Source organism: Saccharospirillaceae bacterium, assembly GCA_022448365.1.
Taxonomy (GTDB): Bacteria; Pseudomonadota; Gammaproteobacteria; order Pseudomonadales; family Oceanobacteraceae; genus Bacterioplanoides.
In genome coordinates this window covers 1,498,605-1,613,947 of record JAKVCS010000003.1, presented here as the reverse complement: position 1 = coordinate 1,613,947, position 115,343 = coordinate 1,498,605, and the positions used below count along the sequence as shown (strand labels likewise).

Below are 115,343 nucleotides of genomic sequence, written 5' to 3'. Positions count from 1 at the left end.
ATTCCAAGAAACACCATGGTAATGATCCGGCTGCCGCCGGGCGTTCCGATAATGGCGGTTGAATTTTCTGTGCTAACAATACTGGGAGACATGCTCGACAATGGTCGCTTACCGGGTGCAATGGCATTCGCTTCATTGCCTACCAGACCATAAGCATTAGGCTCTCCCGGCTTGGCTGAGAAGTCATCCATTTCGTTGTTCAGCAATACGCCGGTTCCGGAAGCCGTGTAGGCAGAGCCAAATGGCAGGTTAATACTCAGTGTGGCAGAGACCATATTGCCCTGTTGGTCAATGACCGAAAGGTGGGTCGTGTGGAAACCTTCCTGCAGGTTCTTAACGCCGTTCAGGCTTAAGCTGGGTGTGGCCTGCTTCATATCGATACTGGCTGCCCAGTTTTCTGCTCTTCGTTCAGACAGCAGTTCAGTAACCGGTACATCGAAATAATCTGGGTCGCCTAAGTATTCGGCTCGGTCTTTGTAAGCACGACGCATGACTTCGGTCAGTAAATGGGTCTGATCTACGGCGTTCAGTGATTTCCAATCAGGCAGAGAATCCTGTGCCAGCATGTTCAGCATCTGTGCAATGGCGATTCCACCGGATGACGGCGGTGGCGCGCTGAGGACCTGATAGTCTCCGAATTGTATGCGAATCGGATCGCGTTCGATTACCTTGTAGTTAGCCAGGTCACTGAGCGTCCAGTCGCCACCATCGGCTTGAACTGCCTCAACCAATTTGGCCGCTACCGCGCCGCTGTAAAAGCCATCAAAGCCATTATCTGCGATGGCTTGTAAGGTATTGGCCAGGTCGGGTTGCTTGATGATGTAGCCAATTTCCGGAATCTCTCCGTTATCCAGCAAGATCTCGCGGCTATCCTCATAGCGGCGAACTTGCTTCAGGCGAAAGCCCATGAGCTTGCGATAATGTTCATATACCGGAAAGCCCTCTTTGGCTTGTTCAATAGAGGATCCGAGAGACACCGATAGTGGCAATTCACCATAATTTTCTGCCAGATGGACAAAGGCAGCTGCTTGCCCGGGAATTGCTGCCGCTGTTGGACCATTGACTGCCTTATCACGGTCTACCTGACCCTGTTGGTCGAGGTAGTAGTCTTTATGGGCAGCAGCGGGGGCCATTTCACGGGCATCGATAAAGGTGTATTGGTCCTTTCCTGCCTGGTAAAGCAGCCAGAAACCACCGCCACCGATTCCGGCGCTGTATGGCTCTACCACGCCAAGACTGGCTGCTACGGCAATTGCTGCATCGAAGGCATTCCCGCCCTGATTCAGGATGTCCATGCCAGCTTGTGTCGCTAATGGGTGTGCACTGGCGATGGCGGCTTGCTTGGGCTTGGCTTGATGATCTGACGCTTGCTCAATGCTTGTTGTGGGCGATTGGCTACAAGCAAGCATCAGACTGCTGCTGAGTAATAGCAGTGTGCGTTTCAACATGATGAGGATTCCTTCTATTGAATAGCCGCTAGTTTGGGCAAGGTGAAGTGATGTCGCAAGCGAGCAAGGCCAGGTGTGGTGGAACACGGTGTTGTTTTAACGTCACGATAGGGTGTTGTATCAAAGGTACGGCACAAAAATATGCTCTGCGGCCAGTGGAAAACCAACGAGCTATTTCCGGTTGTGTGGGTAGGCATCTAATAAAAAACCCCTGATTCTTGCGAAGCAGGGGTTCTTAGTAGGAGTTGTGATCAGGCGATTTTTTTGCCCGTCAGCAGTTCGTACTTCGCTTCCAGTTCTTCCTGAGTTTCCATGTTGCTGTCATCTTGAGGGATACAATCAACCGGGCATACCAGCTGACACTGGGGCTCATCGTAGTGGCCAACACACTCGGTGCATTTCGCGGGTTCAATTTCGTAAATTTCTTCGCCCGCAGAAATCGCTTCGTTCGGGCACTCAGGTTCACATACATCACAATTGATGCACTCATCAGTAATAATAAGAGCCATGACATACCTCCGTCAGGGGCTAACTGCTGTAATAGCAGGTTATGTTTGCACGCTCTTCTGCAGGGCTTTAGCAACTTCCGGATGCACGAAGTTGCTGACATCACCGCCTAAGGACGCAATCTCTCTCACCAGGGTAGAGGAAATGTAGGAGTACTTTTCTGCAGGAGTCAGAAACATACTTTCTACATTTGGAGCCAGTACCCTGTTCATATTGGCTAATTGAAATTCGTATTCGAAATCAGATACCGCACGCAGGCCGCGGAGGATGATATTGGCTTGTTTTTCTTGCACAAATTCAGCAAGCAGGCTGGAAAAGCCAACTACTTCAACGTTGTGCAGGTGACCTAATACATCCTTCGCCAAGTCGACACGGGTTTCGACGTCCAGCATGGGTTTTTTCTTAGGGTTATCGGCAACGGCCAGAATAATGTGATCGAACATACGCGCTGCACGTTCCACCAGGTCGGTGTGACCATTGGTAATCGGATCAAAAGTGCCAGGGTAAACGACTATATTCATAACGCTGCCTTGTTATCTGAAATCGCGCGCATAGTATCCAAAATTGGTCTTGCGCTCAATAAAGTGGTACCGCATTGCTGGTCACTGTCCAGGTCGCTCACAGAACTGTCAGTTTAGTTCTTTACCGATGTCCTGCGCTATCCCTAGTGTCTTCTACACTGTTATACAGATAAGTAAAGATGGACAGCACATGCCAAAGTTTCTGATCGTTGAAGACAGTAGCGTTATTCTTAAGATCCTCAAGCATATTGCGAAGCAGGAATTGCCATTTGACGTCTTGTTTGCCAGTTCCATGGCGCAGGCAAAGGCATTGTATCTGGAACACAAAGACGAAGTGGTCGCGGGTTTGATTGATCTGGCACTGCCGGACGCACCCGATGGTCAGCTGGTGGATTACCTGCTGGAAGAGGGTTTACCGGTCGTTGTACTGACCGGCACCAGCGACGGCGACACCCGGGAAACTTTGCTACGCAAAGGTGTGGCTGACTACGTGATTAAAGAAACCCGTTTTTCCTACCAATACGCTATTCAGATGCTGCATCGTGTGTATAAGAACCGTCAGGTTGATGTATTGGTGGTTGAGGACTCGCGTGCTTTCCGTAAATTTATCGTGCAATTGCTGAATTTACATCAATACCGGGTTCATGAAGCGGAGGATGGTTTGCAGGCGCTTGAAATACTGCGTCAGCAAGAGAGTATTCAGTTAGTGATCACCGATTATCATATGCCACGGTTGGATGGGTTTGAGCTGGTGCAGGCCATTCGCCAGCAGTTTGAGCGACGTCATATCGCGGTGATTGGTCTGTCGGGGCAGGGGGATCATTCGTTATCGGTGAAATTTATTAAAAACGGTGCGAACGATTTCTTGCCAAAACCGTTTGAGCAAGAGGAGTTCTTTTGTCGGGTAACTAACAACGTTGAAGCACTCGAAAGTCTTCAACGACTGCAGTATCAGGCGACCCGTGATTACCTGACCGGCCTTTATAATCGTCGTTACTTCACAGAAGAAGCTGAACAGCATTTGGCCAAAAGTGCCGTGGAAGGGCGTGTTGTCAGTATGGCGATGCTGGATATCGATTTCTTTAAAAAGATTAACGACGATTACAGTCACATTGCCGGTGATATGGTGCTGCAGCAAATCGGAGAGACTTTGCGACGCGGATTAGGACGTTTTCTGGTGGCCAGAACCGGCGGAGAAGAGTTTTCCATTTTGCTGCCCGGTTTGGATGCTGAAAAAGCCTGTAGCCTGATGGATGGTTTGAGACAGGGCATCGCAGAGCAGATTTTTGATATTCCGGATGACTTCCTGCGCTTAAGCGTCAGTATTGGTGTGTGTACATCCCAGGATGGGCGTGGCAGCCTCGATCAGATGATCGCAACGGCGGACGATAATCTGTATCGCGCTAAAGAGGCAGGCCGCAATCTGGTTGTTGGTGATGACCTCGCCGATTGAGTCGACGTATGTGGCGCTTGCGCGCCAATAACATATTGTAATGCATGATGTTTTTTCCTATTGTGTGGCCCCTCGCCGATGCCTTAACAGAGGTTCATAAAATGTCAGAAGATACTATATTCGGAAAAATAGCCCGTGGTGAGATGGACGCCAACATCGTTTATGAGGACGATCTGTGTCTGGCATTTCGCGATTTGTACCCCGCGGCACCGATGCATATTCTCGTTATTCCACGCAAACCTATCCCGCGGTTGTGCGATGCAGAGGAAGAAGATGAAGCGCTGTTAGGTCATCTGATGCTGGTCGCTAATAAAGTGGCAGACCAGCAGGGCCTGGGCGACAAGTTTCGTTTAGTTATAAATAATGGCGCAGATGCCGGGCAAAGCGTTTTTCATCTTCATTTACACGTCATTGGAGGACGTTCTCTGAGCTGGCCCCCGGGCTAGTTACAGGTCTCCCTGAATGTTGTTTTCTGAAATTCTTGCTCACTTGCACGACGGTCGCCATCTGAGCTTTGACCACTGGCAGATCCAGTCTGGAGAGTCCTGGGCGATTACGGGTACAAACGGCAGTGGAAAAACCGCATTGTCCTGCTTATTTGCAGATGAGCTGCGGCTCAGTCACGGTTCTGTCGAGAACCCTCCGGGTTCTGTTGCTTATGTTTCTCTGGAAGCTCAGGCGGCTCAAATTGATCACGAGCGGAAGCTCGATCAGAGCGATCTGAATGACTGCATTGAGCAAGGGACTTCCGTCAGAGAATTATTAGAGCCTCTGGATACGGTAGAGCATTGGATTGACGTGTTGAACGTTCGTTATCTGCTTGATCAGGGTTTTCGATCTCTGTCGACCGGTGAAAGTCGCAAAGTACTGTGGATACGCAGTTTGCGACAGCAAGCGGATTTATTGATTCTCGATGAGCCGTTCGAAGGGCTCGATCGTCAAAGTCGTTGCGCTTTGTCTCAGGAGCTGGAGAAGCTTCAAGCTGATGGCCAGGCAATTGTCTGGGTGGCGAATCGTCTGGATGAATTGCCAGCATGGATCAGCCATGTGGTATTTATGCACGATGGTAAAATGTTGTATCAGGGCCAAAAACATGAAGTGCTGAAACAACCGGAGGTCTCAGGCTTATTGCACTTTGATCGCGAGCTGCCAGCTTTCCCGTCGATGGTTTATGAATATGACCTGGAACCGGGTGAACCTTTGGTTGATATGTTGGATGTATCGATTCGTTACACCGACCGACTGTTGTTCTCAGGACTGAACTGGCGGATACAGCCTGGCCAGCATTGGGCTGTTGAGGGTCCCAATGGGTGTGGGAAAACCAGCTTATTGCAGCTTATAACCGGCGATAATCCGCAGTGTTACCGCAATAATCTCAAGCTGTTTGGTATGCAGCGTGGGTCTGGTGAAACCATCTGGGATATCAAAAAGCACATCGGAATTGTATCCGCCTCACTGCAATGGGAATACCGCGCCAGCACCAACGTACTGACTACGGTGATATCCGGGCTGTACGACAGCATTGGCCTGTATCAGGCCAGTGGCGATGACGACAAGCAGCTGGCACTGCAATGGCTGGAGATGATTGGGCTGGCTGATAAAGCGAACCAAAGTTTGCAACACTTGTCGTACGGTGAGCAGCGGCTGGTGTTGATCGCCCGGGCGCTGATTAAGCAACCGCCGTTATTGATTCTGGATGAACCTTGCCTGGGGTTGGATGATCCAAGTCGTCAGCTGGTATTGGCGTTTATCCGCAAGCTGGCAAAACAGCAAAACATTACCTTGCTTTATGTGACGCATTTAGCCGATGAGATACCGGTGGAGATATCCAGACGGTTGCAGTTTAAACAAAACGGCAGCAGCAGCTGCATTGACATGTATTCGCTTCCTTTAAGCCAATAAACAGATAATAATAACCACAACTTTAAAGGTATTAGTTTGATAGGTTCCATTACAACCACGCGTAATGGTCGCAAATTTCAGATCAATAAAAGACACACGCGCAAGCGCCTGGATGTGTCGGAATTAACGATAGGGATGCACATCATTGAGCTGGACCGGCCATGGATTGAGTCTCCCTTTTTGTTTCAGGGGTTTGTTTTACAAACCGCTGAAGACATCAGGATGGTTCAGGATGTCTGTGAATTTGTATATGTCGATGTGCTTGAGGAGGAATGGATTGGCTACGAAGGCCATAAGCCAGGCGAGCGACGGTTAACCACTCAATACGTTGAAAAGCAGGATGTTGCTCAACAACTGGCCCAGGCAAGCCGGACTTATGAAGCAACCAAACAACAGATTAAATACCTGCTAAACACCGCCTACCTTGGCCAGGCGATGAGTATGGATGGTGCCAAAATAGCCGTAAAAGATTGTGTCGATCGTGTCCTTCATAATCCTAATGCCATTCTTTGGCTGACTCGTTTAAAACATCAGGATGAATATACCGCTGAGCATTCAGTCAATGTTTGTCTGTTATCCATTGCGTTGGGCAGAGAAATGGATCTTGCGCCTTACGAGCTGGAAAATCTCGGCATCTGCGGTTTGATGCACGACATCGGCAAGATGAAAGTACCGCCAGAGATTCTCAATAAACCCGCCAGTCTCGATCCTGAAGAGTTCGAGGAGATGGCACGGCATACTGTTTACGCCCGGCAGTTACTGATGGGGCGCTCGGATATTTATCCGGGAGCGGTTGATGTGGCATACAGCCATCATGAACGGCTGGATGGCAAAGGTTATCCGCGCGGTGTGGATTCAACCAAATTATCCATGTTTACCCGGATCGTGACGGTCGCTGATGCGTATGATGCGATGACCAGTGATCGCTGCTATAAGAAAGGCATGTCGTCGATAGATTCACTGAAAATTATTCATCGCAACATCGGTACCCAGTTCGATGAGGAAATTGCCCGTAAATTCATTGCTATGATTGGGCTTTACCCGCCTGGATATCTGATCGAAATGTCCAACGGCGAGGTCGGCATTATTTTGTCGGCCGACGCTGGCTATTCACTGAAACCCAAAGCCATCATGGTGTTGGGGCCAGACAAAGAACCTCAGCCGGAGCGGATCATCAACCTTGCTAACGCACCTCAGGACGCCCAGGGTGAGTTTTATAAACCGGCTGGCGTTTTCCGCAGCGGTAGTTTTGGTGTTCACGTTAACGACTACATCAGCAAAGGGTTACGTATTAAAGGTTTCGACTACGGCATCGATCGCTAAGCTAGGCTAAGCACAGACCTTGTTGTTCATCGCGCCCTGAACTGGGTGCGATCCCCGTCTTTTTATACAACTCGTTAGACCTCTAATCGTTTTTTACAGACACTTATTCAGATGGCCACCTTTGGCGGGCTATTCCTGAACTAACTGACGGCTGTGTTGATATTTAGAGTTCAATTGTTTAGTCTTGAATTTAAATGAATATTCAATCAAGCCTATGAGTCGTACTAAACCTCAGAGCCAAAGGCGTGATGAACTGATCAAGGCCACACTAAAATCGATAGAGCTGTATGGATTGTCGGGAACGACGATAAAAACCATCAGCGGTATCGCCAATATTTCTGTGGGCCTGATCAATCACCATTTTGGTAGTAAGCAGGTTCTTATTGAGTCTGCCGTCCGACACCTGCTGGAGCAATTACAGCAGGGGTTGTTGGAAAACATTGATCGCATTGAATCAATGGATTGTCCGCAGCAACAGGCGAAAAGCCGGTTGTATAAAATAGTGGAAACGAATTTTGCCAGTTTCCAGCAGTCTTCTTCCGCAGCCTCTACCTGGTTGTGCTTCTGGGCCGAAGCCGCTCACTCTCCTGAACTATCCCGTTTGCAGCAGGTTAACAGCCGTCGTTTGCGCAGTAATTTATTGCACTCTTTCCGACGTCTGATTGCCGACAAAACTGCAGCCGTCGAAGCCGCCGAAATGTCTGCTGCAATGATCGATGGATTCTGGTTGCGCAGCACCCTGGACCCGAAACCGGAACACTCTTTCGTCGATGCAGAGCGTTATTGTAAATCTTTTATTGATCAGCTGATTGCTCAGCATGATCAGGAAACCACTGAATGACACTGAAGAACTTTATCCATGGCCAGTACCTGAGTAACCAGAGTGGCGAAACATTTGATGTGGTAAACCCGGCGACGTCCGAGATTATTTACCAGGTAGAAATTGCTGACGACTACATTCAGCAACAGGCGATCGCCAGTGCGAAACAAGGTTTTGCCGAATGGTCGAAAATGGCAGGGATGGAACGTAGCCGTATTCTGAATAAAGCCGTTGCATTATTGCGTGAACGTAACGATGAACTGGCCAAACTGGAAGTGTTAGATACCGGCAAACCCTGGCAGGAGGCGAGTGTTGTTGACGTGTTGACCGGTGCCGATTCAATCGAATTTTTTGCCGGTCTGGCGCCTTCAATAGAGGGGAATCAACAAGATTTGGGTGGTGATTTCTATTACACCCGTCGTGAGCCTTTGGGTATCTGTGCGGGTATTGGTGCCTGGAATTATCCACTGCAGATCGCCTGTTGGAAATCGGCCCCGGCACTGGCGTGTGGCAACACCATGATTTTTAAACCATCGGAAGAGACACCGATGGGGGCTGCCAAGCTGGCGGAAATCTTTGTTGAGGCGGGTGTGCCGGCCGGGGTATTTAACGTCGTACAGGGCGCGCGGGAAGTCGGGGAGTGGTTAACCCATAGCCCTGATATCGAAAAAGTCTCTTTCACGGGCGAAGTCGGAACGGGTAAGCGTGTGATGGCGGCAGCTGCCAGTACGCTGAAGGAAGTAACCATGGAGTTGGGCGGTAAGTCACCATTGATCGTTTTTAACGATGCCGATATCGACGAGGCAGTCAGTGCTGCGATGCTTGGGAATTTCTACACCCAGGGCGAAATCTGCACCAACGGCACACGGGTATTTCTGCAATCCGGTATCAAAGATGCGTTTCTGGAAAAGCTGAAACAGCGCACTGAAAGCAATATCCTGGCTGGCGATCCGCTTGATCCTGAGGTGAACCTGGGTGCGCTGATCTCTGCCAAACACTATCAATTAGTACTCGATTATATTGATAAAGGTAAATCTGAAGGGGCGACACTGTTGTGTGGCGGGAACGCTCTTAAGCCTGCCTCTGCCCCCAATGGTTTTTTTGTTGAGCCAACCGTATTTATCGACTGCACCGATGATATGACCATTGTTAACGAAGAAATTTTCGGTCCGGTTATGTCTGTGTTGGAATTTGAATCGGAAGAAGAAGTGGTTCGGCGGGCCAACGATACCCACTATGGCCTGGCTGCAGGGGTCTTCAGTAATGATATTCGGCGCGCCCATCGGGTAATTCATCAGTTAGAGGCTGGTATCTGCTGGATTAATGCTTATGGCGCCTCACCGGCAGAAATGCCGGTCGGTGGCTATAAACAATCGGGTATTGGACGTGAAAACGGTTTAGCAACCTTGAATCATTACACTCAGCTCAAAGCCGTTTATGTTGGTATGAATCCACTGGAAAGCCCGTTTTAAGGAGGAGACTGCATGCAAAAGTACGATTTTATTATTGTGGGTGCGGGCTCTGCAGGCTGTGTATTGGCCAATCGGCTGTCTGAAAATCCACAACATTCAGTGTTGCTGATTGAGACCGGTGGAAGCGATAAAAGTATCTTTATTCAGATGCCCACGGCGTTATCGATTCCGATGAACACGGAAAAATACGCCTGGCAATATCACACCGTTGAAGAACCTTACCTGGATCAGCGCGTCATGCATTGCCCACGAGGTAAAGTATTGGGTGGTTCATCATCGATTAATGGCATGGTGTACGTTCGTGGTCATGCTCGTGATTTCGATGAATGGCAACAGCACGGTGCTAAAGACTGGGATTACGCGCATTGTTTGCCTTATTTTAAAAAAGCCGATGACTGGGCTTTTGGCAAAAATGCATATCGTGATACAGATGGACCGTTGTCGGTTAACAACGGTAATCAGATGAAAAACCCGCTGTACAAAGCCTTTATTGAGGCGGGACAACAGGCCGGTTATGACTTTACTGAAGACTATAACGCCAAACAGCAGGAAGGGTTTGGCGCTATGCACATGACGGTTAAAAACGGTGTGCGCTGGTCAACAGCCAATGCTTATCTGCGCCCTGCGATGAAGCGCAATAACCTGACCGTCGTTACTCACGCTCAGGTACATAAAGTCATCCTGGAACGATCCACAAGTGGGTTGAAAGCCGTGGGTGTTGAATATAGGCGTAAGAACACTCTGCATCAGGTTCGGGCAGAAAAAGAAGTGATTCTCAGCGCTGGCTCTATTGGTTCGCCTCATATTCTGCAGTTGTCAGGCATCGGAAATGCCGAGGTGCTGCGGAATGCCGGGGTTGAGGTACAACACGAGTTGCCAGGGGTTGGTCAAAATTTACAGGATCATCTGGAATTTTATTTTCAGTTTAAGTGCAAGCAACCGGTGACTTTGAATGGCAAGCTCGATTTGTGGAGTAAGTTTCTAATTGGCTCACGCTGGTTTTTCACCAAGACGGGTCTGGGAGCAACCAATCATTTCGAATCCTGTGGGTTTATTCGTTCAAAAGCCGGTGTCGAATGGCCTGATCTGCAATACCACTTTTTGCCTGCTGCGATGCGTTATGACGGTCAGGCCGCTTTTGATGGCCATGGCTTCCAGGTACACATTGGCCACAACAAACCCAAGAGCCGCGGTCACGTTCATATCCGCTCTGCCAATCCGGAAGACTCCCCGGAAATTCTGTTTAACTATCTGCAACACGAAGATGATATTGAAGGCTTCCGTGATTGCGTCAGGCGCACTCGGGAAATTATTGGTCAGGCGGCTTTTGATGAATATCGCGATAGTGAAATTCAGCCCGGCGAGCAGATACAAACTGATGAGCAGATTGATGCATTTGTGCGCGCTAATGTCGAAAGTGCGTATCACCCATCCTGTTCCTGCCGAATGGGAGAAGACGAGTTAGCGGTGGTGAACTCAGAAACACAGGTACATGGTATTGCCGGTTTGAGAGTGGTTGATTCGTCGATTTTTCCGACGATCCCCAACGGCAATCTGAATTCACCGACCATTATGACTGCGGAGCGTGCGGCCGATCTGATTAAGGCGGCTCATGACCCGGATTATTCTGTGCTTCCAGCCAGTTCTTCAGAAATTGGAATGGATGCGGAATGGCAAACCCGACAGCGCTCAGGTACTCCACAGCGTCAGGTTTGATGATTTCACAATAACAACGATACAACATTAAAAATTAGGGAGAAGAAGGTATGAAACTTAAACATTTGATGTGTTCTGCGCTGTTGGCTTTGCCAATGGCAGGTCAGGCGGGTCAATGCGACACGGTACGCTTTTCTGATGTGGGTTGGACCGACATTACTGCAACGACGGCAGTGGCGTCTGTTGTGCTGGAAAGCATTGGTTACAACACAAAAACTCAGATGTTGTCGGTGCCAGTAACGTATAAGTCGCTGGAGAATAAAGACATCGACGTTTTCCTTGGTAACTGGATGCCAACCATGGAAGCGGATATTAAGCCTTACCGCGAACGTGGCACAGTTGAAACCCTGGTCACCAACCTGGAAGGTGCTAAGTACACACTGGCTGTGCCTAAGTACGTGTATGACGCGGGGGTTAAAAGCTTCGCCGATATCGCCAAAAATGCTGATAAATTTGATAACAAAATTTATGGTATTGAGCCGGGCAATGATGGTAACCGCCTGATTCAGGATATGATCGATCAGAATGCTTTCGGCCTGAAAGGTTTTGAAGTGGTTGAGTCCAGTGAAGCCGGTATGTTGTCGCAGGTTAAGCGTAAGACTCGTCGTGATAAGTGGATTGTTTTCTTGGGTTGGGAGCCACATCCGATGAATGCAAATTTCGAACTGGCGTATCTTGAAGGTGGTGACGACTTCTTTGGTCCTAATCTGGGTGGCGCTGTTGTTGCGACTAACGTTCGCAAAAGCTACGCCAGCGAGTGTCCGAATGTCGGCCAGTTCCTGAAAAATCTGACTTTCACACTGCAGGCTGAAAACGAAATCATGGCAGCTATTCTGGATGAAGGTAAAAAGCCGGAAGCCGCAGCCAAAGCCTGGATCAAACAAAATCCGGAAACACTGAATCGCTGGTTGGAAGGCGTTAAAACCAAAGACGGTGCAGATGCCCTGAAATCTGCTGTTGCTCTGACTGACTGATCGTCAGCATTCAAAGCAATTGTGCCGATACATTAACGGCACATTCATTCATTTTGTTTTGCCGGGTGTATTTCCGGCAAAACAAAATACAACAGATGGACTGGTTCAATCATAACGGGCGTGTGAGTGGAAGATTATAAAATCCCTCTTGGGGATTATACCGAAGTATTTTTTGACTGGCTGGTGGACAACGCCTCTGGTTTTTTTGATGTGGTTTCCGATTCGCTGGAATGGTTGATTGATCTGCTGACATCCGGGTTACTGTGGCTTCACCCGGCTGCGTTCATCACCTTGATTGCCGCAACCGCATTTTGGCTGCACCGTTCAATACCGTTGGTGATTTTTGCGGTAGTTTCCTTGTTGTTGATCTGGAATCTGGGATATTGGCAGGAAACCATGGAGACGCTATCTCTGGTTTTGTATGCCACCGTATTTTGTATGTTACTCGGATTACCCATTGGTATTTATGCCGCACATCATCCCTGGCTATTCAGTGCACTTCGACCTGTGTTGGATCTGATGCAAACGGTACCAACTTTTGTTTATCTGATTCCAACCCTGACTCTGTTTGGTCTGGGTGTTGTTCCGGGGCTGATTTCCACCATCATCTTTGCTATTGCAGCCCCGATTCGTCTGACGTACCTGGGTATCTCCGAAGTGCCCAAGGAACTCATTGAAGCTGGCCAATCGTTTGGAGCCACCAAAGCTCAGTTGCTTTTCCGTATCGAGTTACCTGCCGCAGCCAGCAGCATCGCTGCAGGTATTACTCAATGTATTATGTTGTCGCTGTCGATGGTTGTGATCGCTGCCTTGGTTGGCGCCGATGGTTTGGGTAAGCCGGTTGTTCGCGCGCTCAATACCGTGGACATCGCCAGTGGTTTTGAAGCCGGTCTATCGATTGTACTGCTGGCAATTTTGTTAGATCGGCTGTTCAAGCAGAAAGAGCAGGTGGCTCCATGATTGAGATTAAAAATCTGGATGTGGTCTTTGGTGACCAGCCAGACGCTGCGCTTGCACTATTAGATGGGGGCGGTGATCGCGAGCAGATTCTGGATAAAACGGGACAGGTTCTGGGTGTCAATAATGCCTCCTTAAAAGTAGAGCGTGGAGAAATCTGTGTACTGATGGGGTTATCCGGCTCTGGTAAATCCAGTCTATTACGCTGCGTTAATGGCTTGAACCCGATCTCTCGTGGCGAAGTGAATATCGAATACCAGGGACAGATGGTGAACTTCGCGGTGGCTGATGCTGACACTCAGCGTGAGTTGCGGATGAAAACGATCTCGATGGTATTTCAGAAGTTCGCGTTGATGCCCTGGTTGAGCGTGGCTGAAAATGTTGCTATGCCGCTTGAAATTCAGGGTTTAAGTAAGCAGGAAGTGCAGTCGCGTGTTAAGGACCAGCTTGAAATTGTCGGTTTATCTGAATGGGCTGATCATAAGCCCGGACAATTATCGGGTGGCATGCAGCAACGTGTTGGTCTGGCCCGGGCACTGGCGACCGAATCGGACATTTTGCTCATGGACGAACCTTTCTCTGCATTGGATCCATTAATTCGCAGCCAGCTACAGGATGAATTATTACAGTTACAGGCTAAGCTAAATAAGACCATTTTGTTTGTATCTCATGATCTCGATGAGGCGCTGAAAATAGGCAATCATATTGCGATCATGAAGGATGGTGAGATCGTACAGCACAGCAACCCGCAGGATATTGTGATGAATCCAGCTAATGATTATGTAAGAGATTTTGTTGCTCATACCAATCCAATGAACGTTTTGTTAGCAAGAGACCTGATGAAGCCTTTGTCGGAACTGGAGCAGTGTGACAAGGGTTTTCGCTTGAGTAAGCGACATGATTATTGGTTAAGTGGCGATAAGCAGGCGACCATTTACCGAGACCAGCATTTGGCACTGCAACGCTGGACGGCTGAACAAGAGATTGCGTCGCTGAAAAATGCTGGCACTATAGTAGATGTTAATACTCCAATGCGGGATGTGTTGGAAATTCGTTACGATACAGATCACTCTGTATTTATCGAAGAAAATCATAAAATCGTCGGATATATAGGCGATAGGGAATTATATCACTCGCTACTGGGTTAGATGCTCATCAACGATTGATATTAGAAAAGGTGTTGAAACGCCTGATATTTAACCGGAGGAAGACCATGTTAAAGAAAAGTACATTAGCGATTGCCGTATCATCCGCTGTGTTCGCAAGCAGTGTTTACGCGGAACCAACAGTTGATCTGTATGGCCGTGTTGATTTGGGTCTGGAGTATTATTCTGACTCAGATGGTGTTGGTGGTAGTGACATTTTTGCGGGGATGGAATCTCCTACAGGAAATTCAGATGACAAGGGCTTCAGCCTGAGCGACGGTAACAACTCGCGTCTGGGTGTTAAAGGCGAAGCAACATTACCGAATGGTCTGACCACCGCTTACCAATATGAATTGGGCACGCGTATCCTGGACGGCAATGCCAACCCATTCGTTCGTTACGGCTGGTTAAGCATTTCTAACGGACAGCACACTCTGACCGCTGGTACCCAGGACAACTATTTGTTGATGTACGGTGGCTTAAACGCGCAGTACAGCGAAGTACACGGTTATGGCGCTTACTACTATGTAACCGAAGTTATGCCGGGATCGATGGCGCAGACTTTCCGTACCGACAGTACACTGGCCTATACGTTCGGTGGTGGTGCGTTCAGCGGTGATGCATTCACTGCAACCATTGCTGCTCATATTGCTGAAGATGGCCGAGTGGTTGATGATTCTGTTGATGAAGATGATCAGGTTCAAAGTAATGACTCCGGTATCACGGGTGTAACGGTTGGTGTTGAAGCCAATGTTGATAAACTGGCTTTGACTGCGGCTTATCAAACTTCTGTAGTTAGCGAATCAGATGCCGCTAAAGATGCAAACATCGATGTTGCTGCTCCTTCTGTAGCCAGCGTTGGTGCTCGTTATGATGTTTCTGATGTCGCTAACGTAGGTTTCAACTACTACATCGCTGACCGTGACACTAAAGGCGATAGTGGTCGTGATATGTGGGTACTGGGTGGTGACTACCAGCTGAGCGAAAATGTAAATCTGCACGCTGGTTTTGGTGCCGGTTCCGATGATGCGGACACCCAGCGTCAAATGGATGCAAATGTATTCGCTCAACTGACTTACACGCTGTCTGACAGCAATCAGATTCGCTTTGAGTTCGAACAAGCATCTCTGAGCTCGAAAGATGGCGCTGGTAAGAAGACCGAAGGTGATGCACAGATCTTCCTGATCTCTCTGCGTCAGGACTTCTAAGACAGATTCTTCTTTATAAAGAAGTGATAAAAATCCCCGCAATAGCGGGGATTTTTGTTTTATCCCTGGCCAATCGTTTATTATCTGCTTTTTACAGCATTCACTGACATCCGGGAATTTGAATGGAAAGATACGATCAGGTATTGGTTGCGTTACGCCGTATTATTCGTGCGACCGATTTGCACTCGAAAAAGCTGAGTAAAACCTCTGGTCTTACCTCTCCGCAGCTACTGGTACTGCAAACTCTGCGCGATAACAGCGATCTGACGGTGGGTGAAGTCGCGCGTCAGGTGTCGTTGTCGCAGGCGACTGTAACCACTATTGTCGATCGTCTTGAACGTGGTGAGTACGTCTACCGTGAGCGCAGCAAAACCGATAAGCGTAAAGTGCACGTGTATCTGACTGATAAGGCGTTTGGCACACTGGTGGCAGCGCCTAAACCATTGCAGGATGATTTCATTCGCCAGTATCAGGATTTGCACGATTGGGAGCAAACTATGATCCTCTCATCACTGGAACGCGTGGCTTATATGATGGACGCGCAGCATATCGATGCCGCTCCGGTTCTGGATATCGGCGCATTGGATCGTGTGGATTCGGCGAATAAACCCCAGACCTGATTCCATAATCCTGACGGCTCTGCCCGAGCATTGTCACACCTGCGGTACCGGTAAAACACAAGCACTCGCTTGTTTTTTTGTGTGTGGGCTTTTAATGTAGAAATCCTGATAAAAATAAAGATAAGAACGTTGGACAGGAGAATCTTATGTTAGGCCAGATTATGGATCGTCCTTTGCTGGTTTCCAGCTTGCTGGAACATGCAGAAAGTACCCACGGCTGCAGCGAAATCGTGAGTCGTCGTTGTGAAGGTGATATTCATCGTTACACCATGGGTGATGCGGCTAAACGGGCCAGGAAAATCGCCAACCTGCTTGGCCGTTTGGGCATAAATCAGGGCGACCGGATCGCGACGCTGGCCTGGAATAATTACCGTCACTATGAACTTTATTATGGCATTTCCGGCACCGGCGCGGTGCTGCATACAATTAACCCTCGACTGTTTGCAGAGCAACTGGTTTATATTATTAATCACGCGGAAGATCGTTGGATCTTTGTTGATCTGACCTTTGTACCAGTGCTGGAAGCCATTAAAGACCAGATCACTGGCGTTGAGGGTTTTATCGTGATGTGTGACGAAAGTCATATGCCCACCACGCGTCTGAACAATGCACATTGTTACGAAACACTGATTGCAGGCGAGTCGGATCAGTATCAATGGCCTGAGTTTGACGAGCGCAGTGCCTGCTCAATGTGCTATACATCCGGTACCACGGGTAACCCGAAAGGCGTGGTTTATAGTCACCGTTCCACTGTCATTCACGCCCTGTCGTCGATTGGGAAAGAGGTCATGGGTCTGGCATCGACTTCCTGTTTTTTGCCGGTGGTGCCCATGTTCCACGTTAACGCCTGGGGGACGCCTTACTCCGCAGCCATTACCGGCGCTAAGCAGGTGTTCCCTGGTCAGGGTATGGATGGCGCATCGTTATGGCAATTAATCGAATCTGAGCAGCCAGATTTATTACTGGGTGTACCAACGGTCTGGTTGATGCTATTGAATCATATGGACAGTATCGGCAAGACGCTCGATTCGGTAAAAAATGTGATTGTTGGTGGTTCGGCAGCGCCGGTCTCAATGATTCGCGCATTTCAGGAGAAGCACGATGCTTTCCTGATTCATGCCTGGGGTATGACTGAAATGAGCCCGATTGGTACACTGAACTCACGCAATAAGCACATGGATAATATGCCGCTGGAAGAACGCTACCAGCTGCAGGCTAAGCAAGGTCGTCCGGTTTTTGGTGTCGAGATGAAGATTGTTGACGACAGCAATAATGAACTGCCACGAGATGGTGTTGCCTATGGTCGCTTAATGGTCCGTGGTCCATGGATCATTAACGGTTATTATAAAAATGAAGCCGCCGACAGCTTTATTGATGGCTGGTTTGATACCGGCGATGTTGCCACCATCGACGATAAAAACTATCTGACGATTGTGGACAGGTCGAAGGATGTTATTAAATCCGGTGGTGAATGGATCAGTTCGATCGATCTGGAGAATGTTGCAGTCGGTCATCCGGAACTGGCCGAGTGTTGTGTTATTGGTGTACGTCACGATAAATGGGATGAACGTCCGATTCTGCTGGTGATCCGCAATGAAGGCTCATCAATTGATGAACAGGGCGTACTGGATTATCTGGAAGATAAGATTGTTAAGTGGTGGACGCCGGATGCTGTCGTTTTCGTAGATGAACTCCCGCACACTGCAACCGGTAAGTTACATAAAGTTCCCCTGCGAAAGCAATACGAGCATTATCTGCTTGAGTCAGCAGGTGTCTGACGCAATGAGTGCTGCAAAAAATACCGGCGTTTAACGCCGGTATTTTTTTATCAGCTTAGTTTTCGGATACCAATAATTACCAATAGCATTCCAACCAGGCCACTAAAACTCAGGGTTTCTCCCAAGAAAATAATCGCCATAATGCTGGTGGCCACTGGCCCTAATGTTCCTGTCATACTGGCCTTTTGCGGGCCAATACGTTTGATGGCTTCACTGGTCATAAACGACGGTAATACTGTGGCAAACATCGATAGCACGGCGAGATAAAACCACACCTCACCACTGTAGTTTTGTAACTGCACACCATTTACGATCACCTGGTGGATACTGATTGCCAGTGATGCAGAAGTCATCGCAATGCTGGTGAATAATAAACTACCCAGTACACCGATACTTTCTTTACTGAACAAAATATAAAAGGCGAACGATACAGCACTGGCCAGAATTAATAACACGCCTTTTAGATGCGTGTCGGCTGACAGGCCGGAAATTGATATGTCACTGGCATACATGAGTATTAAGCCACCGTAAGTCAGCAACAAGGGGAAAATTAACGTCGCTTTAAATTTCTGTTGAAAAAGCAGGGCGCCGAGAATGACCACAAAGGATGGATATGCATACAAAATGACCCGTTCAAACTGAGCGCTGATGTATTGCAGCCCTTGTAAGTCAAGATACGTCGCCAGGTAATAACCGAGTAAACCAATCATCGCCGCTTTGAACAGCTGCAAATTATCGGGCTTCTGTGGCAGTCTCTTCCAGGCGTAGGCGCCCACAATCAAATAGATTGGTAGCGCCATTAGCATACGAATCGTCATCAGTGGTAATGGTTCAATACCCAGTTGATACAGGTATTTAATAAGAATCGGCTTGGTGGAAAATAACAATGCAGCCATTACAGCGATAATAAGACCATTACGCTGGGCATTATTTTCAGAATAAACCGTATTTTCAGGATAGTTGTTGGTTGGTGGTGCACTGGCCATTATTTTCTCCTTTTCCCTGGGAGTTAAAAATGGCTGCGAATTTGCAATAGCTGGCTACGTAAATTCGCAGCCAGTATGAGTTCGTTATTATTGATTAAACCGGGCTGCACACAGACACTTCCACCATAGCTTTAGGCTAAGTGTCAGTGAGGATGATGTACGCACCAGAGTTCGCATAATAAAAAACAGAAATTCAGAAACAGATGAAGCCACAGAGTAACCCTGTGGCCACAGAGATACAAGTCATTGTGGTTATTCAGCGATAACTTCCGTTTCCGCTTCGTGCTCTTCCGGCTGGAACGGCTGAATTTCCGGTTTGGTCAAACCGAGACGGGTAAAAATCATATCAATCAGAAAGTCAGTAATTTGATCAATATCATCCGGTTCGTATTGGCGTTTATTCAATACTTCCAGCACCTGAGTTTCGAAATCAGCGTAGTGCTGCGTTGTCGCCCAGATCATAAAAATCAGATGCGTAGGATCAATCGCCCGGATTTTGCCCTGATCAATCCAGCTTTGGATAACCGCTGAGCGCTCTTTAACCCAAGTACGCATATTCTGACTCAGATGGTCACGAAGATGAGGAGCGCCCTGGATAATTTCCATCGCGAAGATTTTAGACGCGTTGGGATGGGTATACGAAAGCTGAACTTTGGAGCGGATAAAGCGGCTCAATACGTCGGCAGGGTCGCTGTCGGGGGTAATATCGGCTAGCACTTCATTCCAGACCTGCATGATGTTTTCCAGCAGTGCCCGGTAGAGGTTCGCTTTGTTTTTGAAGTAATAGTGGATGTTTGCTTTAGGGACTCCAGCGCGGTCAGCAATCGACTGCATGCTGGTGCCTTTAAAACCGTGCAGTACGAACTCCTGTTCGGCTGCAGCAAGGATATTCTCATTGTTACGTTCGCGGATTTTACCCGGCTTGTACTTCTGTTTAGTCATTCCTGTTTCCCGCCCTGAGGCGTAGTGGCAGACACAAAGGTGACGGCAGTTTAACACACCCTCTATATAGGGAGACAAAAAAGGGGCGCTGAATGCGCCCCTTTGTTACATATTTGCATCACTCAACCAGCGATTACAGATGTACTTTTAACAGAGCGCTGATGGCATTTTGGTCGATATCACCACCGTTGCCGAACTTGTTGTTCCAGTAGCTGTACTCAATACCCAATTTCACTTTGTTGCCTATACCCAAAGCCGGACCCAGGTTATAGGTGATTTGCGGGTTGAAGTGGAAGTTGGACGTTTGGTTGTCTGCTTCACCTGTTGAGTAATCGATATAACCATCGATATTTAACTCACCCGCGGACCAGCCGTAGGTCAGAGTCAGCTGGTAATCATCTTCAGATGTTTCGTTGTTGGCGTAATAAACCGTAGCGCTGGCGAAGTTCATGCCTGGAATGTTCAGGTCGGCGCCAATACCGTACAGGTAGTTATCCTGAGAGAAGCCTGAGCTGGTGGAGCCAAACTCATAAGTGAATGCGGCGTTAATGTTTTTAACAAAGCCACCTTCAAAAGATTGCAGGGTGAACTTAGGAGAGAACTCACCATACGTTTCTTTAAATTGCGCAGTGCTAGGGCCACTTTCGCCTACATGACGGTCAACGAAGAAGAACAAACCACCCCAGCTATGACCGGATACGTGCTCCAGGGTCATGGTGGTCAGTTTGTTGTCTTCATTTGGGCCGGACAGTTTGTAATCGCTGCCGTACAGTGCCGACACGCTGTTGTCTGCCCAGTATTGCTCAGCAGAAACGCCAGTTGAAGCCGCCGCGATCATAGCTGCAGTTAATAATTGTTTTTTCATGATTTTTATCTCCAGGTTTTTTTGCCTGGTCGCGGGTTACCGCGGCCAGACCGTTTTCAAATTTAACAATTGCAAACACGGGTGCTTAAGACTGAGGTAACTTGCCTTCAACACCATCGATGTACCAGTTCATACCTTTCAGGTCGCCGTCAGACAGAGACTGATCCGCTGTGGCTTTTACAGTACCGTCCTGCGCGGTTACCGGACCGTCGAACACACGTACTTTGCCAGCTTTGATATCGGCTTTTTTCGCTTCAACCATTGCTTTCACGTCAGCAGGAACTGCATCGTTGAACGGTGCTAAGTCTGTTGCCCCTTCTGCGATACCCGGCCACAGGTCTTCGGATTTCCATGTGCCATCAATTACAGACTTGGCTTTTGCTACATACAGATCGCTCCAGTTATGAACGGCCGCCGTCAGGTGTGCTTTGGCACCATACGCACTCATGTCAGAGTGGTAACCAATCGCGTATTTACCTTTTGATTCTGCAGCCTGAATAACCGCAGCAGAATCGGTGTGTTGGGTCAGGATATCAGCACCTTGCAGCATCAGCGTTTCTGCCGCTTCACGCTCTTTGGCCGGGTCATACCAGGTACTTGCCCATACCACTTTAACCGTTACGTTTGGATTAACTTCTTTCGCACCTTTGGTGAAAGCGTTGATGCCACGAATAACTTCCGGAATCGGGAAAGAAGCCACGTAACCCAATACGTTAGACTTGGTCATTTTGCCAGCAACCATACCGGTCAGGTAACGACCCTGGTAAGCACGTGCAAAGTAGGTTCCCATATTTTTTGACTGTTTGTAGCCAGTCGCGTGCTCGAATTTCACTTTTGGGAAACGCTTGGCGACTTTCAGAGTTGGGTTCATGTAGCCAAACGAGGTGGTGAAAATCAGACCGTGATCTTTCGCCAGACGACGAATAACACGTTCAGCATCCGGGCCTTCAGCAACACTTTCAACGTAACTGGTTTCAACTTTATCACCCAGCTGAGCTTCCATGTGCTTACGTGCTTCGTCGTGTGCGTAAGTCCAGCCGGCATCGCCGGTTGGACCAACGTATACGAAGCCGATTTTCAGCGGATCTTCAGCGTTAGCGAAGCTGGCACCCAGTGCCACTGTTGCTGCCGAAAGCAGCATTGCGATTTTATTGCGAGCCATGACGGTCTCCTTCTCTCTGATAGTATTACAGTTATTAATTTCTTGTTTACCGCTGATTACATCTGAGGCCGATACGGCTGACCCAGCGCTAAAGGTGTACTCAGCTTGGCTTTAATCGAATCATTGGCAATCACCACAAGCACAGCGATCGTGGCAACGTATGGCAACATGGCCAACAGGTTTGGTGAGGCTTCAAAGCCCAACCCCTGTAAAACCAGGTGCATAATGCTGGCGGCACCAAATAAATAGGCACCCAATAAAATACGTTCGGCTTTCCAGCTGGCGAATACCACCAGAGCCAGTGCAATCCAGCCACGACCGGCTGACATGCCTTCATTCCACATCGGTGTATAAGCCAATGATAAATACCCTCCGGCAAGTCCGGCCATTGCGCCACCAAACAACACCGCACCGTAGCGAACCTTCATTACCGGAATTCCGATGGCGTTAGCCGCTTCCGGATTTTCACCCACCGCGCGAACAGTCAGACCAACGCGAGTACTGCGGAAGCACCAGAAAATCAGACCAAATAAAATCCATGACAAATACACCAGAGGGTCCTGACTGAATAAGATTTTGCCAACAATGGGTAGCTCACTTAACAGGGGAATTTCCCACGGAGTAATACCTTCGATAGCCATACCAACATAACCAGCACCTAAAAAGGCACTTAAACCGATACCAAAAATGGTCAGAGCCAAGCCGGTGGCCACCTGGTTGGTTACCAGGGAAATGGCGAGAAAGCCGAATAGCAGCGATACCAGCATGCCGGCAATGATGGCAGCAACAACGCCCAAGCCGGCATTACCGGTAACAACGGCTGCCATAAACCCGCACACAGCCCCCATCAGCACCATGCCTTCCTGACCCAGGTTCAATACCCCGGATTTTTCGGCAACCATTTCACCCAACGCAATCAGAATTAGCGGTGTGCCGGTACGAATGGTGGCAAATAAAATATTTACGATCAGATCGAGATCCATAATGTTTGTTACCCTCGTTTAGCCCGCAGCAACTGAATGACTGGTTGATGTTTTTTTGGTTTTGACGATGCGATAGCTGATCAGCAGATCGCAGGCTAATAAATAAAACAGCAGCATGCCCTGGAATAAACCGGTTAACGATTTCGGCAGACCTAAATCCATTTGCGCCATTTCACCGCCCATATAGGTTAGAGCCAACAGCATACTGGCGAATAAGATGCCCAGCGGATGCATACGCCCCAGAAAGGCAACAATAATGGCGGCATAGCCATATCCAGGTGAGATATACGGTGTTAACTGGCCAACGGTACCGGTGACTTCGCTGACACCGGCCAGACCCGCCAGGGCACCACAGGCCAACAGTGCCAGCCAGGTCAGGCGATTGGCTTTAAAACCTGCAAATGCAGCGGCCGATTTGTCTTCCCCCAGCACTGCAATCTGAAAGCCCACCATGCTGCGTGACATCAGCGTCCATATCGCAGCCATCGCAAACAGTGCAAAGAAAATGCTGATATTCAGGCGATAATCGTCGAACAACACCGGCAGAGTGGCGGCTTCTGAAAAAATGGCCGACTCAGGGAAGTTAAAACCTTGCGGATCTTTTAAGGGTCCGTGCACGCCATACAACAGCCAATTTAAAGCGATGTAGTTCAGCATGATGGTGGTCAGAATTTCATTGGCGTTGAATTTGGTCTTTAATAGCGCTGCCAATCCTGCCCATGCCATGCCACACACAGCGCCAAAGAACAGTACGGTGGGTAACACCCAGAAACCTTCAGCTTCCAGCAGCTCCAGCGCAATATAACCACCGCCCAGGCCGCCTAAAATAAACTGACCTTCAGCACCAATATTCCAGATCTTTGCTTTAAAGCACAGCATCAGACCCATTGCACAGAGTAATAGTGGCCCGGCCTTGGTTCCCAGTTCGGTCCAGCCATACAGGTCACTTAACGGCGATACAAAAAAAGTATATAGAGACGCCAGCGGGTCTTTTCCCATGGCGGTAAATAACAAAGCGCCGCTTAACAGCGTGAGCATAATCGCCAGCAGCGGAGACAAATAGGACATTGTCTGACTGTCGGACGGACGTTTTTCCAGCGTTAACATAATGATTGATCCGGCTCTGTGGTGGATGAAGCGGTGGAAGGGGTACTTTGATGATCAAAATCACCGGCCATCCACAAGCCTAATTGGTTAATAGAGACGTCATCGGTTTTAGCGACAGGTGACAGACGACCGTCACAAATTGCGCAAATACGATCACTGATGGAGTACAGCTCATCAATATCTTCTGATACCACCAGAATGGCTGCGCCCTGATCACGTAAATCAATCAATGCATGGCGGATTAAAATAGCAGCACCAATGTCGACTCCCCAGGTTGGGTGCGAGCACACCAGTAATTTCGGATTCTGAAGCATTTCCCGGCCAATAATGTATTTCTGTAAATTACCACCAGAAAGGGATTTTGCTTGCGCCAGACTTCCAGCCGTTTTTACATTAAATTTATTAATAATATTTTCAGCAAACGCTCTGACTTTGCTTTTATTAATCCAGCCATTTTTTGTCAGGTCGCCCTGATAGGCAGTTAATAAGCCATTGTCTTCTAATGACATATCTGGCACTGCACCGCGCCCAAGACGCTCCTCTGGTACGAACCCCAACCCTTCCAGGCGGCGTTTTTCCGGTCCTTTGTTACCCACGGCTTTACCGGCAAACAAAACGCTGTCGGCATTGCAGGTTTCCTCGCCACTGATCAGATTGAGTAACTCTTCCTGACCATTTCCAGCGACACCGGCAATTCCGAGAATTTCACCGGCTTTTACATTGAGATTGATATTTTTTAATGCGGTGGCGAATGGATCATCCGATTTAAAATCCAGTTGACGAATATTCAGAAATACTTCGCCACCATCGGCGCGCTCGTAATGCTCACTTAATGGTGTGTCATCACCTACCATTAAACGCGCAATTTCTGCCGTTGATGTCACCCGTGGATCACAGTGTCCGGTGACTTTACCGCCGCGTAAAATGGTTGCGTTGTCACACAAAGCACGCACTTCATCAAGTTTGTGAGAAATAAATAAAATACTGCAGCCTTCTTCAGCAAGCTGACGTAAGGTCTGGAACAACACATCCACTTCCTGTGGTGTTAACACCGAAGTTGGCTCATCTAAAATCAGCAGTTTGACGTCTTGTAATAAGCAGCGAACAATTTCTACTCGCTGCTGTTCACCAATGGATAAGGTGTTGACGTATCGGTCGGGGTCCAGCGTCATGCCGTAACGTTGAGACACGTCGCGGATACGCTGACTCAGCGCCAGCAGATCTTTTCCTTCTTCTGCTGGCAAACTCAGCGCAATGTTTTCCGCCACCGTCAGGGTCTCAAACAAAGAGAAGTGCTGAAACACCATGCCAATACCAAGATCCCGCGCATGGGATGGCCCGCTGATGCGAACGGCTTCTCCCTGCCAGTGCATCTGACCTTCATCGGGAGCAACCACTCCGTAAATGATTTTCATCAGGGTACTTTTACCGGCACCGTTTTCGCCTAACAGCGCATGTGTTTCTCCGGCATTTACCGTCAGGCTAACCTGATCGTTGGCAACACACCCCGGATATCGTTTGGTAATTTTGTTTAATTCTATTCTTTTCATATACAGCTTCTGACCGCCTGGTCGAAATGACAAAGCAATTCGCCTGCCATCTTTAGTGGGGTGTAGGAAGAAAAATGGCATTTTAATAAAAATTTAATCAAAAGGTCAGCTTATTCGTGGGGTGAAATGCGCCGAAATATTCTCTCTTTTCGCTGGGTAAGTATTTTTTGCCAGATACGAATGCACACATCCGGTGCAATATTAAGAACGCATTGTTTTATGTTGGTGCAAAGCTGACTAAATGGTTAGATTTAGTGGCAATTGGGTATTGCGGTAACAACTGCGTATAAAAATTTCAGTAATAACCCTTTAGGTAACAGCAATAATCAGTGATATAGCGACACTTTTAACTGACTAAATAGGCCTGTAGCTGAACAGGGCTTGCCATTCATAGTTATTAAGTTGTCTAATTGGTCAGGATATTGCTATGTGATTCAGCGAGAAGAAATCACAGATATAAGAACGAAGAGGCAGACGCAAACGTGGTTCGATTTTTTTTGAATGGGAATCTGACGATTGTACAAGATTTGGCCAGTGATACGACGTTATTACGCTATTTACGATCTCAGCAAGCTCAGACAGGTACAAAAGAAGGGTGTGGCTCCGGTGATTGTGGCGCCTGTTCCGTCCTGTTGGGAGAACAACAAGACGGTCAGTGGCGCTACAAAGCGATCAACGCCTGTATCACCTTTGTTGCTCAGCTGAATGGTAAAAGTGTTGTCACGGTCGATGCGCTGGCAACTGGTGGCGGCGCTGAGCTGCACCCGGCGCAGCAGGCGATGGTGGATTACCATGGCTCTCAGTGTGGTTTTTGTACCCCGGGTATTGTGATGTCTCTGGCGGCACTGCATGAGTCAATCAACCATGGCGAAGATGCACAGCAGCAGGCAACTCAGCATCAGATTATCGAAGCTCTGTCGGGTAACTTGTGCCGCTGCACCGGTTATCGTCCGATTATTGAAGCAGCTTCTCACCTCAATGATTACCCGGACAATCGTGACCAGGCCGTACAGGTTTGGCAGCCTGGGGTCTCAGCAGAGTTCAAGGCAGCGACTATCGTTGAAGAAGACAATGCCACTACCACAGAACAAGCTGGCTTTGGTAAGGCTGAGCAGCAGGCCTGGGCGCCGCAGAATGAAGATCAGTTAAAGCAGCTGTTGCAGCAATATCCGCAAGCGCGATTGGTGGCAGGTGCTACCGATCTGGCACTGGATGTTACCCAGTTTCTCAAACCCATCGACCAGCTGATTGCCATTAACGGTATTGCCTCGCTAAAGGCCATTAATGATGAGGAACATGCCCTATTGATTGGGGCTGCGGCGACTTACAGCGACGTTGAGCCACTGCTGGCCCATTACTTCCCGGAATTCGCCCAGCTATTGCAGCGTCTTGGATCTCGTCAGGTACGCAACAACGGTACGCTTGGCGGCAACATCGCCAACGCTTCACCAATTGGCGATACACCACCGGTGCTATTAGCGCTGGGCGCCTGTATTGAGCTTGCTTCGGCGCCGGGCATGATAAACGAAACCGGCTCGCGCTGGCTGAAATTGAAGGACTTTTTTGTTGACTACAAACAAACCGTGCAACAGCCGGGTGAATATGTTCGTACGATTAAGATTCCCAAATTGAAGGTTGGTGAGCTGTTAAAGGTCTACAAAATTTCCAAGCGCCTTGAAGACGATATTTCGGCAGTACTGGCCGCGTTTAAAGTATCGGTGTCGGAGGAAAGAACCGTGACGGCAATCAGCACCGGCTTTGGTGGAATGGCGGCTATTCCGAAAGCGGCCTTGCAGCTGGAAGCTGAGTTGACGGGTTTACCGTTGAACAGCGCTCAGTTTCGCCAGGCGGCAGAAAAGTTATCGCAGGATTTTACGCCAATGACCGATGTCCGGGCGACCGATGAATATCGCTTATTAGTGGCGAAAAATCTGGTTCAGAAATGTGCGTTGGAGCTACTACAGCCAGACAGCATTTCACGAATCGAGAATATTCACTCGAGTCAGCTTGCTGCAAGAGACGCCATTAACCCGATGGAGCATCACAATGCGTAAGTTAATTGATACTCCCGATAATGAAATGACCTTGCGTGAACGTCCGCAAAAAGTGAAAAAGCTGAAAGGACACACAGGTCAAAGCATGAAGCACGAAAGTGCGAATAAACACGTTACCGGTAAAGCTGTGTATGTTGATGACATGCCGGAGTTACCCAATCAGTTGCACATCGCGGTGGGAGGCAGCGCTTACCCACATGCGAAAATTAAGTCGATCGATCTCTTCGCAGTTAGAGAAACCCTGGGGGTCGTTGATGTGATTACGGTAGAAGATGTGCCGGGTCACGTTGACATTGGCCCCGTTTTTTCTGGCGACCCGGTGTTGGTGGAAGAAACCTGCGAGTATGTTGGCCAGCCGATTTTTGCGGTGGCCGCGACCAGTATTGAGATTGCCCGTGCAGCGGTTAAAAAAGCCAAAATTGAATATCAGGTGCTGGAGCCGGTACTGGATGTTGAGCAAGCTCTGGAACAGAATTTTTTTGTTCGCCCGACTCACCAGCATCAGCGTGGTGACTCTGAAACCGCATTAAAGAATGCCGCTCATCGTATTCAGGGGCAGATGCACGTTAATGGCCAGGAGCATTTCTATCTTGAGGGGCAGGTGTGTTCTGTGTTGCCAACCGAAGATGGTGGTATGCATGTGTACTCATCCAGCCAACATCCTACTGAAGTTCAGAAGCTGGTCGCTGAAGTGTTGGACATCAGCATTAACAAAGTGCAGGTTGAAGTTCGTCGTATGGGTGGGGGTTTTGGTGGTAAAGAAACTCAGGCCGCACCATTGGCCTGTATTGCTGCGATCATGGCACATAAAACCGGCAAGCCGGTTAAATACCGCATGACCCGCCATGACGATATGGTGATGACCGGTAAACGTCACCCATTCTACAACCAGTACGATGTTGGTTTTGACGAGCAAGGCATTATTCACGGCGCCGATTTAATTGTTACCGGCGATTGTGGTAACTCACCGGATTTAAGTGACGCGATCGTCGATCGTGCCATGTTCCATTCCGACAACGCTTATTATCTGAATAACGCAACGGTGACTGGCCATCGGGCGAAAACGCACAAAGTATCAAACACCGCATATCGTGGTTTTGGTGGTCCGCAGGGTGTGATCCTGGCTGAATTAATGATGGATGATATTGCCCGTCATTTAGGGGAAGATCCGCTGACCATTCGTAAGCGTAATTTGTACGGTGTGACGTATGACCACATCCGCACTGCCGATGGTGATATCGATCCGCGTGATGAAACGCATTATGGCCAGAAAGTTGAACACAATTTGTTGTCGGAATTAATTTCTGACCTGGAAAAAAGCTCAGATTACTGGGCACGTCGTGAGGCGATTAATGAGTTTAATAAAACCAGCCCGATTCTGAAGAAAGGTCTGGCATTAACACCGGTTAAATTTGGCATTTCTTTTACTGTACAGTTTTTGAATCAGGCCGGAGCACTGGTACATATTTATACCGATGGCAGCATCCACCTGAACCATGGCGGTACAGAAATGGGCCAGGGGTTATTCCTGAAAGTTGCGCAAGTTGTGGCGGAAGAATTCCAGGTCGATCTGGATACCATTCAGGTATCTGCTACTCGTACCGATAAAGTTCCAAACACCTCGCCAACGGCAGCGTCATCCGGTACCGACTTGAACGGTATGGCAGCGCGAGATGCCTGTTTACGAATTAAAGATGGATTATTCGCGTTTGCGTATGAGCATTATCAGGCGGATGTCGATAGCGTTAAACTGTTTGATAGTCATCTGATCTATCAGAAAAATGGTGAAGAACAGCGCGTAGCGTTCGCAGATTTTGTTCAGCAGGCGTATATGGGGCGTGTACCGTTATCATCTACTGGTTTCTATAAAACGCCGAAAATTCACTACGATCGTGAATCCGGTAAAGGCCGCCCGTTCTACTATTACGCAAATGGTGCGGCAGTGAGCGAAGTGATTGTTGATACGTTAACGGGGGAGCACCGATTGCAGCGTGTCGATATTCTTCACGATGTGGGTCGTTCATTAAACCCGGATATTGATGTGGGCCAGATCGAAGGTGCCTTTATTCAGGGCATGGGGTGGTTAACCACGGAAGAACTGGTTTGGAATAACGAGGGGCGTCTCGCCAGCAATGGCCCTGCGACCTATAAAATTCCAGCGGTAGGTGACACGCCGTTTGAATTCAATGTGAACCTGATGGAAGACCGTCCGAATGGTGAAGCCACGGTGTATCGTTCTAAAGCGGTGGGTGAACCTCCGTTTATGCACGGAATTTCGGTATGGAGTGCCATTCGTGATGCCGTTGCCAGTATGGGCGATTACAAACTGAATCCTCGTCTGGATACGCCAGCAACGCCTGAGAAGGTGTTGTTTGCGGTTCAGGAAGTACAGGCCAAAGGCTGATCTTATGAACACGCACAACTCCGTTGGTAGCTATTATTCGCAGGTATGCGGTCAATGCACAAAAAGTGTACCCCTGTCGCAAACAACCTCAAACGATAGTAACCAACCGGTGTGCACAGCTTCTGGTATAAGCACCAAATGCTTTGGAGGTAATTACTGATGCGCTCTCAACACTGGTTTGATGCAGTACAACAATGCCAGCATAAAGGTGAGGCTTATGCGTTGGTCACGGTTCTGGGGTGTACCGGTTCCACGCCACGCGACCAAAGCAGCAAGATGGTCATTACCGCAGAATCAACCTACGACACCATTGGTGGCGGACATCTTGAATTTGTTGTTACCAATAAAGCACGTGAGCTATTGATTGCTGATGTCGATGCGCAACAAATTGATCATTTCCCGTTAGGCGCCTCGTTAGGGCAGTGTTGTGGTGGTAGCGCAACGGTATTGATTGAAATCTTTGCCACTTGTGATTTTCAGGTAGCGGTATTTGGTGCCGGGCATGTTGCTAAAGCGCTGATGAACATTTTATCGGGCTTGCCGTGCAAAGTGAGCTGGGTTGATAGTCGTGCGGAGTTGTTTCCGGCTGAAACGGCGACGAATATCAATGCGATTGTCAGTGATGATCCAACCTACGAAATGGAAAATCTGCCCGCCGGGGCCAACGTATTAATTCTGACGCATAATCATCAGCTGGATTACGAATTAACGGAAGCAGCGCTGAAGCATCCGGGAATAAATCATATTGGTTTAATTGGTTCTGATACCAAGGCGCAGCGTTTTGTTCGTCGTCTGGAAGCACGTGGATTTTCTCAGGACGATATGCAGCGGGTTATTTGTCCGGTGGGATTAAGTGCTGTACCGGGTAAGTTACCGATGGAAGTCGCTGTATCGATTGCTGGGGAGTTAATCGCATTACAACACCAAAGCGAACAACCATCGGGCTTGAAAGAAGAGCAACCGGGTAAAAAACAGCGTGGCTTGAGCTGGAAAAGCATCAAGCAGGAATTGGCTAATGAACAGCGCGCTGTGGATACCACAGGTACAGGCGCATCATTAAAGCTATCCGATTAATTATTTTCTGATTTAACGAACAGTAACTAAAAATATGAACACTGATGATTCTGTGAGAAACCCATTCGAAACGTTATACACCGATCTGGCAAGCCGCAAATTAGGTGGCCAGGCGATTGCTTGCAGCAATGATTTTTTTGCTGAAATGGAAAACCTGCTGAAGCTGGAAGAGCCAGTGTTCCAGAAAGGCGTATTTACTGAACGTGGACAACTGATGGATGGCTGGGAAAGTCGCCGTCGTCGTTTCCTGCCAGACGGCACGACGGATGATGGCCTGGAGTACGACTGGTGCATCGTTAAGCTGGGGGCGCAGGGTATTATTCGTGGTGTTAATGTTGATACCGCCCATTTCCTGGGTAACGCACCACAGAGTGTTTCGTTAGAAGCGTGTGTCAGTGAAGGCAACCCGGACGATAACACTGAATGGACTGACATTGTGGCGCGCTCTGATGTTGGTCCGGGTGCACCGCACTATTTTGCGGTTGAGTCTGAGCAGGTATGGACACACGTGCGCCTGAACATGTACCCGGATGGCGGTATCGCTCGCTTAAAAGTGTATGGCGAGGTGATTCCGGATGCTGATTTGTTCCTGCCGGGTGAATTAATTGATTTAGCCTACATTAAAAACGGTGCGCGCCCGGTTGTGTGTTCCGACATGTTCTTCTCCCATATGGAAAACATGATTATGCCTGGTCGTGGCGTGAATATGGGGGATGGCTGGGAAACCAAACGTCGTCGCACCATCGGTGATGCCGAAAAAGATCGTTTTAATGACTGGTTAATTCTGAAATTAGCCGCCAAAGGCAGTATCGAAAAAGTGCTGGTGGATACCGCACATTTTAAAGGTAATTACCCGCACAGTTTTGCTATCGAAGCCGCAGTGCTGACCGAAGAACAAGCCACTGATGTGGCGGCGCTGGAAGCCGATTCTCATCAGGATGCATTGATGGCAGGTCGTGCACAGCCGTCAGAGATTAACTGGCAGCCGATTATGGATCGTACGCGTTTGTACGATGATCGTGAACACACCTTCAAAAAAGAAGTACAGAACAACGATCAGGCTTTTACCCACGTACGCGTTAAAATGTACCCGGATGGTGGTATCAGCCGTGTTCGCCTGTGGGGCTATCCATCTGAATCACTGGCAAGCGTGATGGGCAAATAACGTGGCAGACTTAACTTACACCTTAGAGCAACTGAACCAGTTAAATGAACAGGACGCTGCATTTGCGTTTGAAAACTGTTGTACCTCAAAAAACTGGATTGAGGGTATGGTAGCCGCTCTTCCTTATGCCAATGTTGAGCAATGCCTGGGCGTTGCTGAAGCGGTATGGAGCAAGCTGGGTGAGAGTGATTTTTTGCAGGCTTTTGAAGGCCATCCGAAAATTGGTGATGTGTCGAGCTTAAAAGCCAAATACGCACACACCAAAAAACTGGCTTCCGGTGAGCAAAGCTCCGTGAACGAAGCCAGTGATGAGGTGATTGAACGTCTGGCGAAAGGCAATAAGGATTACCACAATAAGAACGGCTTTATCTTTATTGTGTGTGCGACCGGTAAATCAGCGGCTGAAATGCTGCAATTACTGGAGCAACGCTTGCCGAATTCACGCGAGCAAGAGCTGGTGAATGCGGCAGCTGAGCAAGCAAAAATCACCGCCATTCGAATTAATAAGCTACTGCCTGAGGAATAAGAAATGTCAGCACCATCCCCGATTACGACCCATGTGTTAGACACACATTTAGGCAAACCAGCAGCAGGCATGGCTGTGGTTCTGGAAAAACGTGACAGCGCAGGAAACTGGGCAGAGATTGCCAGCGGTAAAACCAACAGCGATGGCCGTATTCTTGACTGGTTGGCTGGCCAGCAGCGTGAAGCCGGTGTTTATAAGATTTCGTTTGCTACCGATCCTTACTTCGAGAAACAGGGACTAACCTGCTTTTATCCCAGTGTATCTTTCGAGTTTCGTATCGAAAACCCGGACGAGCACTACCATGTACCGCTGTTGATTTCTGCACATGGTATGTCGACTTACAGAGGAAGCTGAGTTTTTGATAAAAACAAAAGCGATGATGAATATATGTCTTTGACTTGCTGTTAATACGTCTCGGTAGGATCGGCTGCTTCACCCCTGGTGCAGACGTCTCAGAAATAGATTCATCACATCTTTTGTGCGGATCAGCAATCTTAGGTATGTGTTCGGCAAGCCTTAGCGCCATGAATTGCGCGAACGAGCATACAGGGATGTACTTGCTGCACTTGCGGGAACACATGTCTCAGATTGCGAAGACTCTGAATCTCAGAAGAAAAAATTATGACCTTTATTTTAAAACCTCAACCATTAACTGCAGAAGCCTTTGCGCCATTTGGTGATGTGGTCGAAGCGGGTACAACGACGCCGATTATGATTAATGGCGGCAACACAGAGCGCTATGATTCGCTGGTGAAGGTACAAACCGAAAACCCGCAAGATACAGCGGTGATTAATATTTTTCGTGCTCAACCAAGAATGGTGAAGGCGGGTGTTAATCAAAGTAATATGCGGATTGAAATGATGGAACGTCATCCTCGTGGCAGCCAGTCATTTCACCCGCTGTCAGCAGAGCCGTATCTGGTGTTGGTGGCGGATGCTGTTGAGGATCTGAAACCTGAAAACCTGCATCTGTTTCTGGCGCAACCGGATCAGGGTATTAATTATTACATGAATACCTGGCATCACCCGGTGCTTGGTTTAAATAAAGTTTGTGATTTTTTGGTTGTTGATCGCAAAGGTGAAGGCAACAACTGTGAAGAATTTTACTTTAGTCCGGATGAGCTGATAGAGATTCAGCTTTAACGGGCGAATAGCGTTGATGAGAAGTACAATGAAAACAAAGAGCACGACTGTTTATCGAGCCAGCATTCTTCATTTTCTGGATGATCCGGATATTGCTGGAGATGCGGCTTATGAGTTTTTCGAAGACGGTGCATTGGTTGTAGAAAACGGCAAGGTGATTAAAACCGGTCCGGTTTCTGAAGTGGAAAAACACCTGCCGAAAGATTTCGACATTGTCGATTACAGCGGTTACCTGATTATGCCAGGTATGATTGACACTCATATTCACTTCCCGCAAGTCGAGGTTATAGCATCCTATGGTGAACAATTACTGGATTGGTTGAATAATTATACCTTTCCGGCCGAGCGTCAGTTTGAAGATAAGGAATACGCCAGTAAAATCGCCAACTTCTTTCTGGATGAGCTGGTTAAGTGTGGTACCACGACGGCACTTGTATTTGGCACCGTCCATAAACAAAGTGTTGATGCATTCTTCGAGGCATCAGAGAAACGCAATACCCGTATGATTTGTGGCAAAGTGATGATGAATCGTAATGCGCCGGAATTCTTGTGCGACGATGTTGAAAGCAGCTACGAAGACAGTAAGGAATTAATTGAACGCTGGCATGGCAACGGTCGTCAGTTGTATGCGGTAACCCCTCGCTTTGCGATTACTTCCACCCCAGAACAGCTTGAGAAAGCCGGGCAACTGCTGGAAGAGTATCCGGATGTGTATATGCAAACGCATATTTCCGAAAACAAAGATGAAGTCGCATTTGTTCAGGAACTGTTCCCGGAGTCGAAAGATTACCTCGACGTTTATGATCAATATAATCTGCTCGGCAAACGCAGTGTGTTTGCCCACGGTATTCATCTGACGCCACGGGAGCATGAACGTTTCCGTGAAACTGGCTCAAGTGTCTCTTTCTGCCCAACGTCGAATCTGTTTTTAGGATCGGGTCTGCTGGATATCGCGGAACTTGAAAAAGAACAGGTGGCTTACAGCGTGGCAACCGATGTGGGTGGTGGTACCAGTTTCTCCATGCTGCAAACGTTGAACGAAGCGTACAAAATCTGTCAGCTGCGCGGCAACAAGTTATCGGCGTTAAAGAGCTTGTATCTGGCGACGTTGGGTAACGCCCGTACTCTGCAGCTGGAAGACAAAATTGGCTCATTTAAATCCGGTAATGAAGCCGATTTTATCGTGATGGATTTTAACGCCACACCTTTGATGTCACTCAAACAAAGTAAATGCAAAACACTGGCCGAAAAACTGTTTGCCATGATTATTCTGGGTGACGATCGCACAGTGAAATGTACTTATGTTGGTGGCCAGCAATTGCACCGCCGTGATGGAGGGAAGCGATAATGGAAGCGTATTTTTACGAATGGTTAAACTTGTTCTTCCGCTGGTTCCACGTAATTGCGGGTGTCGCCTGGATCGGTGCGTCGTTTTATTTCGTCTGGCTGGATAACAGCCTGGAGGAGCCACCACAGTGGAAAAAAGATAAAGGAATCGGCGGTGATTTATGGGCCATCCACGGTGGTGGTTTCTACGAGGTTGCTAAGTACAAATTAGGTCCTGAAAGTATGCCAATCAATCTGCATTGGTTTAAATGGGAAGCGTATACCACCTGGCTGACCGGTATGGTGATGTTATGGGTGGTTTATTATGTCGGTGCCGAGAGTTTTCTGATTGATAGCTCACGAATGGTGCTTACTCAAGGGGAGGCGATCGCTGCCGGACTGGGCTTTATTGCGGCTGGTGTAGCAATCTACGAGTTGATGGTGCGTTCACCATTACGCCATAACGGTAAATTGTTTGGTGTTGTGCTGTTTGCCATTCTGGTGTTTGCCTCTTGGGCTGCAAATCAGATTTTCTCAGCGCGCGGCGCATACATTCATGTTGGCGCAATCATTGGCACCATCATGGCTGGTAACGTCTTCCTTGGGATTATGCCAGCTCAGCGTGCGTTGGTAGAGGCCGTGCAGCGCGGTGAGGCACCAGATCCGAAATACGGTGCCTTTGCTAAGTTACGCTCAACCCATAATAACTATTTTACCCTGCCACTGATCTTTATCATGATCAGTAATCATTATCCGATGACCTATAGCCATGAATATGGCTGGCTGGTCCTCGCGGCAATTGGTTTTATCAGTGCGTTCGCCCGTCATTTCTTTAATCTGCGTCATCGAGGTGAGTTTAAACCTGTTATTTTATTGGTTGCTGCGCTGATGCTGATTTCTCTTGCGGTAGTAATGGCGCCGAAGAAAATCGAAGCGAAAGCTGGTGAGGTGATTCTGACGGATGCGCAGGCGATGGTGATTGTTGAGCAGCGCTGCTCGTCTTGTCATGCACAGCAGCCAACTAATCCAGCGTTTGCTTCTGCTCCTGCCGGTATTGTGCTGGAAACAGCAGAGCAAGTCCGCGCGGTTAAAGATAAAACGCTTTCGGCGTTGCAAACCGGCTACATGCCGTTGGGCAACCTGACGCAAATGACGGAAGATGAGCGCCAGGCGCTATCGCTGTGGTTATCCGAATAACGACGTTCGTCTGACTACACGGGAAAGCCTTTGTTACCGGGGTAGCAAAGGCTTATTTGTTTTCGATATTCACTCTGTTGTGTGTTGGCGCACTGTGTGTTGTTCTGCACCACCTGTTTTGCCCCAGGCGTATGAGCGCAAAGTGCATGGTCGTGCTATTTGGATTCGCTCTCAGCTTTCAGCTGTTGCAACTGAAGGTAGATGGCTTCGGCTTCTGCAGTGATTTCAGAGTAACCACGGATGTCGCCATTACGTTGGGCGAGCATGGCCTGCTCAAGCTTGGCATCATATTGCTTTTGCAGTTTCTTGATTGGGTTTGCTTTGAATAAAGAGAACATGGGTGAGCCTCATCAGGGATTTCTTTATTTTAAATGATTTTCCAGTGCAGAAACGACTATGAATTTTATAGGGGTATAACTTTCAGGGCTAATGCCGGAGCATAAAAAAGCCGCCTGGGTTGTTACCACAGGCGGCGAGGGAGGAAGCTGGTGTTAAAGCGGGTTATTTGGTCGCCGGATGCACTTTGCGCCAGTGATCGGCAATATCAATTCGCCGAGTTACCCAAACGTCGTCGTGGCTCTGTACGTAGTCCAGGAAGCGTGCCAGTGCAGCAGCACGGCCGGGGCGCCCGACCAGACGGCAATGCAAACCAATGTTCAGCATTTTTGCCGCTGCCGGATTCTCTGTGCCTTCAGCATATAACACGTCAAACGAATCTTTCAGATAAGCGAAGAACTGGTCACCTGAGTTAAAGCCCTGGTTGGTGGCAAACCGCATGTCGTTGCTGTCGAGGGTATAAGGAATGACCAAATGCGGCTCATCGTACTCATGGCTCCAGTACGGCAGGTCATCGGCGTAGGAATCGCTGTCGTAGGCAAAACCACCGGCTTCAACAACCAGATCACGAGTGTTCGGACTCATGCGACCGGTGTACCAGCCCTGCGGGCGCTCACCGGTGACTTCGGTATGGATACGAATGGCTTCAGCGATGTGCTCTCGTTCTACTTCTTTGTCGATGTATTGGTAATCGATCCATTTCAGGCCGTGAGAGGCGATTTCCCAGTCAGCGTCTTTCATTGCTTGCACAATTTCCGGGTTACGCTGCAGAGCCGTGGCTACGCCATACACGGTTACCGGCATATTGCGCTGGGTGAACATACGATGCAGGCGCCAGAAGCCAGCACGACTGCCATATTCATAGATCGATTCCATATTCATATGGCGCACGCCCTCGAGCGCCTGGGCACCGACAATCTCAGACAGAAATGCTTCTGAAGCGTTGTCGCCGTGCAGAATGCAGTTCTCACCACCTTCCTCGTAATTGATCACAAACTGAACCGCAATGCGGGCGTTGCCGTTACCAGATGGATTTGGCCATTGGGGATCGGGAGCGTGCTGGCCGTAGCCAACCATATCGCGCGGGTAGGTCATGGATGTTGTACTCAGTATTTTGTCGTGTACTAGTGTAAAACAAAAAACTGACTAAGTGGTCGGGAATGTGCTGTTTGTCAGCCGGACAATTCACAGCCTTGCGAGTGAGAGTAACGGATCACCGTTGCGATTAGCGTATCGTAGCCAACTGGCTTGGTAATAACTTCACTCATACCCGCTCGCAGACATTTCTCACGATCTTTTTCCATAACATTGGCCGTTAAACCAATGACTGGTGTGCGTTGGTTATTGATCTCATTCGCTCGTAGTTCTTCAGTCGCTTTCAGGCCATCCATAACCGGCATATGCCAATCCATCAAAATCAGGTCAAAAGTCTGTTGCTGGCACATTTCTAACGCCTGGCGACCATGTTCGGCAATAACAACGTTAGCCCCTGCTTTACGTAGCATTTTTCCGGTAATCAGCTGATTGGTCGGATTGTCTTCAACCAATAGTAAATCGAGATGCTCTAGAGATAGGTTTTGGGGTTTTGTATGCTTTTCCAGTTGGCAGGCTTGGGGTTCCTGCAGCCAAAGAGAGAAACTGAATTCCGAGCCAATAGCAGGAGCACTGTTAACAGTTATGTCTCCGCCCATTAGTTCAACCAAGTTTTTACAGATAGCAAGACCCAGCCCGGTTCCTGGAAACTTTTTTGTAGTTGAGTCATCCAGTTGACTAAATGGCTTAAATAGCTTGAGTTGATCTTCTTCGCTAATACCAATGCCACTGTCGCATATAGAAAAATAAATCTGATGCTTATTCTTAACTCTGTTGGCATGTTTTACTTTTATAGTAACGGTTCCGTTTTCTGTAAACTTGTTGGCATTACTACCAAGATTTAAAAGAATCTGCTGAATCCGATCCGGATCACCCTGTAGTTTCTTTGGAACCTGATCACAAATGTCGATGATGAGTTTGTTTTTTTGCTGCTCTGCTAAATTTCTGAGCTGTGCTTCGTTCGTTTTTAATAAATCAATTGTGGAAAATATACGCTCATCAAGCTGCAGTTTTTGATTGCCCAGTTTTGCATAGTCAAGGATGTCTTCCGTTTGTCGTGATAAGGCATCTGCAGAATTTTCAATAACTGTTAATAGCTCTGAGATTTCATTCGGGTCTTCACTACTTTTAATAAGTTCCAAGGCCCCTTTGATACCGTTTAATGGTGTGCGCATTTCATGGCTCATATTAGCCAGAAAATTAGTTTTTACTTGATTGGCCTTTTCAGCAGCTTCAGCAGCTTCTACAGCCTTCTTTTGGGCGATAACTAATTCACTTATGTTGCGCGATACTCCAAATATTAGTTCGACATTTCCAGAATCATCTAACATCGGATGAAGAATTGTATTCCAGTAATTAGGGCTACCATCACTGCTGGTGAATACTTCTTCTTCTGAGTACTGAATCGGTTCTTTCGCTGATATGCATCTTTGATAATTTTGATGTATGGGTTGATACACGTCATCAGGTAGTAACTCGCGCAGCGGAACGTCGATGATACTCGGGCTATCAAGTTCCGCTTTCTCCTGTTGTTTGACGTTGCTGGTGACGATGTAAAAATCATCGTCCACAATTTTAAGGACAAACATGTTATCGGGGGAGTTCTGCCAAAGTTTTGAGAACAAACTTGACTCTAATAGCTCCCTATCCTGACGGTTTATCATAATTATGGGTTCAATTGCTGTACGGGAATATACTCTTTAACTTTCACATCATCCTCTGGAAATGCTGATGTGATCTGATCAATATCTGTTAAAAACAACTTTTCAATTGTTTTATTGCGCATTGCTTCAGCGCATGCTGTTGCCCAGATCGTACATACTTGCCCTTCTTTTACATCTGCTGTTGAAATGGGGGAAGTACCATAGAGACGATCACTATCCTTAAACTTCATTAGGTTAATGCAGTCCGGAGCGATAACCAGAGGTTTCTTGGTTTGCGGGTCCCATGCCAAAAGACTTTCGTTCTTATAGTAAATCCATAACTCCCCAACCATTGTTGCGAATACTATTTTACCTACATCAAAACCGTGACTGGTCCGGTTAATTACTTTACGCACCAAGCCGTTATCAATGACGTAGTTGTCTATTCCCAGTGCATTAAGGGTCTCGACCAAATGTTTTGGTTCAGGTGAGTTAAGTATTGTGTATCCAACTTTAATCGCAGCGCTGACTGAGTTGTGAATCACAGAGCTTTTTGCTTCTTGCGATAAAAAATAGTCACTGTCGATAGGCCAGCACGCCATACCACCGACTTGTTCATAGGCTGGTTGGCTTACGACTTCCCGAGCAGCATCTTCCAGCTGAGTAGGGGTCTTATTGGTAAACAATTCTGAATGGAAGCTTTCATTACTCCATTTGCAGTTTGCACCATCGTTAGTGTCTGACGCGATAATCGCTGGGCAACACGGAACTTGATTAACTTCGAGCATCGATTCGTTCATTTGCGGCACTGCTCGTCCCGAAGGGTCAGCATCGATAACAGCCAGAGGCGGATTAAACTGTGACGCAATGAAAAAAGGAATCAGAGTATTAACTGCGCCTATTTCAGCTGGAAGGAAATATTCTATTTCTTTGTTTTCTTGTTGTTTAAGGTAAGCGTTAAGGGATTTGTATGCGTTAACTGGAGCTGTATAGCCACGTCCCTCTGTAGCGGCATCTGGTGAGCCAAGATCTGCAACAATAGCTGATTTTTTACCGGGTTTTAATTGAGATGTGGGTATTAGAGGGATACATTGATTGATCTTCTCCAGGAAGTTCAGTGCCATACTTACTGGGCCGCCGCCGCCTGAGGCGAGAAAGCATCCGCCATAAACGAGGGCTTTCATATCCTGAACCGAGACAGTGTTATTCTCTGATGGCATCGTATGTACTCCATTACGCATAATCTTTGTACATCTAATTTATACTTAATTATCAAGAACGCCAGTATTCATAATGAAAAATATCAGACTAACGTTGTACTATCTATGAACATTCGTTTATATAACAATCGTTGAAAAACTTGTACTTGAAGTATGCCTTGAATTAGTTTTTGTAGCGTCTCGTTGAATCCATACTGTCTGCATCCCTACCTTATAAGCTGCATCCAGTTCTTCTTCTAAATCCGATAAAAACAGCACATTACCTGCCTGAATATCATGTTGCTTTTGCAGGTCAGCAAGAATATTCCGATAAGACTGCTGGTCGCGTTTACCGCCGGAGGTGGTATCAAAATGACCGCTGAACAGAGGTAACAAATCGCCGTCCTGGCTGTAGCCATAAAACAGTTTCTGCGCTTGTATCGAGCCAGAGGAGTAAACGTAAAGCGGTAAGCCTTGGTTGTACCATTGTTTTAATCGCGCAGTAGCGTCCGGGTACATATGCGCCTGGTAATCACCATTTTCGTAGCCCTGTTTCCAGACCATGCCTTGTAAGGCCTTTAGCGGAGTAGCCTTCTTGTCGTCACGAATCCACTGTAATAAGCATTCAATGACACCATCAATATTGTCTGCAGTCAGGTGATTACCGTCCTGCTCTTCCAGTTCCACCGAAGCTTGTATGTGCTGCTGAACCGTAGGGTCTTCATGATGCTGACGCAGAAAAGCGGGCAGTTTTTTTTCGGCGTAGGGAAATAAAACATCCTCCACAAAAGAGATCGAGGATGTGGTGCCTTCGATATCGGTCAGGATAACTTTGACATCATGAAACTGTGGCATACGAGAGGACCTGTTGCTTATCGGCGAATCAGTTTTCTAACCGGTTGTAGTGTTGTGCAATTTCGCTACCGGTGCAGTGGGCTACCCAGCCTTCCGGATCATTAAACAGGCGAATCGCGGTGAAATTCGGGTTAGGCCCCATATCGAACCAGTGACGGGTATTGGCCGGTACGCTGATTAAATCACCCTGAGTACACAATACTTCGGCCACTTTTTCTCCGATATGCAGAGTAAACAGACCTTCACCAGCAACAAAAAAACGCACTTCATCTTCGCTGTGGGTATGTTCGCTGAGAAACTTCTGACGCAGTTCTGATTTTTGCGGGTTATCAGATGCCAGACTGATGACGTCAACCGTTTGATAGCCTTCTTCTGCAACCAGACGATCGATGTCTTTGCGGTAGGCATTCATCACAAATTCCGGATCCGCACCTGCGCTGATGTTGGTATCCGTCTGCCATTGCTCGTAACGAATACCCAGCTCTTTTAATTTCTCTGTGATGCGACTTTTCTTACAGCTGGTGAACAGCAGGTTCGTCATATCCGTGTCGGTATAAATACGAATTTCACTCATGGCTTTTTCCGGTCATTGCAGGTGCGAGATTCACACCCGATTTATTTATCTATTTATTTTCAGCAGTTGCAGTTGATAACCCAGCAAATGCTCCAGCGCTTCCAGGTGGCGGAAACATTCCTCAATATCTTTTCCCCAGGTATAAACGCCATGGCCACGAATTAAATACGCATGCCCTTGTCCTTGTTGTTGCATCTGTTGTTCTACCTGGCACGCCAGACGTTCGATATTCTGATCGTTGTTAAATAATGGAATGCGAACTATGCCTTCGTGGCTGGTTTCACCAGCAAAGGCTTTTTGTAATTCCCAGCCTGTGAGAGACAACACATCGTCTTGCCACAGTTGCGATAACACCACGCAGGTAGGGGAGTGGGTGTGTAATACCGCGCCAATGGTTTTATCTCGCTGATACAGCTGGGTGTGTAATAAGGTTTCGGCGGATGGTTTACCGCTGATTTTACGTTGCGGATGAATAATCGGCTGGCCGCTCAGATCAACCACCAGAATATCATCAGAGTCCAGCTCGCCTTTGTGTTTACCCGAGCTGGTTAAGGCGCAGCAATTTGCATTCAGGCGGATGGAATAATTTGAACTGGTGGCCGGTGACCAGTCACGGTTATAGAGAATTTTACCGTAGCGGCATAAATCATCTGCGGCCCGATTAAATTGATTAATATCGTAAACCTGGGTCATCTGCCTGACCTTTAACGCGCAAACAGCATGGAAACAGTTTCCGTGTTCGGGGCGAGAATCATGCCTTTCTCTGTGATAATGGCATCAATTAAACCGGACGGTGTCACGTCAAACGATGGGTTTATAGCAGCACAGCCCTCAGGCGCAATGGCCTGACTGTTCAGGCTGGTAACTTCCGAGATAGGGCGTTGCTCAATCGGAATGTCGTCACCACTGGCAATGGATAAATCAAAAGTGGTGGTCGGCGCCGCCACCATAAATTTTATACCATGGTGCTTGGCTAAAACCGCAAGGCTGTAGGTGCCAATCTTATTCGCGGTATCGCCGTTGGCCGCAATCCGATCGGCGCCGACAATCACCCAGCTGATATCGCCCTGACGGAACAGTTGAGCTGCCGCGCCATCAGCCACCAGTTTTACCGGGATGTTATCCTGCATCAGCTCCCAGGCAGTCAGACGTGCTCCTTGCAACCAGGGGCGGGTTTCTCCGGCATACACCTGTTGGATACGGTCATCGGCAAAGGCGCTGCGGATGATGCCCAGCGCGGTTCCATGACCACCGGTTGCCAGCGCACCAGTGTTGCAATGAGTATAAACACTGGAACCTTCCGGAATCAGGGCTGCGCCAAACTGGCCCATTGCCAGATTAGCGGCGATATCTTCCTCATGAATACGTTTGGCTGCGGCAACCAAGGCTTGTGGATCTTCTGTTCCCAGCCCCGCCATTCGCTCCAGTGCCCAAAACAGATTGACCGCCGTCGGACGTGATTCGGCCAGCACCTGATAGGCTGCCTGCAAGTCTTTGCCTGCTATGGCATCGAGGGCGTAACCATAAGCGGCGGTAATACCAATGGCTGGGGCGCCACGGACCACCATATCGCGGATCGCATCAGCGACATCAGCTGCTGAGGTGTAGCTCAGAATCTGATGTTGATGCGGCAGAACACGCTGATCCAGCAGGTGCAGTTGCTGGTTGCGCCATTCGATGGCGTGAAAGGTGGCTGTGTGAGTCATGCCGTACCCTAAACAAGGCGATTGAATGGGCGTCATTTTACTCCTAAAGCCCGTTCAGTTTCACCCGCTAACAACGGTTGTGACTATACAGATTTTCCTATCTGGTGATTACACCGACACGCTTTTACCGCGATCAACGGTTGCACATACGCATTCAGCTGCGACAATAGCGGGCTCGCCATTTCTGATTTTCCGCTGCCGGTTTCTATATTCATGTCTGAACGCAATCAACAATTTTCTACCGAACAGAGCGACCTTTTGATGCAGTTGTTGGCTGCCCGGCGCGATGTGCGTGGTAATCGCTTTCTGGCGGATGAACTCGATCAGTCTGATATTGATAAAATTCTGAAAGCGGCGCTGCATGCACCGTCTGTGGGTTTTTCTCAACCGTGGGAGTTTGTGTTGATAAAAGATCAACAAAGCCGCGGTGCGATTGCCGAGAGCTTTTTCGCAGAGAATGAAAAGGCGCTACAACAGTTTCGCGCCGGGAATTACGATGCCGCTAAATTAGAGCAGTATCAGGCATTAAAGCTGGAGGGAATTGTCGAATCGCCACTGAATATTGCGGTATTTTACAACCCAAAGAAGGGGCCGGTGCTGGGGCAAACCAGCATGCCGGAAATGGGGCGATATAGTGTGGTGTGCGCGGTACAGAATATGTGGTTAATGGCCCGCTCGCTGAATATTGGTATTGGTTGGGTCAGTATTCTCGACCCGGACAAGGTTAAAAGTATCCTGAATGCACCCAGCGATCGTGAGTTGGTAGCGTATCTGTGCGCCGGTAAAGTGGATAAATTTTACGACCAGCCTGAGCTGGAAATTCTGGGCTGGGAAGAGCGTAAAACAGAGCAACAAATAGTTCTTTACGAAAGTTACTCGTATTAGCTCAGTAACCCCGGTTACACCTTAAATTCATTCACAATATTGCGCAGCTGATCTGCCTGTTTCGCCAGTTCCTCAGCTGCACGTGAAGTGGACGCTGCTTCCTCGACGGTATGATCGGATACTTCATTAATCACCACGATGTTATTGCTGATCTCATTGGCAACCTTACTTTGTTCTTCGGCAGCTGTTGCTACCTGGGCGTTCATGGAGTTAATGGTCTCCACGTGTTGCATAATAGAGCGCAGAGAAGCTTCTGTTTGTTGCGATTGCTGCACGACAGTCATGGCACTGCTCTGGCTGCTTTCCATAACATCTACCGCTTGTTGCATGCTGGCGTTTAAGCGTTTGGTAACATTTTGAATGTCGCTGGTGGTCTCTTCCGTACGGGCCGCGAGCGAGCGCACTTCATCGGCAACCACCGCAAAGCCGCGCCCTTGTTCACCTGCCCGAGCGGCTTCAATGGCGGCATTTAATGCCAGCAGATTGGTTTGTTCGGCAATCCCTTGAATGGTCTGTGAGGCAGCGCCAATACGTTCACTCTCGCTGGCCAGATTTTGGATCACCTCGCGGGCATGGTTGACTTCTTCTGCCAGTGAGCTGATGGCCTGAATGCTGGACTCCATGACCTTTTGTGAAGACTGCGTTTCACTACTGGCTAGCTGGGTTGCCTCTGCGGCAGACTCAGCACTGCGGGCCACTTCCCCCGCAGTGCTCGACATTTCCGTAACAGCCGTGGCCACCTGTTCGATTTGATTCTGTTGATCCTCAATGCCATGGCGTGTACTACTGGCAATTGCCAGCACTTTATCAGACCCTCCCGACACCCCTATGGCCAGGTTGGCCATAACTTTTACCAGCAACTGGAGATGATGAATAAAGCCGTTAAAGTTACCGACCAGGCTGCCAATCTCGTCGGTTGCCCGCGTCTGTAAACGGATCGTCAGATCTCCTTGACCACGGGACATACCTTCGAGGCTGGCAACAATGCGGTTGATCAGACGGGTGATCAGGTTGGCTATAAACCACGCGGTTGATAGCAGCACAATAACCATCACCGAAGCGATTGCCATCCCCACCTGAATCGTTTGTTGACCTTGTTGTTTAACGTCGGCAATTTCTGCCGAAAACTGCTGATAATTTTGTTGCCTTCGTTGTTCCAGTAAGTCGCTGAGACGTTGGTATTGGCGATTGGCTTGTTGCGCCATCCCCGCCATCTGATCAAAATCGATGGTGCCGTTGATCATATTGTCAGCCAACTTACTGCTACTTACCCAGTAGTCATTCAACGCGCCAGCCAGTTTTCGATTCTGACTTTGGTCTGATGGCGACAATGAGGATATGTCAACAAAGGTCTGTCTCAGCTTTTGTTGAATTACAGCTGCTTCGTCGATCTTATCTTTGTCACTTTCAGTGATGGCGTTGGCCATTTCATTACGCAGCTGGAACAACAGTAAACCGGAGTAGTCAATTTTCTCGGTCAGCGGGAAGGTGGCATTCTGAATATGGTTCAGGCGGTCATTTTGCTGCTGTTGCGCCAACAGGCTGTAACCAAGATAAAATAGAAAACACAGCACCCCTGCGCCAGCAATTGCCAGAATTTTAGAGCGTAGAGAGAGCCCTTTGAGCATAACGACCACCAAAGCATTGAATCCGATTGAATTTAGGATTAGCTCAGGCTTCCAGCAGTCTCAAGGCAGGAGTAATCTGCAGGCTAAATATCAGTAATAAGTTGCAGAAAGATGGTCGTTTGTGCAGTTAGAAAAGAGCCTTATTCTCTTTTAAAATCAAGAGAATAAAGCTTTTGTATAACTTTTGTTTATATCCGCGTTAGAGCAGGTTCTGCATATCGTGAAAGGCCCGCACCAGACCGTTGGTCGAACCGTCAAAATGCTGAGGAATATCATCCCCCTCCAGTGCATCCAGTACTTTACCACCCAATTGTTTTCCCAGCTCAACCCCCCACTGGTCGAATGAGTTGATTCCCCATAAAAAGCCCTGAGCAGCAACCTTGTGTTCATACAAGGCAATCAATGCGCCCACGATGTGTGGTTTTGATTTAGGGAAATACAGAGTGTTACTTGGCCGGTTGCCTTCAATCACCTTTTGCGGTGCGGTGACAATGGCTTCAGCTTTACTGAAACCGGCAGCAATCAGTTCTTCGATGGCTTCTTCCTCTGACTTACCCTGCAACAGTGCCTGACTCTGACTCAGGCAGTTAGAAACCAGCATGGCGTGGAAATTATCAATCGGATTGTGACTGCACATGGGCATAATAAAATCACACGGTGAGAAGTGTGTGCCCTGATGCAACAGCTGATGGAAGGCATGTTGACCGTTAGTGCCAACACCGCCCCAAATGATGGGGCCGGTGTTGTAGTCTGTCTCATAACCATCGATTGTTACTGACTTACCGTTGCTCTCCATATCCAGCTGTTGCAAGTGTGCCGGCAGACTGCGCAAATAATGGTCATAAGGTAAGATCGCCTGGCTGTTAACACCAAAGAAGTTGACGTACCACAGGCTCAGCAAGGCCATTGTGATTGGCATATTCTGTTCGATCGGGGCGGTCCGGAAGTGTTCATCCATCTCGTAAGCGCCATGCAACATATCCCGAAAATTGTCGATACCAATGGCCAGTGCCAGTGGCAAACCAATGGCCGACCATAGAGAATAGCGGCCGCCCACCCAGTCCCACATCGGGAAGATATTTTCCTCAGCGATACCAAAAGCTTTTGCCTTCTCGACATTAGATGAAACGGCCGTGAAGTGTTTTGGTAAGTCCACTTCGGTGCCGCCATTGCTCAGGAACCACTCGCGACATGCCATGGCGTTTTTCAGAGTTTCCTGAGTGCCGAATGACTTCGATTGCACAATAAACAATGTGGTTGCCGGGTTCAGGCGTTTCAGAATTTCGGTAATATGAGTGCCGTCGATATTGGCCAGATAATGAATGGTCAGGCCGCTGTCCCAATAAGGCTTCAGCGAACTGGAAGCGAGTTTCGGGCCCAGAAATGAGCCACCGATACCAATTGATACTACGTCAGTAAACGGCTGGTTGCTGAAGCCACGCCATTGATTGCGACGGATTTTCCAGCAGAACTCTTCCATACGTTGCATGGTTTGGCGGATTTCTGGCATAACATCTACGCCGTCAACCAGCACTTCACGACTACCAAAGTTACGCAGTGCGGTATGCAGCACCGGGCGTCTTTCACTGCGATTGATCGCTTCACCATTGAACATACTGGCGATCTGACCGGGCAGGTTACGATCTGCGGCCAATTTTCTCAGTAATGACATGGTGTCGGCGGTGATACGATTTTTCGAATAATCAAGTGTCAGGCCCGCGGCCTGCAGCTTAAAGCGTTCGAAGCGGTTTACATCTTCTGCAAACCAGTCACGCATGTGCTGTCCTTTGATTTCTCCGTGATGCTGCTTGAGCTGTTGCCAGACGGCAGACTCGGTGAGGCCGGTGCCACTCATAATCCTGAATTTCCCTGAGAAAGCGCTTTAATACTCACAACGCGTGTAACACGTTAACAATAGCGCGAGTATAAGGAGGTATCAGTCTGGGGGCAAAAGTCTTGTTTGGCGGTTGTGGAGTAACCGCGGTATCGCCGAACAGCAGGCATAAAAAACGCCGCATTTAGCGGCGTTCTCGGGTGATGTTTGTTCAGGCAACCTGTACCGGAATGTCGAAGCTGGTGTGACTAACGGTGTTGTCTTCGTTCATGTACACCATTTTTGGCTTGAAGGTAGCCAACTCGCTGTCATCGTAGCTGCCATAGGCACAGATGATGATACGATCACCCTCGCTTGCCAGATGGGCTGCAGCGCCGTTTACAGAGATGATACCGGAGTCATCTTCGCCACGAATGATGTACGTAGTGAAACGTTTGCCATTAGTAATGTTATAAATTTGGATCTGTTCAAATTCGCGCATACCGGCGAGATCCAGCAACTTTCCGTCAATGGCACAAGAGCCTTCGTAGTTCAGCACTGAGTGAGTGACTCGAGCCTGATGCAGCTTGGCTTTCAACATGGTGGTTTGCATGGTAAACCCTTTCTCTACTAATCGGACGATTTCTTCGCCACAGAACCTGTTTTTTCTGACTTGTGGGTCAGCCTTAATTACCGGGTTCCGAGACTCCGGAATTGTTCATTTCTTGGCCTCTTGGCGCAAAGCGCGCAAGTATGCCTCATTCAAACGCCTGATTCAATGTCACCTGAATATTATCAATAAGGCGTGCGCTGCCAAGGAAAGCGGCGCCTAAAATGACTATGGCAGAGCTCGCATATTCGCCACTCTGGAGCGCATTATCTGTCAATTGTGACAAGTCATCTGCAAGGCGAATTTCCAGATAATCTGTTTTGAACCCACGGCTGTCCAGCCTTGCCTGTGCCTGCGCAATAACTTGCTCCAGAGGTTCTTTACGGTTGAGCGCAGCGGCGATTTCCAGCAGTGTTTTGTGTAATCCGGGTGCCAGCTGGCGTTCCTCTTCACTGAGATAACCATTTCGTGAACTCAACGCCAGTCCATCTTCAGCTCGCGCTGTCGGAACCGGAATAATATCAATGGGCATCGACAAGTCGTTAACCATTTTCCGGATCACCGCTACCTGCTGGAAGTCCTTCTCTCCGAAATAGGCTTTATCGGGTAACACCTGGTTGAACAGCTTACTAACCACGGTGCTGACACCATCAAAATGCCCTGGACGACTGCCGCCACATAAGCCCTCTGATACCACCGGCACATGTACGATGCTTTGTTTGTCCTGACCTGCCGGGTACATTTCCTCAACATTCGGGGCAAACAGCAGGTCGCAATGGGCGGCTTCCAGTTTCTGCTGATCTTCCGGCAGAGTTCGCGGGTAACGGCTCAGGTCGCTTTGGTCGTTAAACTGCAGCGGGTTAACAAAAATGCTGCTGACGGTATAGCAACCATCGGCTGTAGAGCGATTAATCAGGCTGATATGGCCCGCATGCAGATTGCCCATGGTTGGTACAAAGCCGATCTCACGGCCGGCCAAGCGAGCCGCGTTGACGTGCTGTCTCAGTTCTTTGATGGTGTGAACGGTTATCATCAGTGTTGCCCCTTAACCGAAGCCATGCTCGGCCGATGGAAATTCTCCCCTTTTAACCTGCTCTGCATATGCTGAGATCGCTTCAGGTATCGTGCGACCATCGGTCATAAAGTTTTTTACGAACTTCGGTACATAGCCCGTATTCATACCTAACATGTCGTAGACCACCAGAACCTGAGCATCGGTATCGCCACCGGCACCAATACCGATGACGGGTACTTGTACCGCTGCCGTAATTCGTTTGCCCAGTTCGCTGGGCACGCATTCCAACAGAATCAAATCGGCACCAGCGGCCTCAAGTTTCTGTGCATGTTCAACCATCGTACTGGCCTTAGCTTCGTCGCGTCCCTGAACTTTATAGCCTCCCAGCTTATTAACCGCTTGAGGGGTCAGGCCCAGATGGGCACAAACCGGAACGCCTTGTTTGGACAAAGATTCGATCAGTGGAATCAACCATTCATCGCCTTCAACCTTAACCAGGTGAGCACCAGCCTGCATTGCTTTGCGGGCGCTCTCCAGGCCTTGCTCCAGCGTTCCGTAGCTCATAAACGGCAGATCCGTCATCACCAGAGCCGGACGCTTCGCTTTTGCGTTCCCGCGGGCGACCATATCTGTGTGATAGGCCATTTCATCCACGGTTACTGGCAGAGTACTGTCTTTACCCTGTAACACCATTCCCAGGGAGTCGCCTACCAATAACATTTCAACACCGGCATCGGCTGCGACCTGAGCAAACGTTGCATCATAGGCGGTAAGTACCGCAAACTTCTGCTGTTCGGCTTTCAGCTGTTTCAATGCTGGAATACTGATGGATTTCATGACTTGTCTCCAAACTTGCCTGCAAAACACAGGTTTTTTCGTGGGGGCGTATGTTGCGGATTGTGGCAACTATGTCAAGAACGGTGGCAATAAATATGGCCGCAGACTGAGGTGTTAAACAAGTTCTGCAAGGGATTTGAGGCGGTGCAGTTCACCATCGAACTCTGGTGTGATTGTGCCGACATTCCGGCCATTCGGTAAAGTCAGTTCAGGGTTTATTTCTGCCAGCGGGATCAACACAAAGCTGCGCTTATGCATCTCGTGGTGGGGCAGGTTGAGACGATCGCTGCGCAGCTGCAGTGTGTCGTAAAGAATCATATCCAGATCGATATTGCGCTCCCCCCAATGGCGTTTTCGCACCCGTCCTTGGACCTGTTCCTGGGTTTGCAACAGATCGAGTAATGCCAGTGGCTCCAGCTGAGTTTGCAGTTGTGCGACTGCATTCAGATAGTCAGGTTGATCTTCCGGACCCAGAGGTTTGCTGCCATACAGAGATGATACTGCCGTTAACCGTGTTTGCGGAAATTGTTTTAGTGCTTTCAGTGCAGCACGGATCTGTTGCTCGGGATCATTGAGGTTAGCCCCGAGACCAATATAACAAACTGCCATAGCTGTTATTGAGGGGGTCGTTGCGAGCGCGGCTTACGACGCGGACGGCGACGCCGCTTTTCGCCATCATCGTTGCTGTGTTCTGAGCGCGAACCACGGTGGTATTGCTTCTGAGGCAGTGGGTGGTCTTTCTGATATTGGGTCCACCAGTCGCCCAAGCCATCGAGATTTTCACCGGATTGCTCTCGCAGCAATACAAAATCGTAAGCGGCGCGAAATCTTGGATGTTGGGCCAGCTCATGAACTCGCTTGGAACGATTTTTGGGTAAACGTAGCTGCATCTCCCAGATTTCTCTCATCGGAATCGAGAAACGCTTGGGGATAGCGGTACACTTGGCTTGTTGTGACATGACCCGGTCGGCGGCTTTCTGCATGGCCGGGTGCGGCGGTAAACCGTTTTCTTCGAACTCTTTCTGCACCCTTAACATGGGCGCCCACATCAATGAGGCGAGGAAGAAATAAGGTGTTACCGACTTACCCGACCGAATACGTGCATCGGTGTTACGCATCGTATTCTCCGCCATAGCAAGAGCCATCGGATCGTCGCGCAGGCATTGCTCAGTGGCCGGGAACAGAGGCTCAAACAGATTGTATTCACGTAGCAACCGTAACGTATCCAATGCACGGCCGTGTAAGAACAACTTGAGTACTTCTTCAAACATCCGCGCTGCTGGGATTTGCAACAGCAGCGGCGCCATTTCTTTGATCGGGGCTGCAGTCTCTTTTTCAATCTCGAAGTCGAGTTTTACGGCAAAACGGATAGCCCGTAGCATTCTCACAGGGTCTTCGCGGTAGCGGGTTTCCGGGTCTCCAATTAAGCGAATCTGGCGGTGTTGCAGATCTTGCCAACCACCGGCGTAGGCATGGACACTGAAATCAGCAATATCGTAGTACAACGCGTTTATGGTGAAGTCACGGCGCATGGCATCTTCATCTTTGCTGCCATAAACGTTGTCGCGCAGAATCATGCCCTGGTCGCCGGTTGCCGCCACTTTATCGGAATGTTCATCCTTCGGTGCAGCGCGAAACGTTGCGACCTCAATAACGTCGCGACCAAACACGACATGAACCAGCTTAAAGCGACGTCCAATCAGACGCGAGTTTCGGAACAGTTTATTCACCTGCTCTGGAGTGGCGTTGGTGGCAACATCAAAATCTTTTGGATGAAGACTCAGCAGGTTGTCACGTACGCCACCACCGACCAGTAACGCTTGATGACCGGCTTTGTTTAATCGGTACAGTACTTTCAGAGCATTTTCACTGATATTGCTGCGACTCAGATTATGCTCATCGCGCGGGATAACGGTCAGGATGCTGCCATCCTTCGAAGCTTTAGTGTTAGCCCACAGGCGGGAAATAGGATTGATCAGTCTGGTTAACCGGTTCACGGAAATACTGTTCTTCGCTGATGATGATTGGAAAGCGGCTGAGTGTAACGGTTCACCCGAGGCAAATAAACAACTGGCTGCAATTGCGATGTGTTGTGCATGGTTAAAGTCTTGCTGACGAGCATTGATCAGACAACAAAAAAGCCGCTATCGGCGGCTTTTCATTTTCCAGTATCCATTATTTTTATTATTTCAGGATGAGCTGATGAGCTTTAAATGGGGAGAATTCATTGTTTTGAATAAACAGATTTCAGACTGTTATTGTTGTTATTTTTGACAGCACCTGATGCTGGTCATCCAAAACAATGAATTCATAACTCAAACTCCATATTGTTTTTGTTAGCGGAGCCCACTCAGCAGTTGTTTGTTATTTTTATTGGTCACTGCTTCGATCTTTTGATGCTTATTATTGTTAGATTATTATTTTAAGCGTATTTGCATCAGACCTGACGATGATAAAGCATGCAGTGTGCCAATAATTAAAAAAACATATAAAACAATGACTTACGGTTTTTAATAAGGCTTCTTTAGCGAAGTGTTCGAACAAAGTGTTACTCAGCCCGCACTTTGGGGTAACAAATGTGTAACTTCAGTAACACTGCGTAACAGGAGTGGACGAATTCTGTCATTGGGGATGTGTAATCCGTGTTTGTCTGCCATATGAACAGAGAATTTGGCGCAATAATGGTTGCTTACCCCGAGGGTAGAACACTAAACGACGCTTCCAGTCGGTGTTGACCCTATATCGATGAACAGTTGTTGTTGGATTGGCTGTCTTGTCAGTCAGAGATGCACGTTGCGCGGCTGACTCTTAAATGGTGCGGGTTCTGTTGTGGGTCGGTGTGGATGCGTAAGATTGGTGAGTTCATTGTTTTGAGTAAACCGGCTTTTCACCTTTATTATTTTTATGGGTACCGCCAAAACTGCGTACCCAAAACAATGAACTCATGACGTTGAGTCAATGACTCCACCTCTGTTGTTTTTATTATCGAGGCGTTTCTTCACGGGTAATATTATTTTTATCAGGCCCGCTATTCAGTTCCAGGCGTTTGTTATTTTTATTAGTGCGCCAAAACTACCCGATAGCTAAAGCACTGGTCATGCCAAAATAGAAATTATTATAAAAAACAATGACTTATGATTTATTGACGGTGTGTTTTCAACTTTTTAGGCCAAAGTGTTACTGTGCTTTGCTCCTAGGGGTAACACTTTGCGGTCGCAGGTAACACTGTGTAACGTGTTTGGACAGGAATGGACGAGATGCCTGAACTCAAGGTCAGTAAGGAGAACTTTGACGGCGATATCGAAATTTTCTGGAAGTCAGAAACAAGAAAGCTGATTGCTTTACTTGCGCCATGCACAACCAAAGGAATCAGCTATCGTCGAGTTGGGGCTTATTATTGTTATTGCTCGGACTCAAGGCCCTTTTTTATTTTTATTGTTGGGCCATGTTAGTAACCGTTGTCACCACGTCGCTCACCTTATTATTTTTATTGTTGTGGGCGTTGTTGTTATTAGTTGACGTAGGTAAAGCTAAAGTTGTGCCAATTTTTGTGATGAATGATTTAATCCATAAAAAACAATAACTTATAAATATTCATCTGAAGATCTATAAGCTTGAATCCGTAAGATTGTCGTCAAGTGTTACCAGGGATGGCGTGGTATGACTGAATATAGGGGGGAGTGTAACCCTATGGTTACACTATTTATTACCCTTCTTACGGGGAATACCCAGACGTTGGCGGCGTTCCCACAGGCTTTTACGTGAGATGCCAAGTTTTCTTGCAAGGTCGGTCTCTGTCATGTTGGCTTCGTTCTCCAGTACGAAGTGAACGAAATAGTCATCCAACGATAGATCGCCTTGTTCTTCTTGCGTATCAACTGGCCCGTAAGGTTCACTTTGCAGCAGATTATCTTGCAGTGTCTGGCTGACATACCGATCACTGCTGATATCGATTCCAAGGAACTCCGGCGCAATGGGCTCGTCTTCGTCGGCCAGAATGACAGCACGTTCAACAGCATTTTCCAGTTCACGTACGTTACCCGGCCACTGATACTGGCGAATACTGCGCAGTGATTCCTCGCTGAAAGTCATGTCCGGCTGTGCCATTTTTTCGCAGGCACGTTTTAACATCGCCTGAGCCAGCTCGATAACGTCATCACCACGGTCACGCAGTGGCGGCAGATGAAGTTCAACAACATTCAGGCGGTAATACAAATCTTCGCGGAACTCACCGCGGCTCGAGAGTTCTTTCAGGTTGCGGTGGGTTGCCGCGACCAGTCGAACATCGACCTTCTGACTCTGCACTGAACCCACACGACGAATTTCGCCTTCTTGTAATACGCGCAGCAGCCGAGCCTGGGCCTCCAGCGGTAATTCACCAATCTCATCCAAAAACAGAGTGCCGCCATGGGCAGCTTCTACCAGACCCTGGCGTTGCGCCGCTGCACCGGTAAACGCCCCTTTCTCATGGCCGAACAACTCCGATTCGATCAGAGTCTCCGGAATGGCCGCACAGTTCACCGAAATCATAGGAGCACTGTCACGTCGGCTTTGGTTGTGCAGCGCCTTGGCAACCAGCTCTTTACCAGTACCGGACTCGCCCTGAATCAGCACGGTGGCATCGGTACGGGCAACTTTACTGATTTTTTTAAACAGAAGCAGCATCGGCTCACAGCTACCGATGATGCCGCTTACCGGATACTCTTTACTGACTTCTTGTTGCATGGCCGGACTTTGCTGACCACTTTGACTTTTTATTTGAGATTCTTTCAGAATGCGGTCCACCGCCTGAATCATCTCGTCATGATCAAACGGTTTGGCGATGTAATCCACGGCGCCCATCTTCATGGCATCGACCGCCGAACGCAGACTGGCATAACTGGTCATAATCAGAACCGGTGTGTTACCTGCTAACTCAATGAGTTCAGTACCGTCGCCGCCAGGTAATCGTAAGTCACTGATCACCAGGTCGAAATGTTCAAAGTTCTGCGCTTTAGCATCGTCCAGGTTATCCACATCGGTAACATCATGATGGTGACGTTGCAGCAATTTGCGCAGAGTCAGGCGGATAATGGATTCGTCTTCAACGACTAAGATCTGGCTCATGCAGAGGTTTCCACTTCTTCAATTTGGGTATAACGCGGCAAACTGACTTTAACACAGGTTCCGCGATCTTCAGTTACCGGGCTTTCTATACTGATATGGCCATAATGTTCTTCAATAATGCTGTAAACCAATGCCAAACCCAGACCGGTACCACTGCCCACTTCCTTGGTCGTAAAGAAAGGCTCAAAGATATGATCCAGCTTATCTTCCGGAATACCGTGGCCCTGATCAATAACACGCAGAACCACCTGGTGTTCGTCGGCTTCCGCCGTAACACGAATGCGGTCACCGCGCTGGCTGGCATCTCTGGCGTTGCTCAACAGATTGACGAATACCTGAACCAGGCGCTGAGCGTCGCCAAGCAGCAGCAGCTCCGGTGAACATTCATTTAAGAATTCAATATCCTGACTGCGTTTACTCAGACGCAACAGTTGCATGGCTTCATCAATACAGTGGGCGACTTTGACCGCATCATGCTCGGTGGAATGGTGACCGGCGTGGGCAAAGTTCATCAGTGACTGAACAATACGGGTAACGCGTTTGGTCTGTTCCTGAATCTGGTTTGCCATCTCCTGCAAATCCGGGTTGTCTGTTTCGTAGCGAATCAGCTGTGCCAGGCCATCAATGCCCGTAATTGGATTACCGATCTCATGGGCGACACCGGCCGCCAGACGGCCGATGGATGCAAGCCGTTCGCTGTGCATCAACTCTTCTTCCAGCAGTTGCGTGTCTGTCTGATCTTCCATCAATACCACGATCCCGCCAGGTTGATCACCAGACGGTTGGATCAAGGCTTTGTGCAAGCTGTACCAGCGTGGTCGGGCATCAATTTCCAGGCGTTTTTTATGCTCGTGCATTTGTTGGTTGGCAACAAAATCACTCAGCAGTTTTTTCCAGGGGGCAGGCAAGCGATCGAGATGGGAGCCGCTGACCTCACCGGAGTCAATATTGGTGAGATCAACCATTGCCTGATTCCACATTAGAATTTCCCCATCGTCTGCCAGCGAGCAGACACCAATAGGCAGTCGCTCGAGTGTCTGACGGTGATAACGACGGAGATTATCAAGTTCCCCGGCCAGACCACTTAAACGGTCATGGAAACCTTCAAGGCGTTGTTCAATCTGGTAAATGTCTTCACTCAGTTCGGCGTTTGCTTGGAATGGCAGATAGCGGCTGATGATGTCATGGGCGACGGTCGGGCCCATCAAACCTGACAGATTGGCTTCGAGTCGCGCCCGCAGACGACGCAGAGCATAAGGGCGATCCTCGTAAGACGGCAGATCCAGATCGGATAATGCCTGGTACACCTCTCGTTCAGCGACATATCTTCCCAGTGGTTTACTGAGTGACACAATTACATCATTGGAAGTACCGGCGATCAAAGGCCGTCGGGTTGGGCGTGAAACGGTATCAATTGAACAGGCTTCCGCAGCAGAAACCTCCGATGGCTTCTGACGCGCTGTAATGCTGATCAATACAAACAAACCGAGGTTGGCGGCAAAGGAGGCAAGGGCAGCCAGGTGCCAGTTGCTTTCGTCGACCGGCGGCAGCGGTAGCGGCACATTCCAGCCGAGTGCCAGCTCTGAAAATGGCAGCAGCATTGAGTAAGTCCAGGCGACAATACCGGCAATCAAACCGAACAGGAAACCTTTGCGATTGGATTTTGGCCAGTACAACAGACCCAGAACACCGGGCAGGAATTGCACCGCAGCAACAAAGGCCAATAATCCCAGACGATTCAGATCCAGGTCGGCGCCAACAGCGGCATAGAATCCATATGCCAGTAACAGAATGGCGGCAATCAGACTCCGGCGAACCCACAGCAGCCAACGATAAAAATCTGCGCGCGGACTGGGCTTATGCAACGGCAGTACCACGTGATTGAGCAACATGGCCGCCATTGCAATGGTGATTACAATAATGATGCCGGATGCTGCAGCCAGGCCACCGAGGAAAGTAAGGATGACCAGGAAGGGCGATTCCAGCTCCATGCCAATGCCGAGGGCGAAGTATTCAGCCGGTAGATCAATATCGAGGTACACGCCCGCCCACAGAATCGGTGGAACAGCCATTGCCATGGCCAGCAAGAATAATGGGAATCCCCAGCTGGCAGGCTGCAGCGCCTGACTGTTTGCATTTTCAGTAAACGTCACATGGAACATATGCGGCATCACCACAGCGGCGGCAAAAAACACCAGTAACAGGGTACGCCAGGGGCCTTCCTGCAGCGTGACTTGCTGGTTCAGACTTTCCTGATTATTGATGAGCCATTGCTCCAGTCCACCCACTTCTGAAAATACGCCAAACAGAGCGACCAAAGCGAGAACAACAATGGCCGATAATTTCAGCAGGGACTCGAATGCGAGGGCGAACACCAGACCTTCGTGTTTTTCTCGCGGAGAAACATGCCGAGCGCCAAAAAGTACCGCAAACAGGATCATGATCAGGCAGAAACCGAACGCCAGCTGAGGTGCTTTCCATTCACTGTTCAGAATATGCAAAGTATCGGCAATGGCGCGAATCTGCAGGGTCAGCATTGGGATTACAACGGCCAGCATAAATAAGGTAACCAACATCCCAGCCAAGCGGGAGCGATATCGGAATGCTAATAAATCTGCCAAAGAGCTGAGCTGGTAGATCCGACTGATATTTAACAATGGCCGCAGCAGAATGGGCGACATCACAAAAGCGCCGGAAATACCCAGGTAATACGCCAGGAAGCCGTAACCGTATTGATTGGCCAGACCTACCGAACCGTAAAATGCCCAAGCGCTGGCATAGACACCCAAGGATAGGATGTAGACAATCGGGTGGCGCACTAAACGCCGTGGCACCCAGTTGCGTTCTACCGCATAAGCTGTGGTAAACAGAGCACCAAGATAACCGAGAATAATCAGGCCGAGCTGACCGAGGCTAAAGCTCATCGTCACCTCGCTTCATGTTCATCCAGATGTAAAGACCAATCAGTAGTAACCAGATGGCGAAAGGTTTGTACCAGGCACCTTTTTCGTCAAGCCACCAATCCATCATGATGGGTGAGAATAAGTAAATACCAACCAGCAATAATAAGCCGAGGCGATAATCGTACATGTATTGTTATTTCCTGAACTAACAGTGTCGGGATTAGTTTGAGAAAGCTACTGACTCATATCGGCTTTCTGTTGCCGGATCAGAGAGTCGTCATTCGGTGGCTCCCTCAGCCTCGGCTTTGCCATGTCACGGTAAAGGCGGTGCAGAGTAGCATATTGGCAGGTCTGACCGAATTCCGGTTGTTGAATCGGATTAATTGTGGCGTAAAAATTCCAGCGGTGCCGGATTTTCTTTGATTCCTCTAAGCTTCTGCTGTTGCCAGTGAGTGATTGCCCACTTTAATACCGATTCATTGCCACAATTTCTCAGCTCAGTTGGTGGAGACTGGCGCAACCACAGCAAGGCATTCCAAAGGGTGTTACCGGATTCATCCGGCTGAAGCGCGGTGGCCAGATTCTGTTTGCTGAGCTTTTGGCCATTGCGCTCAACCGCTACCGGAATATGCGCGTAATGCGGTACCGGAAAATCCAGCGCTTGTTGCAGGCACTGCTGACGAATAGTGGAGTCGATCAGGTCGATGCCACGTACCACATGAGTAATTCTCTGATCAGCATCATCGGCAACCACCGCCAGTTGGTATGACCAGGGGCCATCGCGGCGCTTCAGTACGAAATCGCCAATGTCGTTTTCCAGTGATTCGCAGTATCCACCCTGTAAGCCATCGATAAAACTGCGCGGCCCCTGGCCAACACAAAAGCGCCAAGCGTAATCGCCGCGTTCTTTCAGATTTTCGGGAAGCTGGCAGATGCCGTCATGCAATTGGCCAGCCAACTGTTTACGCGAGCAGCCACAAGGAAAGGCATGGTTGGACTGTTTTAGCTGCTCGAGAATCGCCTGGTAGGCTGAGGTACGTTGACTCTGATAACGAACGTCACCATCCCAATGAAGCTGATAGGCGTCAAGAATATTCAGGATCTGATCAGCAGCGTTCGGATCTTCCCGGGGAGGGTCGAGATCCTCTATCCGAACCAGCCACTGGCCATTTTGGCTGCGGGCATCGAGATAACTGGCGAGCGCGGCTAAAAGAGATCCAAAATGCAGCGGACCGGTGGGTGAGGGAGCGAAACGACCGATATATGGCGCAAGCATACAAGATTCAACAGTAGAAATATGATGAAGCTACAAGATCGTCTGGGTTGATTTTCAACAGCAGCAATGGATTACCACTGGATCTGTTGCCAAGAATAGCCCGCAGATCCGGTGGTGAAAAGGGTTCAGTCGAGCGTTTAGTAAAAGGCTTGCGATGCCAGCTAAACGCCCAACCCAACTATACGCCCAGCTGCTTCTCTTTGATCTCAGCCAGGGTTTTACAATCGATACACAGATCGGCGGTTGGCCGTGCTTCCAAGCGGCGGATACCAATTTCGATACCGCAGGCATCGCAGTAGCCGTAGTCGCCGGAGTCAATTTTATCGATAGTTTTGTCGATTTTCTTGATCAACTTACGCTCACGATCGCGGGTACGCAGCTCCAGGTTAAATTCTTCTTCCTGGCTGGCACGATCATTAGGGTCTGCGTAGTTGTTCAGCTCGGTTTGCATGTGCTCTTTCGTGCGATCAACTTCCTCCATCAGCTCTTGCTTCCAGTTGAGCAGGATGTTGTTGAAGTGTTCAAGCTGAGCGTCACTCATATACTCTTCGCCTTCAGCCGGCTGGTACGGAGTGAAGTTGGTCAGAGCAAATTCTTTACTTTCTGGCATGGTTTTACTGCCTCACCTGGTAAACCGGATAACCGGTAATTCGGGTCCATGCGCCTCTTGCGCCTCATGCGCTGCTTGAGAGGGGCGCTCCAAATGACAAGGCGGGGAAATTAGCAGATAACATCGTCAGCGCCAACTGTTTCTGCGTTGAATTTGATTACGGTTGGCATTTCTTCTGGCACAATACGCGCCCTCACGCGGTTTTCCCTGTCTTAACCTGACTAAAGTAGTACCTTTGTATGGTAAATTCCACTCAACGCAGTCAACAAATACAGCCTTTTCAGGTTATGGCCATTCTGGCGGAAGCTCAGGCCATGCAGCTGGCGGGAAAAGATATTATTCACCTGGAAATCGGTGAGCCAGACTTTTCAACGGCGCAGCCGATGGTTGATGCCGCGGTAACCGCGCTGCAGGCTGGTAACACTAAATACACGCCAGCTCTGGGGCTACCGCAGCTACGTGAAAAAATAGCGTCGTATTATCACAGCCGTTTTGGTGTTCGCGTGAGCCCGCAACGTATTGTACTGACACCCGGTGCATCCGGCGCTTTACTGCTGTTAAGCGCCGCGCGGTTGGAGGTGAATGATGGTCTGTTGCTGGCTGATCCTGGTTATCCATGCAATCGACACTTTGCTCGCACATTTGAGTCTCACGGTCAGCTTGTTGCCGCGGGTCCGGAGAGTAAATATCAACTGACGCCTGAGCTGATCGCTCAGCACTGGCAGGCAAATACCAAGGTGGCGTTGGTAGCCAGTCCCGCGAATCCGACCGGCACGGTATTGTCTCTGGATGAAATGGCCGCTTTGTCTGATTCTGTCAGGCAGAAGCGTGAGCAGCATGGCCAGGGGGAGCTGTGGGTTGATGAAATTTATCAGGGCCTCAATTACGACAGCGAGCCACAAACCGTTTTATCTGTTGCGGATGATGCCGTTGTTCTCAATAGTTTTTCTAAGTTTTTCGGTATGACAGGCTGGCGCCTGGGGTGGTGTGTCGTGCCTGAAAGCTGGGTGCCCACACTGGATACCTTGGCTCAGAATTTATTTTTGGCGCCACCTACACCAGCACAGTTTGCCGCGCTGGCTGCGTTTGATCAGGAAGCGATGGAGATTTACGAACAGCGGCGACAGGAATTACAGCAACGCCGCGATTTCTTGCTAACCGCATTGCCAGAGCTTGGGTTTGATATTCCGGTTAAGCCCGAAGGTGCCTTCTATATATACGCCGATGCCAGCCAATTCACCGAAAACAGCCTGGCGTTTTGTTCAGAAGCGCTGCAAGCAACCGGTGTGGCTTTTACACCTGGTGTCGATTTTGGAGACTACCAGGCTAATACTCATGTCCGTTTTGCTTTTACGACAGAATTACCAAGATTAAAAGAAGCGGTTGAACGTCTTTCTGACTGGCTACAAAAGCGCCAGGAGAAATAACCGTCATGCATTATGATTTGCCACTCATCAAAGGTGAACTCCTCAAACGCTATAAGCGATTTTTAGCGGATGTGCGCCTTGAGGATGGTTCTGATATTACCGTTCATTGCCCGAACACCGGCTCAATGAAAAACTGTGCAGAACCGGGCTGGCCGGTATGGTTATCGGACAGCCAGAATCCAAAGCGTAAATATCAGTACAGCTGGGAATGGGTTGGTGTTCAGCAAACTGCCGAAGAGCGTTATTACCGGGCCTGCATCAATACCGCTCGCGCCAATCAGCTGGTGGCCGAAGCGCTGAAAAATAACGTCATTACTGAACTGACAGGTTACTGCAGTGTTCAGGGGGAGCCAAAAGTTGAAGATGGTCGGCTGGATTTTTTATTGCATGCCGATGCGTCCGATAATCCGGAATCCAAAGCATACGTTGAAGTAAAAAGTGTGACGCTGCTGACCGGGGAGCCGGGTTTGGGGTCTTTCCCTGATGCTGTGACCGATCGTGGTTTAAAGCACCTGAAGCGCTTATTGGCGCTACATCAACAAGGTTATCGTGCGGTGTTATTTTTCTGTGTCCCGCACGAAGGTATCGAACGGGTTCGTCCGGCGGATGAAATCGATCCGAAATATGCTCGGGCTTTACGTGAAGTCGTGGCTCAGGGTGTTGAAGTATTAGCCTATCGGGTAGACTTCGGAGAAAACGGCATGGCGATTCAGCGCCGTATTCCGGTTCTGCTCTAGAGTAATCCTGAGCGTTCTCAACAGTGTAAAAGGAAATTTTATGAAACGTACGTTATTGGTTCTGATTATTGGCGCCGCTGCGGGTGGTGCTGTGATGTACAACGTGATGAATGACCGCGATCCTCTTTCCAATCCGTTTAAGTCTGACTCTCTGTTGGAACAGATGAAAGATGCGGGTGCCGATCTGATTGAAGATACGGTTGATGATCTGAAAGACAATATTGAAGAGAAGCTGAATAAATAATACTAAACCTGAACAGCTTGTTTTTTGAAGCATCATCAGAACGCTACCGTACGAATCATCGACCCGATGTTACAGGACGAGTTGTTCAGGTTTATTCCATCGATAAGCGCACTTCCAGCTGTTGCTCACGAATTCTGTGCTCAACAACCTGTAATCTTTGTCCCTGACAAGGCCCAGCTATGCACATCCCGGTATTAATCAAGAACAACGCACCGTGCATCGCACATTGAATTAACTGGCCATCCATATCCAGAAACTGATCGTCCTGCCATTCCAGGTTGATGCCCAGATGTGGACAAGAGTTATGGTAGACGTGGTATTGGGTTTTCTGGCGCACGACAAATATTGGCTGGCCGTCTGTTTCGAAGCCCTTACTCTGTCCTTCCGCTATTGCGTCGATGTGGCACAATGTCTGCCAATTTGTCATCTGCCTGGCCTTATTCTGATGATTACTGTTATGGCCAGATATCGAACGTTTTAAGGATGTGATATTGAGCCAATCTGCTTTAATTCGCCGTCAGCATATCTTGCCATTATGTCTGGTGCTACCTGCAGTGTTTCTTATTTTGGGGGTGTTGTCGGGTAGTCAAAGCCTCAACTGGTTGCTGGAAGAAAATGCCGGTGAGACCATTCTGCTGCATATTCGTTTGCCTCGTGTGTTGATGGCGTTCCTGATTGGGGCTGCCCTGGCGTGGGCGGGTGTGCTGATTCAAGGGGTGGTGCGAAATCCATTAGCCGATCCGGGCCTGATTGGTGTTTCCGGAGGAGCGGCAGTGGCAGCGGCTGCTTTTGTGGTCATCAGCTCCACCCTGCCATTGCCATTATGGCTGCAACCGACGATGGCATTTTTCGGTGGCATGTTGGCTTTAATCGTGGTGATGCGGATGGGTCTGAGTGGTGCTTCTATGCACGCAATGAGTTTTCTGGTGCTTGCCGGTATTGCCATCAATGTTCTGGCTCATGCGCTCATTGGATTGCTGTCGTATATGGCTAGCGACAGTGCACTGCGCCAAATCACCTTCTGGTCACTGGGCAGTTTATCCGGTGCTAATTGGTATTGGATCTGTGCGTTGACGGGGGTGTTGGTGGCGGCATTAATGTATTGGCCGAAACGACTGCGCCAACTGGATGCATTATTGCTGGGAGAGGTGGAAGCGCGTTCATTGGGTGTCTCTGTGACTCACATGCAATGGCGTGCGGTGATCTGGGTGGCTTTGATGGTAGCAATTGCTGTATCGGCCAGTGGCGTGATTGGTTTTGTTGGTTTAATCAGCCCTCATATCGCCCGGTTACTGACCGGCGCGGCTCATCAGCGGGTATTACCGCTTGCTGTTGTTATCGGTGGTTGTTTGCTGGTGGCAGCGGATGCCCTGGCCAGAACCATCGTTGCTCCGGCGGAAATGCCGATTGGTATTGTCACGACCCTCTTGGGAGCGCCGGTTTTCATCAGTTTGTTATTACGCGAGAAAAGGCGTTTGTCATGGTAACTGCAGAGCAACAGTGTCCTGTCGTAACAACGGTTTCTGCTCTCGGCCTGAAAAAGGGAAACGCTGATATCTTGCGGGATATCAGCTTCGAACTCCAAGCCGGCGAGTTAACCATGTTGGTTGGTCCCAACGGCGCTGGTAAATCGACTTTGCTGAGTTTATTAGCAGGGCTGACCCGTCCAGACACTGGCTCTGTAACCATTGCTGAGCAAAACTCCTCAGGCTGGACCCGCGAAGAATGGGCCAGACACATCACTCTGGTGCCTCAGTTAAGCCAGATGGGGTTTCCGTTAAGTGTGAGAGAAGTGGTTGAATTGGGCGGTTTGGCTCACAGTCATTCTGTTGTCGCACTGCGTGATTTGACCATGAAGGCCTTAAGCGACTGGGATATTGAATACCTGGCTGACCATGAAGTACGTTTGTTATCCGGTGGTGAGCAACAACGCACGCAGCTTGCTCGCAGCTGGATACAGGTGCATCAGGCGGAAAGTTGTTTGTGGTTGTTGGATGAGCCATTAAGTGCGCTGGATTTGCGGCATCAGCGCCAGTGTATTCAGCGAGTTCAGCAGCTGAAAGCAGAAGGCAAGGCGGTATTAATGGTGGTGCACGATCTGAACCTGGCGTTGCGTTACGCCGATCGTGTTTTAATGCTGTCATGTGGTCAGCTGACCGCTGATGGTGTGCCGGGACAAGTACTTACCGCGAAGAAAGTCAGTGATGTTTTTCAGGTTGAGACACGATTAGAGCAAGGCGTTTTAAGCTGGATCTGATCTGGATCGAGATGTGCCTAAGGCAGATAAAAAAGCGCCCCTCATCTCCGAGGAGAGAGGGGCAAAGCAACCGTGATTAGCTTGATGAGAGAGATCACCATCCAGATGATGAGTCGGGATGCTGAACACCGATGCCATCTCTGGCGTCGATATGTAAATAATAACCATTATCATTTGAGTTGCAAGCATTAAATGCGAAATATTCTCGAATGAATCGTTGGAACTTACAATTGGTTGATTGTTGATCAATCTGAAGGTTACCAGAGGTGTTCTTGTTTCGAATCAAAAATTACGTGAATGACAGACAAAAAAACGCCCCTCATCTCCGAAGAGAGAGGGGCAAACAACCGTGATTAGCTTGATGAGAGAGATCACCATCCAGATGATGAGTCAGGATGCTGAACACCGATGCCATCTCTGGCGTCGATATGTAAATAATAACCATTATCATTTAAGTTGCAAGTTTTAAATGAGAAATATTCTCGAATGAATCATTGGAACTTACAGGTGGTTAATTATCAACCAGCTTGAAAGTTGCTACAGACGTCCTTGTTTTGAATCAAAAATTACGTGAATGACAGACAAAAAAACGCCCCTCATCTCCGAAGAGAGAGGGGCAAACAACCGTGATTAGCTTGATGAGAGAGATCACCATCCAGATGATGAGTCAGGATGCTGAACACCGATGCCATCTCTGGCGTCGATATGTAAATAATAACCATTATCATTTAAGTTGCAAGTTTTAAATGAGAAATATTCTCGAATGAATCATTGGAACTTACAGGTGGTTAATTATCAACCAGCTTGAAAGTTGCTACAGACGTCCTTGTTTTGAATCAAAAATTACGTGAATGACAGACAAAAAAACGCCCCTCATCTCCGAAGAGAGAGGGGCAAACAACCGTGATTAGCTTGATGAGAGAGATCACCATCCAGATGATGAGTCAGGATGCTGAACACCGATGCCATCTCTGGCTCCGACATGCAAATAATAACCATTATCATTTAAGTTGCAAGGATTAAATGAGAAATATTATTAAAAAGGTTCTAAAGAGTGATGGTTGTTTGTTAATTAACCATCTCGAAAAACTGAAAATACTGAGAAAGAAGACGACCATATACAGACTGGCGAAAAGAAAGTGTGATTCTGTGAACTGAAGATAAAAAAACGCCCCTCATCTCCGAAGAGAGAGGGGCAAGCAACCGTGATTAGCTTGATGAGAGAGATCACCATCCGGATGATGAGTCTGGATGTGAACTTCAGCGCTATCTCTAACGCCGATATGCAAACAATAGTGATTCTCACTAATGAAATCAATAGTGATTCTCATTTATTTTTAGCAATGGCGTAAAAAGGTACATTTTTACCGAGATCACGGCTTTTTTGCACAAAAAAGCCCGCCGAAGGCGGGCTTTAAAAACGGGTAGTGCAAGTCAGTGTTTTTCGATCAGCTGCTGATTCAGCGCAGTAATGCGCCGGGCCAGGTTTTCAATCAGATTTACTGCTGCCTGGGGTTGAGCTTCTATTAACAAAATAAAATCTTCCTGTGGTACCGCCATGATCGTGCAAGGTGTGCGGGCTATCACTGTGGCTGATCGCGGCTCTTTGGTGAACACAGCCATGGCACCGAACACCTCTTCTTCACCAATCTCTCCGACTTTCACATCATCGACGAAGACATCCGCTTCGCCGGTAATGATGGTATAAACGTGCTCAGCTGCATCTCCCTGGGCAATAATGATTTCGCCCTCGCTGATGTTCTGAAAGCCAGCGGTTGGGCGAACCTGGTCTTTGGCCATATCTGACAGGTAGTCCAGCAATAAGGAATTTTGGCAGACCAGAAAATGGCTCCAGTAATGCTGACGCCGTTTATCGGAGTAGATGTGTCGCAATAATCGATCACGATCAACCGGAACCAGTTGCACATATTCGTCTGATCGCAAGACTGGCGCGGGCATGTCGAAGGAGGTCGAGATGCCAACGATGTCACCTTCGTCAAAGCTTGCCAGGTTCTGGCCGTTCTTGCAGAAATGCAGCATGCCATCCTGAACTAAAAACAGTTGGTCCTTGTCGAACAGCTCATAAAGATTATCGACCCCTTCGAGGGTAATTGGCTCCTGCTGCAGATCAAAGCCTTCCAGTAATGCAGTGGTTAACTGGCGCAGTCTGTGAAGCAATTGCTCGACGGCATCGGATGTTTTACCCGGCAAGTACATGCTTTTCCCTCATGGTGCTCTTGGCTATGAAGTGGAGTCGTTTTAAGCCCAATGTACCGTAAAAGCTGGCTTGCTTGAACCTGCAAGCGGAGGTTATTTGCCATAAGCCGACAGCAGGCAGTAAAAAAAACCTATTTTTCAACAGGATGGCGCAATCGGGTACCATGGGTTACTGATAAAAGTATTTCTGTCGCTGAAATTTCAACCGGAAAATAGCAGCCGCTGATTTTTCCGTCGGCGAGGCTGGCGCCATCAAGAATACAGCTGCGAAAATCGATGCCGCGCAGGTCTGCTCCACGGAGGTAGGCACCACTCAGATCCATGTTTTCGACATTAAGATTGCGCAAATCCAGACCGCGCAAGTCGCAGTTGCGCAAATCGCATTGCTGGCCTTGTTCCCTTGCCTGGTTAAAGCCACTGACATCGTCGTTACGCAGCATTTGATACATTGGGTCCTGGCTGATGCTGGGAGTGGTCATACATGTTCTCCTTAATTACACTGATCGGTCTTTCCATCTGATGTTCAGTATAGAAACAAATTCATGAGTCCGGTGCTTTCTGCCTTTTTATTAACGTCATCCTGGGACGAGGACCCGGTTACCGGACAAACCCGGCTGAGTTTTTGGTGGCGAAGCGAAGATGGCCCCCTGCGTACTGATGTCGAACAACCAGCGGTGTGCTTTATCGATGCTCAGCAACTGGCCAGGGCGCAGCAGGTTGCTGATACGCTGAACTGGCCCGTCCGGGTTGAAGCTCTGGCGATGCAATCGTTCGACTTCCAGCCTGCCGCAGCCTGCTATTTACCGCATCATTATGTTTACCGTTGGCGCGATGTGCTTGCCGAACAGGGTATTATCTGTCGTGAAGTGGATGTTCGCCCAACCGATCGTTTCCTGATGGAGCGCTTTGTGTATGGCGCTGCATTGATTTCAGGAGAGTTGCGCAACGCGATGGGTTATCGCCAGATTGATCAGGCGCGCTTTAAACCCACTCGCTTTCAGCCAGATTTAAAAGCGTTATCCATCGATATTGAAACCTCTTTTCCACGTCGCGGACAGCCTGACCGGTTATTTTCAATTGGCTTTTACGCTGATGACTTTCAGCACGTTGTCATGATTGGTGAGCCTGAGCAGTCGGATAACCAACTTGAAATGGTTGCTGATGAGGCGACGTTATTAAAACGTTTCCTTGAGATAATCACGGATTATGACCCGGATGTCATGATCGGCTGGAACGTTATCCAATTTGATTTTGGTTTTTTACGGCGAAAGTTCATTGAACACAAAATCGACTTTGCTATTGGTCGTGACCTGACAAATTTATCTTGGCGTGCCAGCAAACTTAATACCGACCGGATTTTTCTGCACATCGCTGGTCGAGTTGTACTGGATGGTATTGATCTGTTGAAGAATGCAACGTATCAGTTCGAAAGTTTTGCGTTGGATGCGGTAGCCGGACATTTTCTTGGCGACGGTAAGCTGCTTCATGGGGAAGATCGTGGAGGTGATATTGAGCACCTGTTTTTAACCGATAAAAAAGCACTGGCAAATTACAACCTGAAAGACTGTGAACTGGTGTGGCGTATTTTCGAAAAAGCCGATCTCTACAACTTTGCGATAGAACGCAGTCATATGACCGGACTGACCATGGACCGGATGGGGGGTTCGGTAGCCGCCTTCGAAAACCTGTATCTACCGCGTCTGCACCGTCAGGGATTTGTAGCACCAAATATCGAGGAAGGCTATCACGCACAAAAAAGTCCGGGTGGCTATGTGATGGATTCACGCCCTGGGTTATTTGAGCACGTATTGGTTCTGGATTTTAAAAGCCTGTATCCGTCGATTATCCGCACCTTTAAAATCGATCCGATGGGATTAGTCGAGGGTTTAAAAGCTAAATGGTGCGGCGAGAGTGAGGAGCAATTAGTCAATGGATTCTTTGATGGCATTTTTCACAAGGAGAGAAACGTACTGCCTGATCTTATTCGTCAGCTCGGAGAATGGCGTGAGCAAGCCAAAGCACAGAACAACCAGCCTTTGTCTCAAACCATTAAAGTTATTATGGCGTCCTGTTACGGCGTGCTAGGGTCGGAAGGCTGTCGTTTTTACGATACTCGCTTATCCAGTTCCATTACCAAGCGTGGACACCAGATTATTCTGGAAAGCAGTCAATGGATTGAACAGCAAGGTTATGATGTTATTTATGGCGATACCGATTCCGTATTCGTTTGGTTAAAACAATCGGTTAGCTCTGTACAGGCGGATGAAATTGGTAAAAATCTGGCGATTGAACTCAATGATTGGTGGAAGCAACGCCTGCAATGTGAATTTGGTATTCAAAGCTATCTGGAAATGGAATATGAAACTCACTACCAGCAGTTTTTTATGCCGTCGATTCGTGGCGAAGAGACCGGCAGTAAAAAGCGCTACGCCGGATTGATTGGAGATCACCTGACAGGTGATGCTGAAATGATTTTTAAGGGACTGGAAGCCGTCAGAACCGACTGGACACTGTTAGCCCGTAATTTTCAGAAAGAGCTATACCGCCGGGTGTTTTTTAAACAGCCATATCAAGACTGGGTCAAACAACAGGTGAAAGCTCTGATTGCCGGTGAATTAGATGAGCAGCTGATTTATCGAAAACGTCTACGTCGGCCACTGGCTGCGTATCAGAAGAATATTCCTCCACATGCCCAGGCGGCGGCTAAACTGGAAACCTGGCGTCGGCTTCAGGGGTTGCCCGCACGATTTTCTGAGCGCGGTGGCTGGATTGAATATCGTATTTGCCAGAACGGCCCGCAACCCATCGAGGTGGATGATACTGCCGTGGACTACAGTCACTATCTGGAAAAACAAATGCTGCCGGTAGCCGATGCCATTTTTCATTTTACCGGTGAAAGCTTTGCTGAAATGGCAGGGCAACAGATGACGTTGTTCTGATAAGCAGAGATTCTTTCAAAACCGATAAAAAATAACCCGATGCGGCAAGCCGTTTCGGGTTATTTCAGAAGACTTTAATCAGACTGATGTTAGTCACCGTCTGAAAAATTCAGGCCCACATCGATACCCAGACCATCCTTTAGTTCACGTTTAATATTACCATCCAACGCCAGTGTAGCAGCATAGAAGTTGGTTGCGTTTTGCTCGCTGATCGCTGTTTTGGTTGTCGTAATATTATTACGGATAACCGTTAAATCATTAGCTGCGTTTTTTTCAAGAATATTGGCAAAGCTTTCAGTTGTACCAGCTGCGCTGCCTTCAACCATTCGTTCAAAGGACTCCAGGCCTGCTAACATCAGGTTCCAGGTGTAACCAGATACCACCGCCACATCATTAATAATGGTACGTTTATGAACGTAATCCATATATTCGTTTGTTGATGTAATTAACTTTGCACTGGTGCTGCTGCTGTCTTCTCCGGCGATCTGGTTCAGGTCACCACTGAGCAATAAGTTACGGTAACTTGAGCCGGTATTCTGGTAGTTACTGCTCCAGCCGTTAGAGATATTTTCTGCGCGTGTCACAAGTTGCCCTGTGTAGCCCTGTAGTATCTGGCATTTTCGTGATTGTGTGGTGAAATCGGACAGGATATTCCCGATTTCTGTATTGTGGTCACTTGCGCGTTCAAAAACTGCCAGCTCAGTTGCAAGTAATCCAACAAACTGAAAGTTCTTATTTGTGAACATTGTGTCCGTTAATGCACTGCTGGCTGCCAGCATTGAATCAATATCGTTACGCACTGTCTGCGTATAGTTGGTACCTCTCAGTCTGAGAGAATCAATAAAGATATATTCAGGCAGGACTTCGTCATTAATCATTGGCCCGAAATTGTAGGGTAATAATTCGTACCAGGATTTCGCGGTTGCCCTCCACTGGTTTTGGACCGCTAACAGATTCGCTTCGGTAGTTGTGCTACAAAATGCATCACTGAGGCTATCCAGTTGTCTGGCCTGGTTTAAAAAATTTGTTGCTGCAGGCTCAACGACCAGAGTAATGACCTGGCTGAGCGCCTGATTCAGACCGGAGTATTCAGTAGTTCGGGTACTGGACTCAGAACCACAAGAACTAAGTAATGTCGCGGTGGTAACAGTCGCAATTAATTTTGAAGTATGTTTCAACATAATATTACCTGATATTTAACTGGTTAACCTTACGGACATCATATGGTTGTCCCAGGCCATGGTAGGAAAATCAAGGCGCAGATCGCGATCTTCCTGAAGCGTTTTGGTATCTATCTGACGTAATTTGCCAGCCGAATTGGATAGCACAAAATGGCTGCCACTGACATTTAAAGCCAGGCCACATACGTCGTGGAATTTGTGGTATCCCTGTAATGACAAATCGTCCAAATGCCAGAACATGGCCAGGTCTCCACGAGGACTGGTAAAGGCTGCCAGGCGATTGTGGGAATCGATAGCAACACTGCCCATATAATCGTTTAAAGCGACAGTTAAGCTTTCCGGCGCCTGCAATAACTCAATATCTTTTCCGGGCTTATGCACACCAGCTAGTGGTACCAGATGGTTATCCGACATGGCACTGCGTTGAACCTGCATACCAAAAGCGACGGTACCATCATTCGCGATATCAAAATGACGAATACTGGCCTTATTTTCCGACACCCGGTGCTCACTGATTAACTCGCCGGAACTAATGTTGATGTAACTCAAAGTTGAACGCATCGAATCAAGATTGAGAACTTTTCGACCACTCTTCGGATGCGTTAACAATCCGCCATTAGCAACGGCCAGCGTTGTGTTATCCGGCATGCGCTTAATTTCGTGGGGACCGATGCCGTAGCTGGAATATTCAGCAACAACGCTATAGTTTTGCGTATCCCGGACAATAATCTTGCCGGCACCGGACTGAAAATCTGACTCGCTGGTGAATAATAAATTGCCATCGGCACTGAATGCGCCGTGCCCCTGCATATGATGATTGGCCGGACTGTGAAATTCCTGGCTCTCACCGCTGAGTAAATCCACTTCCAGGCCAACCGTACCGGGACGGCGCGATACCATGACAACTTTGTGCTGCAGTATGGGGTGTTGGCAGATGCCATGACCGCGGAAATTACTGGAGACATTAATGGCATTAGCCTGAACCGGACCAATGGCTCCCATACCGTACTGCTCAGGTGTTTTGCCCTGCGCGGTGACCCAGCGCTCATACTGATCTGGTTTGGATTGTTTGTGCGCTTGCCAAATACCGGCACTTGTACTCAAGCCAAGACCTGGCAGCATAATACCAGCCACTGTCATTGACTTCAGAAAGTGACGACGATTTTGATCATCTGACATAACAAATAACCTTTCTAGCGGAAAAGCGGGCTGAAATTTTACCAGTCCGTTGTCTTTTAAATATCGTACTCAAATCAACTTACAGTGATTTAACGAATGCAATGAGCGCTTCGCGCTTGGCTTCTTCAAACTGTATAAAGCGCGACTTGGCACCTTCGGCTTCACCGCCATGCCATAAAATCGCTTCTTCAATGGTTTGTGCGCGACCATCGTGTAATAACGCTTTACTGCCATTAACCTGCTCCTGCACGCCGATTCCCCACAACGGGGCGGTTCGCCATTCTGAACCGGATGCTTCAAAATCCGGGCGCCCGTCAGCTAATTCAGGACCCATGTCATGAATCAATAAATCGGTATAGGGCCAAATGGTTTGTTCTCCCAGGTGCGGACGTTCTTCACTTTCTGCGGTGATAAAACTCGGGTTATGACACTGGTGACAGCCTGCCTGATAGAAATGGGTACGGCCTTGCAATACCTGAGGGTCATTAGCGTTGCGACGGGCAACCGGCGCCAAGTTACGGTTGAAATTCACTACCAGATCCAATAAATCATCTGCCAGTTCGACATTTTGTACGTCGTTACCGGTTGGTGCATTCAAACACGCGAATTGTTTAGGGCTACACGGTTGATTCGGAAACAGCGTAGTACTGATACCCACGTCGCCATTAAAGGCACCGGCGACCTGCATTCTAATCGAGGGTTTATTCGACTTCAGGCCAAAGCGACCCGCGACGGTTTGTTTTTTCTCGATATCCCAGACGTGATTAATTCGTCCTGAAATACCGTCTTTGTTTGAGTCGTCTGTATCCACCAGGGCATCAATATCTTGCTGCGGAATTAATTCAAGCAGACCCATGCCTTGAAGGGCTGGTGCAACACGCAGACTGGTCATCGTGGTATCGCCCAGCTCGCCGTACCCCAATTTTTCGAAACGTAATTGCGGTTTTCGCAGAGTAACGAGATTACCGTCCGGATAGCGAAACTCTGAAATTTGCCAGTCGATAAAGACGTAGGCTTCCGGAGCAATATCATGTTTTAACAGATCGTTATCTTTTTGTGAGTGACGCAACTGATGGGCTAACGACGTGGATTGTCCCTGAATCTGATCACCATATACCGGGTGTGGTACGGCACCTTCGTGTTCACTGGCGTCGCCCGGAATACTTAAACGCACCAGGGAACTTAACGCCGGAATCTCACCCGAATCGGGAACAAAGCCTTTACCACCCTTAATGTGGCACATTAAGCAGGTACGGGCGTTATACAACGGTCCTAAACCGTCGCGCATAGCGGTTACGGTCGGTGCTTTGATCCAGGGTTGGTTTGCCAGTGCTTTACCGGCGTGAAAATCGGGCTTCAGTTCACCGGGGAGATTGGCTGCTGGTCGCTCAAAGCTGATAAAAGGAGTGGTTGCAACAGTGGTTGCACCGCCGGGTAGTTGTTCGTCCGGGTTGAGGGAGGGAGCGTATTGTTGATTATTATTAAGGTTGCACGCTGCCAGTAAACAAAGACTTATACCAGCTATCAGGTGTGCTCTCATCACGTTACTCGGTTGTTCAGGTTACTACTTTCAGATAGCAGAAAAGCCGGGCTATGCCCGGCTTTTCTGTAAACCCAGTGTTGCTTATGGGCAAACGGTATCTGGGTTTTGGGTATCACAAGCGGATGCATCATCCTCCACAACATCACCTAAGCCAAGACCAGTCGCCAGATTCTGCAGCTGAGTTGCTTGCGCATTCAGAGACTTAATCGTCTCACTAACTGGGTTGGTTGCGTTGCGGTTAGCTGGCATGATCAGAACATCGAAAGGCTTGCCATCACGAGCCGCTGCATCAACTTTGTTGTAGCTGGTTTGTGTCAGATCGAAGAACGCTTTAATGCCAGTTGCCATTGCCGCGTTATCAGCATCAGCGAGATAGTCATCGAAGCCGTAACCATTAACAGCATTGGTGGTCGCGTCAGCGGTACCATTCAGCGTGCTATCGTAGCCCGCATAGTCGCCGTAATAGCTGTTAGCGACACCCAGTGCGTTCAGAACCACATCACGGTGAGTGTTATCAGAGAAGCAAGAATGTTCATCTTCCTGAGAGTTACCAGCGTAAGCGATCTGCATACGCTCGCCACCCAGCTCACCTTCAGACAGAGTACCCATGCCTGTAAGAATTTCTTCTAAACGTTGTTTCGCTTCGGCTTCGGTAGTCACGGTGGTGAATGCGGTGCGGTAAGCCGCCCCTTCTTTCCAGCCATCACGAACCTGTTCCAGATCTGCAATCAGTTTGTCGACTGCAACCTCCAGGTATTGATGGCGACGATCGGCTTTGTCACCCGCTTGAGCTGAAACGAAATCAGAAACCGGACGCTGACCACCCATAGTACCGGTGTTCACTGCTTTATCCCGGTCAGTACCGTCAGTTGCAGACTGATCGGTGATGTTCAGATCCTGACCCCACAGCAAAAATTCGATCGCGTGGTAACCGGCAATAACATCGTGCTCGTCATCAGCTGTGGCAGTGTTACCCAGCAGGTCAGCATTAATGGCGATGTTGGCGTTACCAATAATGTTGTTGTTCTGGTCTGCTGCCGCTTGATCCGCAGTCAGAGCACCGTTGCCGTTTACGCCTGCCTGGTTTGCAATGACGCCGACCTGGTCATCGCCAAAATCAGAGGTATTGACTTTAACGTAGTCGATCAGAGCTTCACCCAGCGGCCATGCATTAATATCGCCTTCAGGACCGTCTTCGCTGCTGTAGTCAGTCGAGTCGATTGGACTGTTACGGAAACGGTAAACTTCGGTCTGACCGTATGGTTCACGCGCTACTAACCAAGCCTGCTTAGCGGCTTTCAGCGTATCAGCTGTTGGCGTTGCTTTCAGAGCTGCCAGAGCGGTTTTCAGTGCTTTAGCGGTTGTAACCGAATCTTCATAAGCTGCCAGAGCGATGTTCGCATTGGTATCTACCAGCTTCTTAACGTTGGCAACGTTGATGCTGATTGAATCTTTAGCTGCAGTTACTTGCGCAGGAATTTTGAAAGTATCCTGAGGTTTATCGTTGCTCTTGTCGTCGCTACCGCAAGCGATCAACAGAGTGGACGCTGCAATGCATGCGGCTAACTTTGTCAGTTTCATGATCGTGTTCCTGTGTTGAATCATGGAGCAGATAATAGCCATGGCGATTATCTGGGTTTTGATGATGCGCACATTAAAGCAAATAAGAATGATTAGCAACTAGGTTTTTGTATGTATATAGGTCTCAATTGCATGTCGCACCTAGTCGCAGTAGATAATAACGAGTAAAATTGTAGGGTTAATATATTCTGGTCCAACTTAATGAAGTACCTGATCCCTTCACTGCTTGTCAGCGCGAGTTTGTTGCTGGTGGCATGCGGTAGCGACAAAGACAATGGCAGTAATGATCAACCATCGGCGTCTCCGTTGGCCTGTGACGATTCAGGCACATCGCCAGCAGGTTTGGTATTGAGCAGTACAGCAAACAGCGAACAGATGCTGGGGGAGGCACTTTACTTTGACACCAATCTATCCTTCAACCGAAGCCAGTCGTGTGCCAGTTGCCATAATCCTGAGAAAGGGTTTGTCGATGATCGTTGTAACATCAGCAGTCTGAATCAACATTTCCCTCCGGCCTCTGTTGGCGCTAACGGTACCTCGATTGGTGACCGAAATGCTCCAACAGCGGCCTATGCGGCATTTAGCTCGGACTTCAGAAAAGGGTCACGACAACGTGCACCCAGTCAGAGGACCAGTGGTATCGGTGCTTATGAGGGTTATCTCGGTGGACAATTCTGGGATGGTCGTGCAATTGATCTGGCCGCTCAGGCAGGTGGCCCACCAACGAATCCGGCAGAGATGGGAATGGCGGATAAAGCCTCGACAGTGGCACGTCTGCAGGAAAATCAGCATTACATCAATTCGTTCAAGGCGTTGTATGGCGATGATGTGTTTGATGAAGTTGAGACGGCCTATGATGCAATGGCCAATGCGATTGGGGAGTTTGAGAAGAAGAGCGCAGACACATTTTATCCGTTTGATTCCAAATACGATCAGTCTTTGAAAGGGGAGTATTTCTACGAGCCTGACAGCTTGGCAGCAACAGGAAAAACACTATTTTTCTCATCGGATTTTACGTGTGCTGCATGTCATCAGTTGCGCAATTCGAACTCTGACAGAGGCGAGACTTTCACCAGCTTCGAGTATCACAATATTGGTGTGCCGGAAAATACCGATCTGCGTGCTGTAAACGGAGTGGCGGAGGATTTTGTTGATTTGGGTCTGGCGCTGAATCGTATGCTACCGCAAGCTGAGAAAGCAGAGAACGAAGGCAAGTTCAAAGTTCCAACGATGAGAAATGTGGCGATTACGGCGCCTTATATGCACAACGGTGTTTTCGATACATTGGAGGCCGTGTTGAATTTCTACGAACACGCCAAAATTCGTGCACGTCAGCAAAATGATCCGCAGCTGGAAAATACCGTGGTAAATCCGGAAACGGGTCAGGCATTTAGAGTACCTGAGGTTAATCGCAATATTGAGCATGAATTGCTGAGTGGTAACGACGTTGTCCTTACACCAAGACGGATTAAAGCATTTGAATGTTTCTTTATGACATTAACCGATAAGCGCTATGAAGCGCTGCTTGATCAGCAAAAAGTTAGTGAGTGTGGTATTTGATGTTGGCCGTGTAGAACGTCGTTTAAGGTTGTTACAACAGCCGGCCTTCTTTGTTGACCATTAAAAAACGACAATTCATATCGCGACAATACTGGCAAACTGAGCGCGGCTCAGCTTTGCCAGGTCCTGTGGAGACAGTTCAATCTCTAATCCGCGCTTACCGGCACTGATATTAATATGAGCCTGAGCCTCGGCACTGTTATCTATTACCGTCGGCAGAGCTTTCTTTTGCCCAATCGGGCTGATCCCTCCGACAAGATAACCAGTGGTTCTTTCGGCCATTTTGGGGTCGGCCATTTCTGCTTTTTTAGCACCTACTGCTTTTGCGATGGCTTTCAGACTGAGCTGATGGCTGACGGGAATTACAGCAACCGCCAAGGCGCTGCGGTGTCCCGTCAGGCTTACCAACAGGGTTTTGAACACCTGAGCTGGATTGAGACCAAGTGCTTCGGCGGCTTCCTCTCCGTACGACGAGCTGTTTGGATTGTGCTGATATTCATGCAATACAAAGCTGATTTTTGCCTTTTTCATGGCGTTAATAGCAGGCGTCATAAATCAGCTATCCGCCTCTATCAATTCGAAACGCGGTTTGATCTCACCCTTAATTTCGATGGTCTCAACGAACATCGAATATGGACGAACCCAGCTGCTGAAATCACCGTACAGCATTTTGTACAGCACGAGTGTTTCGTCTGTTTCAGAGTGTTTCACCAGGCCAATGACCTGGTATTCCATACCTTTATAGTGGCGGTAACGTCCGGGAATAATCGTGGCTGGCGTGGTGTTTAACTGAGACATTTATTTTAACTCGTAGCGTATAACGACAGCGGCATCGATGGTTTGTTCCTGAATAAGCATTGGCGCAGGCTCTGAGTCCATCGACATTTTCTCCATACGTGCCATGGCATAAACCGGTTGGGGGGCGTGCGCGCCTTGTTCCTGAATGGATAATACGTTACCCAGGGCGTTATCACTGGCCTTGGCCATGATGGCGGCCTTCTTGCGCGCAGCTTCAACCGCATTAGCAAATGCTTGATTTTGTAATGCCTGACGGTCATTAAATTTCAGTTGACTACCGTGAATACGTACGGCGCTGATATTGAGCAGCTGATGGCTCAGATCGGTATAAGATTCCTTGTTTCGTAAAGTGATGGTGACACTGCGATCAACCTGTTCTCCGCGATACTCGCGATTATTATTACGCCATTCATACTGCGGATGGTTCCTGATTTGTGCAGCATCAATATCCGCTTCCGCAATATTCAAAGACGTTGTGATTTGCAGCAAACTCTTCATTGCATTATCGACAGTTTCTTTGGCGGCCTTCAGGTCCTTGGCTGTTGCTTCAATGCTGAGATTCAACTGCAGGTAATCAGGCATGGCGCGGATGCTGCCGTTACCGCTAACCTGAATAAAGCGGTGGTCGTCGTCAGCCAGTACGAGGGTGTTGAACAATAGGGTGAAACATAAAATAAAATAACGCATACACAGCTCCGTCGAATTTCTTTTTAATGTTGTATATGAAACCGATGTGGGCATCGGGTGTTAAAAAGTAAACCGGTTTTATTTACTGTTTTGCTGTTCGAATTTGGCCAGTTGCTCTGGCGTTGCGGCTTGCTGATGTTTTTCTTTCCACTCGCTGTACGGCATGCCGTATACCCGTTCACGCGCCTGATCGTAGTCAACCTCAACATTTTCTTGTTCAGCAGCTGCTTTGTACCACTTGGCTAAACAATTACGACAGAAACCAGCGAGATTCATCAGGTCGATATTCTGTGCGTCTTTGCGCTCGTCGAGATGTTGCAATAAGCGGCGAAAGGTCGCGGCTTCGATGGCTTGCTGCTGTTCAGGGGTGAGTTTCTCAATGCTCATGGCGAATTCCAATGTCGTTGTCACTGTCGCCACTATATAAAAAACCATTGCGCAGGTCAGTCATAATGCGTAAAGACGGCGAAAAACTCTGATTTATCAGTCTTGCGACACGAGCTCAATGAACTCAAATAGCAGTGCAGTGTGGAGGGTAGACAAGTCACCGGGGAAACACCCCGGTGTGGTCAGAAAAGCAGCTCGGGGATGAGCTGCTGAACGTAATCACTACACAACAAACTGGTTGAGCAGACGGTCATGTTCGCGCACTTCGACAACCTGACGCTCCATCGAACTGGCAGCCGTTGCGGCACTTTCTTTTACCAGCTGTGACAGGCTGCTGATGTTCGACGTATTACGATTCATTTCTTCAGCAACCAGACTTTGTTCTTCGGCAGCACTGGCAATTTGCAGATTCATATCCGTGATCTTACGAATACTCTCGCGGACTTCGTTGTTGGTGTGATTCGCCACTTCTACCCGTTTAACGGTGTCATTGGTGGTGTTCTTACTTTGGTCCATAACACTGACAACGGCGGCAACACCACCCTGGAGTTTTTCAATCTTGTCACGAATTTCGGAGGTGGAATCCTGGGTCCGGGCTGCAAGGCTGCGAACCTCGTCGGCTACCACCGCAAAACCCCGTCCCGACTCACCGGCACGAGCAGCTTCAATCGCGGCATTCAGAGCCAGCAGATTGGTTTGCCCGGCTATTTCATTGATGACGCCAAGAATGGATTCAATACTGGCAGTGTCCTGTTCCAGTTCCTGCACCTTGCTGACCGCTTCCTCGATTTGTTGCGATAAACTGGTGATGGATTCGACGGTATGACTCGCCGCTTCAACCCCGCGGCCGACTGCATTATCTGCGGTTTGCACCGCTTCGGCAGCACTTTGAGCATTGGACGCGACTTCTGAGGCGGTCGATGCCATTTCTGTCATGGCGGTCGCCAGATGTTCGACTTCCTCGCTTTGCTGCGTCATTGCTGATGCGGACTCAGCAGCACCGGCGGCGACTTGCGCGGTGCTGTCGTTAATATTGTCGCCAATTTCTTTAACTCGCCGGATCATATCCTGCAGTTTCCCGGCAAAGGTATTAAAGTTCCTCGCCAGACTGGCAAATTCAACATCAGAGTCGGTCTTGAGGCGACGGGTTAAGTCTCCTTCGCCGGTCGCTGCATCGCGCATAGCATCGTTGAGCTCGCGCAGCGGATGCATTAATTTGTTAATAATGCCACCCAGAACAACGATGGCGATAGTAATGGCGATTAAGGAATAAATAATGGCGTCGTTACGCAGGCTGTGGCTGGATGCGTAAACAATCTCATCATTAAGAGCAACACCCAGATGCCAGCCCAGGCCATCGATGGCATTAAATTTTATCCAGGTTTTCTGGCCATTCAGTTCGATAGCTACGGTTTCTGCGCTGTTGGTATTCAGCTGTTTGCCGAACACTTCAGCCATGGGTTTACCATTGTATCTGGCTTCCGGGTGGGCGATAAAATTACCGTCTGCACTGACAATAAAAGCGTAACCGGCACCGAACAAGTTGGCGCGGTTACTGATCTCGGCCAGGCTCTTGAGGCTGACGTCAGTGAAAATAGCACCGTAGAATTGACCACTCTCATAGACTGGCATGGCCGTTGAAATCAGAATCTCTCCGGTTGCTGCATCAGCATAAGGAGCTGTGAATAACAGTTTTCTCTGTTTTTTGGCCTCCTGATACCACATGCGTCTACGCGGATCGTAATTCGATGGGTTCCAGTTCGGATCATTGCCGATAAAAGAGCCATCGGATTCCCGGCCCAAACCGGCTAATAAAAAGTGTTTTTTAATAATTGGTTGGCTGAATACCTCACGAAAATGTTTATCGCTGAAATTGCCACCTAATTGTGACACCGAATAATCGGTAAGATCCGCTTTGGTCTCCATCACTTCCTGAATATTCATGGACATCGCTGTGACGATTTCATCTACGCTATCACTGACCTGCCGATCAATCTGGTGTTTTACATTGAAATATTGATTGAGTGATAACGCGATTAAAGAAATTGCAAGAATCACACTGGATGCGATGACAATTTTATGGGCAAACTTCATGACTACCCCCATCAGGATTTTGGTCGTTACTTTTGATTGTTCAGTGCAGTATAGATATAGATTTCCTCTTTTCTCTGCATTAGAAGATTGAATGAGCTTTCAATGGCGTAAAATAGCTATTTTTAACAATTTTTTATCATTTTCAGCCACATCATGATCTCTGAAAGGGTTTCAATGTTAACTAAAGTACCAAAATTCACAGTCCCTTCCTCTGAATTAACCTCAGAAAATATAATGTTAATCGATGGCGGGAGCGATACCGACTGCAGCTTGATCGTGTATGAACAGGCGCGCGATTTCCTCTCAGCACCGCGTTGTTTTTTTATTATTGAGTGTCAATTACACGCCCCTGGCGCAATCGAACTCGATGCAGACAACCAATACGACGGCATCGAATACGATGAAATGGGGCGGATGATTGAGTTGGGCGTGTTCATTATGAACGATGGAGGAGAGCTGATGGTTGAACAGGAAGGTTCAACAGAAGACGGCAAGCATGTGTTGATTAGCCTGGCGAATCAGCGCGTCGAAATGTTGGTACGCTCGATTCAACCAGCAGGAAGTTACGTTGCCCGCAGTGCGCGTGAGGCACTGGTAATATTTCTCGATTCCCACGATGCCAATTCTGGTGCGTGAAGATCATCGCCATCGAATTACTCGTCTGCACCTTCATCGGTAATCACCTGGCGCTCCAGTTTGCTTACCGGTTTCAGGATATGCAGACCAAACGGTGTCTTTACGGATTGCGTGTAGGGTGTTTCTCCATCCCAGGCGCTTAATGCTGTTACGATGCCGGTCGGCAGAGTATCCAGATTGTGGTAACCCGCGAAACCTTCGTTATTCGCGGAGGGGCAGGCTGAATATTCTCTCGCCAGATCGGCGAAGTCAGCACCCAGTTCGAGTTCCTTAATGATATCGCCCGCCAGCAATGGGCTTTTCAGTAAAATATGATGCAGAGCAACAGTGGTGTTGGAAGTCATAAGCTTTTTAAGTAGACAAAACTGAACCAAGCTTAGCAGAAGATTCGTTTCACGCTTCCCGTACGAACTTATTACCAGCCACCGCAACATCCTGTTGTCGCTTCAAAAATAATACCATCCGGATTGCGCTATTTATCTGTTGAAGGCTGATGTGCCAGCAATTGGCCAGATAAGATCGACAGTAAACAGAAGGCGCTGAACCAGTAGAAGCCAACCAGCAATTCCGCCTCTAGTTCGGCAGTGGCTTTTGCAGTAAAAAAGGCCACCAGAATGGCAACAACAAAAACATCCGCCATCGACCATTTGCTGATTGCAGCAACGAAACGCCATCGCCCGGGGGATGGTTTTAACCAGGTGAACATAATCATCAGCGCTTTGCCGATCGGAATCACCACGCTGAAGGTGACAATTGCAATGGCGACTGCGGTGTAACCCAGGCTGTGCAGGGTTTCGACAGTTTCCCAAATGGAGCGGGTTTCGTGGAACATCTGGGTTTTTAAACCAAATAAACTAACCGAAGCGCTGAGAGTCATGATGGGTTCCATCACGCCGGGATAGAGTAAACCGTAACTGATGATGGCCAGTAGCAGACCAAAACGCTGAACCCAGGATTTCTGAGTCCAGCTGGCAATAAGCGTATTCATGTATGAATGGCGTTCTGAGGTTATTGATCGTCGGGCAGGGTAACGTTCAGTTCCAGAACGGAGGTCTGCCCCTGTTGTTCCAATTGCACGTTAACGTCTTGCTCTTCAATCGCAACGTATTTGCGTATTACCGCCAGAATCTCCTGCTGCAATTGCGGCAAATAATCCGGGCCATTGTTACGTAAACGGTCGTGGGCTACCAACACGCGCAAGCGTTCTTTCGCGACGCTGGCTGAGGTTTTTTGTTCCTTACGAAACATATCCATCAAACTCATAGCTGCTCTCCTTAGCCGCCGAAGACACGTTTCAGGAAGCCTTTTTTCTGCTTCTCAAGAAAACGATGGGGACGATCTTCACCGAGATATCGGGCAACGGCATCGTCATAGGCCTGGCCCGCATCGCTGTCTTCATCATGGGTGACCGGAACGCCCTGATTCGATGCTTTTAGCACGGCTTCTGATTCCGGAATGACACCGAGCAACGGAATTGCGAGAATTTCTTCCACATCCTCTACCGACAGCATTTCACCGCGCTCAACCCGTTCCGGGTTATAGCGAGTCAGAAGCAAATGTTCTTTAACACTCTTGCCTTGTTCTGCCATGCGTGACTTGCTTTGCAGGATACCGATGATACGGTCAGAGTCTCGTACCGACGAAACTTCCGGGTTAGTGACGATGATGGCTTCCTGAGCGAAGTAGAGCGCCATTTGCGCACCGTGTTCAATACCCGCCGGAGAATCACAGATGATGTAGTCGAAGTCTTCAGCCAGATCAGCCAACACTTTTTCCACGCCTTCGATGGTCAGCGCATCTTTATCACGGGTTTGCGAGGCTGGCAGAACAAACAGATTTTCCAGACGTTTGTCTTTAATCAGCGCTTGTTTGAGGCTGGCTTCACCCTGAACCACATTAACAAAGTCGTAAACCACACGGCGCTCACAACCCATAACCAGATCCAGGTTGCGCAAGCCCACATCGAAGTCGATCACGACGGTTTTGTTTCCCTTCATCGCCAGTGCAGCTGAGATGGCTGCACTGGAAGTGGTTTTCCCAACTCCGCCTTTACCGGAGGTAACAACGATAATTTTAGCCAAGGCGTGAACTTCCTTTATTAGTGTCGTGGACCGCGGCGCGATTCACTGAATTCAAATACTGCCAGCAGTATTTATGAAACACCCATGATGTTCAAGTGAGCACTGTCGTCGACAGCATTTTGAGTGAGTTGAATGACCACGGCTTGCTTGTGTTGCTCGTGCTGGTCTTCAAACAGCTTGTATTGCCCGGCGACGGCGACCAGCTCTGCCTCGAATTGCTGAGCGCTGATCACAGCCGCTTCATCGCCTTTGGCGCCAGCTAAGGCGCGACCACGCAAGGCGCCGTAGATATGAATGTCTCCGGTGGCAATCACTTCCGCCCCGGCGCTGACCATTCCCAGGATAAACAGATCGCCGTCGAAATAAAGCTGCTGTCCGGAACGTACGTTTGCGCTGTGTACCTTAACCGCACGTTGTGGTTTATCTTCAGCAATGCTTTGATTTTTTACAGTATTTTGCGGCGTTGCCGGGGCTTGTTTGGTTTGTCCTCGGCCCAGATCGGCTAACTGCAAAGCGCTGAGTTGTGGCAATAACACGCTGGGACAGTTTTTTACGGCCACGGCTAACAAACCGGAATTACGACAAATATCTTTCAGAGCGGCCAGATCGACCGCTTCCAGACCGCTGAGATCGAGTACACAGGGCAGGTTATTAAACAGGGCGGGCGCTTCCGCCTTTTTCTTCGCCAACTGTTTTTTGACTTCATCCAGATTGGCACCACTGAAGGTTAACGTCGTCAGTGGTACCAGCCCGGCTTTCAGCTTCACATCCGTGCTGTTGCTCATGAGGTCAGGCTTTCTGAGTCAGAGGGAATTGGTCGAAGCTGATGTCAGTCAGGCCTTCTTTTAACAAACGACGCAGGTTATGGTGATTATCCACATCCGGAGTGGCAACCACATCACGGTAGTGTTCACCGAAACAACGCAACGCCTGCTCCTGAGTCAGTTCCAGTAAGTGTGCCAACGAGAAAACCTTACAGCTGCCCTGATTCTGCTCAACAGAGTTTGCTACAGAACCGTTGTTGAACGCCGACGGGGTAAAATCGAACCAGGTCTCAATAAATGCCAGTGTGTCAGCAAATACGTGTTGGTCGCTGTTCAGCTGTTGCAGGAAGTTCTCTTTAGCGTGTTGGAAGTCACTCATCGATAATGCTCAATAGGTCAGATAATGACGGCTACCCGTCGGATAAAAAAGGTAGCCAAGGCTACCATTGCTAATCCGGGTTGTCAGTTCCGGTTGGCTAATAATTCCTGCACAGAGTTTGGCAGAAACTGTTGAGCACGGATTGCGATAGAGTGTTCATATTTTTGCCACAACACACCGAGATAAATAATGCCCAAACCAATGGCTGTCAGTGAAACCGGGAACAACCAGCTGTCGCGGAACACGGTTGATGCCAGATGACCCAGGTAAATACAGCTACCAATGGCACCCAATACGACAAATACGCGACGAACGATCAATACTCCGGTGAAAATCATCAGCAAATTAATACCGAAATACAGCAATCTTGATAACTCGCTGTCTGAATGTTGCAACGACAAACCACCCCAGAAAGCCAGTACGCCGAAGATATACATCCAGAACGCATAATCAGCACGGTGACGTGAACGGATATCAACCCAGAAAGCTAAGCCGATCATCAGCAGGCCGCTGTGCATCGATACCAGTTTGCGCAGTTCCCAGTCATAGTCACCACCGGTTAACATCGCAGTGATATCCATACTCATATACCAGAGCGTCACGGCTATTGGCATCATCAGGAACGGGTATTTATAGTGCCAGGCGATGGCACACCCCACCACCAGGGTGCCCAGCTCCATATACAGCCAGTGCCATTGCACGTATCTGTGATAGTCACGATATACACTGTCGTCTGGCCAGATACCGAGCCATTGTTGTATGCCGTAGATCGCCATTGGCGTTAAGCAAACGACAAAGGTGGCGCAGATAGCGGCCGGGATATGCAGGTTTCGGGCAGCAAACTTCTGGCTGAATAACAATCCTACCGCGGCATAAAGTAACGAGATACATACAATGCCCGCACCCCCAAAGGTCTCCCATCCCAGATTCATAAATAAGGTCATCGCACCAATGGCGACAAGGCCTCCGAGGTAATACAGCACATGGGTAAAACTGAAGCGTGCGTTGTTTGGGTCCTGTGTTTGCAGGAACCGATAAAGGTCATCCGCCTGTTGCATCGAAATGATATTCGCGCTGGCGGCATTGGTTAACTGTTGACGGGTGATCTTCATAACAGCCTCCTTGCTGGTTAGCTCATGATACTGCGGAAAGCACGCATCCTACGCAGACAATATAGGCTCGCTAATAACGCCAGCGCCAACTGACTGCCGCTTGCGCACACAATAGCCAACGAACCCAGCCCCAGGCTATAGCGACGAATACGCGGAACAAGGTTATATCGGTGCTGTGCTTTTACGCTGTTCAATCTCATGTGAATACCTCGTGTTTCTGATGTTCGCCATGGCGAAGTTTGTTGGGCTACAACGACTCAATTCGGAATTATTATAAACAGTGTTCAAAATAAAGCTAGAATTTTAAACGCCGTTCACTATACTGTCTGCATTCAATAACCCGCTTCTTATAAATCAAACGATATGGCACGCAGAAAAGACCACACCCACGAGCAGATTCAGGCATTGGCGATTGCAGCACTGCAGCAGCATCTGGCAGAACAGCCACTGGGTAATATGAGCCTGCGCAAACTGGCTCGGCGCATTGGTTATTCGCCAGGCACGCTGATTAATGTGTTTGGCAGCTACGATCAGCTGTTGCTCAGTGTCAATGCGGCGACATTAGATAGCCTGTCGGCGCGGCTGACGCTCAAGTCAGATTCTGAAAAGAATGATCATAAGCAGACTGGCAATAAACCGCATAAAAACGACCAGCAACCCTTAACCCGGCTACTCGCCTATGGTCAGAGTTACCTGCAGTTTGCCGAGCAGAATCGGTATCTGTGGCAGTTGTTGTTCGAGCACAGATTGCCAGAAGACGAAGAAGTGCCAGACTGGCAGCAACAAAGAATTGATGGCCTGTTCCGCACGGTTGAACAGGCATTGACTGAGGTTGCGCCACAGACCGATGTTGCTGCGGTGCAGCAAGCGGCACGCACCATCTGGGCATCGGTCCACGGCGTATGCAGTTTGTCGCTGGATGATAAATTATTCGCGGATAGCCTGACGGATGCCGGTGCTATGGTTGAATCGTTAATTCGTAACTACGTTATGGCCTGGTCGAACCAGGTGGATGTTTAACAAGGACACAGTAAAAAGGAACCCTTTATGAGTGAACACAGTCAGTTTTCGCTGTTATCGAAACGCCGTTTTTTACCGTATTTTCTAACCCAGGCATTGGGCGCGTTTAACGATAATCTGTATAAAAATGCCTTATTGCTGATGATTGCCTTTGGTGGCATTGCCAGCAATGAAGACAGTGCGCTATTGACGAACCTGGCCGCGGGTATTTTTATTCTGCCATTTTTTCTGTTTTCTCCGGTGGCCGGACAAATTGCCGACAAGATGGAAAAGTCGCAACTGATTCGTTGGACCAAGGCACTAGAGCTGGTAATTATGTCGCTGGCTGCGGTGTCAATTCTGGCCGGGAACGTCTGGGGTTTGATGGCGTTGCTGTTTTTAATGGGTTTGCAATCAGCCATTTTCGGCCCGGTGAAGTTTGCATTGTTGCCGCAACACCTGAAACAAGATGAATTGGTGGGTGGCAATGCGCTGGTGGAAATGGGTACCTTTATTGCCATCCTCGCCGGTACCATTAGCGCGGGTTTATTATTCGACTTCGAGAACAGTCCCCAGTGGATTGCTGCAGGTATTGTTGGTTTCGCCATTCTCGGATTAATCACCAGTCGCTTTATTCCAACGGCTACAGCTAATGATCCGGAATTAAACATTAATTGGAATCCGTTTACTGAGTTGGTGAATACCATTCGTCAGGCGCGTGAAAATCGTGCGGTGTATTTATCGATTGTGGCCATCAGCTGGTTCTGGTTTATAGGTGCCAGCTATTTAACTCAGTTTCCAAACTTCTCGAAAGAGTACCTTGGTGGCTCGACCCAGTTAGTGACTGTATTACTGACACTGTTTTCTCTGGGGGTTGCCGCCGGCTCGCTGCTGTGTGAAAGACTGTCGGGCCATAAAGTTGAGCTGGGTATCGTGCCTATTGGCTCAATCGGAATGAGCGTATTTGGTATCGATTTATGGTTTGCTATAGACCAGATTCATGTGGTCGAAGGTATGACGGCGATGGCCTTTATTGGTAATGCCGCGAACTGGCGATTGATGCTGGATATTGCTCTGGTCAGTGCTTTTGGTGGTTTATTTGTGGTTCCGCTGCAGGCACTGATTCAGCAACGCAGCGACGATAAAAATCGCGCTCAGATCATAGCTGCGAATAACGTATTAAATGCCTTATTTATGGTGGTCAGTGCCGGTGTGGGTATTTTACTGCTGGCGGTACTGGATATGTCGATTGGTGACTATTTTCTGGTATTGGCCATTATGAATCTTGTAGTGGCAGTGTATGTTTATTCTCAGGTTCCTGAATTTTTTCTACGCTTTTGCATCTGGATCCTCAGCCATACCATGTACCGTGTGAGTCACAAAGGGCTGGATAATATTCCCACTGATGGCCCGGCAGTATTGGTGTGCAATCACGTCAGCTATGTGGATGCACTGTTAATTGCCGGCACCTATCAGCGCCCGATTCGTTTTGTGATGGATAAAAATATTGCTCAAATGAAGGGCTTAACGACGTTCTTTAAATTGGCCAAGACCATTCCGATTTGTTCTCCCAGGGCGGATTCACAGATGTATGAAACTGCGTTTAACCGTATTAAAGAGGAATTAGATCGTGGCGAGTTAGTGTGTATCTTCCCCGAAGGCAAACTCACCAAAGACGGCGAAGTGGATGAGTTTAAAAAAGGCATCGAGCGGATTATTCAAGAAACACCGGTACCCGTGATTCCAATGGCGCTGGAAGGTTTATGGGGCAGCTTCTTCTCTCATAAAGATGGTCATGCGTTAACCACGAAACCACGTCGTTTCTGGTCAAAAGTGACGTTAACTGCAACAACGGCTGTTGAGCCGGAAAGCGTAAAAGCAGATGATTTACGTGAACGTGTCCTTCAATTATTGAATGAAACCAATCCAACGGAGCCAGACGCAGCGAAAGAGAGCTGATCAGTTTTATTCAATACAGCCCTGCGTTATCACGACACACTGCCAGCTACTCATAGTTACTACAGGTCGTTGGCAGTATGTCATTTTCTCTTATCTTTTCGATGTCCGCCTTTGCACTGGCGGCTTCCATCTCTCCCGGACCCGTCAATCTGGTGGGGTTAAGCTGCGGCGGTCGTTATCCTCTGCGCTTTGGATTGATCTTCGTGTCTGGTGCGACGATTGGCTTTCTCCTGTTGTTTGTTCTGGTCGGACTGGGGCTGAGTTCGTTATTTGAGCAATGGCCGTTGTTGTATCAGTGGTTGCGCTGGGCTGGTGTTGGTTTTTTGCTGTACCTCAGCTGGGTATTATTTTTCAGTGGTGATGTTATGCATACGGATGACTCTGCTGCTCCTGGTTTCTGGACCGGATTTCTCATGCAATGGCTTAACCCAAAAGCGTGGTTGGCCTCTGCTGCTGGCCTCAGTGCCTACGCAAAAACTCAGCAGGAGTTTTGGTTATTTACGCTGCTTTATGGCCCGATATGCTGGTTATCCCTGACCTGTTGGGTATTGGCTGGAGCTTACTTTCGTCGCTGGTTGCAACAGCCTGGACGGATTAAATATTTTAATCGTGTGTTATCACTGTTACTGCTTATCAGCGCATTGGCATCATTGACTTAACACCAGCAGGCTAGCTGTTTTTAAGATACTGTCCAGGTGTGGTGGCGGTTAATCGTTTAAAGGTGCGCTGGAAATGAGCCTGGTCTGAGAAAGCCAGTTGCTGAGCAACGTCGACAATATCCATTCCTTGTTTTAACAGCTTTTGACTGTGCTGAATACGGCGATTAATTAAATAGGCGTGAGGTGTCAGGCCGAAGTGTTGTTTGAAACTGCGGATTAAATGGCCTTCGCTGCAATTTGCCAGGTTCATTAATTGCGACAACTGAGGCGTCTCATTGAGATTTTGCTCCAATAGTGTCGCCACCTGAGTTAACGCTTGTGGCGGCAAAGAATCTGGCCGTTGCAACTCGGGCACATCCCTCAGCCAGCTCATCAGTGATAATAAAAAATCGATTAGCAGAGATTGCTTTTCCAGCAGATCGCTGTTGTCGTCAACGAAGGCCTCAGCAACGCGACAGTAATCCTGGTACCAATCATGGCTGCTATCCTGTGGCCGAATCATTGCCCGTGAAATCGGTTGCCACTGAGGTTGTTGCAGCAAACCAGCTTCGAAGCTTAATTGCGTCAGCCATTCCGTATCCACATACATCATCCAATAAGCCCAGGGCTGATTCTCAACCGGATTACAGCTGTGAACCCAGTCTGGGTTCATCATCACCAGATCTTGTTCGGCAATGGCATAACTATCCTGGCGATAGAGATAACGGGCAACACCGCTGGTGATCGCTCCGATTGACCATTGCTGGTGGCTGTGGGGGGCATAATTGACTTTACGACCGTCTTCCACGCGGCGCAACTCTACCTGCGGTATATCCGGATTACGCCAAAACAACGACTGACTCATGGTAGAAGGTTCTCCTCAGTGGAGGGGCGAGACGTCAGTCGTCATCCTGCATCGGGATGTCGTACTTACCAGAATCCAGACCAATCAGACGCTCTTTGATATTGGTGCTTTCTGCTTCCGACAACATCAGGGTATCGTCATACTGACAAAAAACATGCTTATCTTCGGCACCATTAAACTTAATTTTTCCAACGATTTTGCCCTCGTCATTAATACAATCAAGTTCTTGTTGGTTTGGGAAGAACAACATCTGAAACCTCAGTGATAGCGGATTTTTCTGTCAGTATAATCGGATCGGAGAGGGGATGCACCGGTCATAGCAGTTGAGAAATACGTCCTGCTAATTCTGTGTCTTTTGCTGTGATGCCGCCGGCATCATGAGTCACCAGATGAATGTTGACTGTGTTGTAAACGTTGGACCATTCCGGGTGATGATTCAGTGTTTCTGCGATGATGGCGACTTGGCTCATAAAACCAAACGCATGAATAAAATCTTGAAATTTGAGTTGGCAACAAAGCTTGCCATCCACCAACTCCCAGTTTGGTGCGGCGAGTTGGTTGAGGTCAGAAATGGCGCTATTTATCTGTTCAGAACTGAGAATCTGGCTCATAGTTTTAGTCTCTTGGTTAGTTCAGCAAATCAGGTTTCAATCGGTCTGACTGTTCCTACAACCGATGTCAGAATACCATACCTGATGCACACTCAAAGCGCTTGTCAGTGACAGCAGTGCAGGTTCACGGTATGGCGTATTCTATACACTGCTCAACACCGTTTGGTTGTGACGATCAGGCGGCATTAATTATGGAGAAACTGGCTTATGTCTGATATTCAGTTTTCAAGGGAAGAAAAAGAAATCCTGGGTAAGAAACTGCAAATGTACTTCAATGAAGAAATGGATCAGGAATTGGGTCAATTCCAGGCTCAGTTTTTACTGGATTTTATCAGTGAAGAACTGGGCGCTTACTATTATAACCGCGGTCTGGCAGATGCTCAGTTTGCCATGCAAGAACGTATGGAAACCATTACCGACGTGATATACGAACTTGAAAAACCTACGGAGTTTGTGCGTTAACCGAGGGTTCATTGGTGTGCCAATACTTTTCAGGGATATTGTCTGACGCCTCGGGAAAGAAGGGATTGTCGATGCTTATCACGGTGCGTTGCTGGCGGTCCGACTTGGCTAACGATGCTTTGATGTAAGGATGGTTATAGAAAAACTCCAGATAACTATCGTCTTCGTAAGCTCGTTGAAAACCTTGCTCAATCGCGGCTTTCAGTGCTTTGTTGTTCGGGTGTACAAAGAAGAAAACCGCTGACTTGTACTTTAACATCAGATGATTTTCAATTGTGATGTTCTTCAACGACTGCCGTTTACCGGATAGTTCCGGGTAAACTTCCAGCAAACCACGGGAAAAATAGTACCGACTGCCCTCGTTCAAAGCGACAAAAATTTCATCATAAATACGCTCATTCAGACTTAACCCAGCGGCACGGAAAATCTCGACTTCGGGCCAGCCGAAGCCAAGCGCAGCGGTGTGTTGTTTCAGCTGGTCAAGCGTTGATACAGCATCATAATCGGATTGCAGCTGTTTATTAATCAGTAGCAAGCGGTTACCGATGTAGCCACGGGTTATTGGTACTCTGATTGGCGATAACTGGCTCTCAAGTTCGTTGGTCGTGCCAGCGTAAATCACATCAATTTCGTTGTTCAGTAACAGGTTCACTTTACGACGCTGGGTAGAGATCGGGTGATCAGTATGGATCAGCTGGTAATCGACTCCAGACTTATCCAGTACCCATACCAGTGCATCCATATAGAAGTTGTTCTCGCGAGAGTCACTGACCCGAACTTCCAGTGCCTGACTGGATAAGGAAAGTAGCAGCATCAGTAACCCTGAAGACCATGACGTACAAAGTGGATTGTGTCGTTCAGGCATGGCGAGCCCTCAGAGATGAAAATACCTTCAGTCTAGAACAGGAACGAGGTTTGAGCAGATCTGGTTGAATCAAACTACCTGTCGTGCATGCCTGAAAGGTACCCATCGGTTTCTGTAAGGCTGAAACCTTCTGTAACGAAACCTTGTTCGGGCGAGATTGCTTCGGGGCGTGATGCCATTTTATATATGTTTATGGTTATTTGGTTATTTCGTTTTTATGGCAAGAGCCGAGCCACCTGCTGTCTGCATAGAGATGGTGTCATATGTCAGGCAGCTCACTCGCGACTATAAAGAAGAGACGTCTCACTGTTTAACCGTGTTGTCTGTTTGATCGCTACGTCAGTTGTTTCAACAGCGCAGCAAGAGCAAGCATTTTCGGAAATCGTATTTGCAAAACGATAATGCAACTGCATTTTGCAAAAAATAAGTCGAGTTAAATAACAGAAAGCTCGATAAATCGGCTGTGCGGGTGTTGGTACAGGGTTTGCTGATCAGTCATGTATCAGTTTTTTCTAAGACAAGAAAGAAACCGATGTATCGAAGAGAACAGTGATGGCTTCAGGAAAGCTGATCTCGTTCTGCGGCGAATCACAACGCGACCAAACGTGTAATTTTGCATGGTCATTCAAACAAAAAAGGTGGACAAGATTATGACGTTATCCCTTCTGAATAATCGAATGGTGCCTGTAGGAAAATTGATTATGAGCTGTAGCTTATTGGCGCTTTACAGCAACGTGACGCTTTCAGATATTGGAGACGGCCCTCGCGCTTATTTACCACCACCAGTTAACACGAATGTGTTCACTGTTTTTGGAATGCATACAGAGGGTAATTCAGTGCTGAACTCGGGGATTGTTAACCCCGATCTGGATGTGGACGTGGATTTATTGATCGCTCAGTATTCGCGAACCATGGATATCAACGACCGTTATGTGTCGTTCACGTTGGTTCAGCCGACCGGTGAGCTGACATCCACCATCACGTTACCAAACGCACCCAACTTTAAGAAAAAGACCAAGTCTGAGGGTTTGGGCGATACGCAGATTTTACTTTCAACAGGTTTATACAATCTACCACCGCTGACGAAAGCAACCTACGCCAAATACAAACCGACATTTGCCGTAGGTGGACTCGCAAGAGTGACCCTGCCAACGGGTGAATACGATGAAAAAAAATCCGCCAATTTAGGGGCAAACCGGTATTCACTGCAATTGGGATCACCGATTACATTTGGCTTTGGTGAAAGTTTCTTAGACCCGCAATTAACCACCATTGATCTGCTGCCAAGCGTCACCTTTTTTGGTGACAATGATGATCCTTTTGGCGCGGATAAAGTCAGTCAGGAACCTCTTTATAAATTAGAGACGCACATTACGCATAACTTCAATCCTGGAATATGGGCATCTGTTGACGGCATATATTCGTATGGTGGAGAAACGAAGACGGATGGAACGTATGGAGATGATGAGCAGCAATCGTTGAATATGGGGGCAACCATAGGCATTCAATTTTCCCGGTCGCTGGGACTGAAATTAAGTTATGGAAAAACAGTAGAAAGAAATGACGATGGTTTAGATGGCGAGTTTTCTCGTTTGACGCTGGTGTACACACAACTTTGAGTGCCGATATCAGTTAATACATATAACGACCAACATTCAACGTAACGGGGTTTGGGTGAAATTACCGAGACCCATACCACGACGAAGAAGGAAAGAAATATGAAGCATGATATGAGATTTTCTACCGTAAGTACCTGCATCCTGATCATTACCGGCCTGCTCGGCTTAGCGTCTGTTACGCATGCCGCTGAACCTGAAATGACAGATAACATTGATAAATTTTTCTCAAAGAATGGCGTTACTGTAACGAAGGCGCTCTACCCACGGGCGGAAACCGCTCGTCAGATACTCGAAACACAAGCTGAAGTTGGTGTTAACAAGTTTTCCCATATTACGGTATTAGCACCCACCGATGACCAGCCGGTGGTACGAATGAACCGCGATGCCTATTATTCAAAGGCCGTTGTTAATGTATCCAAAGGTGCAACAATCACAATGCCCAGTGTACCTGAAGGCACCTATATGACGATGCAGCCTGTAACAGAAGATCACCGTCCCCAACCCATGTCGTACGGCCCCGGTACATACGAGTTAGCGACTCATACTGGTGATCACCTGATTGTTCTCATTCGTCTGGATGCCAACTTTTCATCCGAGCAGGCTCAGCAGTATCAGAAACAAATTACGATCAACGCTGGTAGTGACAAACCTTTTTACACTCAGCCGATGGAGAAAACGTCGTTTTATCGGGTCGAAAATCAGTTAAAAGCCGATGTGATGAAGCTAATCAAAAAAGAAGGACCTCTTAAATTATCAACCACGCTGTTCTCTTCACCGACTGATGAATCAAGAGGATATTACGATCCCATGAAGAACCAGGTCGCAGCAGCGATAGGTTGGGGCGGTGCCCTGGCAAAGGATAATATTTATGAAACATCACCTAACTTCCCAACCAAAGGGTGTTACCAACTGAACTTTGAAGACCCAAAGAACAAACATTTCTGGTCGATCACCGTGTATAACAAAGCTGGCTTTATGTTTAATGACATTGCCAATGCCAACTCTTATCAGGCGAAGCCTAATAAAGATGGCACTTACACCATTAGTATGGGCTGTGGTCCGGAATATCCTAATTTCATTCCAATTGAAAACGGTACTGGAGTATTCAGCTTTACGGCACGACACTATGGCCCTTCAGACCGTGTCTTAAAAGATGGCTATCGCTTGGTCCCTCTGCTGAAGAAAGTTAAGTAGATCAGCAGATTAACAGACCATAACAACCAAGTAGTTGAGAGGGGGAATCTCCCCCTTTTTGATTCCCAGACAAATACGTACTACTTGGAATCCAGACAGTTGCATGAGGGTCGAATGATGAAATTAATTTATGCATTTATCTTAAGTATCGGAACAATAATATCACTACCAATAGCCGCTGAAACCGAAGATCAGGCTATATCCAGAAAGCTGGCCAATCCCATCTCAAACCTTATCCAGTTACCGGTGGATTTTACCTATGACAGTAATCTGGGAAGCGATGATGAAGGCGAACGAACGGTCATGACCATCAAACCAGTCATTCCGTTTTCGATCAGTGAGAACTGGAATGTTATTTCTCGAACAGTATTGCCGATAGTGTCTCTGACAGACGTGGTTCCTGGTAGCAGTTCTGAGACGGGTTTAGGCGACACCGTACAAAGCTTCTTTATTTCTCCGAAAACCGTCGGTGACTCCGGTTGGATATGGGGTGCCGGTCCGGTCTTTATTGTGCCTACGTCAAATAATGACTTTACTGGTTTAGGTGAACCGGGCGCCGGACTGACTGCCGTTGCTCTGAGACAGAAGGGTAAATCCTGGACTTATGGCGCGCTTGTTAATTCCATTCGCGATGTCAACAGTGACACGCCAATTAAAACAACGTTAACCCAACCGTTTATTAGTTACCGGACGCCGAGTTCTATCTCTCTCAGCATGAATTCCGAAGCAACGTACGACGATATCAATGAGGAATGGTCCATACCGATTAAATTCTCAGCCAGCAAATTATTTCGCTTCGGGAAATTGCCGGTCAGCCTCGGTGGCGGGTTACGGTATTGGGCCGAAGGTCCATCCTCGGGACCCGAAGGTTGGGGTCTGATAGCGACGATAAATATTATATTACCCAAATAGCAACACCGCGAACGCATCAACCACTGTCTGGAGATGACACTCTGTGACAGGGCGTTTCCTGACCGGAAAAGTACCCTGCCGGTCAGGTTGTATTCTACAAGGTGAAAGAGTCTTTATGAGGCCGTATTATGAATAAATCGTTCATTTTTATTGTACTGGTATTGTATTTTTCCAGTTCCTATTCAATGGAAACTGACGGGAAGTATGTAACCATCGATGAATCACTGACAATCTACTATCAGCAACAAGGTTCAGGCCCGCAAGCAATCATCTTTATTCCTGGCTGGAGTATGTCGAGTCAGGTATTCAAGTATCAGCTCAGCTATTTTGAAGATTCGAAGAAATTTAAAGTATTCGCCTACGACCCGAGGGGGCAGGGTCGCTCATCGAAGCCGAACAGCGGCTATAGCTACCATCAGCGAGGGAAAGATCTGGCCCAGTTTATTGATAAATTGAATCTCAACAATGTGGTACTGGTAGGGTGGTCTTTTGGTACTTTGGATATGCTTTCGTACATTTCTCAATACGACACAGACAATGTCAAAGCGGTTGTTGTACTGGATGGAACACCCACAACGATGCTCGATACCGTGAAAAATTCGTGGGCATGGATTGATAGCGTCGATAGCCAATCGGTAAGACGAACCACAACATTAGCCGTACTCAGTAAACCACGCGCGTTTTATCGGCAATTTGCCTCATGGATGTTAGAAAATCAGTCAACCGAGAAACTGAATGAGATTGTCGATATTGCAATGCAAACTCCCCCTTTCGTTGCCGCACTGACCAACGAAACAGCGTCTTATGCAAACTATGAAGAAACGTTAATAAACCTGGAAGGAAAGTTACCGCTCTATTACATCGTCAGGGATGAGTGGGCGAACATCGTCAGGCAATGGCGCGACAAAAATACACCGTCGGCAAAGCTGTCTTCAAAAGGGCGGCATCTCATGTTTTGGGAGTACCCCAGCGAATTCAACCAAATGCTGGAAGCATTTCTCACTGAGCTTTGAATCGGCTTACCTAACCGGGGCGCTAACCCCGGTAACAATTGCCTCCAGACTCAATGTTGGCAGCTCTATAGCTCGATTTTAAGAATCTCGACCAGGCCGGTACTTCGCTCACCGATTGTCCAGGTGCCCCGTGCGAGCCGGTGTTCATTAGCAAAATTCAATTCGTACAACACCGAATGATTTACTGAGCCAGAACCATCATAGGTTTTGTAGAACTTGATGGTCTGGCCATCAACCACACCATTGATATTGGCAAAAAGCGCAATGACTTGCTTATCCCCGAAGGTATTGCGTTCCATCATCTTTCCGACAACTTTGCTGCCGTCACTTTTAAGAACCAGGGAGAACTCGACACGAGCGGGTTTCTCTCTCAGCGTGTATTCATAGTAACCAACCCACAGACCGTCTATATCATCTGCGTGACAGACTCCGCTGATAAACGCCAGCGCCAGCACTAATAATCTCATACATCCACCATTGAGCCGAAGGGCTACGGTTTAAACACCATCCATTTATCCGGATGTTCATCATCAGATGAAGCCAATACAGAATAGCCAAGATCCGGCAACCAGTTTCTACAGTCCAAGCGTATTTGCCAGCCCGGTGTAATCGAGGCTCCAGCTAATACTGAGCGTATCTGACCAATTAATACAGGCGTTGTCTACCACCATCCGTGACCCATCGGCAACGCATATACCTCGATATCTGAAATGATCACTAAAATATCAGTTATCCGGGTAAGAACAGCTGACTTTGCCAGTACAAGTGAGAGGGAGCGCTCCGCACGCTCACGCCGGGTATTGAATCAAGAGGAGGCTACCCAGCGTTGAGAGTTGTCATTGTCTGAATTTCATGGTCTGACAAAGTAGATATCAAGCTCATCCAGAGCGTTTCCTGAATTAAACGATGTTCTATTGGCCATAATGACTGATCCATACCCCGAACTCGGGTATATCCGCATTTCACTATGAAAGCCTGCGCCTCCACCTTCCTTGTAATAGTAAGTAACACCTTCAAGTGTGCCGATGTGCCAACCAAGTGTCATCGTTATTTCTTTGCCGGAGTTAAGCTGTTGCTGTTGGTAAAGTTGTCTTTTCGTACGGCTTGTTAAAAGTTTGGAGTCTTCGGATAACAAGTCTTGCAATATCACCGAAAAGGCTCTTGCCGTGCCAATAGCCCCCCCGAATGAAGGACCATTAAGGTAAACATTTTCGATGTGCGTCCAGCCGCTTTCATCTTTACCGATAACGTCCGAATCGACAAAAAAACGACCAAAGATCCCCATAAATGACCATGTCTTTAAGTAACCCTTTGCATGATTGCTTTCATTGATAATTCTGAAGCCGATTTCATCGGGTGTAAGTTTCAACGGCCGAAAAATACGATGCTCCATATAGTCCGCATATGCCATTCCAGAAGCGTGCTCGATAACAGCACCCAGCAACCAGTAGCCAATATTATTGTACTGATACTCTTCACCTGGCATGAATTCCACTTCGTCATGGTGTTGAAGCACTGCCTGACGTGCACCTTTCTCGTCAAAATTGGAATGCTCTTTTACAAGATGTACCCATTTAAGGGGAATGGGGTTGGGTATCCCGGAAGTGTGATTCAATAACTGCCGAATTGTGATGGCAGGGCTGTAAGGGTGCTCCACATACGATGCCGCTCTGTCATCCAGGCGTACCTTTTTCGCTTCAACCAATTGTAATATGGCAATAGCCGTCAGTGTCTTGGTCATCGAAAATGCCGCCATCGTTTGCCCGGCATTAAGAGGTTCATGTTTCGCTACATTTGCAAGACCACCGGTACGGCTGAATACAGTGGCATTCTTATCCACGACGATGTACTGGATGCCGGGTTCATCATCCGACACATAGTTACTCAAATGAAGGGTTACATCCTCATCTTTCAGCGATTCTAAATTACTAACCTGTGCAACCGTGCAACTTGCTAACATTATGGTTAGCAGCATAGAGAATTTGACTCTCACGTTGCGATACCTCATATCGGCTCGATGAATTACTACGTCTAGAGAATACGCCAGATGATAATAGCCAGGCCACAGGTTGAGGATCCGACTTACGCCGATGCTCACCAAGAGCCGCTGCTACCTTTGTTGTTATATGTGAATCTGATACAGATACCCTGACTCAAATTCGTTCTCAGCTTCGCATTTTAAGCTCCAGCCAAGTTTGTGCGCTACTTTTTGGCTCCCCAGATTATCGGATGCAATAAAGACTCTAACCTGGGAAAAGTCGATAGATTGAGCCAATTTCGATATTGCAGACTCGCACATTATAGACGCCAAGCCCTGTCCCCAAAACTTAGGACGAACGAAATAGCCAAAGTCTAACTCGCCATCCAGTTGAGTAACTCCGCAAAAACCAACAATTTCATTAGTTTCGGTAGACCTGAAAGCAAATCTGGTTTCTGCTTATTGCTCATTAGTAAACCAAACCTCTGCTTCTGAATCTGTCAGGGCCTTCTTGGTCCCAAAACCTCATAGCCGAAGAGTTTTGAAGCAAATCAAACACAGCGTTTCGATCGCTATCAACTAATTTGGAAATAATAACTCTCTCCACGCTTCCTCCTGAAATATACGTCTACTCGTATTCATGATCTAAATCAGTCCCTAAAATTCTACATTTTTTATTTTAAAGTACCAAATAGCGACCGGAATTTCGAGTGCGCCATAGGTAACAAGGGTAAACCAGAACCAATTGACGTCAAAAAATAATAAAGTAAATACTTGGCCACTACCCCAATAGTTAAAACCTACAACAAACAAAGAAAAGCCCGAAGTAAAAATATCATAAAATGAAATTTTATTTAAATTACTTCCGGCCAACTTTGGGTATATAGAAAGATAAGCAACTAAGACAATGACAAGATTTAAAAATACAACGGATAGCTCTGGTGAGTGCATTTGAAATAATACTCCTTATAATGATATCACTGTACTAAACGCGCACGATTATCGGGGATGACCTTGACGTCACGGTGTTCTTTTCGCCATCGTGACAGCATAAATGGATGGATGCGAGTGTTATAGCAAATTATTCGGCCTGATCCTCCTTGATCAGGCTCAGGAACACAGATTTTACTTTCAACTTTTTGAACAACACTGGTCTTTGTTGGCTGATGATACCTTAGCATAAGTCATCTTATCCGTTAGACTTTGGTATACCTTCTATCGGGTTGGATTCAGAGTTAAGAAATACGACGTGATGCAGCCGTGATGCAACTTGTTACAAGTGCGGCGAATTTTTCTAACTATTAAGAGCATACAGCTGTCCGCCACCTGCGACATAAATCTCTATTTGCTACTGGGCTGTTTGTTATGCATTTTTCACCACGAAGTGAACTTGTAACATCACAGAACTTTGTAGCGTTTTATATTCAATAGACTCTAGTACACCATAGAATCGCTGAAGATAATCTTCCGTAAGCTCCCCTTGATAGGACATTTTAAATTCAGGGTTATCTTCATTACGAAGCTCGATTTGAAGAAGAATTTCGCCACTACCTTTATAATCCTGTGATTCTTTCGTGAGTACTTCTTGAATAAATCCTATCAATTTTGCTAATTCTTCGGCTGTCGTATTCTTTTCAAAATCAGCCTGAGCACTAAGAAGCCTTACCCCTGAATTAATCACGCGCCCATCTTGGGGCTTACTCCCTCCGTCAGGCTGATATGTTTTCCAGTCCGCCACGTATGTCTTACCATCAACTGGATTCGTATACTCCTCTTGAGCAGCGAGTAATTATGAGAAAAAGCTCAGCAGTAGAACGATGATTATCCGCATATTATTCCTTGATGTATAACGCCAAGCTAAGCGGCGCAGCTTTGCTGCGTCCTTGCTTGAGCGCCTTGTTAGGGCTTTATGCCAGCTTAAATACGATATTGCCCGATTTAAATTGTTTTAGCTTAATAGCTGGATCATTTAGTATTGCCTCAGCGCCAGGTCCTAGCCAAAAGCTTTTTACAGCTTGGGTCGCAGGGTTCTCTGATTTCTCGTTGAAACAAACCAGAGAGTTGACGCTACGTTTTTTGAGCCAATTTCTTAATTTTTTGTACAGTGACTCAACTGCCTGATGCGACGAAAAGTTGTAAGCCCCGTCCAAATCAGTCGAAGTAATTGCAATGCGGCCGGAAGTAAGAACTCTGTCTTCTAGGAAACTTCGTTCATATTGGATGAAGCCATCATCCAGTAGAATCTCATCGAAGTGTTTCCCCTGCTTGATGCTTACTCCATGAATGCTACGAAGATACTCGTCAAAGAACGCATGATCATCTTGGTTCATGAAGTATTGAAATTCACTCCGCATCTCGATTCCTTTGTAGTCCTAACGCCCGCATTTGCGACTGGTTTGAAGCGAAGCGGAAAACCAGTCCGGCAACATGCGCTTGTTATGACATTACTTTATATATACAGAAAGTATTTGAGGCGAATTGTATACACAATCACTCACACTATCCGAAAATGCGATTCTTACTTCACTTCTAGTTGCTTTAGCCGTTAGGAGAGTAGCATAAATTTCTTTATATAAAGGATGTGCGGTTTTAAATCTGAAAGAGTTTTTGTTACTGCACTCTGACTGAGAGTGGGACTCGTTAACGTCTAAAAATATCGTATTTGAGGTGCTGATACCTAAACCTTTAACCGTGAAATCGTCACTGCCTGCTAACGATAGGCTTGGCAATAACATGCTTGCTAATAAAATAAAATTTTTCATGTATATCTTCCTTACTTTGTCATAACGCCGTACTGTACGGGTAAAAGCTTGGTGGTTGGTTACGCGTATAATGGCGAAGCCATGCACAAACAAGCGCTGAGTTTTGGCTCCGCACCAGCATCTTGTTATGCTTATTTCAGTATCATTATAGAAAAATCCCAAGCATTTGATCTCTGTGAACACGAGTCGAGATACCAAATTTCCACAGGGGTTTGTGTGGTTTTTGATACCAATGCGACTGACAGGACGGAATCAAACAGTGGATGATTGCTGCTAATGGCTATGCGCTTCTCATTTGATGCGCATGCCTTTGGGAGTTCATTTAGGTAAATAAAAACCCTACCTAATTGTTCAGTATTGTATATGTTAGGGTTTTCAGAGAACATTTTTATGTCCTGAACAACTCCTGTTGCAGAATACTTTGCTGCGTGTACAGTTATAGAAAACATACAAATCACGATTAGAAAAATAATTCTCATTGGTTCTCCTTTAGTGTGAGTTTCTTTGCGGAATCATAACGCCAATGTAAGAGGCGGCTTGGAGCGCAGCGGAAAGCCGTCCTAGCAGCGCCTTTTTCGGCGACTTAACATTTTTTTTATGTTTATTTGTATAAACGAACACCAAATATCTTAGGTTTATCCCCAACGCAACCTTTCAAACGTAAGCCAACTGGCTTTCCAGCCATAAATGCTGACAATAAAACTGACAATTTTTCCGAAGCACCATTATCATTATGGAGGTCAATTCTATACAAGTTTTTGTCGCCACAATTATCTGGATCTATCTTTGTACCGCTTGTTTGAATATCTATGTGGTCTTCCCATGGGGAAATGTAAGTAATTTCAGACTTTTCGACCTCGTTAGCACTAACATTTATCGAACTTGCTAGGATTAAGAAGGCAGATAATAATTTTTTCATTGTTTTTCCTTTAAAACATAACGCCGCCTTCTTGGGTTTATCCCAAGCAAGGTTTTGTTATATGGTAGTTAATCCTGTTCTTGCAATGCTGAAATAATACAAGTTTTCTGAGTGCTATCTACCACATACCTTAAATTTTTACCTCTGGCTTTAGCAGACATTGCATATGCATATAGCGATTTGTTATATTCAGTACCATCCATATTTATTTGTCCTCGATCATAAGAGCAATGATCGGCAAATTGACTGGATAAAATGTATGCAACTCCATTATTTAAGTATAATTCCCAACTAGTTAAAGTCGCTTCAGGCCAATACCTTCCTGCATTAGCAGTGACAGTCAAACTTAATGATACTGACAAGAACATAATCTGCTTGAATTTCATATTTTTGTTTTTCCTTATAGTAAATATTACGCCTGCTAGCAGAGGCGCACGAAGTGCGTCCTGGCTGCCTAGCTTTGTTATAAATCATTCAATTTCAATAGTTGATACAGTGCACACATTGCTCCCACTAGCAATATCATATGAGATTAATGACAACCTTTTACTAGCCATTTTCGCACTAAGTAAAGCTGACAAATACCCAGCTCCAGAGGAACTCTCTAAATCAAAATAAATAACCGAATGCACGCAGGAAGCAGATAGTGCTTCAGCTACTCGGAAATAGCCTTTCTTGTTACTTTCAATAGCAACATTAGTTACTGTTAAATTACGATCTATTTCGGCTGAACTCACTCCGAGTGAAAATAGTAGAGAAATAATAGCGATACCAAATTTCATTTTTAGCCTCCAATTTAGTCTTGATTTATAACGCCTGGGTAAAGGGCGAATTTAAGCATGGTATTGTGAGCGAAGCGAGCCATGCTTAAATTTGTCCATTTCACCCACTTGTTAAATCACGGATTAGTTGTTAAGAAGAGGGCTTTTGTCTGGGTACCACCTGCTATTAATCCACAGCCATCAGTATTCTCTGTGATTACATTTACCCTATGATTTGATGCTTTCGCAGCCATCAACATTGAAAGGGCTTCTTTTCTTTCATCCAGTGACCAATCTTTAAAGTAGCTCCAATATGAACCGGAGGTATCGCCTCGATTATTAAGATATACAACTGCTTTTAAACCAGTTCCTTTTTCAACCCAGATTCTTCCTATATGCAAGTTTTGACAGTCTGTTGTAGAAGCATTTGCTATCGACGAAAAAAACAAGCCCAAAGATAAAACATATTTTTTCATTGCTACTCCATTTAAAGGATATTTAACAGTTTATTCGTGTGCGTGCCTGATATTCTGGCGAGAGTCTTTCGAGATTACTCGTGTAACTAACTGATTTCATTGAGAAACCTTCCTTAGCAATACAACTCCTTCCTAGAAAAGCGTGCGCGCACACTATTTCGGCTACGGGGATGCCTACTATCTTGTAAACCACATCCGTAAACCACTGATTTCTTTAGTGTTTAAAGTATCACTGGAGAGGAATGCGGGCAAGCACGAAAACAAACTGCACTATCTTGGCTTGAATATATGAAATCATACTGTATGTTTAAACAGTATCTCTTTACATTTGGAGAATCGTATGACCAAGAGTAAGTTTTTGACAGAAATCCGCCAATACATGCGGCTTCATGGCTATAGCATTCGTACAGAGAACACTTATATTTACTGGATTCGGTTCTATATTCGTTATCATCGGCTCCAGCACCCTTCTGTCATGGGGCCGGAAGAAGTCATCTTGTTTCTGAATTTCTTGGCAAATCAGCGTGATGTTGCAATCAATACACAGAAGGTTGCTTTGAACGCTTTGGTATTCCTTTATAACAAATATTTGAAAAAGCCCTTGGGTGAACTGGGTTTTAGCCTCGCTACACGTCCGAGACATCTGCCAATCGTGATATCTTCACAAGAAGTGAATCAGATTCTCAAATGCTGTGAGCCAAGAGAACGGTTAATTTTTTCCCTGTTGTTTGGATCTGGTTTGAGAATCTCTGAATGTCTACGACTGAGAATTAAGGACTTTAATTTTAGTCAAGGCTCGCTATCTGTGTTTAATGGCAAAGGTGCTAAAGATCGAGTCACGATATTTCCACATAAACTGCAACCCTTTGTTGAAGAATATTTTCAGCGGGCTTTGTATATTCAGGTCGAAGATAACAATCAGGGTATTGGGCCTTCCATGCCTGGAGCGTTAGGGCGTAAATATCCTTCCGCTTATCGAGAAGCTGCGTGGATGTTTATCTTCCCGTCCAGCAGGTTGTGTACACATCCAGCAACAGGAGTTTTATGTCGTCATCACCTAGATGCGTCGGTGCCCAGAAAGGCATTAAGGCTAGCAGTGAAGAATGCAGGGTTATCAGCCAAACGGATTTCATGTCATACCTTCAGACACAGCTTCGCAACAGAATTACTGCGCGCTGTACAAGATATTCGCACAGTCCAGGAATTATTAGGTCATAGTGATGTTTCTACCACTCAGATATATACCCACGTGTTAGGCCAGCACTTTGCAGGCACCACCAGTCCAATCGATTTATTAATGTAAAAGTCTCTGGATCAGCAGAAACGTGATTCAGAGACTTTAAGTAGACAGACTCAGGTTTTACAGCCGTCGGCTACGGGCAAAACCAATCAACACAACCAATATCGCAAACACAACCAGGGCTAACTGTATCCAGGCTGGCTGCAGGCTTACTTCAGCATCACTGTGTAGTTCATCCTGCTGTTGCTGATCAGCTTGTTCGCTTGGTTGCTGGGATTGAGATTCTTCAGCTTGCTGTTGCGCAGCTGCCAGCTCTTCTGCGCTCACCTCCAGCTCAGCAATACGGGTGTATTCGGGTTCCTGTCCGGCGGTTTCATCTACCGGGCGGGCCAGATCGATTTGTTGTTTCAGTGCTTGCCATTGCTCGCTGCTCAAGTGTTGCTCCAGCCAACCTAGCATCGGGTTATCCGGGTCGGTATGGCCGCTGCCGGGTAAGCCGTTGTCAGCCACCAGTTCGGCAAATTCGCTTGCCAGTTGTTGTACGGTTTGGTCGTCGGCGTTCCAGAAGTCTTTATGAATCGCCACCAACATAATGGCCAGCATGTTGGCTTTTACGTGAGCGTTATGACCTTGCTGCAGAAACTCATCCAGCTGTAACTGATGTTTGTCATCGATATACACGGCTTTAACTTCTTCCCAGGCCCAGTCGCCGACCAAGGTTGGGTTCGTCACCTGCCAGCCCCACAGGTATTCGAGAAATTCGTTACCCATGGTGCGGGCACCGGCGTAACCGTGTTCCATCAGACCTTTCAGCCACTCCGGGTTTAAGAACCGACCACGTAATTCCTGACGTAAGGCTAAGCCTAACGGGCGGGCTTTAAAGTTTTGTGGATCGCTGTGATCGAGTACAAAATTATTGGGCGCCTTGCCGCTAACGGATTCCACCGCCAGGCTCAACCCCCCCAGATAATCAAAGGCGTCGTTGTTATCAATCAGGCCATACAAATTACTGGAGCGGCCGAAGTAGGTATTTTCCACGTCTTTAAGCAGAGTTTTAAAGGCCTTTTGTGCCGGAGCACCAAAGTCATTTAAGCCATAGCTGTGGCCAATACGGCGAATATACACATCGGCCAGTTCGTTGCGGTTTTCCCAGGCACCAGAACGTTCCACCATACGGTTAATACCAGCGCCATAACTCCCCGGTGCATCACCGAACACACGCATGCTGGCAATAATGCCGGCTTTTTTCTCGGCTACGCCATCACGCAATAACACGCGTGCCTGATTAACCCAGTGCTTCGCCACCTGGTTAAATTGCAGTGATTCAGAACCGCCTTTGGCATCCTTTCCTAGCAGGCTAAGCGCTTCAGATAATGCCAGGGTTAATGCCGGATAATCTTTGCGAATGGTATCGGACGAAGCATCCAGTGCCATTAATGATGCACGATTTAACAGCGACATTTGCTGCCCGTATAAATCGCGGAACAGGCCTGAACTGGTAAATACCATATCGCGACGGCTGCGGCCTTCGGGCAGTATCTGACGTTTTAATCCTTTTACCAGGCCACGGCTGTTCCATATCGGTTCCAGACCCAACATATCCAGGCCAAAGGCAATCATCACACCTTCGTCACGGACTACGTCAGAAGCCCATAAGATAATGGCTTCATTTTTATCGGCGGTTTGTGGGTTATTTTTACGCGCATCGGCGGCCATTTCTTGGCCCAGCTGCCAGGCCAGCTTGGATGGAATTAAACTGGAATCCAGCGCATAGAAGTTGCGCCCGGTTGGTAAACTATCGGGGCTGCGAATCGGGTCGTTACCCTGACCCGGAGCGACATAACGGCCGTTTAAGCCATTCATCAGGGCAGCCATTTCAGCATCCGGTGATTGTTTTAATAAATCTTTCCAACCGGATTGTGTTTCTTTTTGTTCAGCCGTCAGCGGTTTTCCATTGTCATCGGAGTGACGGCCCAGCATCGACTGCAGCATCATCTCGACGGCATCAGCGTTCCATTCTTTGCCAAAGATATGCAGACCCAATGGCATAAAACGTTCCTGTAAGTCCGTCAGATAATGGCCAACTTCGTGAACCAGCATATCGTCGTTGACTTCTTCAAAACTGATGCCCATAACAGCCAGTTCCGCTGACATGGCCTGAGCCAGTTCATCTCGCAGTTCCAGCTGATCCACTTTAGCAACAATTTGCTGCACTAAGCGTTCTGCCACAGCCTCGTTGCCGCTGCCGTGGCTGGCCTCAAAGCTTTCAATTAACTGCCGCAGCTGCAGTAACTCATCGTACAGCGGGGTACTTTCTAAGGGTGGCGTCAGATGATCAACCATGACCGCCAGGCCACGGCGCTTGGCTTGAATACCTTCGCCAACACCGTCCACGATGTAAGGGTAAATCCCCGGAATATCGGCGCCGATAATACGCGAATAATCATCTTCTCCGAGGCCCACGCTGCGGCGCGGTAAGAATTCATACGTCGAGTGACGACCTAAGTGCACATAAGCGTCGGCTTTAAAGGTATTGCGTAGAAAATGATAAAACGCCAGGTACTGGTGAGGTGGTGGAAAAGCCAGGTTGGCGTGCAACAGTTCTTCATTAATTTGCCAACCACGTGGCGGTTGGGGGCCAATAAACACGTTACCAAATTGCAGACCCGGGAGTAATAACTGATTGTTAAAAGTCATTACGTTACCGGGGGCCGGTCCCCAGCCCCCCAAACCTTCAATTCCGGTTTTTTGCAGGGCGGTAATTAATTGTGGGGCTTGTTTATCCATGCAAGCCGGGTATTGGCCGTTATTGGTCTTTTCGGCGGCTTTTACGGTGTTGACGTAGCACACTTCCAGTTGTTCGATTAATGCCAGAGCACGCTCCCGGCCTTTATGATCAACCCCTTCTAACAAGTGATGCATTTCTTCAAAGGTGTGGTGTAACAGGCCATCCGCCAGCTCTGGTTTTTTCGCAACCACTGCGGCTTTTAATTGTTCGTGTAATAAACCGAACGGACCATTAATCATTTCATTGCGAACGGAGTCTGGCAGTTGATCAAACCAACTTTGATAATCGGACGGTGCCATGGTCTGGATTTTATCCGACATGTTTTTTAATGCCGTGGCATCCCGTGGCAGATTGACCCCGCGTAATTGCATTTCATCGAGCAGCGCTTCTTGAGAGGCAGGCAGTTCTCCAACGTTGTACCCTTGAGCTTTTAACTGATTCAGAATTTGCCATAACGACGCCGGTACATCGAGGTTATCGGCACCAATATTGTGACGCCCAGGAGGGTGGTTGTAATACACAATGGCGATGCGTTTGTTGGCATTGTTTTTTTGTTGCAATGCTGCCCAGCGCGATAGACGCGATGTTAATGCAGTTAAGCCATCTTGTTTCGGCTCAATCGCCTGAATACGAATACCACTGATCGGATCGTTTTGCGGCTCACCGGCGCTGGCGATAATCAGTGGCTGAGACGCTCCCTGAAGTTCCGGCATTGCCACCTGATAGTACACTTTCTCGGCGGCCAAACCGTCGGCTGACAACTGATGTTCCAGCGCGCTGCGGTCGCGTAATTTAATCGCTTTTAACAGAGGCACATTTAATTGCTGCAATAATGCGTTGGTGCGCTCACGACCCTCGCCACCACCAATCACAAAATCCTGCAGCATAACAATGGCGCTGAGCTGATCCTGGTAGGGCAACAGCTGTTCAACGGCTTTGACTCCGGCTTCACCCCAGTAAGCCAGCGATGCAATACATCGCTGGCCTGGCTGTTCGTTATCGGGATTTTCGATCTGGCTGCACAGTTGGCGTAATAAAGCGACATCGGCCGGACGACCACCACCGGCGTGATCCAGAATGGCAACCAGTGATTTCTTTTCTGACGCAGCTTCTGAATTTAATGCAGGCAGTTGATTCTGGATTTTGCCATTCGTGTACCAACGTAACCTTGGCTGTGGCAGCGGAGCGCTGGCCGGAGTTTCCGCACCGGTTTGGCGAAAAACCCAGCTGAATAATGCTTTGCTGTTTTCAGCGCCGCCCGCCTGCCAGTAAGCACGGGCCTGTAACCATTTGGCCTGGGCCGGATTCTTTTGTTGGATAGCATTCAGCCAGCGGGCGAAATCATCGGTGGCGCGCTGTTTACTGAGTTCACCAACCTGTTGCTGGTTGCCGAAAAAATTTTTCCCACCCAGTTCGCTCATACCAACCAATCGATGGTCACTGTTAAAAATCAGTAAGGGCTTTTGTTGCTGTTTAAATTGTTTGAACAGTGGCGACAATTCGGCCACCGCCGGTCCGAATAAACCGGCACCAATAATTGCTCTGGCATTGCCGACCAGCTGCGCTCTTTGGTTCTCGTCGGCTTCATAAATCTGGTTGTCGGTGCGCGCCTGAACCGCTAGCTGTGGATACTGCAGTTTGAATAAGCGTGCCGCTTCCGCCACGGTCTCTGCATTACGTTGGGAGGTCAGAACCAGCAAATAGTCTGGTTCGTTTGCCGTTAGCGCCTGTGTCTGGCAGATCATACTGACCAATAACAGCAGCTGAGCCATGTGCATCAGTAACGGTTTTAGCGAAAGCCGTTGAACAAACAACAGCTGTTTAAAAATTACCATGAGTACCTCAAGTCGGTTGGGCTTGAGGGAGAGAAGAAGTACTGCTTGAGTCTGCCACAACGCGAAGGTCGCCGGCATACCGTTCAGTACCGAGTATTCCCGCCCGGTGCATTTATTGGCTCATACTGATCATCAGCAGAGTAATCTGAGACGTTTGTGTATCTGGCTTCAGCACAGAAAAGCTCTGCTGTTACAGTTGCGGGTACAGCCCCGGAATTTCACCGGTGTTCCACACAGCTTCGATATTTCAGTACCCGAACAGGCGGCAGTCACACACACGGTCTGACTGATCCGCAATACTCTGGAACTGCCTCTGCGCAATTGAGTGAGAGGAAGAAGCATTTCGTCGCTGGTTGTTCTACCCGGCACTGGCATAAATGTCAATTTGACCGGCAGTTCGTTTGTTCTGGGTGTAGCAGGTCTGATGGTGATTTTGCCTGCGGCAGAGTGACAAAGTAGGGTAATATCGTTGCTCGAATGAGAGAGGGGCTTAAGGTATGGAGTTTGCCGAATGTGTATCGTTTATTCTGATTCAGGACGGTGCGGTACTGGTTGAAAAGCGTCGCAGCGATAAAGAATTTGATCCGTCGCTGCTCATGGTTCCTGGTGGCCACATGGAAGCGGGCGAAGACCAGCTGGAGACGCTGGCGCGCGAGCTTGAAGAAGAACTGAATATTGAAGCGCGATCCGCCGGTTATGTTTGTTCGCTGGTACACACGGCCGAATCGGATTCTGCATCGGAAGTGCAACGTTTGCATTATTATCTGGTGAGTGATTGGCGGGGCGATATCGAAGCGCTGGAGGCCGAGGCGGTGTATTGGCTGAACCTCGATGAATTATCACAACTGGATGCCGAACCGGATCGTATTGCCGTTGCAGAAGCCTGCCGTTTGTATGTGTCCTGATATGGGAATTTAATTCCGTTTAAATGCACGTTTAATGTTATTTTATAACATTAAACATGCGGTATTTTTTATTAAATAAGCCGATTATTGCCGTATTTATTAACGGTTTTGAATAATCATTCAAACGAAAATAAAACTGTAATATTTGCTGCCTAACATGCCGCGCTATTCACTGACTTGTTTATTAAAGTCAGGCAATTCTTACAATAAAATGTGGTAGGCATCACAATGAAAACACTCGCTAAACTTTCTGCCGCTGTTGTTGCGGCCAGTCTGATGGTTGCCTGTGGCAGCGATTCCAACTCTGAATCGGATGCCGATAAGGCACCACTGGTTAATAACGGCAAAGTAAAAAATCTGATCCTGATGATTGGTGATGGTATGGGCCCGCAGCAGGTGGGTTTACTGGAAGAATATGCGCGCCGCTCCCCGGCCAATGCAGCCAACATTAATAAGGTGACGGGTTTACAGAAGCTCGCGGAAGGCGGCGCTCTGGGACTATCCATGACGGCTCCTATGGGTGCAAATCCGGGATTAATTGTTGATTCTGCATGTTCTGCCACGCAGTTAGCGACCGGTAAAGGTTCGATTTCTGAAGCCGTGGGTCTGGATGACCAGGGTAATAAAGTCGAGACCATTCTGGAAAAAGCCATGAAAATGGGTAAAGCAACGGGTCTGATTACTGATACTCGACTGACTCACGCAACCCCGGCTGGTTTCGCGTCTCACCGTCCACATCGTTCGATGGAAAATGAAATAGCGGAAGACCTGCTGGACGCTGGTGTTGATGTACTGCTCGGTGGTGGCTCTCGTCATTGGGCGCCGAACGTTGACGACTTTGGTGCGCTGGCAGCTGAATTAAATGCGCCAACCCATGTGATTAAAAAGTCAAAGCGCAGCGCCGACGATGACCGTAATCTGTTTAACGAAGCAAAAAGTGCGGGTTACGCTCTGGCGTTTGATAAAACTCAAATGGCATCCGTTAAGCAAGGCAAGTTGTTAGGTTTATTTGATGATTCAGCGATGAATGATGGTATCGAATACACCGCTTGTAAAAATACCACGGCTCCGGAAGCTGGCAGCAAATGCGCGGATGAACCGTCACTGGTAGAAATGACCAAAAAAGCGCTGGATATTTTATCGCAGGACCCGGACGGCTTCTTCCTGATGATCGAAGGCGGTCAGATTGACTGGGCAGGGCACATTAATGATACCGGTTGGTTATTGCACGAAATGCTGAAGTTTGATGAGGCAGTGCAAGCGGTTCATGAATGGGTTGCCGAGCGTGATGACACGTTGGTGGTGGTAACAGCTGACCATGAAACCGGTGGTTTTGGTTTTGCTTACCACAAACATGAAATTCCTGAAGCGAAAACTCTGGCGGGCGACGGCATGGTCAACGCGGATGGTAGCGACCGTGCGTATAAGCCTCAGTATAACTTTGGCGCACTGGCGACTCTCGATAAGATCTACGCTCAGGAGCGTTCTTTTTACGATATCCTGAGTTCCGTAAACGGTGACTGGGATTTCTCGAATACCACTGCCGCGGCCTGGGTTGAAGAAGTCAATAAAAGCATGCACGCTGATTTCCACATCAGCAATGAATCCGGTGAACGTATTGCTGCACGTTATGATGTGCCGGCAGAAGACGTTCACCCAGATCATAAATACCTGAAAGCGACCAACATTCCGAAGTTTAATGATTTCTCTGACTTCTATGTTTACGCTGACGAAGACACCGGTGCCTTAATTGCGCGTGAAGTTGCGGCCCAGCAAAGCGTTTCCTGGGGTAACGGTACTCACACCGCAGCGCCAGTACCGGTATACGCATTTGGTCCCGAGGCAATTACCAAAAAGTTCTCGACCATGCAGCATCACACAGATCTGGGTCAGAAAATGATCGATGCCTTGATTGTGGAATAATCCTCGGAATTATTGCGCAAACCCACCAATTAAAACGCGGCGTTCAGCCGCGTTTTTTTATGCGGTTCAATACTGTGATTCATCACCATAGTGAGTAGCTTTCACTTTTCATAAGCTGACATTCCTGTTACTGTTCGGCCTCGTTTCAGGTGCCTGTGTGGCAAATTTTAATTGCAGACACGGGATAATCGGGAAACAGGTAAGGCACATTTTGTGATGCTATTCCTGTACTGCCCCCGCAACGGTATGAAGTGTTTGTCGTACACCAACGCTATGAGCAGCTGTTGGTCAATGCAGACGAATTGGTTTTTCAACCACGGCAAGATCACAACCATTGTGATGTGCCGGAAGGTAAACCCGGAATGTTCACAACGTTCTGACTTTGAGTCCGGAGACCGGCCTGTAACAACATGATTTCAGGCGGGGTGACCTGAGCAGCATGATACAACTCTGTTTTTCTGCGGCGTATTTTTCCGTCGTTGTATCTGTGTTTTCGCATCAACTCCCCAGCTATTAACGAATATTGAACGGACTTTGCTTGCTTAGGTTATGCCTAACAATCCCGGTCTCAATGGAGAGTGTTGTGTTTTCCTCTGTGTCTCTCAACCTGATGCATCAACTGACCAGTGTGTTGCTGGAACCTGTGGTATGGGCGCTGCTGTTTTTTATTTTGCTGGCGTTATACGAATCTGGCCTGGCCCTTGGCGAGCGTTTTGGCGGTATTCGTCGTTTAGTCAGAAACGGTGATCAGGCGCTGTTAATTCAGGTCGGTAAACGTCGTATAGAACGAGCTGATTTTATTACTCGCATTGCGCCCATGCTTGGTCTGATGGGCACACTCATTCCACTGGGACCGGGTCTGGCGGCATTGGGTGATGGCGAATTAACCATTCTGACCACGGCCATGACAGTTGCCTTCGACACTACGGTGATCGGGCTGTTGGCCGGTATCGTGGGATTTGTGCTTGGGCGAGTGCGTCGGCGCTGGTATGACCGCGCGGTACAGGAATTGGAGGATAACCAAACAGACGCCGGAGCCGGATCATGAATGATCGCTGGCGCTCTTCCTCATTTGATGCTCAGGACGATGAGCCGCTCGGGCCATTAGCCAACCTGGTCGATATCATGCTGGTATTTGCCTGCGGCTTAATTGCAGCGCTGGTAGCCGTCAGCCCGGAATTAAAAAAACATTTTAAATTAGAAGACACTGTTAGATTAGAACGCAGTCAGGAATTAATTGATATTCCGGAATCACTGCGACAGCAATTAGAAAACGGTGAAGGTAGCGGTTATCAGTCGATGGGGCAGGTATATCGTGATCCTCAAACCGGTAAGCTGATTTTAATCAGCAAATAAATACTAAAATTACTGTATTAAATATTTCATTTAATTATTTGTTATAAGGTAACAATATGAAAATTTCACCGTTGGCGTTGTCCATTGCGGCCGCTTCCCTGTGTGTTAATCAGACAAATGCAGCCGGTATTAATTCATCCGCAGACGAAGCACAGCTAACCAATGTGACGGTATCCAGTCAGGCGCAGATTGGTCGTGCTGTATCGGCCTCGATGGGGACCGTCATCGCTGAGCAAATTGAACAACGTCCGATCAGTCGTGCCGGTGAAGTACTGGAAACCGTTCCTGGATTAATTGTTACCCAACACAGTGGTGAAGGAAAAGCCAACCAGTATTTCTTGCGCGGTTTTAACCTCGATCACGGTACTGACTTTGCCACTTTTATAGACGGTATGCCGGTTAACATGCGAACTCATGGCCATGGCCAGGGGTATACCGATATTAATTTTATTATTCCGGAAATGATTGAATCTCTGGATTATAAAAAAGGTCCTTACTACGCCAGCGAAGGCGACTTTGCCAATGCCGGGGCCGTACGTTTACACAGCCGTCAAGATTTGGATCACAACCTGATAAAACTGGGTGTTGGAGAATACGGCTACCAACGCTTACTGGTTGCCGGTGGTAATGAGCTGGAAAACGGTAACAATCTACTGGCCGCATTTGATGCCAGCCAGTACGACGGCCCATGGAAAGTCGCGCAGAATCAGGAAAAATATTCAGCGTTATTAAAATACACCTTCGGTGACAGCGTTAATGGTGGGGCGGTGACGGCTATGGCTTACCAGAACGACTGGACGGCGACCGATCAGCTACCTCAACGTTTTGTTGATAACGGCGGCGATCGTTTTGATTCGCTGGATAAAGATTCGGGCGGTAAAACTCACCGCCGCAGCCTGAGTTATCAGGGCTGGAACGATTTCTCCGGACGTGAATTAAAAACCAACGCCTATCTGATTGATTACGGACTGCAGCTGTTTGCCAACCACACTTACGCCATCGACCAGGACAACGGTGACGAATTCCGTCAACACGACGAACGTA

Annotated in this window: 110 protein-coding genes and 2 riboswitches (2 of these 112 cut by a window edge); of the genes, 45 read left to right on the top strand and 65 right to left on the bottom strand. The window is 48.0% G+C overall.

Annotated features, from left to right (window positions below):
* The 3 genes from ggt to coaD all read right to left on the bottom strand — a co-directional run.
* Positions 1 to 1,448, bottom strand: the 5' portion of a protein-coding gene (ggt, locus tag MK185_11010) for a gamma-glutamyltransferase (protein ID MCH2041153.1). It extends 274 nt beyond the left edge of the window; 1,448 of the gene's 1,722 nt are visible here — the first part of the coding sequence; it begins with the start codon at positions 1,446 to 1,448; its stop codon lies beyond the left edge, outside the window.
* 251 nt (positions 1,449 to 1,699) lie between these two features.
* Positions 1,700 to 1,957 carry a YfhL family 4Fe-4S dicluster ferredoxin gene (locus MK185_11005; GenBank protein ID MCH2041152.1) on the bottom strand — a complete coding sequence of 86 codons (258 nt, stop codon included), beginning with the start codon at positions 1,955 to 1,957 and terminating at the stop codon, positions 1,700 to 1,702.
* Between the two features lie 39 nt (positions 1,958 to 1,996).
* A complete protein-coding gene (gene coaD, locus MK185_11000; GenBank protein ID MCH2041151.1) occupies positions 1,997 to 2,476 on the bottom strand; it encodes a pantetheine-phosphate adenylyltransferase in 480 nt (159 codons plus the stop codon).
* A gap of 190 nt (positions 2,477 to 2,666) precedes the next feature.
* Between coaD and MK185_10995 the strand changes: the two genes are divergently transcribed.
* From MK185_10995 to MK185_10935, 13 genes are all read left to right on the top strand, one after another.
* Positions 2,667 to 3,929, top strand: coding sequence for a diguanylate cyclase (locus MK185_10995; GenBank protein MCH2041150.1), 1,263 nt, complete (start codon positions 2,667 to 2,669; stop codon positions 3,927 to 3,929).
* 101 nt (positions 3,930 to 4,030) lie between these two features.
* Positions 4,031 to 4,375, top strand: coding sequence for a histidine triad nucleotide-binding protein (locus tag MK185_10990; GenBank protein ID MCH2041149.1), 345 nt, complete (start codon positions 4,031 to 4,033; stop codon positions 4,373 to 4,375).
* A 16-nt stretch (positions 4,376 to 4,391) separates the two neighbouring features.
* Positions 4,392 to 5,831: an ATP-binding cassette domain-containing protein gene (locus MK185_10985; GenBank protein ID MCH2041148.1), complete on the top strand. Its 1,440-nt coding sequence runs from the start codon at positions 4,392 to 4,394 to the stop codon at positions 5,829 to 5,831.
* Positions 5,832 to 5,867: 36 nt separating this feature from the next.
* Positions 5,868 to 7,154 (top strand): HD-GYP domain-containing protein, encoded by a 1,287-nt coding sequence (locus MK185_10980; GenBank protein MCH2041147.1) that lies wholly within the window; start codon positions 5,868 to 5,870, stop codon positions 7,152 to 7,154.
* Positions 7,155 to 7,368: 214 nt separating this feature from the next.
* Entirely contained in the window at positions 7,369 to 7,995 is a 627-nt protein-coding gene (gene betI, locus MK185_10975; GenBank protein ID MCH2041146.1) for a transcriptional regulator BetI, read from the top strand.
* Complete coding sequence (betB, locus tag MK185_10970; GenBank protein MCH2041145.1) at positions 7,992 to 9,446, top strand: betaine-aldehyde dehydrogenase; 1,455 nt, start codon at positions 7,992 to 7,994, stop codon at positions 9,444 to 9,446. Before betI ends, betB begins: the two co-directional genes overlap by 4 nt.
* A 12-nt stretch (positions 9,447 to 9,458) precedes the next feature.
* Positions 9,459 to 11,162, top strand: a complete 1,704-nt coding sequence (betA, locus tag MK185_10965) for a choline dehydrogenase (protein ID MCH2041144.1) — start codon at positions 9,459 to 9,461, stop codon at positions 11,160 to 11,162.
* 95 nt (positions 11,163 to 11,257) lie between these two features.
* Complete coding sequence (locus MK185_10960; protein ID MCH2041143.1) at positions 11,258 to 12,136, top strand: choline ABC transporter substrate-binding protein; 879 nt, start codon at positions 11,258 to 11,260, stop codon at positions 12,134 to 12,136.
* A gap of 126 nt (positions 12,137 to 12,262) precedes the next feature.
* Complete coding sequence (choW, locus tag MK185_10955; GenBank protein MCH2041142.1) at positions 12,263 to 13,096, top strand: choline ABC transporter permease subunit; 834 nt, start codon at positions 12,263 to 12,265, stop codon at positions 13,094 to 13,096.
* Entirely contained in the window at positions 13,093 to 14,241 is a 1,149-nt protein-coding gene (choV, locus tag MK185_10950) for a choline ABC transporter ATP-binding protein (GenBank protein MCH2041141.1), read from the top strand. Before choW ends, choV begins: the two co-directional genes overlap by 4 nt.
* A gap of 65 nt (positions 14,242 to 14,306) precedes the next feature.
* Positions 14,307 to 15,446: a porin gene (locus MK185_10945; GenBank protein MCH2041140.1), complete on the top strand. Its 1,140-nt coding sequence runs from the start codon at positions 14,307 to 14,309 to the stop codon at positions 15,444 to 15,446.
* A 122-nt stretch (positions 15,447 to 15,568) separates the two neighbouring features.
* Positions 15,569 to 16,066 carry a MarR family transcriptional regulator gene (locus MK185_10940; GenBank protein ID MCH2041139.1) on the top strand — a complete coding sequence of 166 codons (498 nt, stop codon included), beginning with the start codon at positions 15,569 to 15,571 and terminating at the stop codon, positions 16,064 to 16,066.
* A 146-nt stretch (positions 16,067 to 16,212) separates the two neighbouring features.
* Complete coding sequence (locus MK185_10935) at positions 16,213 to 17,844, top strand: long-chain-fatty-acid--CoA ligase (GenBank protein MCH2041138.1); 1,632 nt, start codon at positions 16,213 to 16,215, stop codon at positions 17,842 to 17,844.
* 50 nt (positions 17,845 to 17,894) lie between these two features.
* On the opposite strand, the gene MK185_10930 is transcribed toward MK185_10935, so the two are convergent.
* From MK185_10930 to MK185_10900, 7 genes are all read right to left on the bottom strand, one after another.
* Positions 17,895 to 18,830: a DMT family transporter gene (locus MK185_10930; protein ID MCH2041137.1), complete on the bottom strand. Its 936-nt coding sequence runs from the start codon at positions 18,828 to 18,830 to the stop codon at positions 17,895 to 17,897.
* 252 nt (positions 18,831 to 19,082) lie between these two features.
* Positions 19,083 to 19,772 (bottom strand): TetR/AcrR family transcriptional regulator, encoded by a 690-nt coding sequence (locus tag MK185_10925; GenBank protein MCH2041136.1) that lies wholly within the window; start codon positions 19,770 to 19,772, stop codon positions 19,083 to 19,085.
* A 133-nt stretch (positions 19,773 to 19,905) separates the two neighbouring features.
* Positions 19,906 to 20,637 carry a DUF5020 family protein gene (locus tag MK185_10920; protein ID MCH2041135.1) on the bottom strand — a complete coding sequence of 244 codons (732 nt, stop codon included), beginning with the start codon at positions 20,635 to 20,637 and terminating at the stop codon, positions 19,906 to 19,908.
* An 85-nt stretch (positions 20,638 to 20,722) separates the two neighbouring features.
* A complete protein-coding gene (locus MK185_10915; GenBank protein MCH2041134.1) occupies positions 20,723 to 21,799 on the bottom strand; it encodes a BMP family ABC transporter substrate-binding protein in 1,077 nt (358 codons plus the stop codon).
* 56 nt (positions 21,800 to 21,855) lie between these two features.
* Positions 21,856 to 22,782, bottom strand: coding sequence for an ABC transporter permease (locus MK185_10910; GenBank protein ID MCH2041133.1), 927 nt, complete (start codon positions 22,780 to 22,782; stop codon positions 21,856 to 21,858).
* Between the two features lie 18 nt (positions 22,783 to 22,800).
* On the bottom strand, positions 22,801 to 23,889 hold the full coding sequence (locus tag MK185_10905; protein ID MCH2041132.1) for an ABC transporter permease: 1,089 nt from the start codon (positions 23,887 to 23,889) through the stop codon (positions 22,801 to 22,803).
* Positions 23,883 to 25,439, bottom strand: a complete 1,557-nt coding sequence (locus MK185_10900) for an ABC transporter ATP-binding protein (protein MCH2041131.1) — start codon at positions 25,437 to 25,439, stop codon at positions 23,883 to 23,885. Before MK185_10900 ends, MK185_10905 begins: the two co-directional genes overlap by 7 nt.
* Positions 25,440 to 25,921: 482 nt before the next feature.
* On the opposite strand from MK185_10900, the gene xdhA reads away from it, so the two are divergent.
* The 9 genes from xdhA (at position 25,922) to MK185_10855 (ending at position 36,328) form a co-directional block, all read left to right on the top strand.
* Complete coding sequence (xdhA, locus tag MK185_10895; GenBank protein ID MCH2041130.1) at positions 25,922 to 27,493, top strand: xanthine dehydrogenase small subunit; 1,572 nt, start codon at positions 25,922 to 25,924, stop codon at positions 27,491 to 27,493.
* Positions 27,486 to 29,897 (top strand): xanthine dehydrogenase molybdopterin binding subunit, encoded by a 2,412-nt coding sequence (gene xdhB / locus MK185_10890; protein ID MCH2041129.1) that lies wholly within the window; start codon positions 27,486 to 27,488, stop codon positions 29,895 to 29,897. Before xdhA ends, xdhB begins: the two co-directional genes overlap by 8 nt.
* A gap of 159 nt (positions 29,898 to 30,056) precedes the next feature.
* Positions 30,057 to 30,971 carry a xanthine dehydrogenase accessory protein XdhC gene (xdhC, locus tag MK185_10885; protein ID MCH2041128.1) on the top strand — a complete coding sequence of 305 codons (915 nt, stop codon included), beginning with the start codon at positions 30,057 to 30,059 and terminating at the stop codon, positions 30,969 to 30,971.
* A gap of 52 nt (positions 30,972 to 31,023) precedes the next feature.
* Positions 31,024 to 32,136 carry an allantoicase gene (gene alc / locus MK185_10880; protein MCH2041127.1) on the top strand — a complete coding sequence of 371 codons (1,113 nt, stop codon included), beginning with the start codon at positions 31,024 to 31,026 and terminating at the stop codon, positions 32,134 to 32,136.
* A 1-nt stretch (position 32,137) separates the two neighbouring features.
* Positions 32,138 to 32,662, top strand: a complete 525-nt coding sequence (uraD, locus tag MK185_10875) for a 2-oxo-4-hydroxy-4-carboxy-5-ureidoimidazoline decarboxylase (GenBank protein MCH2041126.1) — start codon at positions 32,138 to 32,140, stop codon at positions 32,660 to 32,662.
* A 3-nt stretch (positions 32,663 to 32,665) separates the two neighbouring features.
* Positions 32,666 to 33,016, top strand: a complete 351-nt coding sequence (gene uraH, locus MK185_10870; GenBank protein MCH2041125.1) for a hydroxyisourate hydrolase — start codon at positions 32,666 to 32,668, stop codon at positions 33,014 to 33,016.
* A 267-nt stretch (positions 33,017 to 33,283) separates the two neighbouring features.
* Positions 33,284 to 33,805 (top strand): ureidoglycolate lyase, encoded by a 522-nt coding sequence (locus MK185_10865; protein MCH2041124.1) that lies wholly within the window; start codon positions 33,284 to 33,286, stop codon positions 33,803 to 33,805.
* Positions 33,806 to 33,833: 28 nt separating this feature from the next.
* Entirely contained in the window at positions 33,834 to 35,153 is a 1,320-nt protein-coding gene (gene guaD / locus MK185_10860; GenBank protein MCH2041123.1) for a guanine deaminase, read from the top strand.
* Complete coding sequence (locus MK185_10855; GenBank protein ID MCH2041122.1) at positions 35,153 to 36,328, top strand: urate hydroxylase PuuD; 1,176 nt, start codon at positions 35,153 to 35,155, stop codon at positions 36,326 to 36,328. The genes guaD and MK185_10855 overlap by 1 nt, the downstream gene beginning before the upstream one ends.
* Before the next feature lie 155 nt (positions 36,329 to 36,483).
* On the opposite strand, the gene MK185_10850 is transcribed toward MK185_10855, so the two are convergent.
* From MK185_10850 to mtnA, 8 genes are all read right to left on the bottom strand, one after another.
* A complete protein-coding gene (locus MK185_10850) occupies positions 36,484 to 36,666 on the bottom strand; it encodes a DUF6435 family protein (protein MCH2041121.1) in 183 nt (60 codons plus the stop codon).
* A gap of 163 nt (positions 36,667 to 36,829) precedes the next feature.
* Complete coding sequence (puuE, locus tag MK185_10845) at positions 36,830 to 37,759, bottom strand: allantoinase PuuE (protein MCH2041120.1); 930 nt, start codon at positions 37,757 to 37,759, stop codon at positions 36,830 to 36,832.
* Between the two features lie 77 nt (positions 37,760 to 37,836).
* Positions 37,837 to 39,381, bottom strand: coding sequence for an ATP-binding protein (locus MK185_10840; GenBank protein MCH2041119.1), 1,545 nt, complete (start codon positions 39,379 to 39,381; stop codon positions 37,837 to 37,839).
* A gap of 41 nt (positions 39,382 to 39,422) precedes the next feature.
* Complete coding sequence (locus tag MK185_10835; protein ID MCH2041118.1) at positions 39,423 to 40,583, bottom strand: DUF917 domain-containing protein; 1,161 nt, start codon at positions 40,581 to 40,583, stop codon at positions 39,423 to 39,425.
* A 153-nt stretch (positions 40,584 to 40,736) separates the two neighbouring features.
* The gene (mtnC, locus tag MK185_10830) at positions 40,737 to 41,453 is read right to left on the bottom strand and encodes an acireductone synthase (protein MCH2041117.1); all 717 of its coding nucleotides are present in this window, start codon (positions 41,451 to 41,453) and stop codon (positions 40,737 to 40,739) included.
* 28 nt (positions 41,454 to 41,481) lie between these two features.
* A complete protein-coding gene (locus tag MK185_10825) occupies positions 41,482 to 42,027 on the bottom strand; it encodes a cupin domain-containing protein (protein MCH2041116.1) in 546 nt (181 codons plus the stop codon).
* Positions 42,028 to 42,072: 45 nt separating this feature from the next.
* Entirely contained in the window at positions 42,073 to 42,720 is a 648-nt protein-coding gene (locus MK185_10820) for a methylthioribulose 1-phosphate dehydratase (protein MCH2041115.1), read from the bottom strand.
* Between the two features lie 11 nt (positions 42,721 to 42,731).
* Positions 42,732 to 43,733: an S-methyl-5-thioribose-1-phosphate isomerase gene (mtnA, locus tag MK185_10815; protein ID MCH2041114.1), complete on the bottom strand. Its 1,002-nt coding sequence runs from the start codon at positions 43,731 to 43,733 to the stop codon at positions 42,732 to 42,734.
* 213 nt (positions 43,734 to 43,946) lie between these two features.
* On the opposite strand from mtnA, the gene bluB reads away from it, so the two are divergent.
* Positions 43,947 to 44,618 carry a 5,6-dimethylbenzimidazole synthase gene (bluB, locus tag MK185_10810; protein ID MCH2041113.1) on the top strand — a complete coding sequence of 224 codons (672 nt, stop codon included), beginning with the start codon at positions 43,947 to 43,949 and terminating at the stop codon, positions 44,616 to 44,618.
* Between the two features lie 14 nt (positions 44,619 to 44,632).
* Here the strand turns inward: bluB and MK185_10805 are convergent, their stop codons facing one another.
* From MK185_10805 to dksA, 12 genes are all read right to left on the bottom strand, one after another.
* A complete protein-coding gene (locus MK185_10805) occupies positions 44,633 to 46,246 on the bottom strand; it encodes a methyl-accepting chemotaxis protein (protein MCH2041112.1) in 1,614 nt (537 codons plus the stop codon).
* A 199-nt stretch (positions 46,247 to 46,445) separates the two neighbouring features.
* Positions 46,446 to 48,101: a glucose-6-phosphate isomerase gene (gene pgi / locus MK185_10800; protein ID MCH2041111.1), complete on the bottom strand. Its 1,656-nt coding sequence runs from the start codon at positions 48,099 to 48,101 to the stop codon at positions 46,446 to 46,448.
* Positions 48,102 to 48,291: 190 nt separating this feature from the next.
* Positions 48,292 to 48,672 carry an aspartate 1-decarboxylase gene (locus MK185_10795; GenBank protein ID MCH2041110.1) on the bottom strand — a complete coding sequence of 127 codons (381 nt, stop codon included), beginning with the start codon at positions 48,670 to 48,672 and terminating at the stop codon, positions 48,292 to 48,294.
* A gap of 145 nt (positions 48,673 to 48,817) precedes the next feature.
* Positions 48,818 to 49,702: a pantoate--beta-alanine ligase gene (gene panC / locus MK185_10790; protein MCH2041109.1), complete on the bottom strand. Its 885-nt coding sequence runs from the start codon at positions 49,700 to 49,702 to the stop codon at positions 48,818 to 48,820.
* 12 nt (positions 49,703 to 49,714) lie between these two features.
* On the bottom strand, positions 49,715 to 50,521 hold the full coding sequence (gene panB / locus MK185_10785; protein MCH2041108.1) for a 3-methyl-2-oxobutanoate hydroxymethyltransferase: 807 nt from the start codon (positions 50,519 to 50,521) through the stop codon (positions 49,715 to 49,717).
* A 114-nt stretch (positions 50,522 to 50,635) separates the two neighbouring features.
* Positions 50,636 to 51,130, bottom strand: a complete 495-nt coding sequence (gene folK / locus MK185_10780; GenBank protein ID MCH2041107.1) for a 2-amino-4-hydroxy-6-hydroxymethyldihydropteridine diphosphokinase — start codon at positions 51,128 to 51,130, stop codon at positions 50,636 to 50,638.
* 5 nt (positions 51,131 to 51,135) lie between these two features.
* The gene (gene pcnB, locus MK185_10775) at positions 51,136 to 52,518 is read right to left on the bottom strand and encodes a polynucleotide adenylyltransferase PcnB (protein ID MCH2041106.1); all 1,383 of its coding nucleotides are present in this window, start codon (positions 52,516 to 52,518) and stop codon (positions 51,136 to 51,138) included.
* Between the two features lie 1,702 nt (positions 52,519 to 54,220).
* Positions 54,221 to 55,627 (bottom strand): sigma-54 dependent transcriptional regulator, encoded by a 1,407-nt coding sequence (locus tag MK185_10770; protein MCH2041105.1) that lies wholly within the window; start codon positions 55,625 to 55,627, stop codon positions 54,221 to 54,223.
* Positions 55,624 to 58,557 (bottom strand): ATP-binding protein, encoded by a 2,934-nt coding sequence (locus MK185_10765; GenBank protein ID MCH2041104.1) that lies wholly within the window; start codon positions 58,555 to 58,557, stop codon positions 55,624 to 55,626. Before MK185_10765 ends, MK185_10770 begins: the two co-directional genes overlap by 4 nt.
* Positions 58,541 to 58,717: a hypothetical protein gene (locus tag MK185_10760; protein MCH2041103.1), complete on the bottom strand. Its 177-nt coding sequence runs from the start codon at positions 58,715 to 58,717 to the stop codon at positions 58,541 to 58,543. Before MK185_10760 ends, MK185_10765 begins: the two co-directional genes overlap by 17 nt.
* A gap of 192 nt (positions 58,718 to 58,909) precedes the next feature.
* A complete protein-coding gene (gluQRS, locus tag MK185_10755; protein ID MCH2041102.1) occupies positions 58,910 to 59,806 on the bottom strand; it encodes a tRNA glutamyl-Q(34) synthetase GluQRS in 897 nt (298 codons plus the stop codon).
* A 178-nt stretch (positions 59,807 to 59,984) separates the two neighbouring features.
* On the bottom strand, positions 59,985 to 60,416 hold the full coding sequence (dksA, locus tag MK185_10750; protein MCH2041101.1) for an RNA polymerase-binding protein DksA: 432 nt from the start codon (positions 60,414 to 60,416) through the stop codon (positions 59,985 to 59,987).
* 239 nt (positions 60,417 to 60,655) lie between these two features.
* Between dksA and MK185_10745 the strand changes: the two genes are divergently transcribed.
* From MK185_10745 to MK185_10735, 3 genes are read left to right on the top strand one after another with little or no spacing between them, the layout of a single operon-like run.
* Positions 60,656 to 61,843: a pyridoxal phosphate-dependent aminotransferase gene (locus MK185_10745; GenBank protein ID MCH2041100.1), complete on the top strand. Its 1,188-nt coding sequence runs from the start codon at positions 60,656 to 60,658 to the stop codon at positions 61,841 to 61,843.
* Between the two features lie 5 nt (positions 61,844 to 61,848).
* The gene (gene sfsA / locus MK185_10740; protein ID MCH2041099.1) at positions 61,849 to 62,580 is read left to right on the top strand and encodes a DNA/RNA nuclease SfsA; all 732 of its coding nucleotides are present in this window, start codon (positions 61,849 to 61,851) and stop codon (positions 62,578 to 62,580) included.
* A 40-nt stretch (positions 62,581 to 62,620) separates the two neighbouring features.
* Entirely contained in the window at positions 62,621 to 62,824 is a 204-nt protein-coding gene (locus MK185_10735) for a hypothetical protein (GenBank protein MCH2041098.1), read from the top strand.
* A 91-nt stretch (positions 62,825 to 62,915) separates the two neighbouring features.
* Here the strand turns inward: MK185_10735 and MK185_10730 are convergent, their stop codons facing one another.
* Positions 62,916 to 63,251: a Rieske (2Fe-2S) protein gene (locus tag MK185_10730; protein MCH2041097.1), complete on the bottom strand. Its 336-nt coding sequence runs from the start codon at positions 63,249 to 63,251 to the stop codon at positions 62,916 to 62,918.
* Positions 63,252 to 63,315: 64 nt separating this feature from the next.
* Between MK185_10730 and MK185_10725 the strand changes: the two genes are divergently transcribed.
* Both MK185_10725 and MK185_10720 read left to right on the top strand, forming a co-directional pair.
* Entirely contained in the window at positions 63,316 to 64,311 is a 996-nt protein-coding gene (locus MK185_10725) for an iron ABC transporter permease (GenBank protein ID MCH2041096.1), read from the top strand.
* A complete protein-coding gene (locus MK185_10720; GenBank protein ID MCH2041095.1) occupies positions 64,305 to 65,081 on the top strand; it encodes an ATP-binding cassette domain-containing protein in 777 nt (258 codons plus the stop codon). The genes MK185_10725 and MK185_10720 overlap by 7 nt, the downstream gene beginning before the upstream one ends.
* Before the next feature lie 1,434 nt (positions 65,082 to 66,515).
* Here the strand turns inward: MK185_10720 and MK185_10715 are convergent.
* Together MK185_10715 and MK185_10710 are read right to left on the bottom strand one after the other, a co-directional pair.
* Positions 66,516 to 67,298, bottom strand: a complete 783-nt coding sequence (locus tag MK185_10715; protein ID MCH2041094.1) for a cyclic nucleotide-binding domain-containing protein — start codon at positions 67,296 to 67,298, stop codon at positions 66,516 to 66,518.
* Between the two features lie 131 nt (positions 67,299 to 67,429).
* The gene (locus MK185_10710; protein MCH2041093.1) at positions 67,430 to 67,777 is read right to left on the bottom strand and encodes a pentapeptide repeat-containing protein; all 348 of its coding nucleotides are present in this window, start codon (positions 67,775 to 67,777) and stop codon (positions 67,430 to 67,432) included.
* Positions 67,778 to 67,840: 63 nt separating this feature from the next.
* On the opposite strand from MK185_10710, the gene MK185_10705 reads away from it, so the two are divergent.
* The gene (locus MK185_10705) at positions 67,841 to 70,237 is read left to right on the top strand and encodes a DNA polymerase II (protein MCH2041092.1); all 2,397 of its coding nucleotides are present in this window, start codon (positions 67,841 to 67,843) and stop codon (positions 70,235 to 70,237) included.
* An 89-nt stretch (positions 70,238 to 70,326) separates the two neighbouring features.
* Here the strand turns inward: MK185_10705 and MK185_10700 are convergent, their stop codons facing one another.
* The 4 genes from MK185_10700 to MK185_10685 form a co-directional block, all read right to left on the bottom strand.
* A complete protein-coding gene (locus tag MK185_10700) occupies positions 70,327 to 71,418 on the bottom strand; it encodes a hypothetical protein (protein ID MCH2041091.1) in 1,092 nt (363 codons plus the stop codon).
* Between the two features lie 15 nt (positions 71,419 to 71,433).
* Positions 71,434 to 72,597 (bottom strand): DUF1513 domain-containing protein, encoded by a 1,164-nt coding sequence (locus MK185_10695; protein ID MCH2041090.1) that lies wholly within the window; start codon positions 72,595 to 72,597, stop codon positions 71,434 to 71,436.
* Between the two features lie 79 nt (positions 72,598 to 72,676).
* Complete coding sequence (locus tag MK185_10690; protein MCH2041089.1) at positions 72,677 to 74,137, bottom strand: thiol oxidoreductase; 1,461 nt, start codon at positions 74,135 to 74,137, stop codon at positions 72,677 to 72,679.
* A gap of 84 nt (positions 74,138 to 74,221) precedes the next feature.
* Positions 74,222 to 75,721, bottom strand: coding sequence for a hypothetical protein (locus MK185_10685; protein ID MCH2041088.1), 1,500 nt, complete (start codon positions 75,719 to 75,721; stop codon positions 74,222 to 74,224).
* 201 nt (positions 75,722 to 75,922) lie between these two features.
* Here MK185_10685 and MK185_10680 point away from each other — a divergent pair, with 201 nt between their 5' ends.
* On the top strand, positions 75,923 to 77,281 hold the full coding sequence (locus MK185_10680; protein MCH2041087.1) for a methylamine utilization protein MauG: 1,359 nt from the start codon (positions 75,923 to 75,925) through the stop codon (positions 77,279 to 77,281).
* Between the two features lie 75 nt (positions 77,282 to 77,356).
* On the opposite strand, the gene ybaK is transcribed toward MK185_10680, so the two are convergent.
* From ybaK to MK185_10655, 5 genes are all read right to left on the bottom strand, one after another.
* Positions 77,357 to 77,833 carry a Cys-tRNA(Pro) deacylase gene (gene ybaK / locus MK185_10675; protein MCH2041086.1) on the bottom strand — a complete coding sequence of 159 codons (477 nt, stop codon included), beginning with the start codon at positions 77,831 to 77,833 and terminating at the stop codon, positions 77,357 to 77,359.
* Between the two features lie 3 nt (positions 77,834 to 77,836).
* Positions 77,837 to 78,079, bottom strand: a complete 243-nt coding sequence (locus MK185_10670) for a DUF1653 domain-containing protein (GenBank protein MCH2041085.1) — start codon at positions 78,077 to 78,079, stop codon at positions 77,837 to 77,839.
* Positions 78,080 to 78,766, bottom strand: a complete 687-nt coding sequence (locus MK185_10665) for an SIMPL domain-containing protein (protein MCH2041084.1) — start codon at positions 78,764 to 78,766, stop codon at positions 78,080 to 78,082.
* 78 nt (positions 78,767 to 78,844) lie between these two features.
* Positions 78,845 to 79,153, bottom strand: coding sequence for a DUF1244 domain-containing protein (locus MK185_10660; GenBank protein ID MCH2041083.1), 309 nt, complete (start codon positions 79,151 to 79,153; stop codon positions 78,845 to 78,847).
* Positions 79,154 to 79,375: 222 nt separating this feature from the next.
* Positions 79,376 to 81,247 (bottom strand): methyl-accepting chemotaxis protein, encoded by a 1,872-nt coding sequence (locus MK185_10655; protein MCH2041082.1) that lies wholly within the window; start codon positions 81,245 to 81,247, stop codon positions 79,376 to 79,378.
* 234 nt (positions 81,248 to 81,481) lie between these two features.
* Here MK185_10655 and MK185_10650 point away from each other — a divergent pair, with 234 nt between their 5' ends.
* The gene (locus tag MK185_10650) at positions 81,482 to 81,883 is read left to right on the top strand and encodes a hypothetical protein (protein MCH2041081.1); all 402 of its coding nucleotides are present in this window, start codon (positions 81,482 to 81,484) and stop codon (positions 81,881 to 81,883) included.
* A gap of 17 nt (positions 81,884 to 81,900) precedes the next feature.
* Here MK185_10650 and MK185_10645 read toward each other — a convergent pair whose 3' ends face one another.
* The 8 genes from MK185_10645 to MK185_10610 all read right to left on the bottom strand — a co-directional run bounded on the left by MK185_10645 (position 81,901) and on the right by MK185_10610 (position 86,419).
* Complete coding sequence (locus tag MK185_10645) at positions 81,901 to 82,227, bottom strand: peptidylprolyl isomerase (protein MCH2041080.1); 327 nt, start codon at positions 82,225 to 82,227, stop codon at positions 81,901 to 81,903.
* Positions 82,228 to 82,355: 128 nt separating this feature from the next.
* Positions 82,356 to 82,871, bottom strand: a complete 516-nt coding sequence (locus tag MK185_10640) for a paraquat-inducible protein A (GenBank protein ID MCH2041079.1) — start codon at positions 82,869 to 82,871, stop codon at positions 82,356 to 82,358.
* A 20-nt stretch (positions 82,872 to 82,891) separates the two neighbouring features.
* A complete protein-coding gene (gene minE / locus MK185_10635; protein MCH2041078.1) occupies positions 82,892 to 83,146 on the bottom strand; it encodes a cell division topological specificity factor MinE in 255 nt (84 codons plus the stop codon).
* Positions 83,147 to 83,157: 11 nt separating this feature from the next.
* Positions 83,158 to 83,964, bottom strand: coding sequence for a septum site-determining protein MinD (minD, locus tag MK185_10630; GenBank protein ID MCH2041077.1), 807 nt, complete (start codon positions 83,962 to 83,964; stop codon positions 83,158 to 83,160).
* 71 nt (positions 83,965 to 84,035) lie between these two features.
* Positions 84,036 to 84,749, bottom strand: coding sequence for a septum site-determining protein MinC (gene minC, locus MK185_10625; protein ID MCH2041076.1), 714 nt, complete (start codon positions 84,747 to 84,749; stop codon positions 84,036 to 84,038).
* A gap of 4 nt (positions 84,750 to 84,753) precedes the next feature.
* On the bottom strand, positions 84,754 to 85,107 hold the full coding sequence (locus tag MK185_10620) for a HopJ type III effector protein (protein MCH2041075.1): 354 nt from the start codon (positions 85,105 to 85,107) through the stop codon (positions 84,754 to 84,756).
* 83 nt (positions 85,108 to 85,190) lie between these two features.
* On the bottom strand, positions 85,191 to 86,219 hold the full coding sequence (locus MK185_10615; GenBank protein ID MCH2041074.1) for a DUF2157 domain-containing protein: 1,029 nt from the start codon (positions 86,217 to 86,219) through the stop codon (positions 85,191 to 85,193).
* Between the two features lie 17 nt (positions 86,220 to 86,236).
* Positions 86,237 to 86,419, bottom strand: coding sequence for a hypothetical protein (locus MK185_10610; GenBank protein MCH2041073.1), 183 nt, complete (start codon positions 86,417 to 86,419; stop codon positions 86,237 to 86,239).
* A 163-nt stretch (positions 86,420 to 86,582) separates the two neighbouring features.
* Here MK185_10610 and MK185_10605 point away from each other — a divergent pair, with 163 nt between their 5' ends.
* The 3 genes from MK185_10605 to MK185_10595 all read left to right on the top strand — a co-directional run bounded on the left by MK185_10605 (position 86,583) and on the right by MK185_10595 (position 89,836).
* On the top strand, positions 86,583 to 87,239 hold the full coding sequence (locus MK185_10605; GenBank protein MCH2041072.1) for a TetR/AcrR family transcriptional regulator: 657 nt from the start codon (positions 86,583 to 86,585) through the stop codon (positions 87,237 to 87,239).
* Positions 87,240 to 87,266: 27 nt separating this feature from the next.
* Complete coding sequence (locus MK185_10600; protein MCH2041071.1) at positions 87,267 to 89,177, top strand: MFS transporter; 1,911 nt, start codon at positions 87,267 to 87,269, stop codon at positions 89,175 to 89,177.
* Between the two features lie 77 nt (positions 89,178 to 89,254).
* On the top strand, positions 89,255 to 89,836 hold the full coding sequence (locus tag MK185_10595; protein ID MCH2041070.1) for a LysE family translocator: 582 nt from the start codon (positions 89,255 to 89,257) through the stop codon (positions 89,834 to 89,836).
* Between the two features lie 10 nt (positions 89,837 to 89,846).
* Here the strand turns inward: MK185_10595 and MK185_10590 are convergent, their stop codons facing one another.
* The 3 genes from MK185_10590 to MK185_10580 all read right to left on the bottom strand — a co-directional run bounded on the left by MK185_10590 (position 89,847) and on the right by MK185_10580 (position 91,291).
* Positions 89,847 to 90,680, bottom strand: a complete 834-nt coding sequence (locus MK185_10590) for an AraC family transcriptional regulator (protein MCH2041069.1) — start codon at positions 90,678 to 90,680, stop codon at positions 89,847 to 89,849.
* A gap of 34 nt (positions 90,681 to 90,714) precedes the next feature.
* Complete coding sequence (locus tag MK185_10585) at positions 90,715 to 90,930, bottom strand: hypothetical protein (GenBank protein MCH2041068.1); 216 nt, start codon at positions 90,928 to 90,930, stop codon at positions 90,715 to 90,717.
* A 64-nt stretch (positions 90,931 to 90,994) separates the two neighbouring features.
* The gene (locus tag MK185_10580) at positions 90,995 to 91,291 is read right to left on the bottom strand and encodes a 4a-hydroxytetrahydrobiopterin dehydratase (protein MCH2041067.1); all 297 of its coding nucleotides are present in this window, start codon (positions 91,289 to 91,291) and stop codon (positions 90,995 to 90,997) included.
* A 207-nt stretch (positions 91,292 to 91,498) separates the two neighbouring features.
* Here MK185_10580 and MK185_10575 point away from each other — a divergent pair, with 207 nt between their 5' ends.
* On the top strand, positions 91,499 to 91,753 hold the full coding sequence (locus MK185_10575; protein ID MCH2041066.1) for a DUF2164 domain-containing protein: 255 nt from the start codon (positions 91,499 to 91,501) through the stop codon (positions 91,751 to 91,753).
* Here MK185_10575 and MK185_10570 read toward each other — a convergent pair.
* The gene (locus MK185_10570; GenBank protein MCH2041065.1) at positions 91,734 to 92,567 is read right to left on the bottom strand and encodes a hypothetical protein; all 834 of its coding nucleotides are present in this window, start codon (positions 92,565 to 92,567) and stop codon (positions 91,734 to 91,736) included. The two genes, MK185_10575 and MK185_10570, sit on opposite strands and share 20 nt — an antisense overlap.
* A 701-nt stretch (positions 92,568 to 93,268) precedes the next feature.
* On the opposite strand from MK185_10570, the gene MK185_10565 reads away from it, so the two are divergent.
* The 4 genes from MK185_10565 (at position 93,269) to MK185_10550 (ending at position 97,356) form a co-directional block, all read left to right on the top strand.
* Positions 93,269 to 94,237 (top strand): transporter, encoded by a 969-nt coding sequence (locus MK185_10565; GenBank protein MCH2041064.1) that lies wholly within the window; start codon positions 93,269 to 93,271, stop codon positions 94,235 to 94,237.
* Positions 94,238 to 94,288: 51 nt separating this feature from the next.
* Positions 94,289 to 95,431, top strand: coding sequence for a DUF1214 domain-containing protein (locus MK185_10560; GenBank protein ID MCH2041063.1), 1,143 nt, complete (start codon positions 94,289 to 94,291; stop codon positions 95,429 to 95,431).
* Positions 95,432 to 95,545: 114 nt separating this feature from the next.
* The gene (locus tag MK185_10555) at positions 95,546 to 96,343 is read left to right on the top strand and encodes a transporter (protein MCH2041062.1); all 798 of its coding nucleotides are present in this window, start codon (positions 95,546 to 95,548) and stop codon (positions 96,341 to 96,343) included.
* A 128-nt stretch (positions 96,344 to 96,471) separates the two neighbouring features.
* The gene (locus MK185_10550) at positions 96,472 to 97,356 is read left to right on the top strand and encodes an alpha/beta hydrolase (GenBank protein ID MCH2041061.1); all 885 of its coding nucleotides are present in this window, start codon (positions 96,472 to 96,474) and stop codon (positions 97,354 to 97,356) included.
* Between the two features lie 65 nt (positions 97,357 to 97,421).
* Here MK185_10550 and MK185_10545 read toward each other — a convergent pair whose 3' ends face one another.
* From MK185_10545 to MK185_10500, 10 genes are all read right to left on the bottom strand, one after another.
* On the bottom strand, positions 97,422 to 97,823 hold the full coding sequence (locus MK185_10545) for a hypothetical protein (protein ID MCH2041060.1): 402 nt from the start codon (positions 97,821 to 97,823) through the stop codon (positions 97,422 to 97,424).
* Positions 97,824 to 98,206: 383 nt separating this feature from the next.
* Complete coding sequence (locus tag MK185_10540) at positions 98,207 to 99,316, bottom strand: beta-lactamase family protein (GenBank protein ID MCH2041059.1); 1,110 nt, start codon at positions 99,314 to 99,316, stop codon at positions 98,207 to 98,209.
* A 675-nt stretch (positions 99,317 to 99,991) separates the two neighbouring features.
* Positions 99,992 to 100,285 (bottom strand): hypothetical protein, encoded by a 294-nt coding sequence (locus MK185_10535; GenBank protein MCH2041058.1) that lies wholly within the window; start codon positions 100,283 to 100,285, stop codon positions 99,992 to 99,994.
* 412 nt (positions 100,286 to 100,697) lie between these two features.
* On the bottom strand, positions 100,698 to 101,072 hold the full coding sequence (locus MK185_10530; protein MCH2041057.1) for a hypothetical protein: 375 nt from the start codon (positions 101,070 to 101,072) through the stop codon (positions 100,698 to 100,700).
* Positions 101,073 to 101,241: 169 nt separating this feature from the next.
* Positions 101,242 to 101,664 carry a hypothetical protein gene (locus MK185_10525; protein ID MCH2041056.1) on the bottom strand — a complete coding sequence of 141 codons (423 nt, stop codon included), beginning with the start codon at positions 101,662 to 101,664 and terminating at the stop codon, positions 101,242 to 101,244.
* A gap of 114 nt (positions 101,665 to 101,778) precedes the next feature.
* On the bottom strand, positions 101,779 to 102,096 hold the full coding sequence (locus MK185_10520; protein ID MCH2041055.1) for a hypothetical protein: 318 nt from the start codon (positions 102,094 to 102,096) through the stop codon (positions 101,779 to 101,781).
* 601 nt (positions 102,097 to 102,697) lie between these two features.
* Entirely contained in the window at positions 102,698 to 103,015 is a 318-nt protein-coding gene (locus MK185_10515) for a hypothetical protein (protein ID MCH2041054.1), read from the bottom strand.
* Positions 103,016 to 103,083: 68 nt separating this feature from the next.
* Positions 103,084 to 103,401, bottom strand: a complete 318-nt coding sequence (locus tag MK185_10510) for a hypothetical protein (protein ID MCH2041053.1) — start codon at positions 103,399 to 103,401, stop codon at positions 103,084 to 103,086.
* A gap of 84 nt (positions 103,402 to 103,485) precedes the next feature.
* Positions 103,486 to 103,797, bottom strand: a complete 312-nt coding sequence (locus tag MK185_10505) for a hypothetical protein (GenBank protein MCH2041052.1) — start codon at positions 103,795 to 103,797, stop codon at positions 103,486 to 103,488.
* 116 nt (positions 103,798 to 103,913) lie between these two features.
* Positions 103,914 to 104,252 carry a hypothetical protein gene (locus MK185_10500; GenBank protein ID MCH2041051.1) on the bottom strand — a complete coding sequence of 113 codons (339 nt, stop codon included), beginning with the start codon at positions 104,250 to 104,252 and terminating at the stop codon, positions 103,914 to 103,916.
* 340 nt (positions 104,253 to 104,592) lie between these two features.
* Between MK185_10500 and MK185_10495 the strand changes: the two genes are divergently transcribed.
* Positions 104,593 to 105,555 (top strand): integron integrase, encoded by a 963-nt coding sequence (locus tag MK185_10495; protein MCH2041050.1) that lies wholly within the window; start codon positions 104,593 to 104,595, stop codon positions 105,553 to 105,555.
* 57 nt (positions 105,556 to 105,612) lie between these two features.
* On the opposite strand, the gene MK185_10490 is transcribed toward MK185_10495, so the two are convergent.
* A complete protein-coding gene (locus MK185_10490; GenBank protein ID MCH2041049.1) occupies positions 105,613 to 110,115 on the bottom strand; it encodes a cobaltochelatase subunit CobN in 4,503 nt (1,500 codons plus the stop codon).
* A 158-nt stretch (positions 110,116 to 110,273) separates the two neighbouring features.
* Positions 110,274 to 110,346: riboswitch (cobalamin riboswitch) on the bottom strand.
* 266 nt (positions 110,347 to 110,612) lie between these two features.
* On the opposite strand from MK185_10490, the gene MK185_10485 reads away from it, so the two are divergent.
* The 5 genes from MK185_10485 to MK185_10465 form a co-directional block, all read left to right on the top strand.
* Positions 110,613 to 111,020 (top strand): NUDIX domain-containing protein, encoded by a 408-nt coding sequence (locus tag MK185_10485; GenBank protein MCH2041048.1) that lies wholly within the window; start codon positions 110,613 to 110,615, stop codon positions 111,018 to 111,020.
* Between the two features lie 228 nt (positions 111,021 to 111,248).
* Entirely contained in the window at positions 111,249 to 112,943 is a 1,695-nt protein-coding gene (locus tag MK185_10480; protein ID MCH2041047.1) for an alkaline phosphatase, read from the top strand.
* 130 nt (positions 112,944 to 113,073) lie between these two features.
* Positions 113,074 to 113,362: riboswitch (cobalamin riboswitch) on the top strand.
* Positions 113,363 to 113,526: 164 nt separating this feature from the next.
* Entirely contained in the window at positions 113,527 to 113,991 is a 465-nt protein-coding gene (locus MK185_10475) for a MotA/TolQ/ExbB proton channel family protein (GenBank protein ID MCH2041046.1), read from the top strand.
* A complete protein-coding gene (locus tag MK185_10470; GenBank protein ID MCH2041045.1) occupies positions 113,988 to 114,299 on the top strand; it encodes a DUF2149 domain-containing protein in 312 nt (103 codons plus the stop codon). The genes MK185_10475 and MK185_10470 overlap by 4 nt, the downstream gene beginning before the upstream one ends.
* A gap of 56 nt (positions 114,300 to 114,355) precedes the next feature.
* Positions 114,356 to 115,343, top strand: the 5' portion of a protein-coding gene (locus MK185_10465; GenBank protein MCH2041044.1) for a TonB-dependent receptor. 1,046 nt of this gene lie beyond the right edge of the window; 988 of the gene's 2,034 nt are visible here — the first part of the coding sequence; it begins with the start codon at positions 114,356 to 114,358; its stop codon lies beyond the right edge, outside the window.

Excerpts from the sequence above, each read along its gene's own strand:
- MK185_10565 (MCH2041064.1), top strand. The coding sequence starts at position 93,269 with ATGACGTTATCCCTTCTGAATAATCGAATGGTGCCTGTAGGAAAATTG.
- MK185_10660 (MCH2041083.1), bottom strand. The coding sequence starts at position 79,153 with ATGAGCATTGAGAAACTCACCCCTGAACAGCAGCAAGCCATCGAAGCC.
- MK185_10945 (MCH2041140.1), top strand. The coding sequence starts at position 14,307 with ATGTTAAAGAAAAGTACATTAGCGATTGCCGTATCATCCGCTGTGTTC.
- MK185_10900 (MCH2041131.1), bottom strand. The coding sequence starts at position 25,439 with ATGAAAAGAATAGAATTAAACAAAATTACCAAACGATATCCGGGGTGT.
- MK185_10760 (MCH2041103.1), bottom strand. The coding sequence starts at position 58,717 with ATGTACGATTATCGCCTCGGCTTATTATTGCTGGTTGGTATTTACTTA.
- MK185_10985 (MCH2041148.1), top strand. The coding sequence starts at position 4,392 with ATGTTGTTTTCTGAAATTCTTGCTCACTTGCACGACGGTCGCCATCTG.
- betI (MCH2041146.1), top strand. The coding sequence starts at position 7,369 with ATGAGTCGTACTAAACCTCAGAGCCAAAGGCGTGATGAACTGATCAAG.
- MK185_10520 (MCH2041055.1), bottom strand. The coding sequence starts at position 102,096 with ATGAAAAATTTTATTTTATTAGCAAGCATGTTATTGCCAAGCCTATCG.
- MK185_10580 (MCH2041067.1), bottom strand. The coding sequence starts at position 91,291 with ATGAGCCAGATTCTCAGTTCTGAACAGATAAATAGCGCCATTTCTGAC.
- minC (MCH2041076.1), bottom strand. The coding sequence starts at position 84,749 with ATGAGCAACAGCACGGATGTGAAGCTGAAAGCCGGGCTGGTACCACTG.
- MK185_10645 (MCH2041080.1), bottom strand. The coding sequence starts at position 82,227 with ATGACTTCCAACACCACTGTTGCTCTGCATCATATTTTACTGAAAAGC.
- MK185_11005 (MCH2041152.1), bottom strand. The coding sequence starts at position 1,957 with ATGGCTCTTATTATTACTGATGAGTGCATCAATTGTGATGTATGTGAA.
- MK185_10795 (MCH2041110.1), bottom strand. The coding sequence starts at position 48,672 with ATGCAAACCACCATGTTGAAAGCCAAGCTGCATCAGGCTCGAGTCACT.
- MK185_10940 (MCH2041139.1), top strand. The coding sequence starts at position 15,569 with ATGGAAAGATACGATCAGGTATTGGTTGCGTTACGCCGTATTATTCGT.
- panB (MCH2041108.1), bottom strand. The coding sequence starts at position 50,521 with ATGAAATCCATCAGTATTCCAGCATTGAAACAGCTGAAAGCCGAACAG.
- choV (MCH2041141.1), top strand. The coding sequence starts at position 13,093 with ATGATTGAGATTAAAAATCTGGATGTGGTCTTTGGTGACCAGCCAGAC.
- ybaK (MCH2041086.1), bottom strand. The coding sequence starts at position 77,833 with ATGACGCCTGCTATTAACGCCATGAAAAAGGCAAAAATCAGCTTTGTA.
- MK185_10650 (MCH2041081.1), top strand. The coding sequence starts at position 81,482 with ATGTTAATCGATGGCGGGAGCGATACCGACTGCAGCTTGATCGTGTAT.
- coaD (MCH2041151.1), bottom strand. The coding sequence starts at position 2,476 with ATGAATATAGTCGTTTACCCTGGCACTTTTGATCCGATTACCAATGGT.
- MK185_10490 (MCH2041049.1), bottom strand. The coding sequence starts at position 110,115 with ATGGTAATTTTTAAACAGCTGTTGTTTGTTCAACGGCTTTCGCTAAAA.
- MK185_10915 (MCH2041134.1), bottom strand. The coding sequence starts at position 21,799 with ATGGCTCGCAATAAAATCGCAATGCTGCTTTCGGCAGCAACAGTGGCA.
- xdhB (MCH2041129.1), top strand. The coding sequence starts at position 27,486 with ATGCGTAAGTTAATTGATACTCCCGATAATGAAATGACCTTGCGTGAA.
- MK185_10920 (MCH2041135.1), bottom strand. The coding sequence starts at position 20,637 with ATGAAAAAACAATTATTAACTGCAGCTATGATCGCGGCGGCTTCAACT.
- MK185_10640 (MCH2041079.1), bottom strand. The coding sequence starts at position 82,871 with ATGAATACGCTTATTGCCAGCTGGACTCAGAAATCCTGGGTTCAGCGT.
- MK185_10905 (MCH2041132.1), bottom strand. The coding sequence starts at position 23,889 with ATGTTAACGCTGGAAAAACGTCCGTCCGACAGTCAGACAATGTCCTAT.
- MK185_10960 (MCH2041143.1), top strand. The coding sequence starts at position 11,258 with ATGGCAGGTCAGGCGGGTCAATGCGACACGGTACGCTTTTCTGATGTG.
- MK185_10470 (MCH2041045.1), top strand. The coding sequence starts at position 113,988 with ATGAATGATCGCTGGCGCTCTTCCTCATTTGATGCTCAGGACGATGAG.
- uraH (MCH2041125.1), top strand. The coding sequence starts at position 32,666 with ATGTCAGCACCATCCCCGATTACGACCCATGTGTTAGACACACATTTA.
- dksA (MCH2041101.1), bottom strand. The coding sequence starts at position 60,416 with ATGCCAGAAAGTAAAGAATTTGCTCTGACCAACTTCACTCCGTACCAG.
- betB (MCH2041145.1), top strand. The coding sequence starts at position 7,992 with ATGACACTGAAGAACTTTATCCATGGCCAGTACCTGAGTAACCAGAGT.
- MK185_10715 (MCH2041094.1), bottom strand. The coding sequence starts at position 67,298 with ATGTACTTGCCGGGTAAAACATCCGATGCCGTCGAGCAATTGCTTCAC.
- MK185_10695 (MCH2041090.1), bottom strand. The coding sequence starts at position 72,597 with ATGTCAGATGATCAAAATCGTCGTCACTTTCTGAAGTCAATGACAGTG.
- MK185_10570 (MCH2041065.1), bottom strand. The coding sequence starts at position 92,567 with ATGCTGCTACTTTCCTTATCCAGTCAGGCACTGGAAGTTCGGGTCAGT.
- MK185_10910 (MCH2041133.1), bottom strand. The coding sequence starts at position 22,782 with ATGGATCTCGATCTGATCGTAAATATTTTATTTGCCACCATTCGTACC.
- MK185_10850 (MCH2041121.1), bottom strand. The coding sequence starts at position 36,666 with ATGTTCTCTTTATTCAAAGCAAACCCAATCAAGAAACTGCAAAAGCAA.
- MK185_10525 (MCH2041056.1), bottom strand. The coding sequence starts at position 101,664 with ATGAACCAAGATGATCATGCGTTCTTTGACGAGTATCTTCGTAGCATT.
- MK185_10485 (MCH2041048.1), top strand. The coding sequence starts at position 110,613 with ATGGAGTTTGCCGAATGTGTATCGTTTATTCTGATTCAGGACGGTGCG.
- MK185_10605 (MCH2041072.1), top strand. The coding sequence starts at position 86,583 with ATGGCACGCAGAAAAGACCACACCCACGAGCAGATTCAGGCATTGGCG.
- guaD (MCH2041123.1), top strand. The coding sequence starts at position 33,834 with ATGAAAACAAAGAGCACGACTGTTTATCGAGCCAGCATTCTTCATTTT.
- MK185_10820 (MCH2041115.1), bottom strand. The coding sequence starts at position 42,720 with ATGACCCAGGTTTACGATATTAATCAATTTAATCGGGCCGCAGATGAT.
- pgi (MCH2041111.1), bottom strand. The coding sequence starts at position 48,101 with ATGAGTGGCACCGGCCTCACCGAGTCTGCCGTCTGGCAACAGCTCAAG.
- MK185_10855 (MCH2041122.1), top strand. The coding sequence starts at position 35,153 with ATGGAAGCGTATTTTTACGAATGGTTAAACTTGTTCTTCCGCTGGTTC.
- MK185_10555 (MCH2041062.1), top strand. The coding sequence starts at position 95,546 with ATGATGAAATTAATTTATGCATTTATCTTAAGTATCGGAACAATAATA.
- sfsA (MCH2041099.1), top strand. The coding sequence starts at position 61,849 with ATGCATTATGATTTGCCACTCATCAAAGGTGAACTCCTCAAACGCTAT.
- MK185_10600 (MCH2041071.1), top strand. The coding sequence starts at position 87,267 with ATGAGTGAACACAGTCAGTTTTCGCTGTTATCGAAACGCCGTTTTTTA.
- MK185_10935 (MCH2041138.1), top strand. The coding sequence starts at position 16,213 with ATGTTAGGCCAGATTATGGATCGTCCTTTGCTGGTTTCCAGCTTGCTG.
- MK185_10545 (MCH2041060.1), bottom strand. The coding sequence starts at position 97,823 with ATGAGATTATTAGTGCTGGCGCTGGCGTTTATCAGCGGAGTCTGTCAC.
- gluQRS (MCH2041102.1), bottom strand. The coding sequence starts at position 59,806 with ATGCTTGCGCCATATATCGGTCGTTTCGCTCCCTCACCCACCGGTCCG.
- minE (MCH2041078.1), bottom strand. The coding sequence starts at position 83,146 with ATGAGTTTGATGGATATGTTTCGTAAGGAACAAAAAACCTCAGCCAGC.
- MK185_10500 (MCH2041051.1), bottom strand. The coding sequence starts at position 104,252 with ATGAAAAAATATGTTTTATCTTTGGGCTTGTTTTTTTCGTCGATAGCA.
- mtnC (MCH2041117.1), bottom strand. The coding sequence starts at position 41,453 with ATGCCACAGTTTCATGATGTCAAAGTTATCCTGACCGATATCGAAGGC.
- MK185_10925 (MCH2041136.1), bottom strand. The coding sequence starts at position 19,772 with ATGACTAAACAGAAGTACAAGCCGGGTAAAATCCGCGAACGTAACAAT.
- mtnA (MCH2041114.1), bottom strand. The coding sequence starts at position 43,733 with ATGACTCACACAGCCACCTTTCACGCCATCGAATGGCGCAACCAGCAA.
- MK185_10610 (MCH2041073.1), bottom strand. The coding sequence starts at position 86,419 with ATGAGATTGAACAGCGTAAAAGCACAGCACCGATATAACCTTGTTCCG.
- betA (MCH2041144.1), top strand. The coding sequence starts at position 9,459 with ATGCAAAAGTACGATTTTATTATTGTGGGTGCGGGCTCTGCAGGCTGT.
- MK185_10575 (MCH2041066.1), top strand. The coding sequence starts at position 91,499 with ATGTCTGATATTCAGTTTTCAAGGGAAGAAAAAGAAATCCTGGGTAAG.
- MK185_10680 (MCH2041087.1), top strand. The coding sequence starts at position 75,923 with ATGAAGTACCTGATCCCTTCACTGCTTGTCAGCGCGAGTTTGTTGCTG.
- MK185_10620 (MCH2041075.1), bottom strand. The coding sequence starts at position 85,107 with ATGAGTGACTTCCAACACGCTAAAGAGAACTTCCTGCAACAGCTGAAC.
- MK185_10510 (MCH2041053.1), bottom strand. The coding sequence starts at position 103,401 with ATGAAATTCAAGCAGATTATGTTCTTGTCAGTATCATTAAGTTTGACT.
- MK185_10730 (MCH2041097.1), bottom strand. The coding sequence starts at position 63,251 with ATGACAAATTGGCAGACATTGTGCCACATCGACGCAATAGCGGAAGGA.
- MK185_10685 (MCH2041088.1), bottom strand. The coding sequence starts at position 75,721 with ATGAAACTGACAAAGTTAGCCGCATGCATTGCAGCGTCCACTCTGTTG.
- MK185_10990 (MCH2041149.1), top strand. The coding sequence starts at position 4,031 with ATGTCAGAAGATACTATATTCGGAAAAATAGCCCGTGGTGAGATGGAC.
- MK185_10590 (MCH2041069.1), bottom strand. The coding sequence starts at position 90,680 with ATGAGTCAGTCGTTGTTTTGGCGTAATCCGGATATACCGCAGGTAGAG.
- MK185_10670 (MCH2041085.1), bottom strand. The coding sequence starts at position 78,079 with ATGTCTCAGTTAAACACCACGCCAGCCACGATTATTCCCGGACGTTAC.
- MK185_10720 (MCH2041095.1), top strand. The coding sequence starts at position 64,305 with ATGGTAACTGCAGAGCAACAGTGTCCTGTCGTAACAACGGTTTCTGCT.
- MK185_10615 (MCH2041074.1), bottom strand. The coding sequence starts at position 86,219 with ATGAAGATCACCCGTCAACAGTTAACCAATGCCGCCAGCGCGAATATC.
- MK185_10595 (MCH2041070.1), top strand. The coding sequence starts at position 89,255 with ATGTCATTTTCTCTTATCTTTTCGATGTCCGCCTTTGCACTGGCGGCT.
- MK185_10495 (MCH2041050.1), top strand. The coding sequence starts at position 104,593 with ATGACCAAGAGTAAGTTTTTGACAGAAATCCGCCAATACATGCGGCTT.
- MK185_10805 (MCH2041112.1), bottom strand. The coding sequence starts at position 46,246 with ATGCTCAAAGGGCTCTCTCTACGCTCTAAAATTCTGGCAATTGCTGGC.
- MK185_10480 (MCH2041047.1), top strand. The coding sequence starts at position 111,249 with ATGAAAACACTCGCTAAACTTTCTGCCGCTGTTGTTGCGGCCAGTCTG.
- bluB (MCH2041113.1), top strand. The coding sequence starts at position 43,947 with ATGTCTGAACGCAATCAACAATTTTCTACCGAACAGAGCGACCTTTTG.
- MK185_10515 (MCH2041054.1), bottom strand. The coding sequence starts at position 103,015 with ATGAAAAAATTATTATCTGCCTTCTTAATCCTAGCAAGTTCGATAAAT.
- MK185_10655 (MCH2041082.1), bottom strand. The coding sequence starts at position 81,247 with ATGAAGTTTGCCCATAAAATTGTCATCGCATCCAGTGTGATTCTTGCA.
- MK185_10535 (MCH2041058.1), bottom strand. The coding sequence starts at position 100,285 with ATGCACTCACCAGAGCTATCCGTTGTATTTTTAAATCTTGTCATTGTC.
- puuE (MCH2041120.1), bottom strand. The coding sequence starts at position 37,759 with ATGACCTACCCGCGCGATATGGTTGGCTACGGCCAGCACGCTCCCGAT.
- MK185_10770 (MCH2041105.1), bottom strand. The coding sequence starts at position 55,627 with ATGAGCCAGATCTTAGTCGTTGAAGACGAATCCATTATCCGCCTGACT.
- MK185_10585 (MCH2041068.1), bottom strand. The coding sequence starts at position 90,930 with ATGTTGTTCTTCCCAAACCAACAAGAACTTGATTGTATTAATGACGAG.
- MK185_10705 (MCH2041092.1), top strand. The coding sequence starts at position 67,841 with ATGAGTCCGGTGCTTTCTGCCTTTTTATTAACGTCATCCTGGGACGAG.
- MK185_10665 (MCH2041084.1), bottom strand. The coding sequence starts at position 78,766 with ATGCGTTATTTTATTTTATGTTTCACCCTATTGTTCAACACCCTCGTA.
- MK185_10745 (MCH2041100.1), top strand. The coding sequence starts at position 60,656 with ATGGTAAATTCCACTCAACGCAGTCAACAAATACAGCCTTTTCAGGTT.
- MK185_10710 (MCH2041093.1), bottom strand. The coding sequence starts at position 67,777 with ATGACCACTCCCAGCATCAGCCAGGACCCAATGTATCAAATGCTGCGT.
- MK185_10505 (MCH2041052.1), bottom strand. The coding sequence starts at position 103,797 with ATGAAATTTGGTATCGCTATTATTTCTCTACTATTTTCACTCGGAGTG.
- panC (MCH2041109.1), bottom strand. The coding sequence starts at position 49,702 with ATGATAACCGTTCACACCATCAAAGAACTGAGACAGCACGTCAACGCG.
- MK185_10690 (MCH2041089.1), bottom strand. The coding sequence starts at position 74,137 with ATGAGAGCACACCTGATAGCTGGTATAAGTCTTTGTTTACTGGCAGCG.
- MK185_10540 (MCH2041059.1), bottom strand. The coding sequence starts at position 99,316 with ATGTTAGCAAGTTGCACGGTTGCACAGGTTAGTAATTTAGAATCGCTG.
- MK185_10735 (MCH2041098.1), top strand. The coding sequence starts at position 62,621 with ATGAAACGTACGTTATTGGTTCTGATTATTGGCGCCGCTGCGGGTGGT.
- MK185_10930 (MCH2041137.1), bottom strand. The coding sequence starts at position 18,830 with ATGGCCAGTGCACCACCAACCAACAACTATCCTGAAAATACGGTTTAT.
- folK (MCH2041107.1), bottom strand. The coding sequence starts at position 51,130 with ATGGCAGTTTGTTATATTGGTCTCGGGGCTAACCTCAATGATCCCGAG.
- MK185_10825 (MCH2041116.1), bottom strand. The coding sequence starts at position 42,027 with ATGAGTGAAATTCGTATTTATACCGACACGGATATGACGAACCTGCTG.
- MK185_10995 (MCH2041150.1), top strand. The coding sequence starts at position 2,667 with ATGCCAAAGTTTCTGATCGTTGAAGACAGTAGCGTTATTCTTAAGATC.
- MK185_10700 (MCH2041091.1), bottom strand. The coding sequence starts at position 71,418 with ATGTTGAAACATACTTCAAAATTAATTGCGACTGTTACCACCGCGACA.
- MK185_10550 (MCH2041061.1), top strand. The coding sequence starts at position 96,472 with ATGAATAAATCGTTCATTTTTATTGTACTGGTATTGTATTTTTCCAGT.
- MK185_10865 (MCH2041124.1), top strand. The coding sequence starts at position 33,284 with ATGACCTTTATTTTAAAACCTCAACCATTAACTGCAGAAGCCTTTGCG.
- MK185_10835 (MCH2041118.1), bottom strand. The coding sequence starts at position 40,583 with ATGAAAGCCCTCGTTTATGGCGGATGCTTTCTCGCCTCAGGCGGCGGC.
- xdhC (MCH2041128.1), top strand. The coding sequence starts at position 30,057 with ATGCGCTCTCAACACTGGTTTGATGCAGTACAACAATGCCAGCATAAA.